The organism is Pseudomonas sp. GW821-FHT09C08 (assembly GCF_059418125.1).
This window is the reverse complement of sequence record NZ_JBWKPG010000012.1, coordinates 14,349-106,847: the sequence shown is the minus strand read 5'-3', so window position 1 is coordinate 106,847 and position 92,499 is coordinate 14,349. Positions and strand designations below refer to the sequence as shown.

Annotated in this window: 81 protein-coding genes and 2 pseudogenes; 45 read left to right on the top strand and 38 right to left on the bottom strand. The window is 62.6% G+C overall.

The window, feature by feature from the left end; all coding sequences use genetic code 11:
* Window positions 1–339, bottom strand: a 339-nt coding sequence (locus AC07OJ_RS28140) for a hypothetical protein (RefSeq protein ID WP_495095633.1), incomplete at its 3' end; no start/stop codon positions are given.
* Between AC07OJ_RS28140 and mrdA the strand changes: the two genes are divergently transcribed.
* Window positions 327–2,219, top strand: a complete 1,893-nt coding sequence (mrdA, locus tag AC07OJ_RS28135; protein WP_065907300.1) for a penicillin-binding protein 2 — start codon at window positions 327–329, stop codon at window positions 2,217–2,219. The genes AC07OJ_RS28140 and mrdA overlap by 13 nt on opposite strands.
* 1 nt (window position 2,220) lies before the next feature.
* On the opposite strand, the gene AC07OJ_RS28130 is transcribed toward mrdA, so the two are convergent.
* Window positions 2,221–2,622, bottom strand: coding sequence for a GFA family protein (locus tag AC07OJ_RS28130; protein ID WP_065907298.1), 402 nt, complete (start codon window positions 2,620–2,622; stop codon window positions 2,221–2,223).
* A 98-nt stretch (window positions 2,623–2,720) separates the two neighbouring features.
* On the opposite strand from AC07OJ_RS28130, the gene AC07OJ_RS28125 reads away from it, so the two are divergent.
* The gene (locus AC07OJ_RS28125) at window positions 2,721–3,188 is read left to right on the top strand and encodes an SRPBCC family protein (protein WP_213553598.1); all 468 of its coding nucleotides are present in this window, start codon (window positions 2,721–2,723) and stop codon (window positions 3,186–3,188) included.
* Between the two features lie 40 nt (window positions 3,189–3,228).
* On the opposite strand, the gene AC07OJ_RS28120 is transcribed toward AC07OJ_RS28125, so the two are convergent.
* Window positions 3,229–3,816 (bottom strand): hypothetical protein, encoded by a 588-nt coding sequence (locus tag AC07OJ_RS28120; protein ID WP_065907292.1) that lies wholly within the window; start codon window positions 3,814–3,816, stop codon window positions 3,229–3,231.
* A gap of 151 nt (window positions 3,817–3,967) precedes the next feature.
* On the opposite strand from AC07OJ_RS28120, the gene AC07OJ_RS28115 reads away from it, so the two are divergent.
* From AC07OJ_RS28115 to AC07OJ_RS28105, 3 genes are all read left to right on the top strand, one after another.
* Window positions 3,968–4,480, top strand: coding sequence for a sigma-70 family RNA polymerase sigma factor (locus tag AC07OJ_RS28115; RefSeq protein WP_262135188.1), 513 nt, complete (start codon window positions 3,968–3,970; stop codon window positions 4,478–4,480).
* Window positions 4,477–5,451 carry a FecR family protein gene (locus tag AC07OJ_RS28110; protein ID WP_495095632.1) on the top strand — a complete coding sequence of 325 codons (975 nt, stop codon included), beginning with the start codon at window positions 4,477–4,479 and terminating at the stop codon, window positions 5,449–5,451. The genes AC07OJ_RS28115 and AC07OJ_RS28110 overlap by 4 nt, the downstream gene beginning before the upstream one ends.
* 87 nt (window positions 5,452–5,538) lie before the next feature.
* Complete coding sequence (locus AC07OJ_RS28105) at window positions 5,539–7,953, top strand: TonB-dependent siderophore receptor (RefSeq protein WP_201143882.1); 2,415 nt, start codon at window positions 5,539–5,541, stop codon at window positions 7,951–7,953.
* A 40-nt stretch (window positions 7,954–7,993) separates the two neighbouring features.
* Here the strand turns inward: AC07OJ_RS28105 and AC07OJ_RS28100 are convergent, their stop codons facing one another.
* On the bottom strand, window positions 7,994–10,231 hold the full coding sequence (locus AC07OJ_RS28100) for a TonB-dependent receptor (protein WP_262135185.1): 2,238 nt from the start codon (window positions 10,229–10,231) through the stop codon (window positions 7,994–7,996).
* A 277-nt stretch (window positions 10,232–10,508) separates the two neighbouring features.
* Between AC07OJ_RS28100 and AC07OJ_RS28095 the strand changes: the two genes are divergently transcribed.
* The 5 genes from AC07OJ_RS28095 to AC07OJ_RS28075 all read left to right on the top strand — a co-directional run bounded on the left by AC07OJ_RS28095 (window position 10,509) and on the right by AC07OJ_RS28075 (window position 16,095).
* Entirely contained in the window at window positions 10,509–12,866 is a 2,358-nt protein-coding gene (locus AC07OJ_RS28095) for a DNA polymerase II (RefSeq protein WP_495095631.1), read from the top strand.
* A gap of 69 nt (window positions 12,867–12,935) precedes the next feature.
* On the top strand, window positions 12,936–13,514 hold the full coding sequence (locus AC07OJ_RS28090) for a GNAT family N-acetyltransferase (RefSeq protein ID WP_495095630.1): 579 nt from the start codon (window positions 12,936–12,938) through the stop codon (window positions 13,512–13,514).
* 12 nt (window positions 13,515–13,526) lie between these two features.
* Complete coding sequence (locus tag AC07OJ_RS28085) at window positions 13,527–14,150, top strand: glutathione S-transferase N-terminal domain-containing protein (RefSeq protein WP_065907272.1); 624 nt, start codon at window positions 13,527–13,529, stop codon at window positions 14,148–14,150.
* Window positions 14,147–15,382 (top strand): flavin monoamine oxidase family protein, encoded by a 1,236-nt coding sequence (locus AC07OJ_RS28080; RefSeq protein WP_495095629.1) that lies wholly within the window; start codon window positions 14,147–14,149, stop codon window positions 15,380–15,382. The genes AC07OJ_RS28085 and AC07OJ_RS28080 overlap by 4 nt, the downstream gene beginning before the upstream one ends.
* A 131-nt stretch (window positions 15,383–15,513) precedes the next feature.
* Window positions 15,514–16,095 carry a DUF4174 domain-containing protein gene (locus AC07OJ_RS28075; protein ID WP_106804619.1) on the top strand — a complete coding sequence of 194 codons (582 nt, stop codon included), beginning with the start codon at window positions 15,514–15,516 and terminating at the stop codon, window positions 16,093–16,095.
* Between the two features lie 147 nt (window positions 16,096–16,242).
* Here the strand turns inward: AC07OJ_RS28075 and AC07OJ_RS28070 are convergent, their stop codons facing one another.
* From AC07OJ_RS28070 to AC07OJ_RS28000, 15 genes are all read right to left on the bottom strand, one after another.
* On the bottom strand, window positions 16,243–17,265 hold the full coding sequence (locus AC07OJ_RS28070) for an acyltransferase family protein (RefSeq protein WP_495095628.1): 1,023 nt from the start codon (window positions 17,263–17,265) through the stop codon (window positions 16,243–16,245).
* A gap of 75 nt (window positions 17,266–17,340) precedes the next feature.
* Window positions 17,341–18,750 (bottom strand): lipid II flippase MurJ, encoded by a 1,410-nt coding sequence (locus AC07OJ_RS28065; RefSeq protein WP_495095627.1) that lies wholly within the window; start codon window positions 18,748–18,750, stop codon window positions 17,341–17,343.
* Complete coding sequence (locus AC07OJ_RS28060) at window positions 18,750–20,177, bottom strand: O-antigen ligase family protein (RefSeq protein ID WP_495095635.1); 1,428 nt, start codon at window positions 20,175–20,177, stop codon at window positions 18,750–18,752. The genes AC07OJ_RS28065 and AC07OJ_RS28060 overlap by 1 nt, the downstream gene beginning before the upstream one ends.
* Window positions 20,178–20,179: 2 nt before the next feature.
* Complete coding sequence (locus tag AC07OJ_RS28055) at window positions 20,180–21,283, bottom strand: glycosyltransferase family 4 protein (protein ID WP_106804616.1); 1,104 nt, start codon at window positions 21,281–21,283, stop codon at window positions 20,180–20,182.
* A complete protein-coding gene (locus AC07OJ_RS28050; RefSeq protein ID WP_495095626.1) occupies window positions 21,274–22,491 on the bottom strand; it encodes a glycosyltransferase family 4 protein in 1,218 nt (405 codons plus the stop codon). Before AC07OJ_RS28050 ends, AC07OJ_RS28055 begins: the two co-directional genes overlap by 10 nt.
* Window positions 22,492–22,499: 8 nt before the next feature.
* Window positions 22,500–23,828: a GH39 family glycosyl hydrolase gene (locus tag AC07OJ_RS28045; RefSeq protein ID WP_495095625.1), complete on the bottom strand. Its 1,329-nt coding sequence runs from the start codon at window positions 23,826–23,828 to the stop codon at window positions 22,500–22,502.
* The gene (locus AC07OJ_RS28040; RefSeq protein ID WP_495095624.1) at window positions 23,818–25,008 is read right to left on the bottom strand and encodes a glycosyltransferase; all 1,191 of its coding nucleotides are present in this window, start codon (window positions 25,006–25,008) and stop codon (window positions 23,818–23,820) included. The genes AC07OJ_RS28045 and AC07OJ_RS28040 overlap by 11 nt, the downstream gene beginning before the upstream one ends.
* Entirely contained in the window at window positions 25,008–26,999 is a 1,992-nt protein-coding gene (locus AC07OJ_RS28035) for a GumC family protein (protein WP_106804612.1), read from the bottom strand. Before AC07OJ_RS28035 ends, AC07OJ_RS28040 begins: the two co-directional genes overlap by 1 nt.
* Before the next feature lie 14 nt (window positions 27,000–27,013).
* Window positions 27,014–27,814, bottom strand: a complete 801-nt coding sequence (locus AC07OJ_RS28030; protein ID WP_207200643.1) for a polysaccharide biosynthesis/export family protein — start codon at window positions 27,812–27,814, stop codon at window positions 27,014–27,016.
* A 5-nt stretch (window positions 27,815–27,819) separates the two neighbouring features.
* Window positions 27,820–28,731 (bottom strand): glycosyltransferase family 2 protein, encoded by a 912-nt coding sequence (locus AC07OJ_RS28025; RefSeq protein ID WP_065907241.1) that lies wholly within the window; start codon window positions 28,729–28,731, stop codon window positions 27,820–27,822.
* Between the two features lies 1 nt (window position 28,732).
* Window positions 28,733–30,193, bottom strand: coding sequence for a mannose-1-phosphate guanylyltransferase/mannose-6-phosphate isomerase (locus AC07OJ_RS28020; RefSeq protein ID WP_106804610.1), 1,461 nt, complete (start codon window positions 30,191–30,193; stop codon window positions 28,733–28,735).
* On the bottom strand, window positions 30,193–31,632 hold the full coding sequence (locus AC07OJ_RS28015; protein WP_065907235.1) for an undecaprenyl-phosphate glucose phosphotransferase: 1,440 nt from the start codon (window positions 31,630–31,632) through the stop codon (window positions 30,193–30,195). Before AC07OJ_RS28015 ends, AC07OJ_RS28020 begins: the two co-directional genes overlap by 1 nt.
* 442 nt (window positions 31,633–32,074) lie before the next feature.
* Window positions 32,075–34,561, bottom strand: a complete 2,487-nt coding sequence (locus AC07OJ_RS28010) for a TonB-dependent siderophore receptor (RefSeq protein WP_495095623.1) — start codon at window positions 34,559–34,561, stop codon at window positions 32,075–32,077.
* A 106-nt stretch (window positions 34,562–34,667) separates the two neighbouring features.
* Entirely contained in the window at window positions 34,668–35,618 is a 951-nt protein-coding gene (locus AC07OJ_RS28005; protein WP_495095622.1) for a FecR domain-containing protein, read from the bottom strand.
* Complete coding sequence (locus AC07OJ_RS28000) at window positions 35,605–36,120, bottom strand: sigma-70 family RNA polymerase sigma factor (RefSeq protein WP_106804607.1); 516 nt, start codon at window positions 36,118–36,120, stop codon at window positions 35,605–35,607. The genes AC07OJ_RS28005 and AC07OJ_RS28000 overlap by 14 nt, the downstream gene beginning before the upstream one ends.
* A 160-nt stretch (window positions 36,121–36,280) precedes the next feature.
* Between AC07OJ_RS28000 and AC07OJ_RS27995 the strand changes: the two genes are divergently transcribed.
* Window positions 36,281–36,910 carry a LysE family translocator gene (locus AC07OJ_RS27995; RefSeq protein WP_495095621.1) on the top strand — a complete coding sequence of 210 codons (630 nt, stop codon included), beginning with the start codon at window positions 36,281–36,283 and terminating at the stop codon, window positions 36,908–36,910.
* Window positions 36,911–36,965: 55 nt separating this feature from the next.
* Here the strand turns inward: AC07OJ_RS27995 and inhA are convergent, their stop codons facing one another.
* Window positions 36,966–37,646: an isonitrile hydratase gene (gene inhA, locus AC07OJ_RS27990; RefSeq protein ID WP_065907219.1), complete on the bottom strand. Its 681-nt coding sequence runs from the start codon at window positions 37,644–37,646 to the stop codon at window positions 36,966–36,968.
* 90 nt (window positions 37,647–37,736) lie between these two features.
* Here inhA and AC07OJ_RS27985 point away from each other — a divergent pair, with 90 nt between their 5' ends.
* Both AC07OJ_RS27985 and AC07OJ_RS27980 read left to right on the top strand, forming a co-directional pair.
* Window positions 37,737–38,705: a GlxA family transcriptional regulator gene (locus tag AC07OJ_RS27985; protein ID WP_495095620.1), complete on the top strand. Its 969-nt coding sequence runs from the start codon at window positions 37,737–37,739 to the stop codon at window positions 38,703–38,705.
* Between the two features lie 109 nt (window positions 38,706–38,814).
* Window positions 38,815–41,025 carry an ATP-binding protein gene (locus AC07OJ_RS27980; RefSeq protein ID WP_495095619.1) on the top strand — a complete coding sequence of 737 codons (2,211 nt, stop codon included), beginning with the start codon at window positions 38,815–38,817 and terminating at the stop codon, window positions 41,023–41,025.
* On the opposite strand, the gene AC07OJ_RS27975 is transcribed toward AC07OJ_RS27980, so the two are convergent.
* From AC07OJ_RS27975 to AC07OJ_RS27960, 4 genes are all read right to left on the bottom strand, one after another.
* Entirely contained in the window at window positions 41,022–41,918 is an 897-nt protein-coding gene (locus AC07OJ_RS27975; protein WP_495095618.1) for an alpha/beta fold hydrolase, read from the bottom strand. The two genes, AC07OJ_RS27980 and AC07OJ_RS27975, sit on opposite strands and share 4 nt — an antisense overlap.
* Before the next feature lie 83 nt (window positions 41,919–42,001).
* A complete protein-coding gene (locus AC07OJ_RS27970) occupies window positions 42,002–42,475 on the bottom strand; it encodes an isochorismatase family protein (protein ID WP_495005514.1) in 474 nt (157 codons plus the stop codon).
* Between the two features lie 48 nt (window positions 42,476–42,523).
* On the bottom strand, window positions 42,524–44,350 hold the full coding sequence (locus tag AC07OJ_RS27965) for a glycoside hydrolase family 15 protein (RefSeq protein WP_495095617.1): 1,827 nt from the start codon (window positions 44,348–44,350) through the stop codon (window positions 42,524–42,526).
* Entirely contained in the window at window positions 44,343–45,143 is an 801-nt protein-coding gene (locus AC07OJ_RS27960; RefSeq protein ID WP_106804602.1) for a glucose 1-dehydrogenase, read from the bottom strand. Before AC07OJ_RS27960 ends, AC07OJ_RS27965 begins: the two co-directional genes overlap by 8 nt.
* 254 nt (window positions 45,144–45,397) lie before the next feature.
* On the opposite strand from AC07OJ_RS27960, the gene AC07OJ_RS27955 reads away from it, so the two are divergent.
* The 15 genes from AC07OJ_RS27955 (at window position 45,398) to AC07OJ_RS27885 (ending at window position 60,139) form a co-directional block, all read left to right on the top strand.
* Window positions 45,398–46,105: an HAD family hydrolase gene (locus AC07OJ_RS27955; RefSeq protein ID WP_065907202.1), complete on the top strand. Its 708-nt coding sequence runs from the start codon at window positions 45,398–45,400 to the stop codon at window positions 46,103–46,105.
* Window positions 46,106–46,274: 169 nt separating this feature from the next.
* Complete coding sequence (locus AC07OJ_RS27950) at window positions 46,275–47,351, top strand: transaldolase family protein (RefSeq protein ID WP_216864351.1); 1,077 nt, start codon at window positions 46,275–46,277, stop codon at window positions 47,349–47,351.
* Complete coding sequence (locus AC07OJ_RS27945) at window positions 47,348–48,076, top strand: sulfotransferase-like domain-containing protein (protein WP_495095616.1); 729 nt, start codon at window positions 47,348–47,350, stop codon at window positions 48,074–48,076. Before AC07OJ_RS27950 ends, AC07OJ_RS27945 begins: the two co-directional genes overlap by 4 nt.
* A 10-nt stretch (window positions 48,077–48,086) precedes the next feature.
* Window positions 48,087–48,812 (top strand): SDR family NAD(P)-dependent oxidoreductase, encoded by a 726-nt coding sequence (locus AC07OJ_RS27940; RefSeq protein WP_495095615.1) that lies wholly within the window; start codon window positions 48,087–48,089, stop codon window positions 48,810–48,812.
* On the top strand, window positions 48,809–49,945 hold the full coding sequence (locus AC07OJ_RS27935; protein ID WP_495095614.1) for a hypothetical protein: 1,137 nt from the start codon (window positions 48,809–48,811) through the stop codon (window positions 49,943–49,945). The genes AC07OJ_RS27940 and AC07OJ_RS27935 overlap by 4 nt, the downstream gene beginning before the upstream one ends.
* A 7-nt stretch (window positions 49,946–49,952) precedes the next feature.
* On the top strand, window positions 49,953–50,723 hold the full coding sequence (locus AC07OJ_RS27930; protein WP_065907189.1) for a class I SAM-dependent methyltransferase: 771 nt from the start codon (window positions 49,953–49,955) through the stop codon (window positions 50,721–50,723).
* A 10-nt stretch (window positions 50,724–50,733) separates the two neighbouring features.
* A complete protein-coding gene (locus tag AC07OJ_RS27925) occupies window positions 50,734–51,963 on the top strand; it encodes an MFS transporter (protein WP_282396391.1) in 1,230 nt (409 codons plus the stop codon).
* Window positions 51,960–52,574, top strand: coding sequence for an adenylyl-sulfate kinase (cysC, locus tag AC07OJ_RS27920; RefSeq protein ID WP_065907185.1), 615 nt, complete (start codon window positions 51,960–51,962; stop codon window positions 52,572–52,574). Before AC07OJ_RS27925 ends, cysC begins: the two co-directional genes overlap by 4 nt.
* Window positions 52,575–52,670: 96 nt before the next feature.
* A complete protein-coding gene (locus AC07OJ_RS27915; protein WP_065907183.1) occupies window positions 52,671–53,315 on the top strand; it encodes a CGNR zinc finger domain-containing protein in 645 nt (214 codons plus the stop codon).
* A gap of 84 nt (window positions 53,316–53,399) precedes the next feature.
* On the top strand, window positions 53,400–53,900 hold the full coding sequence (locus AC07OJ_RS27910; protein ID WP_495095613.1) for a sigma-70 family RNA polymerase sigma factor: 501 nt from the start codon (window positions 53,400–53,402) through the stop codon (window positions 53,898–53,900).
* A gap of 31 nt (window positions 53,901–53,931) precedes the next feature.
* Complete coding sequence (locus tag AC07OJ_RS27905; RefSeq protein ID WP_495095634.1) at window positions 53,932–54,906, top strand: FecR family protein; 975 nt, start codon at window positions 53,932–53,934, stop codon at window positions 54,904–54,906.
* A gap of 97 nt (window positions 54,907–55,003) precedes the next feature.
* Window positions 55,004–57,409 (top strand): TonB-dependent siderophore receptor, encoded by a 2,406-nt coding sequence (locus AC07OJ_RS27900; RefSeq protein ID WP_065907181.1) that lies wholly within the window; start codon window positions 55,004–55,006, stop codon window positions 57,407–57,409.
* 197 nt (window positions 57,410–57,606) lie between these two features.
* Window positions 57,607–58,596 (top strand): type III secretion effector protein, encoded by a 990-nt coding sequence (locus tag AC07OJ_RS27895; RefSeq protein ID WP_495095612.1) that lies wholly within the window; start codon window positions 57,607–57,609, stop codon window positions 58,594–58,596.
* Window positions 58,597–58,655: 59 nt separating this feature from the next.
* The gene (locus AC07OJ_RS27890; RefSeq protein ID WP_495095611.1) at window positions 58,656–59,054 is read left to right on the top strand and encodes a type III secretion protein; all 399 of its coding nucleotides are present in this window, start codon (window positions 58,656–58,658) and stop codon (window positions 59,052–59,054) included.
* A 203-nt stretch (window positions 59,055–59,257) separates the two neighbouring features.
* Window positions 59,258–60,139 carry a hypothetical protein gene (locus AC07OJ_RS27885; protein ID WP_495095610.1) on the top strand — a complete coding sequence of 294 codons (882 nt, stop codon included), beginning with the start codon at window positions 59,258–59,260 and terminating at the stop codon, window positions 60,137–60,139.
* Window positions 60,140–60,188: 49 nt separating this feature from the next.
* On the opposite strand, the gene AC07OJ_RS27880 is transcribed toward AC07OJ_RS27885, so the two are convergent.
* A complete protein-coding gene (locus AC07OJ_RS27880; RefSeq protein WP_065907177.1) occupies window positions 60,189–61,340 on the bottom strand; it encodes an MFS transporter in 1,152 nt (383 codons plus the stop codon).
* 348 nt (window positions 61,341–61,688) lie between these two features.
* On the opposite strand from AC07OJ_RS27880, the gene AC07OJ_RS27875 reads away from it, so the two are divergent.
* The 5 genes from AC07OJ_RS27875 to AC07OJ_RS27855 all read left to right on the top strand — a co-directional run bounded on the left by AC07OJ_RS27875 (window position 61,689) and on the right by AC07OJ_RS27855 (window position 68,769).
* The gene (locus tag AC07OJ_RS27875) at window positions 61,689–62,675 is read left to right on the top strand and encodes a diaminopimelate epimerase (protein WP_106804595.1); all 987 of its coding nucleotides are present in this window, start codon (window positions 61,689–61,691) and stop codon (window positions 62,673–62,675) included.
* Window positions 62,676–62,976: 301 nt separating this feature from the next.
* Window positions 62,977–64,995: a type VI secretion system tip protein TssI/VgrG gene (gene tssI, locus AC07OJ_RS27870; protein ID WP_495095609.1), complete on the top strand. Its 2,019-nt coding sequence runs from the start codon at window positions 62,977–62,979 to the stop codon at window positions 64,993–64,995.
* Window positions 64,995–65,831, top strand: a complete 837-nt coding sequence (locus AC07OJ_RS27865; RefSeq protein ID WP_495095608.1) for a DUF4123 domain-containing protein — start codon at window positions 64,995–64,997, stop codon at window positions 65,829–65,831. Before tssI ends, AC07OJ_RS27865 begins: the two co-directional genes overlap by 1 nt.
* Window positions 65,824–66,606 (top strand): hypothetical protein, encoded by a 783-nt coding sequence (locus AC07OJ_RS27860; protein ID WP_495095607.1) that lies wholly within the window; start codon window positions 65,824–65,826, stop codon window positions 66,604–66,606. The genes AC07OJ_RS27865 and AC07OJ_RS27860 overlap by 8 nt, the downstream gene beginning before the upstream one ends.
* A gap of 12 nt (window positions 66,607–66,618) precedes the next feature.
* On the top strand, window positions 66,619–68,769 hold the full coding sequence (locus tag AC07OJ_RS27855; RefSeq protein ID WP_495095606.1) for a lipase family protein: 2,151 nt from the start codon (window positions 66,619–66,621) through the stop codon (window positions 68,767–68,769).
* Between the two features lie 9 nt (window positions 68,770–68,778).
* Here the strand turns inward: AC07OJ_RS27855 and codA are convergent, their stop codons facing one another.
* The 7 genes from codA to AC07OJ_RS27820 all read right to left on the bottom strand — a co-directional run bounded on the left by codA (window position 68,779) and on the right by AC07OJ_RS27820 (window position 75,379).
* A complete protein-coding gene (gene codA / locus AC07OJ_RS27850) occupies window positions 68,779–70,014 on the bottom strand; it encodes a cytosine deaminase (protein WP_495095605.1) in 1,236 nt (411 codons plus the stop codon).
* Window positions 70,015–70,041: 27 nt separating this feature from the next.
* Entirely contained in the window at window positions 70,042–71,247 is a 1,206-nt protein-coding gene (locus AC07OJ_RS27845; RefSeq protein WP_495095604.1) for a PucR family transcriptional regulator, read from the bottom strand.
* Window positions 71,244–72,512: a cytosine permease gene (gene codB / locus AC07OJ_RS27840; RefSeq protein WP_495095603.1), complete on the bottom strand. Its 1,269-nt coding sequence runs from the start codon at window positions 72,510–72,512 to the stop codon at window positions 71,244–71,246. Before codB ends, AC07OJ_RS27845 begins: the two co-directional genes overlap by 4 nt.
* A gap of 190 nt (window positions 72,513–72,702) precedes the next feature.
* Window positions 72,703–73,326, bottom strand: coding sequence for an NUDIX hydrolase (locus AC07OJ_RS27835; protein WP_495095602.1), 624 nt, complete (start codon window positions 73,324–73,326; stop codon window positions 72,703–72,705).
* 9 nt (window positions 73,327–73,335) lie between these two features.
* Window positions 73,336–73,776 (bottom strand): GNAT family N-acetyltransferase, encoded by a 441-nt coding sequence (locus tag AC07OJ_RS27830; RefSeq protein WP_106804586.1) that lies wholly within the window; start codon window positions 73,774–73,776, stop codon window positions 73,336–73,338.
* Between the two features lie 91 nt (window positions 73,777–73,867).
* Window positions 73,868–74,224, bottom strand: coding sequence for a 6-carboxytetrahydropterin synthase QueD (gene queD, locus AC07OJ_RS27825; RefSeq protein ID WP_003190259.1), 357 nt, complete (start codon window positions 74,222–74,224; stop codon window positions 73,868–73,870).
* A 75-nt stretch (window positions 74,225–74,299) separates the two neighbouring features.
* Complete coding sequence (locus tag AC07OJ_RS27820; protein WP_495095601.1) at window positions 74,300–75,379, bottom strand: patatin-like phospholipase domain-containing protein; 1,080 nt, start codon at window positions 75,377–75,379, stop codon at window positions 74,300–74,302.
* A gap of 160 nt (window positions 75,380–75,539) precedes the next feature.
* Here AC07OJ_RS27820 and AC07OJ_RS27815 point away from each other — a divergent pair, with 160 nt between their 5' ends.
* The 4 genes from AC07OJ_RS27815 to AC07OJ_RS27800 are packed head-to-tail and all read left to right on the top strand — an operon-like array spanning window position 75,540 to window position 78,137.
* Window positions 75,540–75,842 carry a PepSY domain-containing protein gene (locus AC07OJ_RS27815; protein ID WP_262135147.1) on the top strand — a complete coding sequence of 101 codons (303 nt, stop codon included), beginning with the start codon at window positions 75,540–75,542 and terminating at the stop codon, window positions 75,840–75,842.
* Window positions 75,842–76,153 (top strand): PepSY domain-containing protein, encoded by a 312-nt coding sequence (locus tag AC07OJ_RS27810; protein WP_065907150.1) that lies wholly within the window; start codon window positions 75,842–75,844, stop codon window positions 76,151–76,153. Before AC07OJ_RS27815 ends, AC07OJ_RS27810 begins: the two co-directional genes overlap by 1 nt.
* Entirely contained in the window at window positions 76,153–76,821 is a 669-nt protein-coding gene (locus tag AC07OJ_RS27805) for a response regulator transcription factor (protein ID WP_027603141.1), read from the top strand. The genes AC07OJ_RS27810 and AC07OJ_RS27805 overlap by 1 nt, the downstream gene beginning before the upstream one ends.
* Window positions 76,818–78,137, top strand: a complete 1,320-nt coding sequence (locus AC07OJ_RS27800; RefSeq protein ID WP_120448074.1) for a sensor histidine kinase — start codon at window positions 76,818–76,820, stop codon at window positions 78,135–78,137. The genes AC07OJ_RS27805 and AC07OJ_RS27800 overlap by 4 nt, the downstream gene beginning before the upstream one ends.
* 302 nt (window positions 78,138–78,439) lie before the next feature.
* Here AC07OJ_RS27800 and AC07OJ_RS27795 read toward each other — a convergent pair whose 3' ends face one another.
* Entirely contained in the window at window positions 78,440–79,195 is a 756-nt protein-coding gene (locus AC07OJ_RS27795) for a methyl-accepting chemotaxis protein (RefSeq protein ID WP_371920707.1), read from the bottom strand.
* A 102-nt stretch (window positions 79,196–79,297) separates the two neighbouring features.
* Window positions 79,298–79,444: pseudogene (locus tag AC07OJ_RS27790) on the bottom strand (HAMP domain-containing protein); the annotation flags it as partial.
* 1,384 nt (window positions 79,445–80,828) lie between these two features.
* Between AC07OJ_RS27790 and AC07OJ_RS27785 the strand changes: the two are divergent.
* The 5 genes from AC07OJ_RS27785 to AC07OJ_RS27765 all read left to right on the top strand — a co-directional run bounded on the left by AC07OJ_RS27785 (window position 80,829) and on the right by AC07OJ_RS27765 (window position 86,544).
* On the top strand, window positions 80,829–82,148 hold the full coding sequence (locus AC07OJ_RS27785) for a Na+/H+ antiporter family protein (RefSeq protein ID WP_162946149.1): 1,320 nt from the start codon (window positions 80,829–80,831) through the stop codon (window positions 82,146–82,148).
* A 90-nt stretch (window positions 82,149–82,238) separates the two neighbouring features.
* Window positions 82,239–83,918, top strand: a complete 1,680-nt coding sequence (ctpM, locus tag AC07OJ_RS27780; RefSeq protein ID WP_495095600.1) for a methyl-accepting chemotaxis protein CtpM — start codon at window positions 82,239–82,241, stop codon at window positions 83,916–83,918.
* A 102-nt stretch (window positions 83,919–84,020) separates the two neighbouring features.
* Complete coding sequence (locus AC07OJ_RS27775; RefSeq protein ID WP_495095599.1) at window positions 84,021–84,689, top strand: RraA family protein; 669 nt, start codon at window positions 84,021–84,023, stop codon at window positions 84,687–84,689.
* Window positions 84,686–85,345, top strand: a complete 660-nt coding sequence (locus AC07OJ_RS27770; RefSeq protein WP_495095598.1) for an RraA family protein — start codon at window positions 84,686–84,688, stop codon at window positions 85,343–85,345. Before AC07OJ_RS27775 ends, AC07OJ_RS27770 begins: the two co-directional genes overlap by 4 nt.
* A complete protein-coding gene (locus AC07OJ_RS27765; protein WP_495095597.1) occupies window positions 85,342–86,544 on the top strand; it encodes a pyridoxal phosphate-dependent aminotransferase in 1,203 nt (400 codons plus the stop codon). Before AC07OJ_RS27770 ends, AC07OJ_RS27765 begins: the two co-directional genes overlap by 4 nt.
* Here AC07OJ_RS27765 and trhP read toward each other — a convergent pair.
* Entirely contained in the window at window positions 86,541–87,869 is a 1,329-nt protein-coding gene (gene trhP, locus AC07OJ_RS27760; RefSeq protein ID WP_495095596.1) for a prephenate-dependent tRNA uridine(34) hydroxylase TrhP, read from the bottom strand. The two genes, AC07OJ_RS27765 and trhP, sit on opposite strands and share 4 nt — an antisense overlap.
* Before the next feature lie 261 nt (window positions 87,870–88,130).
* Here trhP and AC07OJ_RS27755 point away from each other — a divergent pair.
* Together AC07OJ_RS27755 and AC07OJ_RS27750 are read left to right on the top strand one after the other, a co-directional pair.
* Window positions 88,131–88,577: pseudogene (locus AC07OJ_RS27755) on the top strand (thioredoxin family protein); the annotation flags it as partial.
* 107 nt (window positions 88,578–88,684) lie between these two features.
* Complete coding sequence (locus AC07OJ_RS27750; protein ID WP_065907130.1) at window positions 88,685–89,752, top strand: AI-2E family transporter; 1,068 nt, start codon at window positions 88,685–88,687, stop codon at window positions 89,750–89,752.
* A 3-nt stretch (window positions 89,753–89,755) separates the two neighbouring features.
* Here the strand turns inward: AC07OJ_RS27750 and AC07OJ_RS27745 are convergent, their stop codons facing one another.
* The 3 genes from AC07OJ_RS27745 to AC07OJ_RS27735 form a co-directional block, all read right to left on the bottom strand.
* Complete coding sequence (locus tag AC07OJ_RS27745; protein ID WP_065907128.1) at window positions 89,756–89,938, bottom strand: hypothetical protein; 183 nt, start codon at window positions 89,936–89,938, stop codon at window positions 89,756–89,758.
* Between the two features lie 91 nt (window positions 89,939–90,029).
* On the bottom strand, window positions 90,030–90,224 hold the full coding sequence (locus AC07OJ_RS27740; RefSeq protein WP_065907127.1) for a hypothetical protein: 195 nt from the start codon (window positions 90,222–90,224) through the stop codon (window positions 90,030–90,032).
* A 233-nt stretch (window positions 90,225–90,457) separates the two neighbouring features.
* A complete protein-coding gene (locus AC07OJ_RS27735; protein ID WP_065907126.1) occupies window positions 90,458–90,811 on the bottom strand; it encodes a hypothetical protein in 354 nt (117 codons plus the stop codon).
* A gap of 156 nt (window positions 90,812–90,967) precedes the next feature.
* Here AC07OJ_RS27735 and AC07OJ_RS27730 point away from each other — a divergent pair, with 156 nt between their 5' ends.
* Window positions 90,968–91,786 (top strand): shikimate 5-dehydrogenase, encoded by an 819-nt coding sequence (locus tag AC07OJ_RS27730; protein WP_065907125.1) that lies wholly within the window; start codon window positions 90,968–90,970, stop codon window positions 91,784–91,786.
* Window positions 91,787–92,499 lie beyond the last annotated feature (713 nt).

Below are 92,499 nucleotides of genomic sequence, written 5' to 3'. Positions count from 1 at the left end.
TTTCCCCATGTGAGAGTAGGTCATCGTCAAGATTAAATTCCAGAACCCCTGTTTGCTAACGCAGACAGGGGTTTTGTTTTGGGCGGTCGAAAAGTACGCCCGGTAGAGGACACCGCGTTCCCCGGTCACGAATAGACGTCCTGATCTGAAAGTCTTGCTGAGGCTTGATCCCACACTTTCATGACAAAAATCGCTATCGGCATGCCGTTCGGGGAAATCGATGCAAAGTGTTTCTGCATTTTTGGTATGGTGCAGCACATTTTCACAAGGACTGATCTTTATCCGCAGGATGCGGCGTCGACCTTCTTCAACGAGATGCTGTAGAAATGCCTGAACCAATACCCATCAAGGATCACGAAAAAGAAAACCGCCTGGTCAACAAGCGCCTGCTCGCCTGCGCGCTGCTGGTGATCGGTATCACCTGTGCCCTGGTGGGCCGCATGTATTTCCTGCAGGTGGTGCAGTACGACTATCACTCGACGATTTCCGAGAATAATCGGGTCCACGTCCTGCCGATAACGCCGACTCGTGGGTTGATCTACGACCGGAATGGCGTGGTGCTCGCCGACAATCGTCCCAGCTACAACCTGACCATCACCCGGGAGCGCACCACAGACCTCAAGGGTGAGCTGGACGCCATCGTCAACCTGCTGCACCTGCCTGCTGAAGACCGTGCGGTGTTCGACAAGGCCTTGAAGCAGGCACGCCATCCTTTCGTCCCGGTGACATTGTTTTACGAGCTGACCGAAGAGCAGATCGCGGTCCTGGCCGTGAACGAGTTTCGCTTGCCTGGCGTCGACGTAGAGCCGCAGTTTGTCCGGCACTACCCGCTGGGTGCGCACTTTGCACACTCCATCGGCTATGTCGGGCGCATCAACGAGAAAGAGTCCAAGGCTCTCGACTCGGTGGAGTACCGCGGTACACAGTCCATCGGCAAGACCGGCATCGAGCGTTTCTACGAGTCCGAACTGCACGGCCACGTCGGTTACGAAGAGGTCGAGACCAACGCCCAGGGGCGTGTGCTGCGCGTGCTCAAGCACACCGACCCGATCCCTGGCAAAAATATCGTGCTCAGCCTCGACGTCCACCTTCAGGAAGCCGCCGAGGAAGCCCTGGGCGATCGCCGTGGCTCGGTGGTCGCGCTCGACCCGCAAACCGGCGAAGTCCTGGCCATGGTCAGCAAGCCGAGTTTCGACCCGAACCTGTTTGTCACCGGCATCAGCTTCAAGGAATATGCCGCGCTGCACGATTCCATCGACCGGCCGCTGTTCAACCGCGTCCTGCGCGGGCTCTATGCGCCGGGTTCGACGATCAAGCCTGAGGTGGCCATTGCCGGGCTCGACAGCGGTGTGGTGACCGCCCAGACCCGCGTGTTCGACCCGGGTTACTACCAGCTCCCCGATTTTGATCACAAATACCGCAACTGGAACCACAGCGGTGACGGCTGGGTCGACATGGACGCCGCCATCATGCGTTCCAACGACACCTACTTTTACGACCTGGCCCACAAGCTCGGCATTGACCGCCTGCACGACTACCTGGCGGAGTTCGGCCTGGGCCAGAAAGTCTCCCTGGACATGTTCGAAGAGTCAGCCGGCCTGATGCCATCCCAGGCCTGGAAACGTGCGACCCGCCGCCAGCCATGGTTCCCAGGCGAAACTGTGATCCTCGGTATCGGCCAGGGCTATATGCAGGTCACGCCACTGCAATTGGCCCAGGCGACGGCGTTGATCGCCAACAAGGGCGTGTGGAATCGCCCGCACTTGGCCAAGACCATCAACGGCGTGCCGCCCGTAGACGAGAACCCGATGCCGAATGTGGTCCTCAAGGACCCGCGTGACTGGGAGCAGGTGAACCATGGCATGCAGTTGGTGATGCATGACCCGCGCGGCATCGCTCGGGCCGCCGCGCAAGGTGCGCAATATCGCATCGCCGGCAAGAGTGGTACTGCGCAAGTGGTCGCGATCAAACAAGGTGAGCGCTACAACCGCGACAAGACTCTGGAGCGGCATCGCGACAACGCCTTGTTCGTCGGCTTTGCCCCGGCCGAGCATCCGAAGATCGTAATCTCGGTCATGATCGAGAACGGCGAAGCCGGTGGCCGGGTGGCAGGCCCGGTGGTACGGCAGATCATGGACGCCTGGCTGCTCGACCAGGAAGGTCACCTCAAGCCGCAGTATGCGACCCCGGCTAAAGCACCGGGTGACCCGCACGTCTGAGTCACACCTGCCACTCGTCCCACTGGTCTACGCCCGTGTAGGCCAGCCAGGGCACGTCATGCGCCGTCCAGATGTGCGCGGTGGGCCGCACGCCCGGATCATCGTCCAGCGTCGCCACCCGCACAATCACATGCGGCTGGTGCCCACGCTCGGCCATCAGGTGTGAGCCGCAGCGCGAGCAGAAATGCCTGAGCTTGCCCGGCGAAGACTCGAATGACGACAACAGACCCTCGCCTTGCGTCCAGCGAAAATGCTCACGCATCACCCCGGCTGTCGCCACAAACGCGGCCGCGTGCACCTTGCGGCAGCTGTCGCAGTGGCAGTGGCTGATGGGCATGTCCAGGCGCTCCACCTGGTAGCGGACGGCCTTGCAGAAGCAACTTCCATTCAACGCGTCAGTCATAACGTAATGTCGGGTCAAGGATGGGGTCATCATCATCGCGCACAACCCAAGGTTGCGCATTGTTCGATGTCGCCTACTGTCAATGGAGGAGGTGACTTATGCACGTATTAGATCGCATAGAACGAAAAGTCCTGCTGAACGTTTCACGCAAACACGTCTGGGAAGCACTCACCGATGCCGAGCAATTCGGCAACTGGTTCGGAATTGCCCTGAAGGGCAAAACCTTTGCAGCGGGGGAAACCATCAAGGCACCGATCACTTATCCGGGGTACGAGCATGTGATCTGGAATGCCAAAATCGAACGTATCCTGCCGCAGACACTGTTCTCTTTCTGGTGGCACCCCTTTGCGGTGGAGGAGGGCGTCGACTACGACCAGGAAACCCCGACACTGGTGGAGTTCACGATCGAGGATCGCGCGCCGGGCATTTTGCTGCGGGTCGTCGAATCCGGTTTCGATAAAGTGCCCGAAGCCCGTCGGCAGAAAGCCTTCAAGATGAACTCCCGGGGCTGGGACGAGCAGATGAACAACATCGAAAACTATTTGACCCAGGCCCGCCAGGCCTGACCCCAACGGGCATCATCACTGATGCCCGCGTTGATGACTGTCAGCCTTCGTGAGCGGTGGTGATTTCCAGGGTGTCGGTAAACGTCACCAGCACACTCTGACCGACCTTGAGGTCCTTGAGGCCGGCACGAATCTCCGGTTTCTCGACATTCAACACTTTGCTCGCACCGGCTGGGTTTTCCAGGGTGACCTGGTTTTTCTTCAAGTCGATGTGCGTGATCTTCAGTTGCACCTGTACCTGACGGAACGCTGCGCCGCCTGGGTTGGGATTATCGGCGGTGGCGCGGATCACACCGGTTTTTTCGCTGGCATCCGGTGCACTTTTGTCCACGTCGGTGTCCAGCACGGCGGCGACCGAATGCGTGGTCAGCACTTTGACCTGGTCGCCGACCTTGAGATTACCCAGGTCCTTGGCGGCGTCGGTAAGTTGCACATGCACCTCGCCACCGTCGGCGCCTTGCAGCACCACCTGATGCTTGGCGGCATCCACGGCCAGCACTTTGGTGGTGACTTCGTCGGCTTCCAGGGTCTTGGACAGCGGGATATCGGCAGCGAAGGCCGTGAGGTTGCCGGCGGCCAGCAGTGTGACCAGGGCGATGGCGTGGCGAAGAGGGCGCGTTACTTTCATTTAAGGCACTTCCATGTAAGAGGAACTCCTGAGTCTAGTGGAGGGGCGCAGATACACAAATGCGCTGCAGGTTGGGTGTTTTAACGATTGCAATGTGCCAGAGTCTGCGCAGATAATGAGATGAATTATCATTAACGTCTGGCAGTGTTGCGTGTCCACATCTACTGATCCCAAGGCCCTTTTAGCCGCGCTCTACGACGATAACCATCGGTGGTTGCGTGCGTGGTTGTATCGTCAGTTGAAGTGCCCCCAGGATGCCGCAGACCTGACCCAGGACACCTTCATCCGCGTGCTCGATGCGCGCCAGCTCACCCAACTTGAGGAGCCGCGGGCGTTTTTGAGCACGGTTGCCCGTCGACTGTTGTTCAGTTTCTGGCGGCGCAAGCGCCTGGAACAAAGCTACCTAGACAGCCTGGCTTTACTGCCGGAGTGCTACAGCCCTTCCGAAGAAGACCTTGCATTGGTTCGCGAGGCGTTGGAAAGCATTGACCGGCTGCTCAACGGCCTGCCGGCGCGGGTACGCCAGATCTTTATCCTGAGTCGTCTCGAAGGCTTGACCCAACCTCTGATCGCGCAGCAACTGAATGTCTCCCTGGCGACTGTCGAGCGCGATTTGCGCAGGGCTTTCCTGCATTGCCTGGCGGAATCGGCGGAGCTGGCATGACGCAGCCCAAGGCGGATGCCTGTACCCGCGAGGCCGTCGATTGGTTGCTGCGCCTGGAGGCGGCCGGCGAGGACCGCGACCTGCGCCAGGCTTTCGACGCCTGGTTGCACGCCAGCCCCGAGCATGCGGCGGCCTGGCAGCGGGTGGGCAACCTGTTGCAGCAACCGATTGCCGCGCTGCACCGGGTTGAGGCGCACAGCCCTGGCCAATTGCGTGCGGCGTCCCAGGCGCTGATGACGCCCGACACCGTGTCGCGCCGCAAGGTGCTGCGTGGCGGCCTCGCGCTGGTGTTGTTTGGCGTCAGTGGCGCTGCGCTGCTCGACCGTGCCCAACCGCTCAACGGGTTGTGGGCCGATCGGCGGACCGCCACCGGCGAGCGCAGTACCTTCACGTTGGCCGACGGCAGCCGCTTGAGCCTCAACGCGCGCAGCTCGGTGGATATCCAGTTCACTGAGCAACGCCGGGTCGTGCATCTGCGTGAAGGCCAGGTGTTTGTCGATGTCGCCGCCGATGCCCGCCGGCCGTTTGTCATCACCACCGCACAGGGCGAAGTCCAGGCCCTCGGCACGCAGTTCATGGTCAGCCAGGAAGCCGCCGGCAGCCTGACCTCGGTGCAACTGCACAGTGTGAAAGTCACCACCCAGGGCGGTCACCAGCGGCGCGTGGAAGCGGGGCAGGCGGCGTGGTTCAGCGAGGAATGGGTGCGGCCGGTACCGTTGTCGGCAGCCGGGCGGGTGGATTGGCGCGACGGTCGGGTCGACATTCGCGACGAGCCGCTGGGCTCGCTGATCGATGCCTTGCGCCCGTATCGCCGGGGCGTGCTGCGCATCAGCCCGCAAGCGGCGGCGCTGCGTGTTTACGGGGTGTACCCGCTGGATGATGCCGAGCAGACGCTGCAATCGCTTGCCCAGACATTCCCGTTGCGCATTCGTCGCTATGGGCCATGGTTGACGCTGATTGACGTGCAATAAACGATTATTTTCACAGGCCGTGAGGGGATCGCACGTCTCGCGAGTCAGGGTTAGAGAACGCCAACCTGACAACGAGTATCCACCCCTATGGCACCCTTGATGATTCGTCCTTGCCTGCTGACGCTGGCCATTACACTGGCCGTCATCGGCCAACCTGCGATGGCCCAGGACACCACCCATTATTTCGACCTGCCTGCGGCCGCGCTGGGTGACACCCTCAGCCGTTTGTCCCGCGAAAGCGGGCGCACGCTGTCGGTGACCCCGGCCTTGCTGCAAGGTCGCCGGGCTGCTGCCGTACAGGGCCAATTGACACCGGAGCAGGCCGTGCAACAGGCGCTGGCCGGCAGCGGGCTGGGCTTGATCATTACCGACAACGGCACCTGGAGCCTGTACCTGCTGCCCGAAGGCAATTCGCTGAACCTGAGCCCCACCACCGTGACCGGGTCGGCCACGGAAAATGCCTGGGGCCCGGTAGACGGTTACGTCGCCACGCGCAGCGGCACCGCGACCAAGACCGATACGCCGATTCTGGAAATCCCGCAGACGGTCAACGTGGTCACGGCCGACCAGGTCGCGGTCCAGGGTGCACGCAACCTCACGCAGGCCCTGCGCTACACGCCGGGGATCGACACCAACGGCTACACCGACCGCAACACCATCGCCGATGAAGTCGCCAGCCGTGGCTTCGCGCCAACCCTGTTGTACCTCGACGGCGCCTACCTGCCGTACGCCGGCAGCCTGGGCGGCGCCCCGCAAATCGATCCGTACACCCTCGAGCGTATCGAAGTGCTCAAGGGGCCGGCATCCGTGTTGTACGGGCAGAACCAGCCGGGCGGGATGATCAACATGGTCTCCAAGCGGCCGACCACCGAGGCGCGGCACCAGGTCAAGTTCGGCATCGGCAGTTATGACCGGGTCAACGGTGCGCTGGATTTCAGCGGGCCAATCGATCAGGCCAAGACCTTGAGCTATCGCCTGATTGCCCTGGCCCGCGACGGCAACGAGATGGTCGACCACGCCACCGACAGCCGCACCTTGCTCGCGCCCAGCCTCACCTGGGCGCCGACCGACGAGACGGCGCTGACGGTCTACGCGCAGCTGCAGCGCGACAAGTCCCTGGCCGACTACCAGGCGCTGCCCGCCATTGGCACGCTGTACCGCAGCGCCGAGGGCCGGCATATCGACCGCGACACCTTCCTGGGCGACTCGGACTGGAACGACTACATCCGCGACCAGTACGTGCTCGGCTTCGATTTCTCCCACGCCTTCAACGACAACCTCGAATACCACTCGACGGCGCGCTACACCGACGTCAACGACCGCTACAAAGGTTTCTACCTGAACCGCTTCGTCACGCTCCCGGATAACAGCATCGACGACACCCGCGCCACCCGCACCAAGCTCGACTGGCGCCAGCACAACTCTGCCTACACGATTGATAACAACCTGCAGTTCAAATTCGCCACTGGTGCGCTGGACCATACGCTGCTGACCGGCGTCGATTATCGCCAGTTCACCCGCAGGTACCAGGGCTACAACCTGTACGGCGCAGAAATCATCGAGCTGTATAAACCCAGCAACTACCACACCCTGGGCCAGCCGACCCTCACCACCAAGTGGGACAACACCATCAAGCAGACCGGCCTGTACGCCCAGGACCAAATCAAGCTTGACCGCTTTATCCTCACCGTCGGCCTGCGTGAAGACTGGGCCGAAGTCGAGAACCGCGACCTGCTGGCCGACAGCACGGTCAGCCAGAAAGACAAGAAACTCACCCGGCGAATCGGCTTGACCTACCTCACTGATTTCGGCCTGGCGCCCTATGTCAGTTACGCCGAGTCGTTCTTCCCCAGCATCGGCAGCCAGGCCCCACAGCGCGGGGCCTCGGCGTTCAAGCCGGTGGAGGGCGAGCAGTACGAGGCGGGGGTCAAATACCAGCCCAACGACAGCTCATTGCTGACGTTGTCGGTGTACCAGATCAAGCAGAAGAACGTGCTGACCGGCGACATTGAGTACCCGGAGTATCAGCTGCAGGAAGGCGAGGTGCGCTCGCGGGGTGTCGAGTTCGAAGGCAAGACGCGTGTTGGCCAGTTCGAGGTGATTGGCGCGGTGGCCTACCTGGACTCGTTCTACACCAAGAGCAATTACGGCGATAAAGGCAACCGCAACGAGTCCCAGGCACCGTGGACCGCCAGTACCTGGGTCGACTACCACTTCGCGAGCAATGCCCTGGCAGGCCTGACCGTCGGTGGGGGCGCTCGTTACACCGGCAAGAAATACGGTGATTCGGGCAACACCTTCAAAACCCCTTCGTTTGTGGTGTACGACACGACCATCCGCTACGACCTGGGCCGTGTCAGTCCCACGCTCAAGGGCGCGGAAGCCAGCCTGAACGTGCAGAACCTGTTTGATCGCGAGTACGTTTCGGCATGCAACTATGCCTTTGGCTGCTATTACGGGCAGGAGCGCACGGCATCGTTGGCCGTGTCCTACGACTGGTAGCCTGTAACGGGTGGCAGCCCAGGCTGCCACCCGTTGACGTTTAGAAGTCCACCGTCGCCGACAACTTCGCCACGCGCGGATCGCCCTGGGTCAGGTAGCCGCCCAATGCCGATTCCCAGTACTTGGTATTGGCGACGTTCTCCACCGTGGCGCCCAGCGTCACGTCCCGCTGATCGACCTTGAAGTTATAGCGCGCGCCCACGTCGAACCGGTTCCAGGTCGGCAGGCTGAGGTTGTTGGCCGCGTCGGCGTACTGGCCGCCGGTGCGCAACATGCGGCCATTCACGCTCACGCCTTGCAGGCCCGGCACATCCCAATCCACCCCGGCATTGAGCTGGAACGACGGCACGCCGATAGCGCGGTTGCCGTCGTTGGTGCCGTTGGCCGTGCCGCTGACCTCGGTGTTTATCAGAGTGGCGCCGCCCAGCAGGCGCAGGCCTGGGACAGGTTCACCGAAGACATTCAGCTCCACGCCCTTGTTGACCTGGTCACCCTGGAACACATAGGTCGCGGTGCCGTCCGAATTCAGCTGGGAATAGCCCTGGGTCGGCTGCTCGATGCGATACACACCGAGTGTCGCCCCGTAGGTGCCCATGTCGACTTTGACGCCGGCTTCAGTCTGTTTCGAACGCGCGGGGGCGAAGGTCTGGCCGTTGTTGGTGACCCTGGCGTTATTGGCCGCGGTTTCCGGGGCGGTCGGTCCGGATGCCAGCCCTTCAATGTGGTTGGCGTAGAACGACACGTGGTCCCACGGCTTGAACACCAGGCCATACACCGGCGTGGTGATGCCCTTGGCGTAGTTGGCGTTGCGTGAGCCGGTGCCGTATTCATAACCCTGGACCACCAGCTCCTGGCGACGCAGGCCGGCGGTGAACAGCAAGCGGTCATCCATGAAACCGAGGGTGTCCGACACCGCCGCGCTGCGCGCGAAGGTCTTGGCGGTGATGCCCGGGTCGTTCAGGTCGCTGCCGGAGGTGAAGCCACCCTTGGCTGGCGCTGTCACATCGACGGGGTTGTAGAGGTTGGTCGCTTGCGTGCCGGAGGCAAAGTCGAAGGCGTTGCGCGCCTGGGTCCAGGTGCCGGTCAGGCCGAGGTTCAGCTTGTGGCTGACGGCGCCGGTCTGGAACTTGCCATTCAGGCCGGCCATCAGGCTGGTGTTGTCTTCCTGGTGGGCGATATTGGAGCCGCTCACGGTGGCATTGCCCTGCGCGTCGATCACGGTGAGCGACGAATAGCGGCCGATTTCGCGGGTGTGCTTGGCGCCGCCCGCGACATACGCGGTCCAATTGTCATTGAGGTCGTACTCGCCGCGCAGCATGCCAAAGGTGTCTTCCAGGCTGGTGCTGTCCCACTTCGGCGCGTAGTTGGTGTCCGCCGAGGGCGCGTTGGGGATGCTGGTCAGGCCCGGGCCGAGAAACACCGAGTTACGCCCGCCGTTGACTTGCTGCTTCTGATACACAAAGTCGCCGGACAGGCGCAGGGCATCACCGCGATAATCCAGGCCGACCGAAAACAGCTTCGAACGCTGGCTCTCGTCGTCCACACCGGTATCGCCTTCGCGCTGGGAAATATTCACCCGTGCGCCAAACCGATTGTCTTCGCCAAAACGCTGGCCGATGTCCAGGTGTTCGCCGATGCGGCCATCGTTGCTGATATCGGTGCTGAAGCGGCGCAAAGGCACGTCATCGGCACGCTTGGGTTGCAGGTTCACACCGCCGCCGATGCCCGAGCCACTCGGCGTCACGCCGTTGATAAAGGCGTTGGGGCCCTTGAATACCTCGACCCGCTCCAGGGCGTCGGTGGACATCAACTGGCGCGGCAGGATGCCGTACAAACCGTTGAAGGAAATATCGTCGCCGTTGAGCGGCAGGCCACGAATCACGAACGCCTGGGATTGGTTTGCAAAGCCTGACGCCTGGCGCACGGACGAGTCATTGAGCAGGACATCACCCAGCGTCTCGGCCTGCTGGTCACGGATCAGTTTCTCGGTGTAGGAGGACATGCTGAACGGCACATCCATGATGTCCTGGTTGCCCAGCACACCCAACTGGCCGCCGCGTGCCACCTGGCCGCCGGCATATACCGGGGGCAGGGCGCCGGGCGATGGGGCGTCGGCGTTGATGTTGGTGGCGCCCAGTTCCAGCGTGTTGCCATCCTGACTGTGGTTCGCATCCTGCGGGGTGGCTGGGGTTGCGGCGTGAGCGGCAAGGCTCAGGGAGCAGCAAAGGGCAAGCAGGGTCGGGCGAAACGGCACGGCGAATGGGGTACGGGTGGGCATGGTCGATCCGGACGGCGAACCGTCAGTGGTGAGGAAAAGGGCAACAACGTTGCGCGTCCTCGCTGCGCGGATACGACTCCAGCGCGAATGATAGTGATTGTTATTAATGTTCTGCAACAAAATTGTGAAGCGCGTGAGCGTGCCTGCGCGGACGGCCGACCAGCGGCCCGCGCAGTGTCCTGCTGCGCGGGTTGGCGGATAAATGCCATCGCCCATCGCGTTTGCCCGGATGCCGAGTAGAATCACGCCCTGAAAGCGATTCCTGAGGTGCGGTACGGTGGATTTACAGCAGGGTTTTGTCCTGACCCGGCATTGGCGCGATACCCCGGCGGGCACGGAGGTCAGTTTCTGGCTGGCCACCGACCACGGGCCACGGTGTATCCGCCTACCCGTGCAGACCTCGGTGATGTTTATCCCCGAGGCCCATCGCAAGCCGCTGGATTGGCTGCTCAAGGGCGAGCGCGATATCGAGTTGCGCCCGCTGCAGTTGTGCGACTTCCACCATCGCCCGGTGCTGGGCCTGTACACACGCCAGCACCGCCAGGCGATGGACCTGGAAAAACGCCTGCGTGCCGCCGGGGTGGATGTCTACGAAGGCGACGTGCGCCCGCCCGAGCGCTACATGATGGAGCGCTTCATCACCGCCCCGGTGTGGTTCGGCGGCGTCGCCGATGCCGACGGCACGCTGCTTGACGCGCAGATGAAACCCGCGCCCGATTACCGCCCGCCGCTGAAGCTGGTGTCGCTGGACATCGAGACCACCGCCCAGGGCGATCTCTATTCCATCGCCCTCGAAGGCTGCGGCGAGCGCCAGGTGTACATGCTCGGCCCGCCGAATAAAATCGACTCGGTGGACTTCAAGCTCGATTACTGCGACACCCGCGCCCAACTGCTCGAACGCCTCAACCAATGGCTTGCCCTCCATGACCCCGATGCAATCATCGGCTGGAACGTGGTGCAGTTCGACCTGCGCGTGCTCCACGAACATGCCCAGCGCCTGGGCGTGCCGCTGTTGCTCGGGCGCGGCGGCGAACCGATGACCTGGCGCGAGCATGGCAGCCGTAACCACTACTTCGCCGCCGCGGCCGGGCGGCTGATCATCGACGGCATCGAGGCCCTGCGCTCGGCCACCTGGAGCTTCGAGTCCTTCAGTCTGGAAAACGTCGCGCAGACCCTGCTGGGCGAGGGCAAGGACATCTCCACGCCGTACCAGCGCATGGACGAAATCAACCGCATGTTCGCCGAGGACAAGCCCGCCCTGGCGCGCTACAACCTCAAGGACTGTGAATTGGTCACGCGGATTTTCGCCAAGACCGAGCTGCTCAAGTTCCTCCTCGAACGCGCCAGCGTCACCGGGCTGCCGGCTGACCGCAACGGCGGCTCAGTCGCCGCGTTCACCCACCTGTACATGCCGCTGATGCACCGCCAGGGCTTCGTTGCGCCGAACCTCGGCGACAAGCCGCCCGAGGCCAGCCCCGGCGGTTTTGTCATGGACTCGCGCCCCGGCCTCTACGAATCGGTGCTGGTGCTCGACTACAAAAGCCTCTACCCGTCGATCATCCGCAGTTTCCTGATCGACCCGGTGGGCCTGATCGAAGGCCTCAAGCACCCCGACGACAGCACCTCTGTGGAAGGCTTTCGTGGTGCGCGTTTCTCGCGTACCCGCCATTGCCTGCCTGCCATCGTCGCGCGGGTGTCCGAAGGCCGCGAAGAGGCCAAGCGCGAACATAACGCGCCGCTGTCCCAAGCGCTGAAGATCATCATGAACGCCTTTTACGGCGTGCTCGGCTCCAGTGGTTGCCGGTTTTTCGATACGCGGCTGGCGTCGTCCATCACGATGCGCGGCCACCAGATCATGCGCCAGACCCGTGAGCTGGTCGAAGCGCAGGGCTATGAAGTGATCTACGGCGACACCGACTCCACCTTCGTCTGGCTCGGCGGTGCGCATACTCAAGAGGACGCCAGCCGCATCGGCCACGCGCTGGTGCAGCACGTCAACGCCTGGTGGCGTGAGCACCTGCGTACGGCATACGGCCTGCAAAGCGCGCTGGAACTGCAGTACGAAACCCACTTCACCCGGTTTCTGATGCCGACCATTCGCGGCGCGGAGGAGGGCAGCAAGAAACGCTACGCCGGCCTGGTGGTGCGCAGCGACGGCAGCGAAGAGATGGTCTACAAAGGCCTGGAAACCGTGCGCAGCGACTGGTCGCCCCTGGCCCGGCAGTTCCAGCAGGAGTTGTACCAGCGCATTTTCCATCGCCAGCCCCATCAGGACTACATTCGCGACTACGTACGCCGTACCCTGAGCGGCGAATTCGATGAGCTGCTGATCTACCGCAAGCGCCTGCGCCGCCAGTTGGATGACTACGAGCGCAATGTGCCGCCGCATGTGCGTGCCGCGCGCCTGGCCGATGAATACAACGACCGCCTCGGGCGTCCGCGCCAGTACCAGCGCGGCGGCTGGATCAGCTACGTGATCAGCGTCAACGGCCCCGAACCGCTGGAGGTGCGCCAGGCGCCGATTGACTACGACCACTACGTCACCCGGCAATTGCAGCCGGTGGCCGATGCGATCCTGCCGTTCGTGAATGACGATTTCGGCACCCTGGTCGGCGGGCAAATGGGCCTGTTCTAAAACACTTGCCGAGACACTGCGCGAGCCTGCACTCTTGGTCACTGACGACCACCCGACGGCGCAGCTCCCATGACTCACATTACCTTGACCGGCACTACAGTCGAACTCCAGCCCCTGCAACCCGAACACAAGGCCGCCTTGCTCGACGCCGCCGCCGATGGCGAGCTGTGGAACCTCAAGGTCACCAACGTGCCGGGCCCCGGCACCGTCGACCAGTACATCGATACCGCGCTGGCCGGGCGTGCTGCGGGCAGCGTGATCCCGTTCACCATCGTGCGCCGCGACACCGGCCAGGTGGTCGGCAGCACGCGGTTCTGGAAGGTCGACCGGGTCAATCGCAAGCTGGAGATCGGTCACACCTGGCTGGCGCTGTCGACGCAAAAAAGCGCGATCAACACCGAAGCCAAGCTCCTGCTGCTGACCTACGCTTTCGAGGTGCTGGACTGCGTGCGGGTGCAGTTCACCACGGATGAACTCAACGAAAAATCCCGTGCTGCGATCCTGCGCCTCGGGGCCTTGCAGGAAGGCATCGTGCGCCATGAACGCATCATGCCCGACGGGCGCAAGCGCAACTCGGTGCGTTTCAGCATCATCGATTCGGAATGGCCGCAGGTGAAAGCCAACCTGCAGGCGAAGCTGCTGCGATAGGAGGAAAGGCCCATGTACACGCTCTACGGTACCGACGAGTCCGGCTCCTGCATGATCGAAATCGCCCTGGCGCGTTGCGCGGTCGAGTGGCACCGCGTGGATGCCAGTTCCTGGCAGGAAGGCCCGGGCACCGACGCCCTGGCCCGTATCAACCCGCTCAAGCAGATCCCCACGCTGGTCACCCCTGATGGCCAGGTGTTGACGGAGAGTGCGGCGATCCTGATCCACCTGGGCCTGGAATACCCCGACGCCAACCTGCTGGTAGGCAACCGTGGGCAGATCCTGCGCGGCCTGGTGTACATCGCCGCCAACTGTTATTCGGCCATTGGCATCATCGACTATCCGCAACGCTGGCTGGGCGAGGCGGAACCCGTGGTGCAGAACCAGTTGATCACCGGCACGCGGCGCTATTTGCACCAGGCCTGGGTGGTGTTTGCCGATCAGTTTGCCGACCAGTTGTTTGCGCCCAGCGGCGAGCCGAATGCGCTGGGTATCATGGCGGCGGCGGTGTCGCGCTGGGACGCGGCGCGCGAAGCGCTGGCCGCCCTGGCGCCGGGTTTTGCCCAGAGCCTTGCGCAAGTGGATGCCGATCCCGTCGTGGCCCCCGTATTCGCGCGGCATTGGCCCGCGCAATGACCGCGCCGCGGCCTGTCGCCTGGCACGTCACGCGCTGGTGCGATGACCCCTTCAGCCAGGGCGCCTACAGCGCGTTGTTGCCAGGTGGCGAGCCGAGCCTGCGGCGCCTGTTGTCAACGCCGATTGATAATCGTCTGTTTCTTGCTGGCGAAGCCTTCAACCACGATCACTCGGCCATGACCCACAGCGCCTGGGACAGCGGGCTGCGCGCCGCCAATGCGGTGATCGCGACCTCGGCTCGAACGGTGATTGTCATCGGTGCCGGTTTTGCCGGCCTCGGCGCTGCCCGCGCCTTGCAGGCGCAGGGCGTGGCGGTGCGCGTACTCGAGGCGCGTAACCGCATCGGCGGGCGAGTGCACAGCGTAGCCCTCGGTGGGCAAATGGTGGATGTGGGCGCCGCCTGGTTGCAGCAGTATGCGATCAACCCGCTGGCGCGGCGTGCCGAGCAGTTGGGCCTGGAGCGGCGCCCGACGGACTTCTCGCAGCCATTGGCCGCCGCGTGGGACGGCCCGTTGCCGGACATCAACCGCGCCTATGCCCGACTCAAACAGGCCATCGACCGTCAGCAACCGTTGGCGCCGGGCGTCGACCGCTACCTGGCCACCTTGACCGCCAGCGAGCGCCGCGCGGCACGCTATGCCATCGACGCGAACCTGATCCTCGAAGCCGGTTTGCCCCTGGACCAGCTGTCGACCCAGACGCTTGACGAGGAGGGCGTCGGCCATGGCGACCAGTTTTTGCCGCACGGTTACGGGCAACTGCTGGCAGACGCTGCCAGCGGCCTGGATATCCACCTCAACCACCCTGTGCAGCACATCAGCTGGGACGAGCACGGTGTGCGCGTGGATGATCGGGATGCCGATGCCTGCATCTGCACGGTGCCGATACCGGTGCTCAAGCAATTGAGCTTTACCCCGGACTTGCCGGCGACGTATCGCCACGCCCTGGAGCTGTTCACCATGGGCCGCCTGGAAAAAGTCGTGCTGCAGTTCGATCAGCGTTGGTGGCCGGCGTCCGAGGACGGCTACCTGCGCTGGTACGACGCGCCCGCCAATTGGGGCGAGTGGCTGGATTTGACCGATGCGGTGGGCACGCCGCTGATTGCCGGGCTGATCGCCGCAGACGCCGTGGACCGCCACTATCCAGGCAAGACAGATGAGCAAATCGCGCTGGCGGCCTGCGAAAAACTCAGCGCCTGGGCTTCCGCAATCAGAAGAAACAATGACTCCTGAACCTATCCAAACCCTTGCGTAGCGGGCGTCCTGGCCTACGCTTTCTTAAAGTGGTGTAGGAATCATCCTTGAATTTGACTGTCGCAGACATGAAACTCAAGAACCCTGCATGGAATTCAAAGGAGGTGCGCATGCTCATCCGGTCGCTGACCCTGGCTACCTTGATGGCTTTTACGGGGCCGCTGTTGGCTGCTGATGATATCAACCCGCTCAAGCAGGACTTGGGCAAGTCCCGGCCGCTGGTGGTGGTGGAGTTGGACTCCGGCAACGCCGCGCTGACGGACCTGAAGAAACAGCTGGAAGAGCCGGCCACCAAGCAAGCCTTTGAAGAGCGCAGCATGGTGTTCTACACCGTGAAGTTCGGCAGCATCGGGGCCGAGGGCGAGAAGTTCGCCAAGGACCCCAAGGACAACAAGAAACTCACGCCGCCTGAAACCAATGCGCTGATCCGTGCCCTCAAGCTGGGCGCCGGCAGCGGCACCAAGGTGATCCTGGTTGGCAAGGATGGCGAGAAGAAAGTCGAGAAGACCGTGCCACCGGATACCCTCGACCTGAAGGAATTCTTCAGCGCGATCGACCAGATGCCGATGGCCGAGAAAGAAATGGCCGCCCCGGCCGAGCCTGAACCCGCTGCCGCCCCGGCCGCGAAGCCAGGCGCCAAGGCGGGTAAGCCGGCCAAGCATGCCGCGCCGCAACAGCAACTGGATGATTGACCTGCGCCCAAGGCGCTGGCTGACCCAGCGCTGATCGAAGCGCTTATGTAGGGAGGGAGCTTGCTCCCGCTCGACGGCGCAGCAGCCGCAAGCGTTTTGGCGGCGCTGCGTACCTCAGCCGGAGCAAGCTTTCTTGCCACACAGGCTTCAGGTGCGCGGTTCAGAAACTTTACGCTGCGGAAACGGAAAGTAGAAAAACCGCAAGAACGCCACGCGCTTGATCACTTCCCCGATCAACAACGGCACCCCAACCCCCACCACAAAACCGATGCAGGCCGCGACAAATGGCGGCAGGCCCAGGCGCTCCATCAGGTCAAACGTCTTGTGCTGGATCTCCCCATGGAAGATCAACAGGATCAGGGTCGATTGGCCGATATAGGTCATCACCCGCGTGATCAGCGCCGACACCATCAGTACCCGCGCCAGCGCCCAGCACACGTACACGCCAATCACCGCCAGCAGGCTGGTCCACAGCCAGTGGTCGTAGCGGCGCTGCGCCAGATCCATGGTGTCGCCCCGGTAGAGGAACACGGCGGCGAACAACACCACCGACACCAACAAGGTCAGCAGCGACCCCGCATGGGTGCGCAGCCAATTGCGCAGCAGGTAGCCGTAGATGAAACAGGCGCTGCTGATCAGGGCGATATCCAGGCTGAAGGGCAGGCCGGGCAGCACCCAGGTTTGTCCGCCCACGGTCACCGGCAGTTGCCAGAAAAACGGCAGCATCCAGATGCCCACCAGCAGCGGCACCAGGGTCAGCGCGCAACTCACTGCCAGCGGCAGGCGCTGGATCAGGCGCAACACCGCCCAACTGAACAGGATCGCCACCCAGAAATGCGGCAGGAACCACATCGCTTGCCACGGGATGGTGTCTACCGAGGCATACAGCACGCCACCGATGTCCGGCAGCAGCGGTTGGCCACGCAGCACATCGCGCACGATCACATACACCAGCATGGTGAAGAAAAACGGCTTGAGCAGGCCATCCGCCTTGCGCACGGCCATCTCCCCGAAGGGCTGCTCCGGCTTGAACAGCACCCCGGACAGAAAGAAGAACAACGGCAGCACGAACGACGCCAGGATCGGGTACATCAAGTCCGGGGACGTGGCGACAAACCAACTGTGGGCATACACGATCACCAGGATGCCGATGCCTTTGGCGATATCCATTTGAATCCAACGATGTTTCACCTGTTCATCCTCCCTCTGTGAACCGCACAGCCCCTGGCAGGAACTGGCACGCCGTCATGCCTTGCGCCAGGGCTTGAGCCATAGTCCCATCCCCAGCAACACCAGGATGCCGGCCAAGGTGCTCAACCCCAGTTGCAGCCACACGCCTTCAATACGAAACAGTGCCAGCGCCGCCAACCCCATCACCAGTGCACTGAGCAGCCATTGCCGCACCCAGGGCAGGGCTTCGAGCAATGCCTGGCGCTGCATCAGCAGCAACGCGGTGCAGATCACCCCGGCCAGCGCGGCCAGCGGGATTCCGGCCAGGCCAAACACAAAGGGCAGGGCGCCCAGCAGCAACACGTTGACCAGGCTCCCGAGCAACTCGCAGCGCAACGGCTGGCGCGTGTCGCCGGCGGCATAGGCGTAGCGGGCGAGCAAGGCGTTCCAGGCGCCGAATACCAACGGTACGGCGAACCAGGCCAGCAGCAACGGCAATGGCGAATCCGCCGATTGCTTGGGCAGCAGCAGCGCCACCAGGCTCGGCGCTGCCGCCACCAGGCCGACGCCGGCGGGCAGGGTCAGCACGCTGGCGGTTTCCAGGCCGCGCTTGAGCAGGGCCAGGCGCTCATCGCCCTGGCGCCGGCTCATCATGCCCAGCAGCACCTGATTGAGGCTCATCAGCGCAATCAGCGGCAGGTTCATCAGTTTGCGGGCCAGGTTGACCCAGGTCACCGCGCCTTCGCCCAACAGCGACGCCACCAGGCGCTCGATCAGGGCCAAGCCCTGGCTGGCGCCGTTGCTCAGCAACAGCGGGCCGATGCGCTGGCCCAGCTCCCGCAGCGGCGCGAAGGTCAGCTGCCAACGCCACGGCCGCCAGCCTTGGCGCCACACCGACGGCAACAACGCCAGCGGCATCAGCAAGCTGCCCGCCAGGCAAGCCAGGGCCAGCGAGTGCGGTTGAGTCGCGGTGCCGGCGAGGGCGAGGTAGGTCACGGGCGGCAGGTTGAACAGCAACGAGCCCAGCCCCGCCAGCACAAAACGCTCGCCCGCCTGCAACGGAATGCTGAACAGCGCATGCAGCATCAACCCCGGCACGCACCAGGCGACGATCTGCAAATTGCTCGCGGCGAGGGCGGTGGCGCTGGCCGCCAAGCCGGGGCCAAGCAGTTGCACCAGCCATGGCGCGAGCAGCGTCAGCAGCAGGCTGGTGACCAGCGCGATCAGCATCAACGCCGGGAACAACACGGCCAGCCAATCCAGGCGCTCACCGTCCTTGCGCTGCAGGTACAGCGGCAGCGCGGCGGCACTCAGCACGCCACCCGCCAGGGACATGCGCAGCGCTTCCGGCAAAAACAGCGCGATCAGAAACGCATCGCTGCGCTCACCCGCGCCCCACGCCGCCACCAGCAACCATTCACGCGCAAACCCCAGGCACAGGCCCAGCAGGGTCGCCAGGGTCAGCCAAACGGCCGAGCCGAGCATCAGGGACGCGCGCCATCAAGCAGCGGCTTGCGAAACACCACTGTCTTGACCTGCGGCAGGCGCGCCGGAAACAGGCGCCGCGCCTCCAGCACATTGATGCCGACCATCAACCAGAACAGCGCCACCATCACCACTGCGAAGCTGAAGTAGTGGTCAAACAAACCGCTGACCAGCGCCGACAGAATCCCACCGGTGGTGCCCAGCCACAGGGCGTTGTCCTTGGTCAGGCGAATCGGGCCTTTTTCCGGACGGGCCTCACGCCACCAACGCACGGTCACCGCGACGAAGAACAGCATGCCGACGATGCCGATCTTGTAGATGTAGTTCAGCCACAGGTTGGAAATCCCCAGGAAATGCGTACCCGGCACCGGCGGGTCGACCTTGAAGCCGATGCCGAACGGGTAGGCCGCCACCGCCTGCGGGAACATGCGGTATTCGTCGAAACGCACTTCGGTACTGGCGTTGTCCGAAGAGAAAATCGTTGCCAGGCGCTCCTGCAACGGCGGGTAGGCAATCACCAGCGCCACAGTCAGCGCCGCGCCGATCATCAACAGGCGCCCGGTGTACGGCACGCGCCGCGTGGCCATCCACATCAGCACCAACGCCAGGCTGACCATCGCGCCGCGGCTGCTCGCCAACAGCAAGGCGGCCGCCCCCAGGCACGCCACGCCCAGGCCGAGAGCGCGTTTCCAGCCTTGTTCGGTCATGCCGAAACAGAACGCCAACGGCAGCAGCAGCGCCATGATCCCGCCGATGGCATTCGGGTGCGTCCACGGCGAGCCCATGCGCGAGGACATCGCCTCCAGCCCGAATTTGAGCATGTCGAAGTTGGCGTAGTTGAACAGCGCCAGGATCGGCGCAATCCCGGCGCCGGAGCGGGTGCGCACAAACACCGCGATCGACAGCACCAGCATCGCCAGGGTACCCAGCAGGAGGGCGATCACCAGCGCTTCCCGGTGCTTGCGGTCCACCAGCAGTTTGGCCGCGATAAACACCCCGGAGAGGTTCAGCAACCAGCGCAGCCAGTTGGCCACGCCGCTGGTGTCGGCATGGATAGTGACTTGGCCGACAATGAACGGGAACACGCTGAACAGCATCAGCCACAACAGCATCTGGTCGGTGGGGCGCCGCGCCAGGCCTGGTGTATCGGGCAGGCGCGCGAGAAAGCTGTGCCACAGGATGGCGCCCCAGGTCAGCGCCAGGATCGCTTCGCTGACGGTACTGCGGATGCCCAGGTTGATCGTCGAAAACGGCATGAACGTCGCCACCAGGGCAAACAGCAACAGGCCCCAGAACGGAAAGCGCAGGATCGTCACCGCGCCCGCCAGGCCGACCACGGCGAGGAAGGCCTTGGCCGGTGACAGCAGCAGGGCGAGGGCGCCGAACAGCAGGCCGAAGAGCACCGCGACGAGGCTTGCCAGGTTCACTCTCACTTCAGTTCCTCGATCAGTTCGGCCAGGCGTCGACGGTAGGCGTGATGGTTGAAACGCTCCGCCCATTGGCGCCGTTGCGCGGCCGATTCTTCAATAGGCTGCTGCGCCAGGCTGACCATCAACTGCACCAGCGCCGGGCCGTCGGTAGGCGAAAAACGTGGCGCCGACGGCGGGGTGATTTCATCCAGCGAGGTGCCGCTGGCCACTGCCACTGCCGTGCCGACGCTCAGGGCTTCGATCACCGGCAGGCCAAAGCCCTCGGCGTAAGACGGTTGCCACAGGCGCGACGCCTGCCGGTACAGCGCATGCAACTCGGCATCCGACACGCCGCTCAGTGCACGAATCCCCGGCAGTGTGCGCTGGGACTCGGGCAGGTGTTCCAGGCTGCCCACCAGCACCAACTCCGGCACGCCGGGGGCCTGGCGTCGCGCCTGCTGCCAGGCATCGACCAGAAACGGCACGTTCTTGCGCAGCTCGCGCGTGCCCACCAGCAACCAGTAGCGCTCCGGCAGTTGGCGCGCCGACAGGTCCGCTGCCAGCTCGGCAAAGGCGTCGACCTGATTGGGCAACACGCGAATCTTGCCCGCAGCCTTGGGAAACAGCCGCGCGGTCTCATCAGCGCTGTACTGCGACGGCGTCCACACGCGGTCGGCACTGTGCACCGCGTAGGCAATCGACAGGCGATCGCTGGTCTTGTAGATCAGCGCCTTGAGGCGGTTGGCGTGGTAGTTGTCCAAGGTGATCTGGAACAGGTCATGCAACAGCACCACGCTGCGCAGGCCCTTGGGCTTGGGCGGCAATGGCAGGCCCATATTGAAGGTGCTGATGTACAGGTCGATGTGCTGCTCACGCAAGGCGCGCGGCAAAAAACCAGCCTCGAAACGCAGGCGATTCTGCGGTTGGTGCATGGCAGTCTTGGCACAGCCCCAGGCCGGGCAATGGGCCTTCAAGCGGGTTTCGTCGCCCAGCGGCGCCACGGTAAAGCGCTCAAGCTCGATGCCTGGGAAGGTGCGCAGGGCGCTTTCCAGCGCATACACCTGGCGGCTGATGCCCGATTGCGGCGACGTGCCGACGGTGCGGTAATCCAGGCCTACACGCATGCGGGCTCCTTGTGCGTGAGCGGTAAAAGGCTCGCGTACACCTGCTCCAACTGACTGGCGGCAACGCTCCAGTCATGGGCGCGGCGTACATAGGCGCGGCCGGCTTCACCCATCGGTTCGGCGGCATCGGGGAACTGCAACAGGCGCACCACCGCGTCCGCCAACGCGGTAGCGGTTTGCCCGCCGAGGTAGTCCAGGCCTTCCACCAGGTCCAGCCCCGACACGCCCTGTGCGGTACTCGCCAGCGGCAGGCCGGCGGCCAGGGCTTCCAGCACCTTGAGCTTGGAGCCGCCGCCATGGCGCAACGGTGCGAGGAACACCGAACAGCTCGATTGCAGCGCCAGCAGGTTGGGCACGAAGCCTTGCCATTCGATCCGCGGGTCCTGCCAGCGTTCACGCCAACTGGCCGGCATGCCGAAGCCGCAGACGCTCATGCGCGCCTGCGGGCAGCGCTCCCAGACCTTGGGCAGGATGTCATCCAGGGCCCACTCGATGGCGTCCACGTTCGGCGCGTATTCGTAGTTGCCAAGGAACAGCACGCGGCGTGTCGACGGGTCGGGCCGGGCGGCGGCGAAGTGGTCGCAGTCCACGCCATTGACCACCACCGGCACCGGCTTGCCGGCGATTTTTTCCAGCACCTGGGCATCGCTGTCGGTCACTGCGATTACCTGTGTGGCCTGGCGCATGACCCGGCGCTCCCAACGTGCATAGCGCCATTGATCGTAGCGAATGAACGGCAGCGCCCAACGCGGCAGACGGTCGTAGGTGGCGGCGCCGAGGGCCGATTCGACGTTGTGCTCGGTCAGCACGAACGGTTGGGATTTGCGTGCCAGCGCATCTTCGTAAGGTTGGAAGGTGTAGGTGTGCTCGATCTGCACCACATCCCAGTGCTCATCCAGCAACCTGTTGAAGGTGTCCTGCAAGGCGCCCGACAGGCCATTCACACTGGCGAGCAGCGGGTAGGGCGCAAACAGCCCGGCCAACAGGGTCGTGGCGCTGCGCAGCGGGCGGCGCGGCAGGACGATCAGTTGCTCGAGAAACGCCTCCAGCACCTGGCGGTCGGCGAGCGCCACCGGGTGCTTGTCATGCAGCAGCAAGGTGATCCGGTGCCCCCGCGCGGCGAGGCTGCGCAGCAGATGGAACTGGCGCGTCTTGCCGCCGCTGGTGGCGGGCCAGGGCGAGTAGGGCAGGATCCATAAAATGCGCATGGCAGGCCTCAGTCCCATAACAGGATTTGCAGGTTCGGCTTGACCGGTACGGTCAGGCCGTTGGTGCCGCTTACCGGGGTTTGCGTACCGCGCAACGGGTCGTACAGGGTGGCGCTGGCCAGGTTGGGCAAGTGCGCGTTACCGCCTTCGGCCGACCAGAAGAACCACACCTTGCGCCCATCGGCACGCGTCCAGCCAATGCTGAACAGGCCGTCGGGCAAGGCGTCGGCGACCGGCGGGTCACCCGGGGTGAGCGTCGGCCCGCTGACGTCGAGGAAATACTTCAGCGCGGTGTAGACCGGCTTGGGGTTGGCGTCGATGTCCAGCAGCCCGTAGAACTGGTCGCGCACGCTGGCGCGCTGGTCGAGGTCGCTCAAGGTGAACAGGAAGATGCGGTCGTAATCCAGCGCGCTCATCAGCGCCAGGCGCCGCACCACGTAATCGGCCTGGCCCTGCTGGGTGATGATGTCCTGGGCGTCCTTGGGGCCGGGGTAGGTCGACCAGCCCCACTCGGTGCTCCACAAGGTTTGCACGCCGCCGTTGCGCAGGGCCTGGTTGAGCTGGGTGGTCTTGGCGATAAAGTCGAGGTTGGCCGGATCGTTGCCTTCGGGCAATTGGGTGTAGGGGTGATAGGACACGACGGTGTTCAGGCTGGCCACGCCCAGCGCGGCAAGGGCGTCGAACATGGTCTGGCCGTTGGGCATTTCGCTGAAGAACGCCATGCCGGCCGCCACCACCGGGGTGTTCGGGGCGACCGCGCGCAGTGCGGCGGCGCTGGCGGTGAGCAGCGTGGCGTAGCCGGCCGGGTCTGCCACCGGGCGCCAGAAGCCCAGCAGGTTCGGTTCGTTCCACACCTGCCAGGCGTTGACGCTGGGGTAACGCTGGGCCAGCAGCGCCATGCGGTTGGCGAACACGTTCGGGTCTTTGGGCGGGTACTGGTCCTGATAGGGCGCACCGGCCGGCGCGGTGGTGGCGAAGGGCGCCGAACCAACCAGGTAGAACACCGACTTGAGTTGATTGTCTTGCAGCTTGCCGACCAGTTGATCGAGGGTTGCCACCTGATACTGGTTCTGCGCCGGCTCCAACTGATCCCAATGCAGGTCCAGGCGCACCCACTCCAGGCCCAGGTCCTTGAGACGGTCGATCTGCATCTGGTAACGCTGGGGACTGAACCACAGGAACTGTGCGTTCACGCCCAAAAAGTCCTTCCACACCACGGTCTTGTTGCCCTTGAGCACATGGCTTTCGGCATCCGCCTGGCGCCCCCACAAAACGGCGGTCAGGCCCAGCACGGCGACCACCGCAAGGCTGGCAAGGAACGTTTGTCTACGCGCCATGGCGGGCTCCTGCGATGGCTTCGGCAAACACTTCGGTGAACTTCTGCGCGGTCAGCGGCCACAGGCGTTCGCGGCCGATCTCGCCGGCACGTTCGGCCCAGTCCCTGGCCAGCGCCGGCGTGCGCGCCAGGCGCAGCAATTGTTCGGCCAGCGCTGCCACATCGCCTTCGGGGTAGATGGCGCCATTGCCACTGGCAACTTCCTCGGCAAACGCGCGTGCGTCGGAGGTGATTGCTCCGCGCCCACAGGCGGCGGCCCAGGACAGCGCGCCACTGGTGCCGCGCTGGCGCCCGAGCAGGCCGAGTTTTTTCGATTCGCGGTAGGGCAGCACCATCACATGATGGGCCTGGATGGTCTGGGCAATCTCGTCGGCCGGCAGGTTCAGCCGCCAGTCGATGGCGTCGGTCAGGCCGAGTGCGGCGATCTGGCTGTTGAGTTGCTCCAGGTAATTGCCGCCGGCGCCAAAGGCCATTTCCGCCGCCGTGCCGCCGGCCAGCGTCAGGCGCACGCGGCCGCGCAGTTCAGGAGCCTGTGCGAAGACATCGGCCAGCGCCTGCACCAGGTCTTCGATGCCTTTGCCGCGGTAGATGAACCCGAAATACAGCAGTCGCAGGGTGTCGAGCGCGGGCAGGGGGGCTGGTGGCACGGCGAGGTTGGCATGGTTGATCACGGCCACCTTGCCGGGCGGCAGTTGCATGCGCAAGCGCAGGCAATCGGCGCCCAGGCGAGTCAGCGTCACCAGGCGGGTCAGGCCCTTGGCGACCTGGCGTTCCTCACGCAGGGTCAATGGGTCGGCCAGTACCACGGCCGCCTGCGGCAGGGGGCTGGGCAAACGCTCCAGCAGGTTCAGCGGAAACGGCAGGCGCTCACGACGCCACACAATGCGCTCCGGGTCGTGCACGGTGGCGGTCAGCGGCAAGTGCGAGTAGGCCTTGCGCAACTCGCGCAGGGCCAGGAACTCACCCAGGCGCCCGCCGCCCAGCTCGGCGTGGACCAGGTCCACGGTCTGCCAGTTGAACGTCGCGACCGCGTGCTTGATCGCCTCGGAAGTGCCCGCCACCCCGGCCAACGGCGTCAGCACCGTCACCCCAAGCTGCTCCAGCGCCGTGCGAAAGTGGTTCGCATAGTCGGCGATGCCGTTTTTTTCCGGCGGCAAGGGCGCGAGCAGGGCGATACGCATCAGAACGCTCCCCGGTACTTGGCGATGGTCTGCAGCACTTTGCTCGGCACTTCGAACTTGCGACGGTTGATGATGATGCCGTCGACCTTGCCAAACGCGGTATTGAGGATCGACAGCGCATGCTCGACCACCGGCACGGTACTTTTGCGTGCTTCCACCACCAGCCCGATCAGGTCGGCGCGGCGCAAGGTGATAAAGGCTTCGCGGTTGTCGAGCAAGGCCGAGGCGTCGAGCAGCACCACTTCGCCCGGTGCGGCGGCTTCAAGCCCGCCGACCCGGACATTGATGCCGTTCTCGCGCAACAACAGGCGCAGCTGTTCCACCACAAAGGTCACGCCTTCGCCATGGCGCGCCGACGTCAGCCCCAGGGTCAGGCCGCGTTCGGCAATGCGGTCGGGCTGCAACAGGCTGTACAGCCGGTAGATACTTGCATTGAAGGCGTTGGCGCTTTGCGCGGTGGTGGTGTCCAGCTCCGGCAGGGTGGTCCACAGCGGCAAGCCGAACTTGCGTTCCACCAGGCCACCGTCGTGAATGCGCTGGTCGAGCAGGTAGCAGAGGTAGATCACCAGCAGGCCGACGACGATTGCAAACGGAATCGCCAACACCAGCATCAACAGGGTTTTCGGGAAGATCCGACCCGGGTTCAGGGTGGCTTCTTCGATCACCGCGATGTTGCTGATCTGGCTGTTGTCGAGCTCGCGGTCGATGCGCGATTTCTCCAGGTTGTCCACGTACAGCGCGTAGTTGCGCTCGGTGGCGCTGAGCTCACGGGACAGGCGCGCCAGCTCCGGTTCGATCTCCAGGGCCTGCTTGCGCTGGTCTTCGAGATTCACCAGTTGCTTCTGCTGTTGAACCAGTTGGGTGCGCAGGGCCAGGTTGTTGCTCGACTCATCCAGCAGCACCCGCTGCAGGTGGATTTCCAGAGTGTTCGGCGCACGGTTCTCCGAGGCCTGCACGGTGTTGCTCTCGTTGGCGACCTGGGCCTGCATGGCGCGAATCGATGCATCCAGCGCTTTGACCGGCGGCGCGTTGTCGGTGTAGGTGCGCATCATGTCGGCGCGTTCCAGCAGCTTCTGGTTGAGCAGGCGACGCAAGTCCTGCTGCTGTGGGTTCAATGCGATCTGGCGCACCGTGGTGACTTCCTTGGGCTGCCCCTTGAGCTGGTTGCGCGTGCTCTCGATGGCGCTGTCGGACGAGGCGATCAGGCGGGTGGTATTGAAGGTCTCGCCGCGCAGCACGTTGATGCGCTCGGACAAGTCTTCCAGGCGGTCGGTGATGCTCGCCGCGCCGATCTCGTTCAGGTGCTTGAGGATCTGCTCCTTGTAGCTCTTGATCTCGGTGGCGCTGGTATTCACCTGGCCTTCGTAGAAGGCATACAGGCTCTTGCGCCCCAGGGCCTGGGTGCGTTCGTTGATGTAGGTCTCGACCCAGTCCTTGACCACCGCCTGGGCAATTTCCGGGTCGCCCCAGGTAAAGCTGATGTCCATCACCGTGGAGCCGGCGGCGTGGCTCACCTCAAAGCTCTTTTCCAGGCCGGCGGCAAGGCGTTCCACCGGGGTGGTTTTTTCCACCACGCCGAGGGTTTCCAGAACCACGCGCAGGCCATCGAAGACTGCGCCCACGCCTTGCTTGAGGTAATGCTTGGCGCTTTTGAAAAAGCCTTCGGGCGGCGGCGCATTGTTGATCACTTCCAGGTAGTGCTCGGCCACCGCACGCACGATCGGGCGCCCGGTGAGCAGGCGCTCCTCGTCGACGATCGGGTCGCGCTGGGTGCTGGGCATCACCAGCGCCTGGCGGTTGCTGATCTCGATCGGCAGGGTCGAATCACGCCCCGGTTTGACCAACAGGCGTGCGGTGGACTCGTACTTGGCCGGCAGCAGGAAAGCGCCGAGCAGGATAATCACCAGCGCCGCGATGGCCGCCAGCTTGAACTCGTGGCGGAAGATGAAAAACAGGCGCAGAAGATCACGAAAAGAACGGATCTCGATCATGGGATGTCGCTCCTTTAGTTATTGCCGCCGCTGGTTCTGGTGTAGTTGTAGCCAACCCCAATGGATTTGGTGAACGGGATCAGTTGGTTCAGGTAGGTATCCACGCCCTGGATGCGCTCGCCCACGTTGGATTTGGGCACGAACACCACGTCACCGCGTTGCAGCGGCACTTGTTTGCGCCCGTTGGGGCCGGTCTTGAGGTACTGGCTGAAGTCCAGGAAGTAGGCGTGGTAGGCGCCTTGGGCATCTTCACGCAGTAAGGCGACCATGCTCGCGTTGCCCGAGGGGTTGACCCCGCCGGCGCCGACGATTGCCTGCTCGAGTGTGTTGGCCGTGGCGATCTGGACCGCCGTCGGGTTGTTCACCGCGCCACCGACAATCACCGAGTTGCCCGGTGCCTGGTTGATGTTCACCGTCACGCGTGGCTCGCGGTACACCGGCGCGAGGCTCTTGGTCAGGTCGGCGGCGACCTCGGCGGGGGTGCGATGCGCCACCTGGATTGGCCCCAGGAAGGGGTAGTTGATCTTGCCGTCGTTCTGCACCGTATACAGCGTCAGCTCGTAGATGGTGCTGACGTTGAACGCCGACAGCGTCGGCATCTCGCCGGCGTCGCGGACGATACGCAACTGGTCGCCGATGCGGATGCGTTCCACCGCCGGCGGCAGTTGGGCGAGTTGGTCGAGGGCGCGCTTGCCGTCCTCGACAGTCTGGTCGTCGGGCGGGACGATGCGTGCCGGCGTATTGCAGGCGGACAGGGCCAGCATGGCCAAGGCGAGCACGGCGGGTTTGATCAAGCGGGACTTCCTGTGGGTCATGCTGCTCACCTCCAATAACCGGGAAACATGCTGATGCGCCGCTTGAGGGCCAGCGGCAGGCGGCGCTCAAGATGGCCCAGGCGGTAGCCGAGCAACTTGAACGCGCTGCGCACCAGCACTTCGGGTACGCGGTGCAAGGCACCGGCTTTGCGCAAGGCCGCGAGTTCGGCCAGCACATAGCGTTTGCCTTCACCGCCGGCGTCGCCAAAGGCCTGTCTGATCCACGGTTCGCGACCGTAGAACACGCCAATGTCGAAGTAGCGATGAAACTCATCCATGAGTTTGTAATCGTGGGAGTGATGCACCAGCGCCGTGGCGGCGTAGCGCACCTTGTAGCCTTCGAGCAGCATGCGCGCCGCAACGTAGGCGTCTTCGCTGCCGATCACGTCGGCGGGAAAGCCGCCGACCGCCTGCAGCACGCTGCGCCGGTACACCGAAAACGAGTCGGAGCTGAAGCAGGTCTTGATCCCCAGCACGGGCGCATCGGCCAGGCTTTTGCTGCGGCTCTGCTCCGGGTAGTTGAAGTGCCGCGACTGCGCGCCCAGCACCCCGGCATCGGGGTGCGGCAGCTGGCGACCATAAGCCACGCCGTTGAGCGGGTCCTGCTGCAATTCATCCAGCAGGTTGGCGAAGGTCTGCGGGGTCGCGGGGATGGCGTCCTGGGTCATGACGATCAGCGCGTCGCCACCCACCTGTTCGCTGGCCCAGCGGCGCGTGCCGCCGTGGTTGAAATCACGCGCGTCGATCACCTCGACCCGCGCACCGAACTCGCGAAAACGCGCCACGGTGTCATCGCTGGAGGCGCTGTCGACTACCAGCATCTCGTCCGGTTGCAGGGTTTGCATCTTCAGCGCCGGCAGCAAGCGCGCCAGGTGGCTGGAGGCGTTTCGGGTCGGGATGATCAGCGAAGTGCGCATGTCATTTCTTCGCCTCGAGAGGGGCGCGCCCGTAGATGTCGTCGAAGCGCACGATGTCGTCTTCGCCCAAATACTCGCCGCTCTGCACCTCGATCATCACCAGGTCGATGATGCCGGGGTTGGTCAGCCGGTGTTTGTGCCCGGCAGGGATGTACGTGGACTCGTTGGCGTTGATCAGGAATTCACGCTCGCCGTTGGTGATCTGCGCCGCGCCGCTGACCACCACCCAGTGTTCGCTGCGGTGGTGGTGCATCTGCAATGACAGCGAGGCCTGGGGCTTGACCACGATGCGCTTGATCTTGAAGCGGCTGCTTTCTTCGAGCACGGTGTAGGTGCCCCACGGCCGCGTGACGGTACGGTGCAGGCTGTACGCCGGGTGGTTCTGGCGCTTGAGTTCGGCGACGATGTAGCGCACGTCCTGGCTGCGGTTGGCGTCGGCGATCAGCAGCGCATCCGGGGTGTCGACGATGATCAGGTCGCGCACGCCCACCGCGCCCAACACGCGCTTGGGCGAGTCGATGTAGCAGTTGTGCACGTCATGCAGGATCGCTTCGCCGTTGACCTGGTTGCCGTGCGCATCGCTGGGCGTGAGCTGGCGCAGCGCTTCCCAGGAGCCGATGTCGCTCCAGCCGATATCGCAGGGCACCACGGCGACCTGCTGGGACTTTTCCATCAGGGCCACGTCGATGGAAATATCCGGCGCGCTGCCAAAGGCATCGGCGTCCAGCTCACGCTGGCGCGAGGTTTTGTTCTGCAGGCTCTGGCTGTGTTCCAGCGCGGCGCGCGCGGCCTCCAGCACGTCGGGGGCATGGGTGGCCAGTTCCTCCACCAGGGTGCTGGCCTTGAAGCAGAACATACCGGCGTTCCACAGGTGCTTGCCGCCGTCGAGGTAGGCCTGGGCGGTGGCCAGGTCGGGCTTCTCGACGAAGCGCTTGACCCGGTTGCCGGTGCTCAGCGGCTCACCTTGTTCGATATAGCCGAAGCCGGTTTCCGGGTGGTCGGGCTGGATGCCGAAGGTCACCAGATAGCCGGCCTCGGCCAGGTCGCGGGCCTGGGTCACCGCCGCGGCGAACGCGACTTCATTGAGGATCAAGTGGTCGGCAGGCATCACCAGCAATTGCGCATCGCCGCCGAAATGCTCCTGCACATGCAGCGCCGCCACGGCAATCGCCGCGGCCGTGTTGCGGCCGAACGGCTCCAGCAGCAAATCCAGCGGCAGGTGCGCCTTGTTGACCAGGCGGTAGTCATCCAGGGTGCGAAACAGCAGGTCGCGGTTGGTCACCGTCAACACGCTTTCCACGCCGGGCAGCTTGGCGGCGCGCTGGAAGGTCTTTTGCAGCAGGCTCTGGCCATCGCGCATGCGCATGAACGGCTTGGGCATGTTCTGCCGGGACACCGGCCACAGCCGCGTGCCCGAACCACCGGAAATGATGCAGGGAATTAATCCGTTGAGGGTATTCATCAATAGACTTCCTTGGTGGAAAGGACGGCCGGGACCGTCATGAAGACGATGTACAAGTCAAACCACACCGACCACTTGGAGATGTACTCCAGGTCGTACTCGACACGTTTCTGGATTTTGAACAGGGTGTCGGTCTCACCCCGGTAACCATTGATTTGCGCCCAGCCGGTGATGCCGGGCTTGACCCGGTGCCGCGAGCTGTACTCGCTCACCGCCACTTCGAAGGGAATGCCCGCGGCCTTGGTGGCGGTGGCGTGCGGGCGCGGGCCGACCATGGACATGTTGCCCAGCAGCACGTTGAACAGCTGCGGCAACTCGTCGATGCTGGTCTTGCGGATGATGCGACCCACGCGGGTGATGCGCGGGTCCTGGCGGGTGGTCTGGCGCTCGGCAGTGAAGTCGCTCTGGTCGGTGAACATCGAGCGGAACTTGAACACGCGGATTTCGTTGTCGTTATAGCCGTAGCGGTTCTGGCGAAACAGCACCGGCCCCTTGGAATCGAGTTTGATCGCAATCGCGGTCGCCAGCATCACCGGTGACAACGCCACCAGGGCCAGGCTCGCCAGGAGGAAATCCTCACAGCGCTTGATCACCGGCGACCAGCCGCGCAAGGGCAATTGCGAGGTGTTGAACATCAGGATCCCGCCCACGTCGGTGATGCGGCTGTGGCCGTAGCGCAGGGCGGCCATGTCGGGCACCAGCATCACGTTCACCGACATCTGCCGCAGACGGTTGACCAGCCCGTGGATGCGTTGCTCGGCGGCCCACGGCAGGCAGATCATGACCTGGTTGACCTGCTCGGCGCGGATCAGTTTTTCCAGGTCGCGAGTGTTGCCGAGCAAGGGCAGGTTGCTCAGCTCCTTGGGGATCCGCTCGGTGCGGTCGTCGATAAAACCGATCAGGCCGGAGCGGATATCGCCGTTGCGCTGCAGGTGGTCGGCAACGTGCACGGCCGTGTCGGTAAAGCCCAGAATCACCGTGCGTTGCAGGTACTTGCCGGCGCTCATCAGCCGGCGGTACAGGCGCAGCATGACCAGCCGTTCGAGGCACAGCAAGCCCAGGCTGGCGACGTACCACGCGGCCAGGTTGCGCGGGCTCAACTGCGGAAAAAACTGCAGGATCTGGTACATGAACAGCAGAATGCAAAACGCTGCGGTCCAGGCCTTGATCTTGGCTTTGAGGCGCAGGCGGTTGCTGAACAGCTCCTCGGAATAGATGCCCAAGGCCTGGAACAGGATGATGGTCAGCACTGCGAAAAATACCAGCAGGCCGATGAAATGCGGGCGCAACTCAGGGGCCAACGGGTCCAGGAAAAGCACCAGGACCAGCGGCGGCAGAATGGCCGTGAGGCCATGGATCAATTTGACGAAAACGACAAAGAACTCAACAAAACCGGCGCGCGTTAAAAACAGGCTGTCGACGGACGACTTTTCTCGCATAAAACATCCCTCATTGCACTCCAGTTGCTGTTGTTCGTTGTCGCTTCAATAAAGCCGCGATGGCGTTAGAGGGCACTTCGAACTACGGCTACTCTGGGTAATACGCAACTACCAATCCAAATGCACATATCAGTGAAGCTATCCATTTGAAGGGATTTTGCGGCGATAGTGACTAAAGGAGTGTTCCCTTTTCGTGCTTAGTCAACGAATTGACGATGGTGCGGAGGTGGCGTGCTAGACAGGTTAATCAGTCTTTTCAGTGGCATTTTATTGACATTCCTTGTCCGAACACTCGGTGAATGGGTGTGTTTTTGAGTGTAGGAACAAATGTGAGATTTTTCCTCTTTAAAGGACAAACCTTTTTCCAGCGGCAGTAGGAAGGGGGGACAAAGAGGGCGTGGCAGGGCGCACTAAGTGCCCTGCCACTGGGGGTTTCGTGGGATCAGAAGTTGCCTTTCAAACTAACGGTGAAATTGCGCGGTTCACCGTAGAAGTTGCCCCATGATGCAGTTCCGACGGTGTTGTAATAGGTTTTGTCGAAGAGATTGTTGCCATTGACCGCCACGGTCCAGGTGTCGTCGAGACGGTAGGCCAGGCGCGCGCTCCAGGTCGCGTAGCCTGGCTGTTCCAGCTTGATGGTCTGTACGCGGTAATTGCTGCTCTGGGCATTGACCCCGGCACCCACGCTCCATTTCGACAGCGCGCCGTCGAGCTGGTAGTCGCCCCACATCCGCAGCATGTGGCGCGGTACGTAGCTGTTGGAAACACCGCCTTCTGCGGCGCTGTCGATGTTCTTCAGGGTCTTGGTCTGGGTGTACGTGTAGCCGCCGGACACCTGCAGGCGCTCGAGCAGTTCGCCGCTGACTTCGGCCTCCACGCCCTGGGCGCGGACCTTGCCGGTATCGGTGTAGCAATAGCCATCGGCGGAGGTCGGGCAGAAACTCAGGTAGTCGGTTTCGGCGGCGTTTTTCTCGATGGAGCGAAACAGCGCCAGGGAGCTGTTGAGGCGCCCCTCGAACCACTCGCCCTTGATGCCCAGCTCGTAGTTGTCGCCGATTTTCGGCTTGAGCGCGGCGCCGTCGGCGGTGGCGTAGGCGCTTTGCGGCTGGAAGATATCCGCGTAGCTGGCGTACACCGACAGGTGCTCGTTGAGGTCATAGATCAGCGCGGCGAACGGTGTGACCTCGCCGGTTTCCTTCGTGCGAGCATCCTGCAGCGACCATTCGCCCCAACCGAGGCTGTAGGACTGGCGACGGTTTTCGTACCAGCTCACGCGGCTGCCCACGATGAACATCAAGGGCTCGGCCAGGCGCAGGCGCAAGGTCGCGTAAGTGCCGTACTGGGTCGCGGTCTCCTTGATGGTGCTGCCACGGTACATGTTGGGCCAGAAGGTGTTGTCGGCCGGTTCCGGGAAGTGATGGTTGGGTTGGTAAATGCTCTGGCGCGTGGGCAGGTTCTGGATCGCGTAGATGTCGTCCTGAGTGCCACGGCTGCCGTTGGCGCCGAGGATCAGTTCGTGCTGCAGGCCGAAGGCTTCGAATTTGCCGTCGAGGTAGGCGTCGAGGCCGAAGTCCTTGTGGTCGTAATCCATCAGCGCCGCGTAGGAGACGGCGGTCGGAGCTGGGTTGTCGTAGGCAATGGTGCCTTCGCTGGCGGCGTACTTGATGTCTTGCAGGTTGCGGCTGTGCACGGCCGCGACCTTGAGTTTCCAGTCGTCGTTGAGCTGCTGCGTGAGGTCGGCGAAGTACGTGGCGCGCCGGCTTTGCCAGTCGTTCCAGGATTGGCCCAGGCAGGTCGAGCGGCTGAGCTTGGCACTCTTGCCATCGGCGTAGCGCGGCAGGCCGCCCCAGCACGGGGTGGCATCGACATCTTCATAACTGGCGCCGAGGCCGAGGGTGGTGTCGGCGCTGAGGTCGATGTCGAGGGCGCCGTAGAAGGCCTGGTCCTGACGCTTGGCGATGTCCATGTAGGAGCCACGATTCTGCTGGCTGACCGCCGCACGGCCGCGCACCGTGCCGCTGTCATTCAGCGGGCCGCCGGTGTCGACGTCGGCGCGGTAATTGTCCCAGGTGCCGGCGGACAGCGACAGGCTGGTGGTGGGGCTGGCCTGTGGCCGCTTGCGCACGAAGTTCACCGCGCCGCTGGCCGTGCCGGCGCCCTTGAGCATGCCGGCGGCCCCCTTGAGCACTTCCACACGGTCATAGATCGCCATGTTGGCGCTGAAACTGTCGGCCTGTGCGTAGTCCTTGCCCATGTCCAGCGGCACGCCGTCGTACTGGTACTGGCCGAGCATCTTGAAACCACGGGAATAGAAATACTTGCCGCCCATCGGCGATTCATAGGAGGTGATGCCGGGCGTGCGCTCCATTACGTCGTCGATGGTGGTGAGGTTCTGGTCATCCATCAATTGGCGGGTCATCACGCTCACTGATTGCGGCGTTTCGCGCAGGCTGTGTTGACCTTTACCGATGGTGACTGCGCCGGTGGTGTAGGACCCGGTGCCATCGGTGGTTGCCCCCAGGCGGTCGCCGGTGACGGTGGTGGCGCCCAGGTTGAGTGCTCCGGTGTCGGCCACTTGCGGCAACAGCAGCCAGTTGCTGCTGCCCTGGCGCTGGGCTTGCAGGCCCTGGTCGCGAAGCAACTGGCCGAGGGCTTGCTCGCGGTCGAAGCGGCCACTCAGGCCCGGGCTGGCTTTGCCGGCCACGCTGGTGGCGTCGTACGACAGGCTGATCCCGGCCTGGCGGGCGAACTGGTCCAGCGCACTGGCCAGGGAGCCGGCGGCGATGTTCCAGTCGCGGGCCTGGGTGTCACTCGCCAAGGTGTCGGCCAGCACGGCCAGCGGCACGGCGCTGCCACTGAGGCAGGCACCGAGCAAGGCGGCCTGTACCGCGCGCTTGAGTGGAGAACGTTGTGAGGGGAACGCTTGCATGACCGCGGGATGCTCCTGAAGGAAGTGGACAGAACCGGCCTGTTGATCGGCCTTTCCTTACAGGTCGAGCGGCAATGAGAATTCACCTCATTTATTTTTCGAAACGTTAAACCCGAGGGCTGACGGTCACCCAATAACGGCTGCGGTAGGTGACGTCGACCGGCAGCGATTGCGCCACCAGGCTCAGCACCTGATCGGTATCGTTCAACTGATAAGTCCCCGATACGCGCAACCCGGCCACCGCTTCACTGCAACGCAGCAGGCCATTGCGGTAGCGGCTCAACTCGCTGAGGAAGTCGTCCAGGCGCATATTGTGGGCACTGATCACGCCGTCACTCCAACCCCAGGGATCGAGGCCGTTGGCGATGGGCGCATGAATGCCGGTGTGGTCGAACAGCATCTGCTCGCCGGGCTTGAGCACGTGGCGCGCGTTGGCCTCCCGGCTGTTGGCAAATAACGCCACGGCGCCCTGTTGGACGGCGAGCAGCGTGCCCTGGGCTTCTTCACGCACCAGGAAGCGGCTGCCGAGGGCACGCAGGTAACCGTCGCGGGTCTGTACCCACAGTGGCCGGTCGTCGACGCCCGTGTTCACCAGTATTTCGCCCCGGTGCAGGTGCACCAGGCGGCGCTCGGCACTGAACGTGGCGTCGAAGGCGCTGGCGCTGTTGAGCTGGATCTTGCTGCCGTCGTCCAACGCCACCCAACGCCGCTCACCCGTGGCGGTGCGGTAGTCGGCCATCAAGCCGGGCAGCGGTGTGTAGTCGCGACCGAGCCAGGTCAATCCCGCTGCCCCGGCCACCAGCCCGAGCAGCTTCAAGCCTTCGCGGCGGCTGATGCGTTGACGCGCACCTTGCAGGGCATGGCGGCCGACCTGGGCCGGCAGCTGGTTGAAATCATCGTTCATGGTCGCCACCCGCTGCCACACCTGCTGGTGCTCGGCGCTGGTGTGCAGCCAGCGATCGAACGCGGCGGTGCTGACGTCGTCGGCCACGTTGAAACGCAGCTTGATCATCCATTGAATGGCCTGGTCCACCAGGCGCGGGTCAGAGTTCGGCATAGCGCAACCGATAACAGGCGTGCAGCGCCTTGGCCAGGTCGCGCTCCACGGTAGCCTTGGACACGCCCAGGCGCAGGGCGATCTGCGCGCAGGTCAGGCCATCCAGTTGCGCCAGCAGGAAGGCTTCGCGCACCCGTGGCTTAAGCTGGTCGAGCAGGCGATCGATGCGTTCCAGGCTGTCGAGGATCAGCCACCGGGTTTCTTCCGACGGCACCTCGACCTCGGGGAAGTGGGCGAGGCTTTCGAGGTAGGCGCGTTCCAATTCGCGGCGCCGGTACTGGTCGATCATCAGGCTGCGCGCGATGCTGCTCAGGTAGGCGCGGGGCTGTTGCAAGGTCTGCTGCTTGCGTGCGTTGAGCAAGCGCACGAAGGTTTCCTGCGCCAGGTCGGCGGCATGTTCACGGCAACCGGTGCGGCGGTTCAGCCAGCCACGCAGCCAGGAATGATGGGCGTGGTACAGCTGGCCGATGGCGGCATGGTCCAGTGGGTGGTCGCTCGACATGGGCATCCTGGCGCAGCAGTCTTAATTGATAATGTTTCGCATTCTAGACGGTGGTCGTGGCCATTCGCAATTCCCGGCACGCAATGTATCCAGCACAATTTTTTGTTCGGCCGGGGTGAGCCGACTAATCTGCAGGCTTTTCCTCATGGATGGCGCGAGCATGATCGACCTTGCAATCCTGGCGGTGTTTTCCGGTGCTGTGCTGCTGTTGCTGTTATCGCCGGGGCCGAACATGGCGTTTGTCATCACCCATGGGGTGACCCATGGCTGGCGCGGGGGAATGGCCTCGGCGCTGGGCATTGGCGTGGCAGACCTGCTGTTGACCGGGTTGACCGCCTCGGGGGTCACTGCGGTGGTCGCGAGTTGGCCGCCGTCGTTCGACCTGATCCGCTTTGCCGGGGTGATCTATCTGCTGTGGCTGGTGTTCAAGACGCTGCAGAAACGTCCGGGTGGGGCGCAGGCTCAAGTCGAGCGGGTGCCGCTGGGCCGAGTGTTTTTGCAGGCCATGCTCAACAGCCTGCTCAATCCAAAGGCGCTGCTGTTCTTTGTGGTGTTCCTGCCGCAATTCGTGCGCCCTGAGACGGGGTCGATCGCGATACAACTGCTGGTGCTGGGCGGCGTACTGACAGTGATCGCCGCGGTGTTTCACCTGTTGCTGGGGATTTTCGGCGGCACAGTCAGCCGGTTTTTTGCCGGCCGTTCAGCGGGTGCGGCGTTGCAGAAATGGGGCCTGGCGACGGTGTTGACCGTGCTGGCCGTGCGCCTGGCGCTGATGTCTCGTCCGGCCTGAGCCTGTTGTGGCGAGCAAGCTCGCCACAGGTACCGCCAGCTTCCCAGGCTCAACCTCAGCCCAACCGTGCCGCCGCCCGTGCGACGATTTCTCCGCGGGTCTTGCGCGACTCGGCGGTGCGTTTGTGGGCTTCTTCCAGTACGTGCTTCGGCGCGGTGTCGGGGCTGCCCGAATCAAACGGCGGCGCCGGCGCGTATTCGATCTGCAGTTGCACCAGCTGCGCCGCCGCTTCGCTGTACAGCTCGGCCGCCAGGGTCAGGGCGAAGTCGATACCGGCGGTGATTCCGCCACCGGTGAACAGGTTGCCGTCGCGCACGACACGCGCCTGGACCGGGATCGCGCCAAGCGGGGCGAGCAGGTCGTGGTAGGCCCAGTGAGTCGTGGCCTTGCGCCCGCGCAGCAAACCCGCTGCACCGAGCACCAGCGAGCCGGTGCACACCGAAGTCACGTAGCGCGCGGTGTGCGCCTGGGCCTTGAGGAAGTCCAGGGTGGACGGGTCTTCCATCAATGCGCCCACGCCGGAACCGCCGGGCACGCAAATAACATCCAGGGCAGGGCAGTCGGCATAAGTCATGGTCGGGGTGAACACCAGGCCGGTGCTGGACGTGACCGGTGCGAGGTCCTTCCATATCAGGTGCAGCTTCACCTCCGGCAGCGAGCCCAGCACGTCATAAGGGCCGGTCAGGTCCAGTTGCTGGATGCCGGGGAACAACAGAAAGCCAATCTGCAAGGTCATGAATGAAGCTCCGCTAAAGGGGTGGACGACTTCACTCTAGAGGCCTAGGCTTTGGCGAATACGCCATTGAGCCCACCAATCACGCCAATCATGCCCAGAATCATCCACGTCCTCGCTTTCGATAACGCCCAGGTCCTCGATGTGACCGGGCCGTTACAGGTGTTCGCTTCGGCCAATGACCTGGCGCGCCAACGCGGCTTGCCGTTGCCGTACGCCGTCAGCGTGATCGCCGACCAGGCAGAACCGGTCATGACCTCGGCGGGCCTGGCGTTGGTGGCGCAGCCGCTGCCCGCTGTCGACGCACCTTGCGACACCTTGGTGATCGCCGGTGGCTGGGGCGTGTACGGCGTCGCCGAAGACGCCGCGCTGGTGCAGTGGGTGCGTGAAAAATCCCGTCATACCCGGCGCATGACGTCGGTGTGCACCGGGGCTTTCCTGCTGGCCGCCAGCGGCTTGCTCGACGGTTGCCGCGTCGCTACCCACTGGACCCGCTGCGAGGAACTGGCGCGCAAGTTTCCCGCGCTGACGGTGGAGTCCAACCCGATCTTTATCCAGCAAGGCTCAGTGTGGACGTCCGCTGGTGTGACGGCCGGCATCGACTTGTGCCTGGCCCTGGTCGAGGAAGACCTGGGCCGCGCCGTGGCCCTGGAAGTGGCGCGGCACCTGGTGGTGTTCCTCAAGCGCCCCGGCGGCCAATCGCAGTTCAGCGTGACCCTGTCGCTGCAAAAAGCCGGCAGCCGCTTTGCCGAGCTGCACGCCTGGATCGCCGACAACCTCACCCTCGACCTCAACATCGCGACGCTCGCCGCCCAGGCGGGCATGAGCGAGCGCAGTTTCGTGCGTCACTACCGCGCCGAAACTGGCCAGACGCCCGCGCGCGCCGTCGAGTTGATCCGGGTAGAAACCGCACGCCGGCAACTGGCCGACAGCACCGCATCGATCAAGCGCATCGCCGTGCACTGCGGTTTTGGCTGTGAAGAGACGCTGCGCCGCAGCTTTTTGCGCGCCCTGCGAGTCACGCCCCAGGCCTACCGCGAGCGGTTCTACGATCCGGCTTGAACGAAAACGTACACATCTGTACCAAGGTGCTATGTTGGCTGACTACCTTGCGCAGTGAGCACCCGCCGCTGCACCGCTGTTTCCTCCGCCCCCCGGCGTGACGCTGCTCATGAAGCCATTGCCTGTGATCGGCGCCGTCCCCCTGTCGGACGATTGCGCAAGCGAGCCTATTCACATTCCCGGCTCGATCCAGCCCCACGGGTTGCTGCTGACCCTCAGTGAGCCGACGCTGGTGGTGCTGCAGGCCAGCGCCAACGTCAATACCGTGTTGGGCCTTGGCGGCGAGTCGTTGTGCGGCCAGGCGCTGGGCAGCCTGATCGGCGCAGACGCGTTAGCCCAGGTGCGCCTGGCGCTGGTCGACCTGGACACGGATGAAGACGAGCTGCGCCCAGTGACGCTCAACGGTGATCTTTTTGACGCCTTGCTGCACCGGCACCAGGGCGTGCTGTTTCTCGAACTGGAGCGCGCCGTGACACCCCGGCATGCCGCCGCGCTGCATGTCGCCCGTGCCCTGCGTCGCCTGCAGTCGGCGAAGAGCCTCGATGGGCTGTACCAGATCTGCGTCACCGAGATCCGCGCACTCACCGGCTATGACCGCGTCACCCTGTACCGATTCGAGCATGAGGGCCACGGCAAGGTGATCGGCGAGTCCCTCAGTGACGGCATGCCGCCGTACCTGGGCCTGTGTTTTCCGGCGTCGGATATCCCGCCCCAGGCGCGTGAACTGTACCGGCTGAACTGGATTCGCGTGATTCCCGATGCCGCCTACACGCCAGTGCCGATCCTGCCGGCCCTGCGCCCCGACACCGGCCAGGCGCTGGACCTCAGTTTCGCGGTGCTGCGCAGTGTCTCGCCGGTGCACTGCCATTACCTGAAAAACATGGGCGTGCGTTCGTCGATGAGTATTTCCCTGCTCAAGGACGACCAGCTCTGGGGCCTGATCACCTGCGGCCACCGCGAGCCCCTGCGCGTGCCCCATGAGTTGCGCACCGCCTGCACCAGCATTGGCCAGTTGCTGTCGATGCAGATCACCTTGCTCCAGGAGCAGGAGGCCCGCCGCCAGCAGCAGGAAAAAACCAGCATGATCGATGCGCTGGCGACTGCCATGGCGCTGCAGACCTGTGACGTGATGGAGAGCCTGCGCCCGCACGCGCAGATCTTGCTCAACCTGACGGCCGCCGATGGGCTTGCGATTCTGGTGGAGGCGCGGCTGCACCGGTTTGGCGTGTGCCCCACCGAGGAAGAGATCCGCGCCTTGTATCCGTGGCTCCAGGCGCAGGGCAAGGGCGTGGTCTGCAGCCATCAATTGGGCGCGGAGTTCCCGCCGGCGGTGGCTTATCAAGCCATCGCCAGCGGCCTGTTGGCTTTTCGCCTGCCAAAGCCGGTGGACAACGCGGTGATGTGGTTCCGCCCGGAGGTCCAGACCACCGTGCACTGGAGCGGCGAGCCGATCAAATCGCGCGAAGCGGGCACGACCACATTGAGCCCGCGCCTGTCGTTTGAGCGATGGAAGCAGCAGGTCGACGGCAAGGCGCTGCAATGGTCGCCCTCGGAGTTGCTCGCGGTGGAAAGCCTGCGCCGCCACGCCCTGGAACATGACCTGGCGCGCCAGGTACAGCGCGAACACGCCGCCGTGCGCGCGCGGGATGAGTTGGTGGCGGTGGTCTCCCATGACCTGCGCAGCCCGCTGACCATTCTGCTGATGCAGTGCGGCATGATGCGCAAGCTGGTGCCCGTCGACGACACCAAGGCCAGCCTGCGCCTGACCAGCGCAATTGAAACCATGCAGAACGCCACCTCGCGCATGAACACCTTGCTCGAAGACCTGATTGATATTTCGCGCATCGAGGCCGGGCGTTACCGGGTGGCCCCGCAACCGCTGGATGTGGTGACGACCCTGGAGCAACTGGGCCTGATGTGGCAGCCGCTGGCGGCGGCCAAGGGCGTCAACCTGACCTGGCAGGCCCAGCCAGGGCTGCGCGTCGAGGCCGACCCGGAGCGACTGTTCCAGGTGTTTTCCAATCTGCTCGGCAATGCCTTGAAATTCACCGGCCTGGGCGGCGCAATCGAGGTGCTCGCCCAGGCGGCGGATGATCACGTGCTGTTTCGCGTCTGCGACAACGGCGCCGGCATCGGCGCGGCGCAACTGCCTTACATCTTCGAACGCTACTGGACGTCCCGCGAGGGCAACCCCACCGGCAGCGGCCTGGGCTTGTACATTTCCCACGGGATCATCCAGGCCCATGGCGGCACGCTGTGGGCGGAAAGCGTAGCGGGGCAGGGCAGCGTCTTCAGCTTCCGGCTTGCGGCTGCGCCCTAGCGTCGGTCGAGCAACTCAATGATCGCTGCCAGAGTCGCCTGCGGGGCTTCCTGGGGAATATTGTGGCCGACGCCGGGCAACACTTCGCGCCGGTAAAAGCCGCTGAAGTGCTCCACATCGTCATCCTCTTCCGGCGGTGGTCCGACGCCATCATCGGCACCACACAGCGAAATGCTCGGCACCGAAATCGGCGGTTGCAGGGCCAGGGCCACTTCGATGGGCTCCAACGCCGGGTCGCCGGGTGCGTACATGAAGCGATGGCGATAGGAGTGAATCACCACCTCGACAAAGTCCGGATTGTCGAACGACGGCGCCGTCTGGTCATACAGGCTCGGCCCCTCGGCCCAGGACGGCGACCACAGTGACCAGAGCAACTTGCACAACTGCGCGCGATTGGCGGTCAGCCCATCCACGCCGCGCTGGGTATGAAAGTAGAACTGGTACCACAACCGATGCTCCGTCACGGGCGAGCGCGGCTTGAGCGACTTGGCGATGTCCTGGAGGTTGTAGCCGTCCCCGGTCACCAACCCGCGCACCCGCTGCGGCCACAGCGCCGCGACAATACACGCGGCGCGGCCACCCCAGTCATACCCGGCAAGCGTGGCCTGCGGGATCGACAACGCATCCATGAACTCGAGCAAGTCCTTGGCCAGCGCCGCCTGTTGCCCGGAGCGCAGCACTTGCTCATTGATAAACCGCGTCGGGCCATAGCCTCGCAGGTACGGCACCAGCACCCGACACCCGCGCGCGGCCAGCACCGGCGCGATCGCGTCGTAGCCGCGCGGGTCGTAGGGAAAGCCATGCAGCAGGATCACCGGGGTACCGTCGGCGGGGCCATGGGCTTCATAAGCCACGTCGAGCATGGAGGTACGTATATAGAGCAGTGCGGTCATGGGGGCTCCTGTCGGTGGGTCAGCGGTGTTGCAACTGTAGTCCACGGGCGTGACGGGATAGGGCGCGCCTGAAGACAGTAGGGTTACTTGTCCAGGTCCAGCTCGGCGCTGCTGCGCACCTGTTTGAAGTGGTGCCGCCACAGATCCACGCCCAGCTTGCCCGAGCGATCCAGCGACGAGCCGACCGTCAAGTCGCTGATCAAGGTCGGCTGCAGCCCGGCATCGAACAACGCAAACCCCGCCGCCAATACGCAGGTGTCGGTCTGGATACCGCACACCAGCACGCGCTCGGGGGCCAGGCTTTTCAGGTAGGCGATGGTTTCGGGTGTCGGCGCATAGCCGTGCTTGATGAAGACGCGATCTGCCGCGATCAGGCTGCGGTCATCCGGGGCCGGTTGCCAGCCGAGCTGGCGGGTGAAGGGCGTGATGCTCTCGTCATGGCGCTCCACGGTGGCCACTGACGGCAATCGCCCGAGCAGGGCATTGATGCCGTCCACCAGCCACTCGGGAGGGTTGAAGGAAGGTTGCACATCGATGATCAGCAGTACCTGGCGCATGGGGCTCCCGTGACGGGTCGAGGGGCGCCCCATTGTGCACAGCCCACCTCAGGGTTGCCAGGTGGTCTTCTCACCGCTGAGCTTGCGGTCCAGGAAGGTGGCCGCGCTGATCAACGCCAGATGGCTCAAGGCCTGGGGGGTATTGCCGAGGTGGTGGGCCTGGCTGTCGAACTCTTCGGCGTACAACCCCAGCGGGTTGGCGTAGCGCAGCAGTTGCTCGAACTCCAGGTGGGCCTTCTCCACCTGCCCGGCGCGGGCCAGGCATTCGACGTACCAGAACGAGCAGGCGGCAAACGCGCCTTCGGTGCCTTGCAGGCCGTCGATCTGGCTGTCGTCGTTGCGGTAGCGGTAGACCATGCCATCGCGCACCAGGCTTTTCTGGATGGCTTCCAGGGTCGAGAGCCAGCGCGGGTCGGTGGCGGCGACGAAACGCACCAGCGGCATCAGCAGCATCGAGCCGTCGAGCGCCGTACTGCCGATGTGCTGCACGAAGTGTCCGCGTTCCTCGTTCCAGAAGTTGCTCCAGATGTCGGCGTAGATGGCCTGGCGCGTCTGGTCCCAGCGTGCAAACGGCGCCGGCAGCGAGCGCTTGGACGCCAGGCGGATCGCCCGGTCCAGGGCTACCCAGCACATCAGCCGCGAATGCAGGAAGTGATGCTGCTCGCCGCGCATCTCCCAGATGCCCACGTCTTTGCGGTTCCAGATCTCGCAGACCTGATCGGTGACTTCCACCGTGTGTTTCCAGCCCTCGTGGGAGATGGCCTCGCCGTACTTGTTGACCAGGTACACCGCGTCCATCAGTTCGCCATAGATATCCAGCTGGATCTGGTCGACCGCCTCATTGCCGATGCGCACCGGTTTGGCGCCACCGTGGCCGCTCAAATGCTCCAGCTGGGTTTCGGGCAGCTCCTGGCGACCGTCGATGCCGTAGAGGATATTGATCTTGGTCGGCTGGCCGCAGCAGTCGCTGACCCGGCCCTTGAGCCAACGCATATAGGCGTTGGCTTCTTCGACAAAGCCCAGGCGCATGAAGGCGTAGACGGTGAACGAGGCGTCGCGGATCCAGGTGTAGCGGTAGTCCCAATTGCGCTCGCCGCCTGGGGTTTCCGGCAGTCCGAAGGTCGCGGCGGCAATGATTGCGCCGTGTTTGCGCGAGGTCAGCAGCTTGAGCGCCAGGGCCGAGCGGTTGACCATTTCGCGCCAGCGCCCGCGATAGTTCGACTGCGCGATCCAGCCGCGCCAGAACTTCAAGGTATGGGCCAGTGCAAGGTCGGTGCAGCCGCTGTCCACACGCTCATCGTCCTGGCCGCCGAGCACGAACTCGGCGCCTTCTTCCTGGCCCAGCTCAAAGTGCGCCACGGCGGCGTCGTTTTCGATCTGCAGCGGGTGGCTGCCGGCCAGGCGCAGGCCTGGCTGGCCATCGGCGGTGAAACACACGGTGCCGTTATCGAGGGCGGCGTGGGTGGACGCGCGCGCGTAATCATGGCGCACGGCGCAATGCAGGTGGAGGGTGGCCTTGCCGCTGACCACACGCACGCGGCGGATCAGCAGGGGCAGGTCGTCGATTTCTTCGCTGATGGTCAGCAGGTCGGTGACTTCGACCACGGCTTCGTCGCTGAGCCAGCGGGTTTGCAGCACATTGGTATCAGGCAGGTAGATCTGCTCGCGTCGCGCGTTGGGCAGGTCGGGGGTGAGCTGGAAAATCCCGGCACCGGGGGTGTCCAGCAGCGAGCAGAAGATCGACGGGCTGTCGAATTCCGGCCAGCAGAAGAAATCGATGCTGCCTTTGTCATTCACCAGGGCGGCACTGCGCATGTCGCCGATGATGCCGTGGGCATCGATGGCGCTTTGTTGCTCGTCATTCAAATCAACCATTGCCACGAAACTCCGGATAAAGGCTCATGCCGCCGTCAATAAACAAGGTGCTGCCCACTACATAGTCGGAGGCATCACTGGCCAGCCACACCACCGCGTTGGCCACGTCCTCCACATCGCCGATGCGGCCGTAGGGAATCAGCTTCAGCAGCTCCTTCGCTGCCGCGCCTTCAGTGGCGGCGCGGTTGATCGCGGTGCGGATCGCGCCGGGCGCAATGCCGTTGATGCGGATGCGCTGTTCGCTGACTTCCTGGGCGAGGGTGCGCATCAACATTTCCACGCCGCCCTTGGACGCCGCGTAATTCACATGCCCGGCCCAGGGAATGAGCTGGTGCACCGAACTCATGTGGATGATCTTGCCGGCCGCCCGCGACACGCCTTCACGCAGGCCCTGGCGATTGAAGATACGCACGGCCGCGCGTGCACACAGGAACTGCCCGGTGAGGTTGACGCCGATCACGCTGTTCCAGTCGTCCAGGCTCATGTCGACCAGGTTGGCGTCCTTTTGCATACCGGAATTGGCCACCAGGATGTCGAGGTGACCGAAGGCCTCGAGGGTCTGGGCGAATAAACGTTCTACGTCGGCCTCTTTGGACACATCGGCGCCAATGGCAATCGCCCGGCCGCCTTCTGCATTAATCTCGGCCGCCAGGGCTTCGGCCGGTGCGGCCTGGGCGTTGTAATTGAGCACGACGGCGGCGCCGGCCTGGGCCAACGCCTTGGCCGCGCCGGCGCCGATTCCGGAACTGGCGCCTGTCACCAGTGCCACTTGTTGCTCCAACGAGATGTGCATTGCCCACCCGACCTTAAATTCGTGAGTTCAAGTAGCTGACTGACGCCGCGCAACGGAAGTTCATCCGTGTGATTTTAGCGACTACAACCATGGTGATAAATGGAATAAAAGAATAATAAGAAATAACCATAAGATACTAAAAAACCGCTCAAAAGCGTTTGACAGGATTTTTTGTCGCGTGTCTTATAGGCACACCTCAACCCGCTCCGTTGGTAGTTCGGATGTCATCGCGGGGCCACCTATAAGAGAAATGTATGTGCCTGTCGGCCGTTATAGGGGAACTACCAGAGCAGGAAAAACGGGCCGCGTTATTACGCGCTCCCAAGTTGATTATCTTCGATTGCGACGGTGTCTTAGTTCACAGTGAAGAAATCACCCTGTCTGTGTTGATTACCCTGCTGAATGCCCAAGTAACGGGCAGTTTCAAACTGGATGAAGAAACGTATATCGAGCGCTTCCGCGGTCGTCGCATCGCTGAGTGTTTGCGCGAAGCGCAAGGGTTATTAAATATCGAGTTGGACAGTCAGTTCGAAGCACACTTTCGACACCAGGCCCTGGCGGCACTGACACTCAACTTGAAAGCCACTGATGGAATGGTTGAAGTCCTGCAGTCCTTGACGGTGCCTTATTGCGTAGCGTCGAGTGCGCCGCGCAACAAGATAGAACATTGCCTGCGCATTACCGGGCTGTTGCCTTACTTCGAGGGGCGGATATTCAGTTGTTATGAGTTGGGCCGTTGGAAACCCGATCCCCTGGTGTTTTTAACCGCCTGTGCAACTTACAACATTGACACCGCTGACGCCTGGGTAGTTGAAGACAGTGTCACCGGCGTCCAGGCGGCGATGGCAGCGCATATAAAAGTGCTGGGGTTTGGCCCGCCCAGTCGCCACGCACAGTTGGCAGCGGCCGGGGCATTACCGTTTTCCGATATGCGTGAAGTGTTGTCCCTTATTAATCATTGACCTTACTCAGGGAGGAGGCGTTGTGAGCGTACACGGTTATAGAGAACGGCTTAAGGCCAATGACCCCGGTTCAGAAGTGTGGTGGGATTCATCGCCGGTGGTGTACGCGCCTTTTAAAAGTCACTTGCTGGACAAGTACCCGGCGGCGATTGCGCATATCGAGCAGGTGATGCCCGATGAGTTCTCGCAGGGCAGCGGCTTCAGCAGTGTGACCACCAACCCCCGGCTGGTGACCGCAGCCATTCTCGACAAGCGCGAGTATTGGTCGTCGCGCTTCAACCTGGCGAGCCTGTCGCCCGCAGAGTTGCGCAAGAAGCTCTACAACGAAGTGATTGCCGAGGGCGCCGCAGCGCTCCAGGCGCTCTGGGTGCAGTCGGGTCAGGTCGAAGGCTGGATGTGCGCGCAGGTCGACCCGGTGGATGTGCGTTGTATCGAACGCATGACGGCCCGCGGGCTGGAACTGCAGCAACTGGCGCCGAACGTGATGGTCAAGGTGCCCGGCAGCCTGGAGGGCATGGCCACCGTCGAATACCTGGTGGCCCGGGGCGGTTCGGTGAATATCACCTTCTGCTTCACGGTCTCGCAGTTCCAGGCCGGCCTGCAGGCCATCGAGCGGGGCATGGCGACCGCACGCAGTCACGGTATCGACACCCGTCATTGCCGGCACGTGATTACCTTCATGATCGGACGGTTTGCCTGTCAGCCGGAATTTGCGTTGCAGGCGGCGGAGCGCGGCCTGGCGCTGAGCCCGGAGGAACTGCGCTGGGCCGAACTGATGGTCTACGAGCAGATCCAGGCGCTGGTCGCGGCGTCGACGGTGCCGGTCAAGACCCTGCTGTCCAGCATCAAGATCGATGTCGACGAGCGCGGCAACAAGCACTGCTGGCACCTGGAAAAAACCGGGCTGAAGGCGACCTGCTACACGCTGACGCCGGACGTGGTGGAGTTCCTGATCGAGCGTGAGAGCCACGGCAAGCCGGTTGTCCCGGCGACGCAGCCGTTGACGCCGCCGGCGTCGATCTTCGCCAAGCTGATCCGGATTCCGTACTTCTGCGAAGCCTATTTCATCGACAGCATCGAAGCGTACGACTTCGGCAACCATGAGGCGTTTATCAACGCCTGCAACGAGGCCAACAGCGCGCACCGGCGGCTGGCCGATTACTGCGTGCGACTCTGCCCGGTGGCGAAGCCGTTCAAGCGGTCGCTCACCGCGCTGCTCGCTGCCGAATTCGGGGTGATCGCATGAACAAGATGATCGGGTTGTGGGCCCACCCACGTTCGCGCTCCACCGTGCTGGAACGGGTGTTCATCGAGCGTGGAGATTTTGAAGTGTTCCACGAGCCTTTTGCGCACATGGCGTTTACCGAGGCGTCGGCGATTCCTTCGGATGAGTGGGACCACAGTTTGCCCACCACGTACGAGGGCATCAAAGAGCACCTGCTGGCGGCCAAACAGCGCAGCAATGTGTTTCATAAAGACATGTGCTACCACTGCCTGGATGACTTGAAAGTTGATCTTGGGTTCCTCGCACAACAAGCCAATATCTTTCTTATTCGTGAACCGGCCAGCAGCATTATTTCCCATCATCGGGTCCATCCCGATATGCCTGTCCAGGCCATTGGGCATAAAGCGTTATATGACATCTTTTGCGTGGTCACCAAACTGACCGGAACAGTGCCCTATGTGATCAATGCCGATGATCTGGCGGCTGAGCCGGAACGGGTAATACGCAAACTATGTGATTACCTGGAGATTGAATTCCTGCCTCACGCCATGACGTGGAAACGTGAATGCCCGCCCCAGTGGAAAACCTGGAGAAGTTGGCACGTGGCGGCAGAAAACAGTGAACGGATTATTTCGCCGGCTAAACAACAGATTGATATGACAGTACTCGATCAATTTCCGAAGTTGCGGGAATTGTACGAATACCACCGCACGTTTTATGCGCGCATGAATGAATTTTGCCAATAAGGATTGTGGTATGAAGAAGTTGATTATTACCGGCGCGGCCAATGGCATCGGCCGGGCGACTGTCGAACAGGCGATTAAGGACGGTTACTTCGTTATTGCGGCCGACAAGGATCGACAGGGCCTGGAACGGCTGCAGGGGCTTCATGGCCGCGAGGTCCTGGAGACTCACGTTGCCGACTTCTCCGACCCCGCCGTTATCAAGGGGTTTATCCCCGCGCTGTATGAGCGCCATACAACGATCTACGGGCTGGTCAATAACGCCGGGATCTACCACGGCAAAAGCGTCTACGCCTATTCCGATGAGCAGATCGACGAAATCCTCAATGTGAACCTCAAGGCGCTGGTGTATCTGTCCAGGGATTTTGCCGAGCGCGAGATGAAGCACGAGGCCCCGCGCGCCATCGTCAATATTTCCTCGGTAGCGGGCGAGGTCGGCAGCTGTGACGCACTCTACGGTGCGACCAAGGCCGCGGTCATCGGCCTGACCAAGGCCAATGCCTGGAATTTCGCGCCGTTTGTGCGGGTCAACGCGGTCTCGCCGGCGCTGATCCATGAGACCGCGATCTACGACACCATCCCCGGGTACCGCCGTGTGGAGTACGCACGCCAGGAGATCCTCAAGGATCCCATCCTGCCCAGCGGTGTGGCCGAGGTGATTTTGCTGCTGATCGGTGAGGGCTTCCGGCACATGACCGGCAAGGTCATCCCCGTGGACAACGGAGCCTACCCACGGTGAGCCAGTCCCTGCGCAAGAAAAAACTGCTGCTGGTGGGCGCCGGCAACCTGTGCCTGCAGATCCTGAAGATTCTCGGGCCAAAAAACGCCTTCGAATTTGTGGTGCTGGGGCGCAACGAAGAGTCGACTGTCCGACTGTGCAACCTGGTGGCGCTGTCCTGCGCCCAGTTGGGCCAGTACATCGCAATCAAGCCGGTGATCGCCGACCTGACGGATATCCCCAAGGTGACGCGAGTGCTGCGTGAAGAAGCGCCGGACATGCTGGTGAACTGCGCGTCGTTGCAGTCGTGGCGGGTGATTACCGGCTTGCCGAGGTTGTCGTTCGAGCAGCTCGACCAGGCGCAATTCGGTCCCTGGTTGCCTATGCACCTGACGTTGATGCATTGCCTGATGCAGGCGGTAAAAGCCTCCGGCATCTCGGCCAGGACCGTGAATGCGGCCTTCCCCGATGCCGTCAATCCGATTCTGGCCAGGGTCGGCCTGGCGCCGGATATCGGCGTAGGCAACGTGGCCAACCTGATCCCGGCCACGCAGCTTTCCATCGCGCGGTTGCTCGAATGCGCGCCCGCCGACGTGCAGGTGCAGTTGTATACCCAGCACTACTTCAGCCACTACGTGCCGCGCGGTGGGTTGCCGCCGCGTGCCAGCTACCGCTTGTTATACGAGGTGCGCGACCGGCCGCCAGTAACGCACCTGTCAGACGCAGAGATCTTCTCCACGGTGAAGTCCGAGTTCCGCCGCCTGGGCGGGATCGATGGGCAGTTCCTGACGGCCTGCTCTGCGGTCACCGTCATCGAAGGCCTGTTTTCCCCCACGCCGGTGTGGGTGCATGCACCGGGCCCGCTTGGGCTGCCGGGTGGCTATCCGGTGAAGTTGCACGAGGGGCGGATCGACGTGCAGTTCAGCGAGGCCTGCCCCCAGGACGAAGCGGTGCGCATCAATAGCATCTGCCAGGGCCAGGATGGCATCGACGAAATCCACTGTGACGGATCGGTCACCTACAACCCGCAATGCATGGCCGTCATGCAGGCGCTGCTGGGGTACTCCAAGCCAACCATGTCCATCGAGCAGTCCGCCGACTTTGCCCGGGAATTGGCGAGCAAGTACCTGGCCTTCAAAAATTCAACTTGGTAGGTGTGTGATGAATCAGATGTCAGGGCGCAAACACAGCGAAGTCGCCAGTTATGCCACGCAATACTCCGCAGACTTCGTGGAGCGTTGGGACGAGTTGATCGATTGGGAAAAACGAAAGGCCGGGGAGAGCGGCTTTTTTGAAGAGCTGTTGCGCCAGCACGGTGTGCGCTCGGTGATCGATGTGTCGACGGGTAGCGGCTTCCACGCGGTCCAGCTCAAGGAAGCTGGGTTTGAGGTGGTGGCCACGGACGGCAGCAGCACCATGCTGACCAAGGCGCGGGAAAACTTCCGGCAACGCGGCCTGGAGATCGAATCGCACTACATGGATTGGCTCGCGCTGGATCCTACCGTGCTGGGCAAGTTCGACGCGGTGGTGTGCCTGGGCAGTTCGCTGTGCCACGTCTTTGAAGCCCATGATCGATTGCGGGTGCTGGAGAAGTTCAGGGCACTGCTCAAGCCGGGCGGCCTGCTGATTGTGGATCAGCGCAATTTCTTCGCGATTCGCGCGGGCAACTTCAAGGCCAGCGGCAATTACTACTATTGCGGCACCAACGCCTGCGTGACCCTGGGGCACGTCGATCAACACCTGTGTGAGTTCATCTACACCTTCGATGAGACCGAACAGTATCGCTTGAAGGTGTATCCGTTGTTGCCGGGCAAGTTGGCCACCGAGGTGCTTGCGTCCGGGTTTGGCGCGCATGAGAGCTACGGTGATTTCCAGCGCGACTACGACATGATGACCTGTGATTTTGTCATCCACACCGCGCGCGCCGTCTGAGGGTCAGAGCATGAGTACACTCGTACAGAGCAACCCCCGCACCCTCGACAGTGTGGTGCTGGCGGTGGTGTTGACCGGCTTCGTGGCCAGCACCTATGGGTTCGGCGTCTACCTGTTCGCCAACCTTGTGGTGGACATGCGCCGGGACATCGGCTTCGACTACACCACGGTCGGCGTGATCACCGGCGGCGCGCAGGTCGGCTTCCTGCTGTTTTCCTCGGTCACCAGCTATATCAGCCGGTTTTTCGAGGGCTGGAAAATCAGCCTGGTGTCCACCGTGATGACCTCCCTGGCGCTGCTGGGCTTGAGCATCAGCGACAACATCTGGCTGTCCGGCGCGCTGCTGATTCTGCTCGGTGGCTGTTCCGCCTCGGTGTATATCCCGCTGGCCGAGATCGTCACCAAGGGCTTCAGCCCGGGGAATCGCTCGCGGGTCATGGGGCTGATTTCCAGTGGCACCAGCTACGGGGTGTTTATCAATGGATTGCTGGTCTCGTTTCTCACCTTGAACGGCGGCTGGCGTTCGATCTGGCTCACCGCCGGCCTGATCTCCGTGGCGTTGTGCCTGGTGGCCTGGTTTCTGTTGCGTAACCTGGGGGCGAGCCAGGATGTCGGCTTTTCCGGGGAGCACCCGGCAGTGGCGGGCGGTGATCGGCCCTGGCTGAGTCGTTCGCTATACCTGACCTGGGCCATCGCTTTTCTCAACGGCATGGCACTGTTGCCGTTCCAGACATACCTGGCGCCTTTTCTTCGCGATGAGCTGGGTGTGTCGGTGCAGGATGCCGGGTTTATCTGGACCACCATCGGTGCCGTGGGCATGGCGTCAGGGTTTCTGGTCGGGTGGATCGCCGACAAGGTCGGCGTGCGGGCATCCCTGGCGATGTGCTTTTTGAGCGCGGGGCTTGCCGCCACCCTGGTATTCAGTTTCAACAGCCTTCCACTGTTCTACCTCGCGGCCTTTTTGTTCGCTTTGGCGTTCTACCCGATCTTCGGGCTTGTCCCCAGTTACATCGGGCAAATCGTCCCGGTCAGCCGCCTGACCCAGGCCTTTGGCATCGCCAATGTCCTGATCGGCCTGGGGGGCGTGTGCGGTAACTTCCTCGGCGGGTTTTCCAAGGACCTGACGGGGTCGTTCTCAAGCGTCTATTGGGTGGTTGCGCTCTTGTTGTTCGCGCAGTGCGTGATGGTGTTCATGTTGGGTAAACAACCTGTTTCGATGACGGCGGGAGAGCAGCCATGAGCTATGTTGCGCAAGGTCCAGGCCAGAACCTGCATGCGTTTGCGTTCAGCCATCTACGCGCCGAACACCCGCGCATGAAGCAAAGGCCGTTGGTCATCTGGATGACCGGCATCTCTGCCTCCGGCAAGTCGACCATTGCCGATGCACTGGACATTGCCCTGCAGGCCCAGGGGCGATTTACCTGCATCGTGGACGGCGACTCCGTGCGAGGCGGGCTGTGCCGGGACCTGGGATTTACCGACAACGACCGCGAGGAGAATATCCGGCGCGTCGCCGAAGTGGCGCGGCTGATGCTGGAGGCGGGGCTGATCGTGATCGTCGCGTTGATCTCGCCGTCGGCGGCCAGCCGGCACTACGCGCGCTCGATCATCGGCAATGAGTCGTTTGTGGAGGTGCATGTGGATGCGCCGTTGGAAACCGCCGAACAACGCGATCCCAAGGGCCTGTATAAAAAGGCCCGCGCCGGGCTGATCAAGAACTTCACCGGTATTGATTCGCGGTATGACCTGCCGATCTTTCCGGAAGTCCACTTGAATACCCAGGCGCTGTCGGTCGAGCAGTCCGTCGAGGCGATCCTCGATTGGGTCGCACGTAACGACGCGCGCACGTAGCCGTTGGTCTTTGCGTCGGTATCACACTGTCAGCCTTTTCAGAAAACAAGGTAATCTGCGGCATCGCCGCAAGACCGCGTTTTCTAAGGAGCAGACATGACGCATTTTACGGGCACTGCAAAATCGATCCGTCTGATTGGCGGGGCCCGGGTGTTGGACTTTATCAATACCACCAATGGCCGGCGTCCCGGCACCACCCTCAAGGTGATCGAAGAGCGGCTGACCAGTTTTCAGTTCTTCTTCGAATGGGCGCTCCATGCCTCGTTGATCTCGGCGCAAGAGTTCGATGACTACAAGCCCATGGTGTTTGAGTCGCCGATTTCCTATCAGCCCGACCTGGACGCGATCATCGCGTTCAGGGAGTGCCTGTACGCCGTGTTCTATCCGTTGTCATTGCAACAGGCCGCGCCCGATGCGCCATTGCAGCAGATCAACCTGGCATTCCAGCAGGGCGTTGCCTGGCGACTGCTGCGCTCGGTGGATGGCAAGCCTGCCTGGGAGTGGAAACCCTGCACCACCGCGCAGGAACTCACCACCATGGTGTTGGGCCGCCTTGCCATCGAGGCCACGCAAATGCTGGTGTCCGGTGATCTTCAGGCATTGAGGAGTTGCACGGCCACCGACTGCGATTGGGTGTTCCTGGACATCTCCAAGAACAAACTGCGCAAGTGGTGCCAGATGAGCGTCTGCGGCAGCCGGGAGAAGCTTAGCCGTCTCCGGCAGGTGGCCAGCCAGCCATAGCGAGTGCCACGGGCGACGGGTAGCAATTGCTCGACTTAATAGGAAGCATTACTATTCACGCCCCGCCTCCCCAGTGCTCCCGCGATGATCCCTCAGCCGCCCCGCAGAACAGGCTTTCTCGAACACTACGAAGAGTTGGTCGGGACGTGGACGCGCCGCCTGAGAAACCGTCAGCAGGCCGAAGACCTGGCCCATGACACCTTTGTGCGGGTGCTTGAGTCAAAATCTTCCGAGGTCGAGCAACCGCGCGCCTACCTGCACCAGACCGCGCGCAATATTGCAGTGGACGCATATCGGCGCGAAGACCGTCGCGAAGCCATGGCCCTGCAAACCTGTGATCAGAGCTCGCCCCACAGCGGCGACCCGGAGCATTTCATGCACGCGATCCAGTTGGCGGACTCCATAGAACGGGCCTTGGCCGAACTGCCCCTCAACTGCCGCAAGATTTTCATCTGGCAGAAAATCGAGGGCCTGACCCAGCAGGAAATCGCCGAACGCCTGGGGTTGTCTAAAAACATGGTGGAAAAGTATATGATCCGCACCCTGCGGCATTTGCGTGACCGCCTGGACGCGATGGCCCCATGACCCACGCCCGCTTTTTACAGGACCTTCCATGATGGATAACGTTGAACGTGCCTGCGGCAGTGAGGAGGCTCGCGATGCAGCTGCGCAATGGTTCGTACGTCTTCAAGACGCCGACCTGAGCCCTGAAGAGCGCCAACGGTTCGACGCCTGGCGCAATGAGCGCGCCGAGCATCAATACGAGTTCGATGTGCTGCAGGGATTGTGGAGCGCCACCGACTTGCTGCCCAGGGCGCGCCTGCAGGCATTGTGCGAAGCACCCGCCGAGCGCCCCAAGCGCCGCGCCGTATTGCGTTATGCGGTGGCGGCCAGTGTGGTCGCCGTGGCCGTGGGGCTGGGGCTGTTCAGCGGCCTCGATCATCCAAAACCCTACACTGCCGAGTTCAGCACCCGCCTGGGTGAGCATCGCCAGGTGGCCTTGCCGGATGGTTCCGTGATGGACCTCAACAGCCGCAGCATCGTCGCCGTGCATTTTGAAAAAGGCCGGCGCGGCGTGGAGCTCAAGCAGGGCGAGGCGATGTTCAGCGTCGAGCACGACACCAGCCGGCCCTTTGTGGTGGCCGCCGGGGCAGGGCAGGTGACGGTCACCGGCACGCGGTTCGATGTGCGTCGCGATGACGACCAGACCCGCGTAGCGGTCGAGGCCGGCACCGTGAAGGTGCAAGGGCAGGCTGCAGACACCGTGGTGACACTGACGGCGGGCCTGGGTACGCATGTCGACCGCAAGGGACAGGTGGCAACGGCCTACGCGGTGAACGCCGAGGAGCTGACAGCCTGGCGTACGGGCAAGCTGGTGTTCAACAACGCGCCGCTGGGCGAAGTCGCACGCGAAGTCTCGCGTTATCGCGAGCAGCCACTGCGGGTCAGCACACCGGCAGTCGGCAACCTGCGCCTGACCAGTGTGTTCAAGGCCAACGACACCGACGCCTTGCTCAAGGCCTTGCCACATATCCTGCCGGTGGCCTTGCGCACCTTGCCGGACGGCAGCCAGGAAATTATTTCACGCTGACATTCAGGTTTTTTCCGAGTTCTTCGTCTTCTCCTGCAACTGCAACTGGTTTGCATTAACAGCCGCGTACTTTTGCGATCACAGGACTAGGTTCGACGTGAAAAAACTTGCCGTGAACAACAATAAAATCTCTCGCTGGGCGCCACTCGCGCTGGCGCTTGCTGTCAGCGCCGCGCTGCCGGCCGCCTACGCCGCCGAGGGCATTCACATCCAGGCCCAGCCCCTGGGCGCAGCGTTGAGCCAACTGGGCCAGCAGACGTCCCTGCAAGTGTTTTTCAGCCCGGACATGGTCGCCGGCAAGCAGGCTCCGGCGGTCGACGGCAACCTTTCCCCTGAACAAGCCTTGCGCCAATTGCTGCAAGGCAGCGGCCTGGACTACCAGATCGACGCCGGTTCCGTGACCTTGCGCCCGTTGAACAGCGGCACTGGTGAAGCCGGCTCGCCGCTGGAACTGGGCGCCACCGACATCAAGGTGGTCGGTGACTGGCTCGGCGATGCCAACGCCGAAGTGGTGCAGAACCACCCCGGCGCGCGCACGGTGATCCGCCGCGAAGCCATGGTCGAGCAGGGCGCGATGAACGTTGGTGACGTGTTGCGCCGCGTGCCCGGCGTGCAGGTGCAGGAATCCAACGGCACCGGCGGCAGTGATATTTCCCTCAACGTCGGTGTACGTGGCCTGACGTCGCGTCTGTCGCCGCGCTCCACGGTGCTGATCGACGGCGTGCCGGCGGCGTTCGCGCCCTATGGCCAGCCGCAGCTGTCGATGGCGCCGATTTCCGCCGGCAATCTGGACAGCATCGACGTGGTGCGCGGCGCCGGTTCCGTACGTTATGGGCCGCAGAACGTCGGCGGCGTGATCAACTTCGTGACCCGCGCGATCCCCGAGAAATTCTCCGGAGAAGTCGGCAGCACCCTGCAAACGTCCGCCCATGGCGGCTGGAAACACATCGATAACGCTTTCATCGGCGGCACCGCCGACAATGGCATCGGCGTGGCATTGCTGTATTCCGGCGTGAATGGCAACGGCTATCGCAACAGCAACAACTCCAATGACATCGACGACGTGATCTTCAAGACCCACTGGGCGCCGACCGATCAAGACGACTTCTCGCTGAACTTCCACTACTACGACGCCAGCGCCGATATGCCCGGCGGCCTGACCCAGAAGCAGTTCGACGCCAACCCGTACCAATCGGTGCGTGACTGGGACAACTTCAGCGGCCGCCGCAAGGACGTGTCCTTCAAGTACATCCGCCAGATCGATGACCGTACCCAGGCCGAAGTCCTCACTTACTATTCCGACAGTTTCCGTGGCAGCAACATCGCCAACCGCGACCTGGGAAGCATCGGCTCGTACCCCCGCACCTACTACACCTTTGGCATCGAGCCGCGGGTGTCTCATGTGTTCGACGTGGGCCCGAGCACCCAGGAAGTCAGCCTGGGTTATCGCTACCTCAAGGAAGGCATGCACGAGCAGGCGACCAGCCTGAAACTGGTCGACAACGTACCGACGCCGGTCGGCTTCAACGATGGCCACGTCTATCAGGATCGCACCGGTGGCACCGAGGCCAATGCTTTCTATATCGACAACAAGATCGATATCGGCAAGTGGACCATCACCCCGGGCATTCGCTTTGAAGACATTCGTACCGAATGGCACGACCGGCCGGTGGTCGGACTCAAGGGCGAGGCCGTGACGGAAAAGCGCCGCGAGGTTAACAACAACGAGCCGTTGCCGGCCCTGAGCGTGATGTACCACGTGTCCGATGCCTGGAAACTGTTCGCCAACTACGAGACCTCGTTCGGCAGCCTGCAATACTTCCAGTTGGGCCAGGGCGGCACGGGCGACCAGACCGCCAACGGCCTGAACCCGGAAAAGGCCAAGACCTACGAAGTGGGGACGCGCTACAACGACAACGTGTGGGGCGGCGAGCTGACGTTCTTCTACATCGACTTCTCGGATGAGCTGCAATACGTCAGCAACGACGTGGGCTGGACCAACCTGGGTGCCACCAAGCACACCGGTATCGAAGCGTCGGCCCACTATGACCTGTCGAACCTCGACCCGCGCCTCGACGGCCTGACCGCCAACGCCGGCTTCACCTACACCAAAGCCACCTCGGAAGGTGACGTGCCGTTCAAGGGCCGCGACCTGCCGCTGTACTCCCGTGAAGTGGCGACCCTCGGCCTGCGCTACGACATCAACCACTGGACCCACAACCTGGATGTGTACGCCCAGTCCGGGCAGCGCGCACCGGGGACCACCAGCACCTATATCACCCAGGGCACGGCGGACGGCCAGTACGGTGATATCCCGGGTTATGTCTCGGTCAACGTGCGCAGTGGTTATGACTTCGGCGAGCAATTGTCGAACCTCAAACTGGGCGTCGGCGTGAAGAACGTTTTCGACCAGCAGCACTACACCCGTTCCAGTGATAACAACTCCGGGTTGTACCTGGGCGAGCCACGTACGTTCTTTGTGCAGGCCAGCGTCGGGTTCTGAATCGCATCGATTGGGAAAAATCGCAGCTCCCCGAGGCTGCGATTTTTTTTGCCTGTTTCCTACACCTGCACAGCACATGTTGCCGGTTGATCAGGAACCAATTCCGACATAGCGCCACACATGAGCTAGCTGATGGGCTTCGACATTGTGGTTGGAGCGACAGGCTGAAAATCGCGCCCACCGTAACGGAGAAACCTATGTCGGTATCGATGCTCGATAAACCCACACCTGCTTCATCAGGCCCTGAACTTTCGCAGGCCAAATCCAGCCCCCACGCCAAAGCCCGTGGCCCGGCGCCTGCCGCGCCAACCTTCATGGGGCAAAGCGCTGCAAGCGTCAGCTTCCAGTCTCGAGAAAGCCACGCCGGACCGGTATTCGGCGCGCCTCAGTCGGCCACGGCTACAACGACGTCTGCGGCTGACTCGAGTCGCCATGGCGGCGCAGCGGCGACGTCGAGCGCCTTGGGCCAGATCAAGCATTGGATGGGCCAATGGTTTGGCGGGCATCGTCCACCCCTGCATCCAGGCTGGGGTAACCCACCACCGAGGCCGCATCCTGGTTGGAGCAATCCACCGCCACGCCCGATGCCGGTCATCAGTAATCCGCCACCCAGGCCTTTTCCCACCGTGCCCGGCGGGCCAGGCCTGGACTACTCGTTAATGAGTCGTAATGAGTTGGCTGCACAGTTGAGTGCCAAATACGGCGCCTTCAGGGACCCCAGGAACCCTGGGTATGTCAGCGTTGACAGTATTCGAGCGATGGCCAATAAGGGCTGGTCGCCTAACCCAGCCGTCAACGAGAACATTCGCCTGGCAAAAGCATTGTTACGGGACCCGGGGCTGATGAGTGCGCTTGATCGTCATGGTTCCACCGGTGCACTCGATGGGCTGATCGACCGGACCAGTCTCAACGCCGTCATCAATGGAACCAACTACTTCCAGTTCAAGACTGACAAAGAACTGTTCGGTGAAATGCTCGAACACTACAACCAGCTCAAAGGCCGATTCGGGCGAGACCTGACCGTCAGCGATCTGCGAAAACTGGCTGGCCAAAGCCTTACCGGCGATTCCTCCAAGGATCACCTCATCCAACTGGCCCAGGAAATGTTCATGCGTACCAATGCGCTCAACCTGGCGAGCTCCGGTAACCGTATCACCCAGGCCATGCTGCGTTATCTATCGCGCTGACCCATGTCCAGGCGCCGCACGCCGGATGCGGTGCCTGGTTCAATTGTTTCAGGAACTGTTTGCGCCAATTTGCCACACAGGCTGTACCTACCGGTTTCAATCAGGCCGGTCGCTTTCAGATTCACAGTGAGGGCTCGCCAATGACATCAACCTCGTTTCGTTCTCCCCAGCCCGGCTGCCAAGAGCTTTTTCGTACCCCGCCTGCAGAGGCGCTGACGGGGGCAGAAACGGATACCGCAGCGCGGGATCCCATCATTGCATCGAATACACACGCGGTCGAAACCCAGCGGATGAAGGCTTTTGTCGACCAGCGCAAATTCCAGGCACCCGTCGCGGATGATTTTTCCAGGGGCATGCAGGTCGAGGAAAAGCGCGCCCATGCTGATGCCTCCTCGCTGAAAAACACCGGCCTGCTCAATAGCCTGGCCGCTTGGTGGCGCAAGCAGAAAACCAGTTGACCCGCCGGGTTGACTGACGACCCTTCGACGGCTCCTTCCCGATCGTTACAAACAATCAAGTTTTACTCGGGTCGATTTGGTCTTTCTCCGGAACCACTGTTTTGCGACCACCACTTAATCACTGGCTGTTGATTTCGCGGTGTTTTCACCGATCGAACAACCAGAAGCCGATCCGTGGAATCTAACTATGCTGGAGCTCATTTATGGACTTGACTACCAATAATCCAAGGGGCTTTTTCCCCGGGATGAATATATCGACGGGGAATGGCTATGCCCAAACTGACGTAAACGCGCGGGCGCTGGGCAAATCTTACGATAGTAGGTTCGCGAACGGTGCCGAGCGGTTTTTCGACGGCCAAAACTTCTACGGGGGCATGTCGAACGTGGGGAACCCGTATATCGGCTCGGACGACGACCTGTTGGCAACCCAGTTGAGTAACGTTTATTCGATGTTGGGAGATTTCAAAAAAGATGGTCGCCTGACCCTGAGTTCATTGACGGACATAGCTAAGGAAAAACCCGGCGAGAGTAAGGTCTACGAACAGACAATCATGCTGGCCCGGGAGATACTCAATCGCCCGCGACTGGAGGAGGCCATTGTTGCCAAGGGCGGTGAGATCACTCTGGACAGCCTCGCAAAAGTCGGCAGCTTGATTACTGGCAATACCAACCCCAACACCCAGAGCCTCAACCCCTTGCATGCGAAAACCAACGCGCAGGTTGTAGAGGCATTCCTGGCCATGTTTGATGAGCTGCGGGATAAGTCGGAAGATCGCACCTTCTTTTTCGAGAAGCACCGGTATGTGCATAAAGATACGATCATCGAGATGAGCAGGGACCCTGACGAAACAGATAAGAATGGTCAGGTCGTGTTGGATCCAACGAACTTGCTCCCCAAGAAGAAATACAGCGCGCACCAAGTAGCTGTGGGCAAAAACCTGGTCAACCGAGGACTGTTGGCCTCGCTGGACAGCACCAAGGCTAACGGAACCAACATCTTCGGCAGCCATAACGCTGATGACTGGTTGAAGAACTACAGCATTGAACGCTGGTTGAAGAACGATAAGGAAGAAAAGGGTAGATAAATCATGCATGGGCTTCCTGACAGACGCGGGAAGCTCATGTTTTCTTCCTTCATACCCGCAGTATTTTACCGCTGACCGCCACCACGACCAGCAATCCTCCGATCAACAGGAACGCCGTTGCCAGGCTGCTGCCATGCGCAATGAACCCGATCACGGCAGGCCCGGTCAGAATACCGGCATACCCCAGGGTGGTAATGGCCGGTACGGCAATGTGCTCCGGCATGACGTTCTGCTTGCCGACGGCGGTGTAGAGCACCGGAACGATATTTGAACACCCGGCGCCGACAAGGGCGTAGCCCAGCAACGCCATTTCCCAGGCGGGGGACAGCGTGGCGATAAAGATACCGGCCGCCGCCAGCGCGCCACCGGCGACGATCACCCAGGTCGCGCCCAGGCGCCGCACGATGGCGTCACCGGTCAAGCGTCCGGCCGTCATCGTCAAGGCGAAAGCCGCGTAGCCCAGGCCGGCGTAGGCTTCATCCAGGTCGCGCTCGGCGCTGAGGAACACCGCGCTCCAGTCGAGCACCGCGCCCTCGGCCAGAAACACGATAAAACACAGGCAGCCTATAAACAGCACCACGCCATGGGGAACCGCAAAGGCCGGCCCTGAGCTTTCACTGCCATAGGGCAACAGGTGTGGGCCGGCCTTGAGCAGGGCCACCACCATCACCGCGATCACCACCCAGGTCGCCTGCAAGGGTGACAGGCCGAGCCCGAGCAACCCGGCGACACCGGCCGCACCGACGATCCCTCCCAGGCTGAACAACCCGTGAAACCCCGACATCATGGTTTTTCCGCTGGCTCGCTCGACAATCACCGCCTGCAGGTTGACCGTGGAATCTACCGTGCCCAGGCCGGCACCGAACAGGAACAAGCCAGCCATCAGCAACGGAATCGAAGTGACCGTGGCCAGCATCGGCAAGGCCAGGCAGATCATGATCGTGCCGGCCGTCAGCACCCGCCGACAGCCAAAGCGCGACGCCAATGCGCCCGCTGCCGGCATGGCGATGATCGAGCCCACCCCCAGGCACAACAGCAACAGCCCCAGCGTGCCTTCGCTCAGTTGCGCGCGCGCCTTGGCATACGGCACCAGGGGGGCCCAGGCGGCGATACCGAAACCGGCGATGAAGAAGGCGATACGGGTCGACATTTGCTCCAGTCGCCCGGGAACCACGGGCGCTGAGGTGGGGATGGCAGTCATGAAAAATCCTTGGTTTTGCGTTCAACGAACGATGTCCGGCGTGACATCGTTGCACATCAGGCCTTGAGGAGCGAGCCGGGTTCCCTTGGGATGGGCGGTTGTGAATTTTATTTTTACAGTCGCGGAACGCAATCAAGGTGGGCGACCACACAGGGATTATCGAGTGCGTAGGAGACGGTCTTGAAGGTGTGTAATCCCTGCGGGAACTGGTGAACCCCGGGCCTCTTGCGGTGGATTACCACCTTCCAGGCCGTCTCCCACAAACGTCAGGTTCTGTAATACGCTGCCGAGTGTGTAAGCAGGCAACCAGACGGGTAAACCGATGAACATTCTCAGGCACGCAGCGCTATGACGCTGTTCTACGACGCACGCGGCAACATTTATGCAGTCGTCAGCCCGGCCTTTTTGCGCGCTCGAGGCGTGGATGTACCCGACAGTGCGGCCCAGGCAGCGGCTGCGCGCAAGGGGTGGACGGCGGCGGCTATCGCATCCGAGTGTGGCTGGGGGGCGAGTGCCAAGCCTGCGCACGCCAAGGCCCACCGTTGCGATGGCCTGCTGGTCGGGCCGTTTCAGGCTGACCCGCCATTTGATCTGTTGATCGTCAACACCGATGGCTCGCTGGCCGAGCGCAGTGGCAACGGCTTGACGATCTTTGCCCAGGCGCTCACGGATCAGGGCTTGATGACGCAAGCCTGTGAGTTGCGCGTGCATCACGATAAATCGGATGTGCCGACGCCCACCGCGACCCGGATCGAACCTGCAGTCCATGAGCAGAAGGCCGGGTTCTGGCTGGCGTTGGGGCTGGCCGAGTTCGGGCCATCGGCCGTGGGCGCGCAGGGGGTTGAATCGACCTTTCTGAATGGCGCTGAAATGAGCCACGTGAGCGAGTTGTCGGCACTCAATGCGCAGTGGGCACGCAGTCAGTTTGTGCGCGTGGGCAATCCCCATTGTGTGACCCTGGTCGAGCAGGCGTCGGGCTTGCCGGACAATCTGCAGATGCAACAGCCAGGGTTGTTCCAGGCGCTGAAGGCGATTGCCTTCGCGCCCCCTGCGGGAGGCGGGCAGCCGTGTGCGGCCGGGGTCAACTTGCAATGGGTTGTACGCGAATCCGCCAATCGGCTTGTCGCACGGGTATTCGAGCGGGGCGAAGGACCTACCGCGTCCTCCGGGACCAGCGCGAGCGCGGTCGCATGTGCGGCGTGGCGTGCGGGGTGGGTCGGGAGTGGTGATGTCACGGTGGTGATGCCGGGTGGCACCGCGCCAGTGCGTTTGCAGGCTAAGGCTGAAACGTTGCTGAGCGTTAGCCTCTTCGGGACGGCCCGCGTGCAGACGTAAGTTTTTCAAACGCCCGACATATGCAGAAGGTGTCGGGCGTTTCTCTATTGCTTAGTTATGCGGGCTAAGTTGTTGTAGGGCATTTCTTGATATTAAGAAGTGGCTATTTGGCTCATGTTTTTATCTTGTAAAAGATACTTCCAGATTCATTGTGCGAAACTTCTTTTTTGTTTTCGCATGGTCTGTCTTTCCCCCGAAATCGCTAAGCTTCAAGGCGTTCAGGTACTTTTTCTCGGCGATCATTCGGCCTTTTGAAGAGAGAAAGTCTTTCAGCGCATGAATGGATGGCGGGTAACAGCGGATGGTCGAGGCGTTTGTCGAATCACGTTTCAAATTGATTCTTTCAGGTATGAATACCGACTTCCAGGTGCTGGCGTTTAAAGGCACTGAAGTCCTGGATCAGCCGTTTTTCATCCATGTGGAGTTGATCAGTGAAAATCCTTCGGTCGACCTGGAGGGGCTGCTTCAGCAGCCTGCCTATCTGGATTTCGCACAGGAGAGCGCAGGCTTGCACGGGCAGGTCTATGCCATTGGCCGGGATGATCCGGGTCGACGGCTCACCCGCTATCACCTGACCCTTGCACCGCGACTGGCCAATCTCGCCCATCGGTTCGACCAGCGAATTTTCCAGCACCGCAGCGTGCCGCAGATCATTGCAGCCGTTCTCGAGCACCACGGCATCCTGGCGGACGCCTACGTGTTCGAGCTGGGCCCCGTGGTGTATCCGCCACGCACGTTCTGTGTGCAATACGCGGAAAGCGACCTGCACTTCATCCAGCGACTGTGTGAGGAGGAGGGCATTCACTATCATTTTCGCCACAGCGCCGACGCTCACCTCCTGGTATTCGGCGATGACCAGACGGTATTTCGCCGCTTGCCCGCGCAGCGCTACAGCGCGGCCGGCGGGCCACAGGCCGAGGCGCAGGTTATCCAGCGTTTCGATAGGCGCCTGGCCACACGCAGCCAGAAAACCGTGCGCCGCGATCGCGACTTCGAACATCCTGCACTGCGCCTGCAGGAGTACGCGGGGCCAGCCTCGACGCACCCCCTCGAGGACTATCGCTACCCGGCGGGGTTTACCGGGTATGCCCACGGCCGACGATTGGCGCGTCGGGCGTTGGAGCGTCATCAACGCGACCGCCATCGGGTGCTCGGCAAGAGTGATCAACCGGCGTTGCGCAGTGGGCATTTCCTCGAGCTGCGCGATCATCCCGATCCCGCGTGCAATGACCTGTGGCTGATCACGTCGGTACGTCATGAGGGGCGTCAACCGCAGGTTCTGGAGGAGGCGACCTCAGAGGCTGAGCACTTTACGGGCTACCGCAATCGCTTCACCGCGACACCTTGGCGAGCGGTGCACCGGCCGCCCCTCAACCATTCCAAACCGCTCCTTAACGGCAGCCAGACGGCAACTGTCACCGGGCCTGCCGGTGAAGAGGTCCATTGCGACATGTATGGCCGGGTGAAAGTACGCTTTCATTGGGACCGGCTGGACAAGGACGATGACAAGAGCAGTTGCTGGGTCCGGGTAGCGTCCAGTTGGGCCGGTGACGGATTTGGCGCCATGATGATCCCGCGAGTCGGCATGGAAGTGCTGGTGACGTTTCTTGAAGGTGACCCGGACCAGCCCTTGATCAGCGGTTGCCTGCCGAATGCGGCGAACAGGCCGGCCTATCCGTTGCCGCAGCACAAGACCCGCAGTGTGCTGCGCAGCCGCAGCGTCGCCGGCGACTCAGGCTCCAACGAGCTGTACCTCGAAGACCGGCGTGGCGAAGAACTTATCTACCTGCGGGCCCAGCGCGACCTGGAGCAGCAGGTTGGCCATGACAGCCGTCTGGAGGTGGTGGGGGAGCGACATGGAATCATCCGGGGCTTAAGCACCACTCACCTGGAAAACGAGGAGCATCGTCACGTTACCGGTGATCGCAAGGTTGTGCTCAAGGCGAGCGATCACCTGGAGGTGCAGGGCGATAGCCGCACTCACATTGGCCGGACCGTGGTGATCGAAGCTGGGCAACAGCTGCAACTGAAGGCGGGTGCCAGTCTGGTTATCCAGGCAGGCGCTCAGCTGAGCTTCCAGGCAGGTGGGGAGCACCTGGTGATTCAGGCAGGCGGTATTTTCAGCAGTCGCCCGATCACCCTTGGCGGTTCGCCGTCCGCGATTCAGTTGGCGGCTTCTGGAGAGCACGTGGACGCGCCGAAAGCCAGTGCGGAGCAGGGCGTGATCATGGCCTTGGCGCGCCAGTTGGGGGCCGATTTCTGCCCCGTCTGCGAATGTTGTCGTGAAAGCCTGGGTGAAGTTCCGGGGAGGGCCGCTTGATGTCGAGCATGCCAGGCCAATGGATCGCCGAACAGCAGCAGGCCGGACGCCGGCTGTGCCTGATTCTCGAGGGCGACCACACGGCGCATCAACCCCTGCTGTCAGTGCGCAGCCTGTTGCAGTATCGCCGCGTCTACGCCGAGACCACCGTGGCGCAATTGGCGCAGACAGGTCCGGTGATCATGCTGCTGGAGCACATGGACGAGCCCGCCTTACTCAACCTTCTACAAACGCCTGAAACGAACTGGGGCTGGCTGGGCAGCTTGCCGGACGAGGACTTGGTGTGCGTGACAGCCCATTGGCGCGAGCGCCTGTTGATCGGACCGAAGGGCGCCCAGGCGTTGTATCGCTTTCACGACAACCGCACGCTGGCACGCGCATTGGATCATTTGCCGGCGGAGGACTGGCCGGCATTCCTCGGGCCACTGGTCAGCCTGTGCTACTGGCACGAAGGCGGCTGGCGCTGCCGCGACAATCCAGCCCCCGGTGACTACCCGGTACCCGATCCAGCCCCTTGGCTGAACACGCCAAATCCAAACATCAGGGCCATCCTCCACGCCAATATCCTGCGCTACCTGTTGGCTGAACACAGTGAAGACCTGGCGGCATTGGTGGAATTCCACGACCCGAAAGACTGGTTGAGCCAAGTGCTTGAGCAAGCACGCGCATGGCAGTGGGACAGGCCGCAACAGCTGGAATTTCTCGTCGTGAGGCGCTTGGCAGAAACCATTCGTAGCAGCGTCTTCCAATGGTCGCCAAGGGTGGGTGAAACGCCCGTCGAGCACTTTGACCGCATGGTGAATCAGTGGCGTTTGATGGAGCAGCAGGATGTTTAGGCAAATCTGCAGGGCAGGGCTGGCGCTCTGTGTGATGGGGCTTTGGGGGTGTACGGCGAGGCCGGTGGACAGTTTCACGCTGGAGGTGGACTTGCCGGCGGAATTTGAACTTAAAACGGCCGCCAACTATAGGCCTGCCACGGGAGAGCTCTGCACCTTGCCACGGCGTCGAGGCAAGAGGCCGGAGCGAAAGGTGTTCTTTACCGAGTTCACGCCCGTGGCCAGTCGTGTGAGCTACCAGCTTCCCCTTACTGAAACGGTCGACGGTTGCCCACTGGTATTGCGCAATGTGGCGTTTGATTTCAATGCGAAGTGGGGGAAGCGCAGTACGGATGTCGGCGGGGCTTTTGGCGGCATTTCCATCCGCGATCACTCGGAGAGGGATAGGCCGGGGATGCCGGAATTGGGCGTCCAGGAGCTGTCCGGGCAATGCCAATGGTTGTTTCGAACGGCAGGGCCACAGCACGCGATTATCAAGGTTCTTAAATGCGACTCTTTGAGTGCAGTCGATCCACCGGATAAATCCCGCACGGGCGGTGGTTTGGTACGAGGTGAGCTGGCAGGGAAAAAGGTACGGGTAAAGATAGGCCTGGCCGCCGAGGAACTGCCTTACATGGGCGACAATTGGGTTCGCTTTCCTAATGGATGGAAACGCTGCCTGGGAGACAGTTTTGAGGACCTGTACGCTTTCTGCAACGGCAATACCGTCGACTTCAAACCCATAAAAATGCCCGATGGGCGAATTTGCGAGCTATATCCAACTTGTACTGAATAAGGATATCCAGTCATGGTGATAGAACGATCGAAGCACTCTTTTTTCAATGAAAAAATGCCCGTTTGCGCACTGAGTGGCGCTTGGCTGAGCTTCTGTCTGGTGGATGAGTCAGGGGATGGAAAACCCTACGGAGGACTCAGGTATGAAGTTTTTGACAGTGCCGGGGGATGTTACAAAGGGCGTTTGACCGAAGGGGGGTTTGCTAAGTTAGAGGGGCTTTGTAAAGGACCCGTCGTGTTGGTTTTTGATGCTTCATCCGAAACGCGAGTTGGCTATTATTCGACATTGCAGCAGCGTAAAACCTACCCATTACCCATCACTGACTTGCAGATCCGCGCTGAACAAACACGCTTCTCAAGCACGAATGGCCGCCCAACCGAGCGTCACCCTGCCGGGAATAAAGCAGACCAGTTTTATCAGGTAGAAGTCAGCGATCTGGTTCGGCATATCGCGCATCTTCCCCCGGTGACACCCACGCCCCACCGCCCCAAGCGTCACGCACTGAAAATGATGGCCGACCTGGGCTTCGGCCCACCCCAGCCGAGCTTCGCGGGAGTCGTGCTGTTCCCCGACAGGCACACTGTCCTCGAAGTGCGCCCGTTGCGAGCCCTGCGCCCGATCCTGTCCACGCAAGACGAATTCTGTGCCTTGAACCTGTATCAGTTGGCCTTGTTCGCGGCGTTGAGTTACTGCGATTTCGGTCAGGCGCCGCCGAATCATCCCGTGGATGAGGTCCATTTTCCACTCGATCCCAGTGTCGGAAATCTATTCGCCGAGCAGTTGGCGGGCTACCAGGAAGCCTGGCGGATCGACCCGGACTACCCGCAGCGCTTTTATCCGCTCTATGAGGACGTACCTTACTCCCGGCGATTCGAGATCCTGCCTTTTGATCCTGAGTTGTACCCACAAAATCGTCCGGCGCTTGGGGACGAGCAGGAGCACCCCGCGCGCTTACATTTTTTCGATGATGAAAAATTCGGCACTGACACCCAGGCGTTCATCACTCACCACGAGGAGGTGATCCTGATTTCCGTGCGAGGCACCGTCAGCAATGCAGACGTGCTGCGGGATGCGAACGCCCATCAGGTGGCGTTCGCCGATGGTGTCGGCAAGGCCCATGAAGGTTTTTATCAGGCTTATCGGGCCATGCGTGATTTCGTGCTGCATTACCTCGGCCAATTTCACATCGGGCAACGCGTGATCATTTGCGGCCATAGCCTTGGAGGGGCAATAGCGTTGCTGCTGGCAGAAGGGCTGCGCCGTACTCCCGATCGTACCTACAACATCCTTCTCTACACCTACGGCGCCCCCCGTGCCGCGGATGCCGAGTTCACCCACGGCGCTTCGACCCTCGTCCACCACCGTATCGTCAACCACAACGACCCGGTGCCCAGCGTCCCGGCACCGTGGATGAACACCACCGCAAAACTCTGGGTTCCCGGCGCCATCACGCTATTCAGCCTGCCTACACCGGGCGGGTTGCTGTTCGCGGCGGGCCTGGTGCGTTTTGGCGGTAACCCCTACCAGCACCATGGTGAGCAGCAACACTTCATGCCGATCGTGCTGCCGGATGGCACGCACTCTTCCGTGTTGTGGAAGCCGGGTTGCGAGTCGATCCAGGAAGCCGGCTGCAATCGTGCGCTGCAGCTTCATGGCGACATGCCTGATCGTGACAACCTGTTAAAACAGCTGTTCCAGGCCCGTCAGCACTTTATGACCGCAAGCTACATTCCTGCCGCTTGGGCGACGTTGCGCCGCTGGCAACAAGCCGTGGACAGCAATAGCCCGCTGGTGACCGCGCGGGAGTTCGAATGGCTCGACCATGCGCTGGAGACCATGCGTCAGCAACTGCGCGACAAACGCCGCGAGCTCGCCCGTCGCCAGCCGATCAACGACCGTGCCTATGAGCACCACGAGCCGTTGAACGCCGAGATCGACCGTTTGCACACCAGCCGCGAGCGCCTCGAAACCCTGCGCTGGCGACGCCTGGAAGCGCGCGATGTCTACGGCAGTCAGGCCCAGGCCGCCCACTTGCAACCCAGCCTCAAGCGTTGGTTCAGCCACCGTGAAAACCACGCGCTGCCGCAAGTCGCGAGCATCCCTGCTCCCACGCAAACTGAGTGGGGCAGGGCGCAGCCGCTGGATATCGACGCCATCGTTTGAGCCGGGCCTTTACATAAACTCCACCTGGGCCGGCTGACGTTTCATCAACACTTGGCCATTGCGAATCGAGTACAGCGGCAGGCCCTGGCTGCGAATGACTTCGTAGTCGCTGTTGGCCGAGAGAATCAGCAGGTTGGCCGGGCGCCCCGCTTCCAGGCCGTAACGGTCACCCAGGGCCATGGCCTTGGCGCTGTTGTCGGTCACCAGGTCGAGTGCGCTCTGCAGGTTGCGGTAGCCGAGCATATGGCAGATATGCAGCCCGGCTTCCAGCACGCGCAGGATATTGCCGTTGCCCAGCGGGTACCACGGATCGACGATGGAGTCCTGGCCGAAACACACGTTCATGCCAGCTTCCAGCAGCTCGTTGACCCGGGTCACGCCACGGCGTTTCGGGAAAGTGTCGAAGCGGCCTTGCAGATGGATGCTCTCGGTGGGGCAGGAGACGAAGCTGATGCCCGAGTGCCCCAGCAGGCGGAAAAGTTTGGCGCAGTAGGCGTTGTCGTAGGAGCCCATGGCCGTGGTGTGACTGGCGGTGACGCGGGCGCCCATGTCGCGGCTGCGGGCTTCTTCGGCCAGCACCTCGAGAAAGCGCGAGTGCGGGTCGTCGGTTTCGTCGCAGTGCACATCCACCAGGCAACCGGTGCGTTCGGCCAGGTCCATCAGGAACTTCACCGAGCTCACACCCTGGTCGCGGGTGTATTCAAAGTGCGGGATGCCGCCGATCACGTCGGCGCCGAGGCGAATGGCTTCTTCCATCAGCTCGCGGCCATTGCGAAACGACTCGATGCCTTCCTGGGGAAAGGCGACGATCTGCAGGTCGATCAGGTGCGTGCTTTCTTCGCGCACTTCGAGCATGGCCTTGAGCGCGGTGAGATCCGGGTCGGTGACGTCGACGTGCGTGCGCACGTGCTGGATACCGTGGGCGGCCAGGGTCTGAATGGTCTTTTTGGCGCGAGTCTTGGTGTCTTCCTGGGTGATGGTGGCTTTGCGCTCACCCCAGCATTCGATGCCCTCGAACAGGGTGCCGCTCATGTTCCAGCGCGGCTCGCCAGCGGTCAGGGTGGCATCGAGGTGAATGTGCGGTTCGACAAAGGGCGGGATCACCAGGTTGCCGCCGGCGTCGAGGTCGTCGACGCCCACTGCGGGCACGCTGGTTTGTGCGGTGATACTGGCGATCCGGCCGTGTTCCAGGTGCAGATCATGCAGGCCTTCACGGTTGCGCAGGCGGGCGTTGATGATGTGCATGGGCAAGTTCCTCTTGGATAACAACAATCAGGCAGACAGCCACCAGATCATCAGGGCAATACCGATGTCCAGGCGGTCGTAAGCATTCTCCAGCGTCAGGCCACACAGGGCTTCGATTCGCTGGACGCGGTGTGTCAGGGTATTGCGGTGCACGGCGAGGCGCTGGGCCGCGGCCACAAGGTTACCATTCTCGTGAAACCAGGCCTCCAGGGTCGGCATCAGGCTGGGGCCATGGTGCAGGTCGTGGCGCAGCAGCGGGCCCAGGCGTTCATTCAGGAACTGGTCGAGCAGCGCGCGATCACGCACACCGCTGAGCAGCTTGAGCACCCCCAGTTCGTCATACACGCAGAGCCCGGCGCGTTCGCTGAACCGGCGTGCGGCCGTCAACGCCTGGCGCGCCTCATCGTGAGCCTGGGCCAGGCGAGCAGGTGGGTGCGCGGCAGCGCTCAAGCCGATAAACACTTTCAGCGGCGCCAGGCGCAGGTTCAGCGGGTTCAGCCAATTGACCAGTTGCTGGCGATTGGCCAAGGCGGCGACGGCATCCGCGGCCGGCAGCAGCAGCGTCCATTGTCCGGCGCGGCCGAGTACCGGTAACACCGGCGACAGTTGGCGCAAGCGTCGACTGATGGCGTCGTGCTGCCGGGCCAACTGGGCCTCCACCTGCGCCGCGTCGTCCTGGGCAAACAGCAACTCGCTGCCTTCGAGCTGCAGTTGGGCCACCTGCCAGTGGCCGGCCAGCGACATGCCCAATTGCACGGCGCGGTGCAGCAATAGATCCAGGGATTGGTAATCGCCGGTCAGCAAACGCTCGAGTACATCGTGGCGCGAGCGGCCCAATTGTTCGGATTGAATCAACGCCGAACCGATCGCCTGGGTGACCAGCACCATCTTCAGCGAGTAGGGCTGCTCGATCAGCGGCATACCGGCGGCCTCGGCGGCGTCGAGTAAGCGCTGGGGTATCGCCTGGATATACGCCGGCCCCGTCAGGATCACCAAGCCGGCCACCTGCCGCTGACAGGCTTCATCCAGCAGTTGCAGCAGGTTGGCTTCATCCCGAGGGTGATTGATACCGGTGACGAACACCAGCTCACCGCCCAGCACCCACTCGGCGATTCCGCTGTTTTCCGCCACATACGGCCAGCGTACGACGTTGTCCAGGCCTGCCTCTGCGGCGCGCAGACGCATGGACGCAAGACCCGGCAAGGCCAGTACATCGGCAATCGTCAGGCTCATGCCGGGGCGTCAGCCAGCGGTGCGCGAGCGCGCAGCACGGAGGTCAGCAGCATGTAAGTCAGCGATGCGGCCACGATGCCCACCAACGGCGCGACCCACGGCGAATTGAACGCCAGCACGGTGCCCACCGCATACGCGGCCAGCCCCGGCCAGTTGAAAGCCGGCAGGCGTGCATCTGCCAGGCGCGGGTAGTGGCCGCGCCAGCGGTAGAAGAAGTCCGCCATGATGACCCCGCCGATCGGTGGAATCACGGTGCCCAGCAGAATCAGGTAGGGCACCAGCATGTCGTACATGCCCAGCAGCGCCAGCAGGGTGCCGATCACTGCTCCCGCCAGGGTCACGGTCTTGCGGCGTTTGGTGCGCAACAGATTGCAGCCGGCCACGGCGAAGTTGTAGATGGTGTTGTCCTGGGTGCTCCAGATATTCAGCAACAGCATGGCCATTGCTGCCATGGCGAAGCCTTGCAGCAGCAACACTTCCACCACGTCGGGCTGTTGGTAGACGATCGCGCCATAGGCGCCGATCAGCACCATCAAGCCATTGCCGACGAAGAAGCCGATCAGGCTGGCCAGCACCGCGACCCGGGCCGAGCGCGAGAACCGCGTCCAATTGGTCGCCTGCGTCGCGCCGCTGACAAAAGTGCCGAATACCAACGTGATCGCGGTGGACAGGTCCAGCTCAGCGGTCGGCACCACCGCCAGCAGTCCGTCCAACCCGCCGACTTTCACCGTGGCCACCCACATCGACAGAAACAGCAGGATGCCCATGGCCGGTACCGCGATGTAGGAAAGAATCTCCAACCCGCGATAACCCACGTAGGCGGTGGCGCAAAACACCAGGCCGAACAGCACCATCAATGCCAGCACACTGCCCTGGCTCAGTTCGAAATACTTGCCAAGCACCACGGAGGCGGTGGCGGTGCCCCAGGCATACCAGCCAATCTGAGTGAAACCGAGGATCAAGTCGCTGAGTTTGCTGCCCACTTCGCCAAAGCAGAAGCGCCCCATCAACACGGAGTTCAAGCCGCTCTTGAACGCGATGTAACCCAGGCCTGCGGCGTAAATACCCAGCAGCAGGTTACCCAGCGCCACCACGCCGAGCATATCGGTGAAGCTGAACGCGACCCCCAGCTTGCCGCCGGCGAACATGGTCGCGGTAAAAAAGGTGAAGCCCAGCAGCACCATGGCGGTAGACGCCAGGCCTTTGCGCGCATGCATGGGAACTTCGCTTAAGGGGTAGTCGTTGCCCGGTTCTTGCTGCGTCATGTCGGTACTCCCTGAATGAGTGACGCAGGCGTATTGCACCGCGCGTGCCAAATCACTCCCAGTGACAGGCGCACGGTCTGCACTGTGCAGCATGCACAGTATTTATAGCCAAACAGGCAGGAAACGCGAGTGAGGGTGTTCGCTGTGCCCAGTCAGGCACGAAAGCGGTGCAGCCGTGATACAAATTGGATCAGTCGAACAGCGTGTGGGTGGTTTCGCCGCGATGAAAGGCAAATGCCGCCGCCAGATCACTCTCGATGGTGCGCCCCCGGGACAGCGGCGGCAGATCATCCAGGGCGAAAAAGCCCACGTCGGTGGTCTCGAACCCGGCCATTGGCGCCGCTTGGTCCACCCGTTCACACAGGAAATACAGCTTGTAGAAGTCGCGCACATCCGGCCGATACAAACCCTTGGCCTTGTGGGTGACGCTGTACAGTGCCCGCGCGGTAACGCTCAAGCCGGCTTCCTCGCGGATTTCCTTGATGATGTTTTCCGCTGCCGACAAGCCGATATCGGCATAACCGCCCGGCAGCGCCCAGCAGCCATCGGTCAGTTCGCGCACCAGCAGAATCCGGTCGCCCTCGATGACCGCGCCGCGCACGTCGATCATTGGCGTGGAATAGCGCTGGGCAAAATCCGAGACCAATCCGGTGATGCGCTCCAGCGGCACGTTACCGAGTTGCGCCAGCATGCTGTGGGCAATCTCGGCGATTTCCTCCAGGCGCTCGCGTTCGAAATCATCGGTGCAAAAATGCAGGCCCGTGGAGGCCAGCGCGTGCAGGCGTTTGGCTTGGGCCAGCCAGGTGTTTTCCATGCCTGTCTCCTAAAGGGGCTTGGCCATGTACACCCGGCGCAGGCCCTGTTCCTCGGCCCGGTGGGTTTCCACGTAACCCCGGCGGGTGTACAGCGCAAGGTTCTCGGTCATGGCTTCATTGGTGTAGAGGCGTATGGCGCTGTAACCCGCGTCGATGGCCTGGCGTTCGGCGAAGTCCATCAATACGCGGCCAAGACCAAGGCCCTGTGCCTGCGGGGCGACCGCCAGGTTATCCAGCAGCAGGGCGCTGTCGGTGTCTTGCAGGATGATAAAACCCTGGATCTGCCCGTCGTTGTCCAGTACATGCACACCACCGACCTCGACTCGCCGGCCGTAGTCTTCAAGCATCGGCCCGGGTTTGCGGCCGATACGCTCGATGTACGGTGAATAGGCCGCCTCGACGATGGCTTCAATGGCGGCAACATCATGGGGCGTGGCGGGGCGCAGCATTGCGGCGTGCTCCTGGTCGGCTGGAGCCAAGACTGTAAGGGAGCAGGGCATAAAAAAACCACCGCCAGGGTGGTTTTTTCATCTCGCCGGCTTACTCGCCGCGATAGATGCAGCCGCTGGTGCAGGTTTCATGGATGCGGATCGCACTGAGTTCCGGCAGCAGGGGTTTGAGCTCATTCCAGATCCACTTGGCCAGCACTTCGCTGGTCGGGTTTTCCAGGCCGGGGATGTCGTTGAGGTAGTTGTGGTCGAGGCGTTCGTAGAGCGGCTTGAAAATCGCCTTGATCTCCGAGAAGTCGCGAATCCAGCCGGTATGCGGATCCAGGTCGCCACTCAGGTGGATCGCCACCTTGAACGAATGCCCGTGCAGGCGCCCGCATTTGTGGCCTTCGGGTACGTGGGGCAGGCGGTGGGCGGACTCGAAGGTAAACTCTTTGAAGATTTCCACAGTATTTTCAGCTCGGTCAGTATCTGGCAGGCGGCGAGTTTAACAGTTTGATTCGCCGCCGCGCATACCGCTGGGTCAAAGTGGCTGCAGGTGTTCGCCCAGCTCGCCGTTATCGGCCAAGCGCAGAAACTCATCGCCGAGCCGCCGGCTCTCGCTCATTGCGGTTTGCCAGTATTTGTTGCGGCTCGGGTCGTCGCCCATGAAACGCTTGAAGTCGCTGCGGTCCGGCAGTTTGCCGTGGGGCAGGCGTGCCAGGTAATCCCGGGACGGCGCCAGCAGCAACACATCCTGCAAGCCTTGTTGATTGCTGCGCCGCCACGGCAGGCCCTTGTCGAACCAGCCGGGGATGACCCGGTCGGTGAAGTGCGGGTACAGCACAATGTCGTTGCCGTGGTAGGGCAGGTCGAGGTGGTAGTCCAGCAGGCCGCCGTCGCGGAAAGTGCCGGCACCCGCGCCGGGCAGGTCGCGCACGCCTTGCATGACCATGGGGATGGAGCCCGACGCCAGCAGCGCCTGGCGCAGGTTGCCGAGTTCCAGGTTGACGAAGCGCGACGGGAAATCCTTCAGCGCATGCACCGGCGGCGCCTGGCGTGGGTCGTGGATGATCAGCCGCTCGAAGTGCCGCGCCAGCCGCGCCCGCCCGCGCAGATTGTCGGCAATCACCGACGACAGGCCCAGGCCCAGCCGTCCGCGATGGTCATCGGCGAGCAGGCCATGGCTCTTGACCACCATGATGTTCAGGCGATAGTCGGGGTTGTCCAGCACCCGCGCGTCGCGGCCGGCCAGCAGGTCGTCGAGCATGCGCTGGCAACTGCGGCTGACCTCGGCCATGGTCACGCCCTTGGCAAAGCGCTGTTCGTTATAGAGGCGGCCAAGGTCCAGCAGGCCTTGCACCGGGTCGGGCAGGCAGGCACTGGCAAACCGCCAGGAGCCAATCGACGCACCGATCAGCGCGCGCTCGCGAGGCGCGCGTGGCAGCCAGTCGCCGAACAGCGCCAGGTCCAGGCCCTGGATTCCGAGCGCCTTGGGCCCGCCGGCCGCACCGGGGAGAATGCCCACATCCGCAGGCGCCAGGCCCCGTTCACGAATGCGCGCAAAGGCGCGGGTGCCGGCCTTGAGCGTCAGGGCGGGGAATTTGATGTGGATGGCTGTCATACCGGTCTCTGTTGAAGCAAGCAGGGCATTATAGGAAATCTCAGCCGATGTGGGAAAAACGCAGTCCGGCGAAATTGCCATGGTGGCAATTCAGTTTCAGTTAAGTTGCAGCAGGTACCGTTACCGGCGTAGGAAAAACATCGTGTAACGGAGACTCCTCATGAAGCGCCTCACAGCTCTGGCCGCCGCCGTTATCATCGCCATCACGGCGAGCCGGGCCGGAGCCGTGGACCCGGACAAATCACTGACCGTGCCCGCCACTGTTACAATTGTCGCTTTCGATCAACTCGACGCCACGGCGCTGGCCCTGCACCCCGGCTCGACGCTGCTGGACACCGATCTGGACGAGGCCTACGGCAAGTATGTCTACGAGGTCGAACTCAAAGATGCCGACGGCATTGAATGGGATATTGAATTGGACGCGCTCACCGGGCAGGTTCTCAAGAATCATCAGGATACGTAATGAAGGTAAATTTACCCGCCGGCAGTCGAGTGGCACTGGTGCTCATGGTTTTCTGCTCGAGCCTGGCGGCCCGCGACCTCAATCAGGATGAAGCCCTGGCGCTGCGCCAGCAGGGCGTGATCCTGCCGCTGGAGCAACTGTTGCAGCAGGCCATGGCGCGCTACCCCGGCTCGCGGCTGCTGGAGGCTGAGCTGGAGAAAAAGCATGGCAAATATGCCTATGAAGTCGAACTGGTGACCACCGAAGGGGTGGTACGCGAGATCAAGCTGGACGCAAGTACCGGTGTGCTGATCAAAGACGAGGAAGACTGATGCGCCTGCTCCTGGTGGAAGACAACGTACCCCTGGCCGATGAACTGCTCGCCGGCCTGCAGCGCCAGGGCTATGCCGTCGACTGGCTGGCCGATGGCCGCGACGCCGCCTATCAGGGCCGTAGCGAACCCTATGACTTGATCATCCTCGACCTCGGCCTGCCGGGGCTGCCCGGGCTTGAAGTACTGGCGCAATGGCGTGCCGCCGCGCTGGCTACCCCGGTGTTGATTCTCACCGCCCGTGATTCCTGGGCCGAGCGTATCGAAGGGCTCAAGGCTGGCGCCGACGATTACCTGAGCAAACCTTTTCACCCCGAAGAGTTGCACCTGCGCATCCAGGCACTGTTGCGCCGTTCCCATGGGCAGGCCAACCAACCGACCTTGCAAGCCGCCGGCCTGCATCTGGATGAAGGCCGTCAATGCGTGCTGCGCGATGGCGACGAGATCCAGCTGACCGCCGCCGAATTCCGCTTGTTGCGCTACTTCATGCTGCACCCCGAACAGATCCTCTCGAAAAGCCACCTCGCCGAGCACTTGTATGACGGCGAAACCGAGCGCGACTCCAACGTGCTGGAAGTGCACGTCAACCACCTGCGCCGCAAGTTGGGGCGCAGCGTGATTGAAACCCGGCGTGGCCAGGGTTATCGATTTGGCGCCAGCCCTGCATGAAGTCGATCCAGCGACGCCTGAGCCTGGGCTTGATCAGCGTGATGGTGATCGTCGGCGTAGTGCTGGCGCAGACCAGCCTGTGGTTGTTCGAAGCCGGCTTGCAGCGCTACCTGGAAGCGGGCCTGCGCAACGACGCCGAGAACCTGCTGGTGGCGCTGGTGCGTGGGCCCAACGGCGTGCAGCTGGATGAACAGCGCCTGTCGCCGGCTTACCAACGGCCGTTTTCCGGGCATTACTTTCGGATCGACTTTGCCGATGTCCACTGGCGTTCGCGCTCGTTGTGGGATCAGGAACTGCCCCAACTGCCCGAGGCCGGTCTCAAGGGCAATCTGCAACTGGGGCCGGAAGGCCAGCAACTGCTGGTGCTGCGTTCGGACTACAAACGCTTTGGCCAGCCGATTTCCATCAGCGTGGCCCAGGACTACACACCGGTGCGCGAAAGCTTTCGCCTGATGCGTCAGATCGGCCTGGTACTCGGGCTGGCGGCGCTGCTGCTGGTGTTGATCCTGCAACGCGTCACCGTACGCCGCGCCTTGCGCCCGCTGGAAACCGCGCGCAACCAGATCGCGCAATTGCAGCAGGGCCAGCGCTCGCAGCTCGACACCCAGGTGCCGCTGGAGCTGGAGCCCCTGGTGGCACAGATCAACCACCTGCTGGCGCATACCGAAGACAGCCTCAAGCGTTCGCGCAACGCCCTTGGCAACCTTGGGCACGCCCTGAAAACCCCGTTGGCGGTGCTGTTGAGTGCCGCTTCAAGCGAGGCGCTCAAGGATCATCCCGAACTGGGCAAGCTGCTGCGTGACCAGTTGGAGCAGGTGCAGCAACGTCTGAATCGTGAACTCAATCGCGCGCGCCTGGCCGGTGAAACCCTGCCCGGTGCGTTGTTCGACTGTGAAAAAGAACTGCCCGGCCTGCTCGCCACCCTCAACATGATCCACGGCGAGCACCTGGACCTCAGCTACCAGGTGGCCCCAGGCCTGCATTTGCCCTGGGACCGTGAGGACCTGCTCGAACTGCTCGGCAATTTGCTGGACAACGCCTGTAAATGGGCGGATGCCGAAGTGCGGCTGAGCATCAGTGAGACTCCGCAGGGTTACCTGCTGGCGGTCGAGGATGACGGCCCCGGCATTCCGGAAACCCAGCGTGACCAGGTGTTCAGCCGTGGCGCGCGCCTGGATGAGCAGATTGACGGCCATGGCCTGGGGCTGGGGATCGTGCGCGATATCGTCGAGGTGTGGGGTGGGGTGTTGCAACTGCAGGAGTCTGAGCTTGGCGGGCTCAAGGCGCTGATCGAACTGCCCAGACGCCAGGGCTGAGGCATACCCGAATCCCCTGTGTGGGCGGGCTTGCCCGCGAAGGCGGTGTGTCAGTGGATGTATTCGGTGGCTGATCCACCGCTTTCGCAGGCAAGCCAGCTCCCACATTTTATCTGCGTACACACGGGACCCCAAGCCATACCCGGATCCCCCTGTGGGAGCGGGCTTGCTCGCGAAGGCGGTGTGTCAGTGGATGGATTCGGTGGCTGACCCACCGCGTTCGCAGGCAAGCCAGCTCCTACCTTTGATCTTCATACACCCGAGACCCCGAGACATACCCCACAGCGGATCTACTTCAACCTTCAGACCCGGAATTGATCCATCAACCCCTGCTGCTGGTTCGCCAGGCTGTTCAGTGCCTGGCTGACGCGCGCGGATTCATTGGCCTGCTCGGACAGCGACTCGGTCACATCGCGGATCGTCGCCACGTTGCTGTTGATCTCCTCGGCCACCGCGCTTTGCTCTTCGGCGGCGCTGGCGATCTGCAGGTTCATGTCGCTGATCACCGTGACCGCCTCGCCAATCTGGCGCAGGGCGGTGACGGCTTCGCCGACTTGTTCGACGCTGCCCTGGGCCTGGCGATAGCTGTTGCCCATGGCGCCGACCACATCGGTGGTGCCGCTCTGCAATTGCTCGATGACCAGGCGGGTTTCTTCCACCGATTCCTGGGTGCGGCGTGCGAGGTTGCGCACTTCATCGGCGACCACGGCAAACCCGCGGCCGGCCTCACCGGCGCGGGCGGCTTCGATGGCGGCGTTGAGCGCCAGCAGGTTGGTCTGCTCGGCAATACCGCGAATCACTTCCAGCACCGAGCCGATTTTCTCGCTGTTGGCGGCCAGGCCTTCGACCTGGGTCATGGCGGTGCTCATGTCTGCCGCCAGGTGCCCGATATTGGTGGTGGTGCGGTCGATCACCGTCAGGCCTTCGCGGGTCGCCTGGTCGGCATCGCGTGCGGCCTGGGCCGCCTGGGCAGCGCTGCGGGCGACGTCCTGGGCGGTGGCGCTCATCTCATGGGAGGCAGTGGCCACCTGGTCGACCTGGCGGTATTGCTGTTCCATGCCGGCGCTGGTTTCGGTGGCGATTGCGGCGGACTGGTCGGCCGTGCCACGTGCATCCTGCACCGAGCGTTTGACCTCGGCGATGATCGGCTGCAGCTTGTCGAGAAAGCGGTTGAACCAGCCCGCCAGTTGGCCCAGTTCATCTTTCTTGTCGTAGGCCAGGCGCCGGGTCAGGTCGCCTTCGCCACTGGCGATGTCTTCGAGCATGTGCGCCACGCCGAGGATCGGGCGGGTCACGCTGCGGGCCATCAGCCACACCAGGATCAGGCCGAGCACGGCGGCGAGCAGTCCCAGGCTCAGTTCCAGCAAGGTGCCCCGGGTGTTGTCGGCGTCCATCTGGGCTTTCAGCGCTTCGGCAGGGCCGACCAGGACTTTTTCCGGCACATCCAGCAACACACCCCACGGCTTGCCATCGGGAATCGGCGCGAACGGTGCCAGCACCTTGAGTTGGTGGTCGGTACGCAAGCTGCGGATCTGCGTGCTGCTGGCCAGGGCGCTGATCAGTTGCGCACCGCTGGCGCTGTCGACCTGGTCCAGGCGCTGGCTGAGTTTGCTGGCGTCCGCGCTGTAGCCGGCGAGCAGGCCGGTCGGGCTGAGGATGCTGACTTGGGTCTGGCCGTCGTAGAGCTTCTGGCTGGCGCGTTGGCTGATGGCCTGCAGGCTATTGAGGTTGATGTCCACCGACAACGAGGCGATGACTTTGCCGTTGACCATCAAGGGGAACACGATGCTGGTCATCAGCACGTTCTGCCCGTCGATCACATAGAAGTAGGGCTCGATCACGCACGGCTTGAGGGTGGTGCGCGGGCAGGTGAACCAGGCGTTGGCCTTTTCACCGCTGGGGCCGACGGAGGTGTCGGACATGTCGCTTTCCGGCAGCGGCATTGAGGTCAGCTTGCCGGGCGTCGGTTGCGACCAATACAGGGCAAAGCGGCCCTTGTCGTTGCTGCCCAGTTCAGCCTGGTTGGCGAACAGCTCGTCCTTGCCGTCCAGCGCATTGGCTTCGAACACCAGTGACAGGCCGAGCAGGTCCGGGTTGGCCTGCAGCGCGGCCTTGACCTGGCGGGTCAGGTCTTCGCGGGTGTCGAAGGCGTCGAGGAAGCGCTTTTCGGCCTGTTCGCGCAAAAACAGTACCTGACGGGAAAAACCATGGCCGTATTGATAGGCGTCCATGAATTGCTGGCGGATGCCCAGCGCCTGCACTTCACCCTGAGCCTCGATGCGCGCCTGGGCGGCCTCATCAAGCATTTGCATGCTGGAGGCTTTGACCTGCTCGGAGCTCTGCGCCATGCGATACAGCGACAGACCCACCAGCAGGGTCACGATCCCCAACAGGCAAAGGCCGGCGAGCAGGGTGATTTTCCATTGAATGGACAGCTGTCTGAGGGACATCGAGGAGCATCCTTAACCTGAAAACACAGAGAGCCTTTGTATCGGCCGCCGTGGAACTTTCTTTATTCAAACGTTCAATTTAAACCTTAAACCGGCGTCGTTTTTTGACATGCAGCCCTGCCTGCTGCAAAGTGCGCGCCCTCTAATAAGACCTCCTTCAAGCCTGCACGCTGGCAGCCACCCCTTGGCCGCCCGGGCGCGGGCATGCCTGTTTTTTATGTTTCTGCTTGAGGTAACCATGATTAACGCAGTCATCGCCGCGGTCGGCACCATGCTGGTGCTCAGCTTGTCCCGCGTGCATGTGGTCATCGCCATCATTGTCGGCGCCCTGGTTGGCGGGCTTACCGGTGGCCTGGGTATCGAGGCCACGCTCAAGGCCTTTAATGGCGGCTTGGGCGGCGGCGCGACTGTGGCGTTGTCCTACGCCTTGCTCGGCGCTTTCGCGGTGGCGATTGCCAAATCCGGCCTGGCCCACGCCTTGGCAGACAAGGCCCTGCTGCTGGTCGACCGCCAGGAAGCCACCGGCGGCAGTCACGTCAAATGGCTGTTGATCGGCCTGCTGTGGGTGGTGGCGATTGCCTCGCAGAATATTCTGCCGATCCACATCGCGTTTATCCCGCTGCTGGTGCCGCCGCTGCTCTACGTGTTGACCAAGCTGCAACTGGACCGCCGCCTGATCGCCTGCGTGATGACTTTCGGCCTGATCACCCCGTATATGTTCCTGCCGGTGGGCTTCGGCAATATTTTCCTCAACCAGATCCTGCTGGCCAATGTGGCCAAGAGCGGCGTGGACATCAGCCAGGTCAACGTCACCCACGCCATGGGCTTGCCCGCGCTGGGCATGGTCGTTGGCCTGCTGGTGGCGGTGTTTGTCAGCTACCGCAAGAAGCGGGTGTATGACCTGGAGAAGATCGAGCGGGTCGAGCAGGTCGCGGTGCAGTACAACCCGCTGACCCTGCTGGTGGCTGGCCTGGCGATTGCCGCGGCGTTCATCATCCAGCTGTGGCTGGACTCGATGATCATCGGCGCCCTGGCCGGGTTCCTGATTTTCTCGGTGTCAGGCATCGTGCGCTGGCGCGACACCGACGACCTGTTCACCGAAGGCATGAAGATGATGGCCATGATCGGCTTCATCATGATCGCCTCGTCGGGGTTTGCCGAAGTGCTCAAGGCCACCGGTGACGTGCGTTCGCTGGTGGAAGCCTCGGCGGCGTTCATCGGCCATAGCCGTGGCGTTGGCGCGTTGTTGATGTTGCTGGTGGGGCTGCTGGTGACCATGGGCATCGGCTCGTCGTTTTCCACGGTGCCGATCCTGGCCGCGATTTTCGTGCCACTGTGTGTGCAACTGGGCTTCAGCCCGCTGGCCATCGTGTGCATCGTCGGCACCGCCGGGGCCCTGGGCGATGCCGGTTCGCCTGCCTCGGATTCAACCCTCGGCCCGACCTCCGGCCTGAACATCGACGGCCAGCACCACCATATCTGGGACACCGTGGTGCCGACGTTCCTGCACTACAACATCCCGCTGCTGGCGTTCGGCTGGCTGGCCGCGATGACCCTCTGACACACCGCCGTTCCGTAGGCGCCGGCTCCTACAGATCCCAGGCGCATGGCCGATAACCTCTCAAGTCGCCACTAATAAGAGAGAAAATCCATGCGTCTGAGTTTGAAGGCCAAAGTCCTGTCCCTCGCCGTTGTGCCGGTGTTGCTGTTTGCCGTGGTGATCAGCCTGACCACCGTGTGGATCCTGCAAGGCCAGGCACGCAACGAAGTGGATGAAACCCGCCAGCGCCTGCTCAACGACGCCAAGGCAACCCTGCAGAGCTACGTCGAAGTGGCCATGACCACCATCAAGCCGCTCTACGACGCGGCGGCTCCCGGCGACACGGCCGCGCGGGCCCAGGTGGTCAAGCTGCTGTCCAACACCAGCTACGGCAAGGACGGCTACTTCTTCGGCTACGACTCCGAGACCATTCGCCTGTTCAAGGGCAACAGCCCCGACGGCGTGGGCAAGAGCTTCAAGGACAACCGCGACCCCAACGGTGTCTACGTCAACCGCGACCTGGTCAAGGTCGGCAAGGACGGCACGCACTATCTGCAATACAGCTCGACCCAGCCCGGCCAGACCGAACTGGTGCCCAAGCTCGGCTACACCGAATACCTGCCGAAGTGGGACATGGTCATCGGTACTTCGGTGAACCTGGACGGCATCGAGGCCCAGGTGGCGGTGGTCGAGGCCAAGGTGAAAACGCGCATGGAAGGCGTATTGCTGAGCATCCTCGGCGTGGCCGTGGTGGTGCTGCTGGTGATCGCTGCCGTCGGCATGTTGCTGGCCAACGCTATCCTGCGCCCGCTGCACTTGATGAAAGCCAACCTCGACGACATCGCCGCCGGTGAGGGCGACCTGACCCGTCGCCTGGCCATCACCAGCCAGGATGAACTGGGCGACCTGGCCGGCGCATTCAACCGCTTTGTCGACAAGATCCACGGCCTGGTGCGCCAGATCACCGAGATGACCAGCCAACTCACCGGCCTGGTCAGCCAGGTCTCCGACCAGGCCCAACGCTCGGAACAGGCCATGGAGCGCCAGCGTCACGAGACCGACCAGGTCGCCACCGCGATCAATCAGATGTCGTCCGCCGCCCAGGAAGTCGCGCGCAGTGCCCAGGGTGCCTCGGTGGCCGCGCAGCAGACCGATGTCGAAGGCCAGGCCGCCAAGCGCGTGGTGGATGGCAGCATTGCGCAGATCCATGCGCTGGTGAGCGACATCCGCAGCAGCGGCGTATCCCTCGACAGCCTGCAGCAGGACGTGTTGTCGATCGTCAGCGTGCTCGGCGTGATCCGCTCGATCGCCGAACAGACCAACCTGCTGGCGCTCAACGCAGCGATTGAAGCCGCGCGGGCAGGCGAGGCCGGGCGCGGGTTTGCGGTGGTCGCCGACGAAGTGCGTGCACTCGCCAGTCGTACCCAGACCAGCACCCAGGAAATCCAAGGCATGATCGACCGCCTGCAAAAAGGCACCGTGGCTGCCGTCGACGCCATGCGCCGCTCCAGCGATGCGGGCGACGGCACCTCGGCCCAGGCCAATGAAGCCGGGGCGTCGCTGGACACCATGGCCCAGTTGATCGGCACCATCAATTCGATGAACGCGCAGATCGCCAGCGCCGCCGAAGAACAGACCGCCGTGGCCGAGGAGATCAACCGCAGCGTGCATCAGATTGCCGTGGCAGTCGACAGCGTGGCCGATGAAACCCAGCGGGGCGCCCAGACCTCGCGCAGCCTGGCGGATTTGGGCCAGCGCCTGGGGCAACTGGTGGGGCAGTTCCGCATCTGAGCAACCATAGCTTGGGCGTATGTCTGCCTAACGTTAATACGAATATACCCATCACAGCGCCTCAGTGAGACTTGAGCCCCAACCACAACAGGGGCTCATCTCATGTCACCTCCCGACCCGCTTCAGCGCCTGGCTGAACTCGACACCAACACCGTCTCCGACGCCCTCGACTTCCTGCAACTGCCAGGCGCCGTGGTGGGCATCCGCCCGTTGTGGGACTGCCCCAAGGTGGTCGGCCGCGCCAGCACGGTCAAACTGGCACCCAAGACCGACGCCGCGCCCGGCGTGCACCTGATCTCGCCGGTGATCGACGCAATCACCACGGATGATCGCGTGCTGGTGATCGCCGGGGGCCTCGATGGCATCTCGTGCTGGGGTGACATCATCGCCAATGCCGCCGTGACCAAGGGCATTCGCGGCTCGGTGATCGACGGTTTCAGCCGCGATATCGACGGCAGCGCGTCCATCGGCTACCCGGTCTACGGACGTGGGGTGACCATGATCAGCGCGCGCAATCGCGTGGTGCAGGTCGATTCCGGCGTGACCATCTGCGTCGGCGGCGTGGACGTTGCGCAGGATGACTACGTGATCGCCGACCGCTGCGGCAGCGTGTTTATCCCGGCTGCGGTGATCGAGCAGGTGCTGGCGTTGAGCGAGCGCATTGCCGCCCGTGAGGCGGGGATGATCAATGCCGTGCGCAGCGGTCGGTCGGTCGCCGACGTGATGCATGACCGCCAATTTGAAGCCATCCGCGTGGAGCCTGCCCGATGAACGATCAACAGCTTGTCGCCCTGTTCGAAGGGCTCGACACCCCGGGCGTCTCGGATGCCATGGACAAACTGGGCATCGCCGGCCAATGCCTGGGAATCGCACCGCTGGATAATTACCCCGACACCGTGGTGGGCCCGGCGTTCACCGTGCAATACGTACCGGCCAGCATGCCGCCGGGTTCGGTGGGCGACTTTATCGAGGACGTGTTGCCGGGGGATGTGGTGGTGATCGCCAATGCCGGTCGCACTGACTGCACTGTGTGGGGCGACATCATGACCCAGTACGCCGGCAGCCGTGGCATCGCGGCGACGGTGATCGATGGCGTGTGCCGCGACGTCAGCAAGGCCTTGGGCGATGGTTACCCGCTGTTTACCCGAGGCCGCTACATGCGCACCGGCAAGGACCGTGTGCAAGTCCTGGCGGTGAACCAGCCGGTGGCTATCAGCGGCGCCCGCGTGTGTTCGCGAGACATCGTGGTGGCCGATGCCAATGGCGTGCTGGTGGTGCCCCGGGCGCGTGCCGAGGAAGTCGCGCGTACCGCCCGCCAGATCGAGGCCGTTGAGTCGCAGATCCGGGCGCAGATCGAAGCCGGCAAGACCCTCAGGCAGGCCCGTGAATCCCTGGGCTATCACACCTTGCAGAGGAAGGACGCGTGAATACTCTGAACAAGCGCCTGGCCCAGGCCAAGCCTTCCGCCACGTACCGCATCATCGACCGCGTGGCCGCCCGCCGTGCCGAAGGTGCGAAGATCATCTCGCTGTGCGCCGGTGAGCCGGATTTCGACACGCCGGAGCACATTCGCCAGGCCGGTATCGACGCGATCCGCAACGGCCAGACGCGCTACACCCAGGTCGCCGGTGTACGCGCCTTGCGTGAAGCCGTGGCGGATAAATTCCGCCGTGAAAATGGCCTGGACGTGAACTGGCAGGACACCCTGGTGAGCAACGGCGGCAAGCATGTGATCTACAACGCGCTGGCGGCCACGCTGAACGAAGGCGACGAGGTGATCGTGCCCGCGCCGTATTGGGTCAGTTACCCGGAAATGGTCGAGTTGTGCGGCGGCACGGCGAAGATCGTGGCGTGCAGTGCCGAAGACGCTTTCAAGTTGACGCCCGCCGCGCTGGACCAGGCGATCACCCCCAGCACGCGCTGGCTGATCCTCAATTCGCCGTCCAATCCGACCGGCGCGGTGTATAGCCGCGAGGAGCTGCAGGCCCTGGCGCAGGTGGTGTTGCAGCATCCCCATGTGCTGGTGCTGGCGGACGATATCTACGAGCACTTGCTGTTCGACGGGCAAACCTTCCACACCCTGGCGCAAGTGGAACCTCGGTTGGCACCGCGCGTGCTGACCATGAACGGCGTGTCCAAGGCCTACGCCATGACCGGCTGGCGTATCGGTTTCGCCAGCGGGCCGCGCTGGTTGCTGGAGGCCATGGAAAAACTCCAGGGCCAGCAGACCTCGGGAGCCTGTGCGATTTCCCAGCAGGCCGCCATCGCGGCATTGAACGGCCCGCAGGCTTTTATCCAGCAGTCGCGGGCGGTGTTCGAGGCGCGTCGGGACTGGGTGGTGGCTTTTCTGAATGCCACACCGGGTTTGGAGTGCTTGAAACCCTCGGGTGCGTTCTACGCCTTCGCGTCCTGCGCCGGCCTGCTCGGTCGTACCACACCTGCCGGCACGCTGCTGCGCACCGATGAAGACGTGGCGCACGCGCTGCTCGACGAAGCCAATGTGGCGGTGGTGCACGGCAGTGCGTTCGGCCTGGCACCGTACCTGCGCATTGCCTATGCGCTGGATGAGGATTCCTTGCGCCAGGCGTGCGAAGCGATCCGCCGGTTTTGCCTGGCGACCCGCTAGAGGTCGCGCATCAGCAGGCCAAACTGCAGGTCCATGTCAGCGGGCAGGGGCACATACACCGTGTGCCCATCCCCCGGCGCTACCTCGATGGCTTCCCCCTTGGCGTTGTGCAGGGTGGCCAGGTCAAAGTGAAAGTTGCCGGTGGGCGTCATCAATTCCAGGTGGTTGCCCACGGCAAAGCGATTCTTGACCTTGACCTCGGCCAGTTCGCCGCGCCGCTCGCCGGTCAACTCGCCGACAAACTGCTGGCGCTCCGAGACTGAGCTGCCGTTCTGGTAGTTCTGGTATTCGTCGTGGACATGGCGGCGCAGGAAACCTTCGGTGTAGCCGCGCTGGGCCAGCGACTCCAGGTCGGTCATCAGGCTGCGGTCGAATTCACGGCCGGCCACCGCATCATCAATGGCGCGGCGATACACCTGGGTGGTGCGCGCGCAGTAGAAGTGGGATTTGGTCCGGCCTTCGATCTTCAGCGAATGCACGCCCATCCGGGTCAGGCGCGCCACATGCTGCACCGCGCGCAAATCCTTGGCGTTCATGATGTAGGTGCCGTGTTCGTCTTCGAAAGCGGGCATCTGCTCATCCGGACGATTGGCTTCCTGCAGCAGGAAGACCTGGTCGGTCGGGGTGCCGATCCCCAGCGTCGGTTCGAATGCCTGGACGATATCGCCGGTGGTATTTTCCACGGCCGGCGTGGCCTGGTACTTCCAGCGGCAGGCATTGGTGCAGGTGCCCTGGTTGGCGTCGCGTTTATTCATGTAGCCCGAGAGCAGGCAGCGCCCGGAATAGGCCATGCACAGGGCACCGTGGACGAACACTTCCAGCTCCATGGCTGGCACCTGCTGGCGGATTTCGTCAATTTCCTCCAGGGAAAGCTCACGCGACAAAATGATCCGGCTGATACCTTGCTGCTGCCAGAACTCCACGCTGGCCCAATTCACCGTGTTCGCCTGCACCGACAGGTGGATCGGCATCCACGGGTAGTTGCGGCGCACCAGCATGATCAGCCCCGGGTCGGACATGATCAGCGCATCCGGGCGCATCGCGATCACGGGCGCGAGGTCTTTGAGGAAGGTCTTCAGCTTGGCGTTGTGCGGCGCGATATTCACCACCACGTAGAAGCGCTTGCCCAGCGCGTGGGCTTCCTCGATACCCAGGGCCAGGTTGGGGTGATCGAACTCGTTGTTGCGCACCCGCAGGCTGTAGCGCGGCTGGCCGGCATAGACCGCATCGGCGCCGTAGGCGAAGGCGTAGCGCATGTTTTTCAGGCTGCCCGCGGGGGCGAGCAGTTCAGGGGCTGGCAGTGGGGAGGCAATCGCAGGGAGCATGGGCGTGGGTCGCAAAAGGGCGCGAGGGTAGTGCAGGTGGGGCGGCGGTTTATTGATCCAGGTCGTCCTTTGGCGATTTTGTATCGCTGTGTATCGCCAGCTGGGTGTGGACACAGACGTGATACCTCAGGGGCGTTCAATGGCGCTCCCCGTCTCCACAAGGTCATCCCCATGCGACTTATAACGGCCGTGTTTGCCGGCCTGCTGCTGGCTTTTGCGCTGATTTCCAGCCAGGTGGCAGGCAATGAGAGCAACGAGCCCCAGGGCGCCATGCCGTCGCTGGCGGGGGCGGTCGAATGGCTCAACTCACCGCCGCTGACACCCGAGATGCTCAAGGGCAAAGTGGTGCTGGTGGATTTCTGGACCTACGACTGTGTCAACTGCCGCCGGGCGCTGCCGCACGTCAAGGCCTGGGCCCAGCGGTATGCACGGGACGGCCTGGTGGTCATTGGCGTGCACACCCCGGAATATGCCCACGAGCACATCATCACGAATGTCAGGGAGCAGGTGCGCAAGCTGGGCATCACCTACCCGGTCGCGATCGACAATAACTATGCGATCTGGCGCAATTTCGATAATCAGTACTGGCCCGCGCATTACCTCATCGATGCCCAGGGCCAGGTGCGCTACAGCCACTTCGGCGAGGGCCGGTATGACGCGCAGGAGGCCATGATCCAGGCGCTGTTGCGTGAGGCGGCGGGTCATTGAAGATTGCGGTCTATGCTGGTGGGATAAAGGATGGCACTCCCAGGTTTCGCAGTGGACTAAGCAACAGGGCCTACACAGGCCCTCTGCTTTTCTGACATGGACCGGACATGAATCAATCCAACCTGCAATTCAAAACCCTGCTGTTACTGCTGGTCCTGGTGACCATCGCCTTCATCTGGATATTGCTGCCGTTCTACGGCGCAGTGTTCTGGGCGATCATCCTCGGCATCATCTTCGCCCCGATGCAGCGCCGCCTGCAGCAGCGCTTCGGCTGGAACCGCAACCTGACGTCCCTGACCACCTTGGCGGTGTGCCTGGTGATCGCGATTTTGCCGGTGATCATCACCAGTGCCTTGCTGGTGCAGGAGGGCGCCACGCTGTACAAAAACGTCGAGAGCGGCAAGCTCGACGTGGCCGGCTATATCGAGCAGTTCAAGAACTTTTTGCCGCCGTATTTCCAGCACCTGCTCGATCGCTTCGGCATGGGCAACCTTGAAGGGCTGCGGGAGAAGATCGTCAAGAGTGCGATGCAGGGCAGCCAGTTCTTCGCGTCCCAGGCATTCAGCTTTGGCCAGGGCACGTTTGATTTCCTGGTGAGCTTTTTCATCATGCTGTACTTGCTGTTTTTCCTGCTGCGCGACGGCCCTGATCTGGTGCGCAAGGTGCGCACGGCAGTGCCGTTGGCCGAACCGCAGAAGCGCCGCCTGCAGCTCAAGTTCAATCGGGTGGTGCGCGCGACGGTCAAGGGCAACGTGTTGGTGGCCGTGACCCAGGGCGCGCTGGGTGGCCTGATCTTCTGGTTCCTGGACATTCCCAGCGCGTTGCTATGGGCGGTGCTGATGGCGTTTCTGTCACTGCTGCCGGCAGTCGGTGCCGGGATTGTCTGGGGGCCGGTGGCCGTGTACTTCCTGCTGAGTGGTTCGATCTGGCAGGGCGTGGTGCTGGGCTTGTTTGGCGTGTTTGTGATCGGCTTGGTGGACAACGTGCTGCGCCCGATCCTGGTGGGCAAGGACACGCGGATGCCGGACTACCTGATCTTGATCTCGACCCTTGGCGGCCTGTCGGTATTTGGCCTGAACGGCTTTGTGATCGGCCCGCTGGTGGCGGCGCTGTTCATGTCGACCTGGGCGCTGTTTGTCGAAAGCAAGCCGCGGGTCAAGCTGCCCTTGCCTTGAGTTTCAGGCGTGGAGCCTGAAGCTCGACGCCTGTCGCAGTTGCTGTTCGGCGGCGGACAACGAGGTGAGCGGGCCGCTGATGGCCTCGCCATCGCGTACCAGGTACCAGCAGGCGAGCAACCCCAGTTCCCGCAGAGGGGCGGGGACGGCGCTGCCGATAACGGACATGATTTGAACAGTGGGCATTAGAACCTCCAATCGCTATGGAGGTCACCTTACGGTGCCGGGAGCCGTAGGAAAAATCACCTGGCTCGATAGTCGACATTGACGTGAGGCGTCAGTCCACTACCTGATCGAGCATGTTCACCACTTCCTGCTCACTGAGCAGACCCTTGTGCACCAGGTTTTCAGCCAGCAGCGCGAGGAACTTGGCGCTGCGATGGCCCTCCAGGTGCTTGAGCTCGGTGAGGGCGCTATAGACCTTGCTGGACGTGCACAGGCCAGCGGTGCGATGTGGGTTTTGCGTGGGCATGGTCAGCCGTCCTTGTTGTTATTGAGTGGACAGGATCGATAGTGAGAGTGTGTCGTGACACAAACATGACAGCGCGAGGCCCCATCAAGCAAGTAGACATTGGCCTCAATCATGTGCGATTTCACCCGCGTCATTGTCCTCAGAGCGACCTTGGCCGCATAAATTCGGACGTTGCACGCAAAAAAAAGGCCCCGCGTATAAGCGAGGCCTGTTTCAGACAGGACGATTGGGCGTTACCAGCCGCGGCCGTAATAGCCGTGGGGAGGGCCGTAGTAACCACGCGGTGGACCGTAGTAGACCGGTGCCGGGCGGTAGTAGACCTGCTGTTGCACATACACCGGTGGTGGCGGTGCGTAGTAGACGGGCGGTGGGGCGGCGTACACCGGCTGAGGTTGCACATATACCGGTTGCTGCACATAGACTTCGCGGGGCTGGCTGGCAACCACGGAGCCTACGACGGCTGCGCCGACTAACGCACCCAAGACAGCCGGGCCACCCCATCCACCACCGTGGGCGGAGGCTTGGCCGGCCATAGCGAGTGCACCGATAAGCAAGGCGATCTTGGGGATTTTACGAATCATGGTCATTCCTCGGTTAGCCCCTGCGCTTGTGGTCTGCAATCAATAGACTCAAGTAATGTCGCGGGGATACTTTTAAGACAACGTATTTCTGAAAAACAGCACGGCCGCTAGGTAAAGGTTGTGTAAGGTCTGTACCGATTTGCTTACTCAAAGGAGTTTTCCATGCAGATGCACCCCAACAAGGACACCCAACTGTGCATGTCACTGTCGGCGCGTCCCGGGAATTTTGGCCTGCGATTCCATAACCATCTGTACGAACAGCTGGGTCTGAACTTCTACTATAAAGCTTTCAGCAGCCAGGATTTGCCCGGCGCGATAGGTGGTATTCGCGCGTTGGGCATACGTGGTTGCGGGGTTTCCATGCCATTCAAGGAAGCCGCCATTGCCTTGGTGGACGAACTCGACGATTCGGTTCAAGCCATCGACTCTCTGAACACCATCGTCAACACCGACGGCCATCTCAAGGCCTACAACACTGACTACATCGCCATTGAACAACTGCTGAAAAAGCATGCGGTGCCGAAAGCATCGACCTTCGCCCTGCGCGGCAGCGGCGGTATGGCCAAGGCCGTTGCCAGTGCCTTGCGCGACGGCGGTTATGCCAATGGCGTGATCGTCGCGCGCAACGCTGCAGCCGGCCAGGCATTGGCCCGCAACCTGGGGTACGAATGGCAAGCCGACCTGGGTGACCTGCGCCCCCAGATGCTGATCAACGTGACGCCGATCGGCATGACCGGCGGGGCCGAGGCGGATGCGCTGGCGTTCGCGGCGCAAGCGGTGGATGCCGCGCAAACGCTGTTCGATGTCGTGGCGATCCCCGCCGAAACGCCGCTGATCGTGCGCGGTCGGGCGCAAGGCAAGCAAGTGATCACGGGCTTGGAAGTCATCGCCATTCAGGCGTTGGAGCAGTTTGTGCTCTACACCGGCGTGCGGCCTACGCAGGAGCAGTTTGAGGCGGCCGTAGCCTTCGCCCGAAGCTGAGGGCTGGCGCCGAGCCAAGTGTGGGATCGGGATTGCTCGCGAATGCGGAGTATCCGTTAAGCATTCATTGACCGACACACCGCCTTCGCGGGCAAGCCCGCTCCCACAGGGGGGCCTGGTATGGCTCGGGTATGCGGGGGTATGGAGATCAAATGTGGGAGCTGGCTTGCCTGCGAAAGCGGTGGGTCAGGCACCGAATGCATCAACTGACACACCGCCTTCGCGGGCAAGCCCGCTCCCACAGGGGGACCTTGGTATGGCTCGGGCATGCGGGTGTATGGAGATCAAGTGTGGGAGCTGGCTTGCCTGCGAAAGCGGTGGATCAGCCACCGAATGCATCAACTGACACACCACTTTCGCGGGCAAGCCCGCTCCCACAGGGGGATCCGGGTATGACTCGGATTCCCGGGTGTATGGAGATCAAATGTGGGAGCTGGCTTGCCTGCGAAAGCGGTGCATCAGCCACCGAATGCATCAACTGACACACCACCTTCGCGAGCAAGCCCGCTCCCACAGGGGGATCCTGGTATGGCTCGGGTATGGCGGGTGTATGGAGATCAAATGTGGGAGCTGGCTTGCCTGCGAAAGCGGTGGATCAGCCATCAAATGCATCAACTGACACACCGCCTTCGCGAGCAAGCCCGCTCCCACAGGGGGATCCGGGTATGACTCGGATTCCCGGGTGTATGGAGATCAAATGTGGGAGCTGGCTT

What these genes read in the sequence shown, in the direction of transcription:
- mrdA (WP_065907300.1), top strand. Translation starts at nt 327, where the DNA reads ATGCCTGAACCAATACCCATCAAGGATCACGAAAAAGAAAACCGCCTG.
- AC07OJ_RS28130 (WP_065907298.1), bottom strand. Translation starts at nt 2,622, where the DNA reads ATGACTGACGCGTTGAATGGAAGTTGCTTCTGCAAGGCCGTCCGCTAC.
- AC07OJ_RS28125 (WP_213553598.1), top strand. Translation starts at nt 2,721, where the DNA reads ATGCACGTATTAGATCGCATAGAACGAAAAGTCCTGCTGAACGTTTCA.
- AC07OJ_RS28120 (WP_065907292.1), bottom strand. Translation starts at nt 3,816, where the DNA reads ATGAAAGTAACGCGCCCTCTTCGCCACGCCATCGCCCTGGTCACACTG.
- AC07OJ_RS28110 (WP_495095632.1), top strand. Translation starts at nt 4,477, where the DNA reads ATGACGCAGCCCAAGGCGGATGCCTGTACCCGCGAGGCCGTCGATTGG.
- AC07OJ_RS28105 (WP_201143882.1), top strand. Translation starts at nt 5,539, where the DNA reads ATGGCACCCTTGATGATTCGTCCTTGCCTGCTGACGCTGGCCATTACA.
- AC07OJ_RS28100 (WP_262135185.1), bottom strand. Translation starts at nt 10,231, where the DNA reads ATGCCCACCCGTACCCCATTCGCCGTGCCGTTTCGCCCGACCCTGCTT.
- AC07OJ_RS28090 (WP_495095630.1), top strand. Translation starts at nt 12,936, where the DNA reads ATGACTCACATTACCTTGACCGGCACTACAGTCGAACTCCAGCCCCTG.
- AC07OJ_RS28085 (WP_065907272.1), top strand. Translation starts at nt 13,527, where the DNA reads ATGTACACGCTCTACGGTACCGACGAGTCCGGCTCCTGCATGATCGAA.
- AC07OJ_RS28080 (WP_495095629.1), top strand. Translation starts at nt 14,147, where the DNA reads ATGACCGCGCCGCGGCCTGTCGCCTGGCACGTCACGCGCTGGTGCGAT.
- AC07OJ_RS28075 (WP_106804619.1), top strand. Translation starts at nt 15,514, where the DNA reads ATGCTCATCCGGTCGCTGACCCTGGCTACCTTGATGGCTTTTACGGGG.
- AC07OJ_RS28070 (WP_495095628.1), bottom strand. Translation starts at nt 17,265, where the DNA reads ATGGATATCGCCAAAGGCATCGGCATCCTGGTGATCGTGTATGCCCAC.
- AC07OJ_RS28065 (WP_495095627.1), bottom strand. Translation starts at nt 18,750, where the DNA reads ATGCTCGGCTCGGCCGTTTGGCTGACCCTGGCGACCCTGCTGGGCCTG.
- AC07OJ_RS28055 (WP_106804616.1), bottom strand. Translation starts at nt 21,283, where the DNA reads ATGCGTGTAGGCCTGGATTACCGCACCGTCGGCACGTCGCCGCAATCG.
- AC07OJ_RS28050 (WP_495095626.1), bottom strand. Translation starts at nt 22,491, where the DNA reads ATGCGCATTTTATGGATCCTGCCCTACTCGCCCTGGCCCGCCACCAGC.
- AC07OJ_RS28045 (WP_495095625.1), bottom strand. Translation starts at nt 23,828, where the DNA reads ATGGCGCGTAGACAAACGTTCCTTGCCAGCCTTGCGGTGGTCGCCGTG.
- AC07OJ_RS28040 (WP_495095624.1), bottom strand. Translation starts at nt 25,008, where the DNA reads ATGCGTATCGCCCTGCTCGCGCCCTTGCCGCCGGAAAAAAACGGCATC.
- AC07OJ_RS28035 (WP_106804612.1), bottom strand. Translation starts at nt 26,999, where the DNA reads ATGATCGAGATCCGTTCTTTTCGTGATCTTCTGCGCCTGTTTTTCATC.
- AC07OJ_RS28030 (WP_207200643.1), bottom strand. Translation starts at nt 27,814, where the DNA reads ATGACCCACAGGAAGTCCCGCTTGATCAAACCCGCCGTGCTCGCCTTG.
- AC07OJ_RS28025 (WP_065907241.1), bottom strand. Translation starts at nt 28,731, where the DNA reads ATGCGCACTTCGCTGATCATCCCGACCCGAAACGCCTCCAGCCACCTG.
- AC07OJ_RS28020 (WP_106804610.1), bottom strand. Translation starts at nt 30,193, where the DNA reads ATGAATACCCTCAACGGATTAATTCCCTGCATCATTTCCGGTGGTTCG.
- AC07OJ_RS28015 (WP_065907235.1), bottom strand. Translation starts at nt 31,632, where the DNA reads ATGCGAGAAAAGTCGTCCGTCGACAGCCTGTTTTTAACGCGCGCCGGT.
- AC07OJ_RS28010 (WP_495095623.1), bottom strand. Translation starts at nt 34,561, where the DNA reads ATGCAAGCGTTCCCCTCACAACGTTCTCCACTCAAGCGCGCGGTACAG.
- AC07OJ_RS28005 (WP_495095622.1), bottom strand. Translation starts at nt 35,618, where the DNA reads ATGCCGAACTCTGACCCGCGCCTGGTGGACCAGGCCATTCAATGGATG.
- AC07OJ_RS28000 (WP_106804607.1), bottom strand. Translation starts at nt 36,120, where the DNA reads ATGTCGAGCGACCACCCACTGGACCATGCCGCCATCGGCCAGCTGTAC.
- AC07OJ_RS27995 (WP_495095621.1), top strand. Translation starts at nt 36,281, where the DNA reads ATGATCGACCTTGCAATCCTGGCGGTGTTTTCCGGTGCTGTGCTGCTG.
- inhA (WP_065907219.1), bottom strand. Translation starts at nt 37,646, where the DNA reads ATGACCTTGCAGATTGGCTTTCTGTTGTTCCCCGGCATCCAGCAACTG.
- AC07OJ_RS27985 (WP_495095620.1), top strand. Translation starts at nt 37,737, where the DNA reads ATGCCCAGAATCATCCACGTCCTCGCTTTCGATAACGCCCAGGTCCTC.
- AC07OJ_RS27980 (WP_495095619.1), top strand. Translation starts at nt 38,815, where the DNA reads ATGAAGCCATTGCCTGTGATCGGCGCCGTCCCCCTGTCGGACGATTGC.
- AC07OJ_RS27975 (WP_495095618.1), bottom strand. Translation starts at nt 41,918, where the DNA reads ATGACCGCACTGCTCTATATACGTACCTCCATGCTCGACGTGGCTTAT.
- AC07OJ_RS27970 (WP_495005514.1), bottom strand. Translation starts at nt 42,475, where the DNA reads ATGCGCCAGGTACTGCTGATCATCGATGTGCAACCTTCCTTCAACCCT.
- AC07OJ_RS27965 (WP_495095617.1), bottom strand. Translation starts at nt 44,350, where the DNA reads ATGGTTGATTTGAATGACGAGCAACAAAGCGCCATCGATGCCCACGGC.
- AC07OJ_RS27960 (WP_106804602.1), bottom strand. Translation starts at nt 45,143, where the DNA reads ATGCACATCTCGTTGGAGCAACAAGTGGCACTGGTGACAGGCGCCAGT.
- AC07OJ_RS27955 (WP_065907202.1), top strand. Translation starts at nt 45,398, where the DNA reads ATGTGCCTGTCGGCCGTTATAGGGGAACTACCAGAGCAGGAAAAACGG.
- AC07OJ_RS27950 (WP_216864351.1), top strand. Translation starts at nt 46,275, where the DNA reads ATGCCCGATGAGTTCTCGCAGGGCAGCGGCTTCAGCAGTGTGACCACC.
- AC07OJ_RS27945 (WP_495095616.1), top strand. Translation starts at nt 47,348, where the DNA reads ATGAACAAGATGATCGGGTTGTGGGCCCACCCACGTTCGCGCTCCACC.
- AC07OJ_RS27940 (WP_495095615.1), top strand. Translation starts at nt 48,087, where the DNA reads ATGAAGAAGTTGATTATTACCGGCGCGGCCAATGGCATCGGCCGGGCG.
- AC07OJ_RS27930 (WP_065907189.1), top strand. Translation starts at nt 49,953, where the DNA reads ATGAATCAGATGTCAGGGCGCAAACACAGCGAAGTCGCCAGTTATGCC.
- AC07OJ_RS27925 (WP_282396391.1), top strand. Translation starts at nt 50,734, where the DNA reads ATGAGTACACTCGTACAGAGCAACCCCCGCACCCTCGACAGTGTGGTG.
- cysC (WP_065907185.1), top strand. Translation starts at nt 51,960, where the DNA reads ATGAGCTATGTTGCGCAAGGTCCAGGCCAGAACCTGCATGCGTTTGCG.
- AC07OJ_RS27915 (WP_065907183.1), top strand. Translation starts at nt 52,671, where the DNA reads ATGACGCATTTTACGGGCACTGCAAAATCGATCCGTCTGATTGGCGGG.
- AC07OJ_RS27910 (WP_495095613.1), top strand. Translation starts at nt 53,400, where the DNA reads ATGATCCCTCAGCCGCCCCGCAGAACAGGCTTTCTCGAACACTACGAA.
- AC07OJ_RS27905 (WP_495095634.1), top strand. Translation starts at nt 53,932, where the DNA reads ATGGATAACGTTGAACGTGCCTGCGGCAGTGAGGAGGCTCGCGATGCA.
- AC07OJ_RS27895 (WP_495095612.1), top strand. Translation starts at nt 57,607, where the DNA reads ATGTCGGTATCGATGCTCGATAAACCCACACCTGCTTCATCAGGCCCT.
- AC07OJ_RS27885 (WP_495095610.1), top strand. Translation starts at nt 59,258, where the DNA reads ATGGACTTGACTACCAATAATCCAAGGGGCTTTTTCCCCGGGATGAAT.
- AC07OJ_RS27880 (WP_065907177.1), bottom strand. Translation starts at nt 61,340, where the DNA reads ATGACTGCCATCCCCACCTCAGCGCCCGTGGTTCCCGGGCGACTGGAG.
- AC07OJ_RS27875 (WP_106804595.1), top strand. Translation starts at nt 61,689, where the DNA reads ATGACGCTGTTCTACGACGCACGCGGCAACATTTATGCAGTCGTCAGC.
- tssI (WP_495095609.1), top strand. Translation starts at nt 62,977, where the DNA reads ATGGTCGAGGCGTTTGTCGAATCACGTTTCAAATTGATTCTTTCAGGT.
- AC07OJ_RS27865 (WP_495095608.1), top strand. Translation starts at nt 64,995, where the DNA reads ATGTCGAGCATGCCAGGCCAATGGATCGCCGAACAGCAGCAGGCCGGA.
- AC07OJ_RS27860 (WP_495095607.1), top strand. Translation starts at nt 65,824, where the DNA reads ATGTTTAGGCAAATCTGCAGGGCAGGGCTGGCGCTCTGTGTGATGGGG.
- AC07OJ_RS27855 (WP_495095606.1), top strand. Translation starts at nt 66,619, where the DNA reads ATGGTGATAGAACGATCGAAGCACTCTTTTTTCAATGAAAAAATGCCC.
- codA (WP_495095605.1), bottom strand. Translation starts at nt 70,014, where the DNA reads ATGCACATCATCAACGCCCGCCTGCGCAACCGTGAAGGCCTGCATGAT.
- AC07OJ_RS27845 (WP_495095604.1), bottom strand. Translation starts at nt 71,247, where the DNA reads ATGAGCCTGACGATTGCCGATGTACTGGCCTTGCCGGGTCTTGCGTCC.
- codB (WP_495095603.1), bottom strand. Translation starts at nt 72,512, where the DNA reads ATGACGCAGCAAGAACCGGGCAACGACTACCCCTTAAGCGAAGTTCCC.
- AC07OJ_RS27835 (WP_495095602.1), bottom strand. Translation starts at nt 73,326, where the DNA reads ATGGAAAACACCTGGCTGGCCCAAGCCAAACGCCTGCACGCGCTGGCC.
- AC07OJ_RS27830 (WP_106804586.1), bottom strand. Translation starts at nt 73,776, where the DNA reads ATGCTGCGCCCCGCCACGCCCCATGATGTTGCCGCCATTGAAGCCATC.
- AC07OJ_RS27820 (WP_495095601.1), bottom strand. Translation starts at nt 75,379, where the DNA reads ATGACAGCCATCCACATCAAATTCCCCGCCCTGACGCTCAAGGCCGGC.
- AC07OJ_RS27815 (WP_262135147.1), top strand. Translation starts at nt 75,540, where the DNA reads ATGAAGCGCCTCACAGCTCTGGCCGCCGCCGTTATCATCGCCATCACG.
- AC07OJ_RS27810 (WP_065907150.1), top strand. Translation starts at nt 75,842, where the DNA reads ATGAAGGTAAATTTACCCGCCGGCAGTCGAGTGGCACTGGTGCTCATG.
- AC07OJ_RS27805 (WP_027603141.1), top strand. Translation starts at nt 76,153, where the DNA reads ATGCGCCTGCTCCTGGTGGAAGACAACGTACCCCTGGCCGATGAACTG.
- AC07OJ_RS27800 (WP_120448074.1), top strand. Translation starts at nt 76,818, where the DNA reads ATGAAGTCGATCCAGCGACGCCTGAGCCTGGGCTTGATCAGCGTGATG.
- AC07OJ_RS27795 (WP_371920707.1), bottom strand. Translation starts at nt 79,195, where the DNA reads ATGGAACAGCAATACCGCCAGGTCGACCAGGTGGCCACTGCCTCCCAT.
- ctpM (WP_495095600.1), top strand. Translation starts at nt 82,239, where the DNA reads ATGCGTCTGAGTTTGAAGGCCAAAGTCCTGTCCCTCGCCGTTGTGCCG.
- AC07OJ_RS27775 (WP_495095599.1), top strand. Translation starts at nt 84,021, where the DNA reads ATGTCACCTCCCGACCCGCTTCAGCGCCTGGCTGAACTCGACACCAAC.
- AC07OJ_RS27770 (WP_495095598.1), top strand. Translation starts at nt 84,686, where the DNA reads ATGAACGATCAACAGCTTGTCGCCCTGTTCGAAGGGCTCGACACCCCG.
- trhP (WP_495095596.1), bottom strand. Translation starts at nt 87,869, where the DNA reads ATGCTCCCTGCGATTGCCTCCCCACTGCCAGCCCCTGAACTGCTCGCC.
- AC07OJ_RS27750 (WP_065907130.1), top strand. Translation starts at nt 88,685, where the DNA reads ATGAATCAATCCAACCTGCAATTCAAAACCCTGCTGTTACTGCTGGTC.
- AC07OJ_RS27745 (WP_065907128.1), bottom strand. Translation starts at nt 89,938, where the DNA reads ATGCCCACTGTTCAAATCATGTCCGTTATCGGCAGCGCCGTCCCCGCC.
- AC07OJ_RS27740 (WP_065907127.1), bottom strand. Translation starts at nt 90,224, where the DNA reads ATGCCCACGCAAAACCCACATCGCACCGCTGGCCTGTGCACGTCCAGC.
- AC07OJ_RS27735 (WP_065907126.1), bottom strand. Translation starts at nt 90,811, where the DNA reads ATGACCATGATTCGTAAAATCCCCAAGATCGCCTTGCTTATCGGTGCA.
- AC07OJ_RS27730 (WP_065907125.1), top strand. Translation starts at nt 90,968, where the DNA reads ATGCAGATGCACCCCAACAAGGACACCCAACTGTGCATGTCACTGTCG.